Here is a 106,581-nt window from a genome sequence, read left to right on the forward strand (position 1 = left end):
GCGAGCAGGCTGGTCCGACGCCTTCGCCAGATCAATCATCGGCCAAATGCGATAGCCCTAGATGCTCGCCGACGCCCTCTTGCCTCCTTCCGCACCACCCGCTATAGGCATCGTCATGTCGTCCTCGATCGCCACTGCCAAATCTTCGTCTGCCCGGTTCTTCGCTGGCGAGACTTTGCGCGCGCTGTCCTCGACGCTGCTTCTTCTGGGTCTTATCGGCGATCGCCGGGTCCGCTGACAGGGAGCGCCCGGCGATCGAAATGACGCCGACGCGCTATGCTCCCGAAGTTCACCTTTCAGCAAATCCGTGACAAGAGCGCCCCGGCCTGACGGTCCGGCAGGCGCGGGAGCAACGACGATGAACAAGCCCGAAAACTTTGCCACCTCAGAGCAATCGATGCCGACCGCCACGGCGCGCCAGCACGCAGCCAAGGGCATGCCGGACGCGCCGCGCAAGTACCACCCCTATCCGGCGATCAACCTGCCTGACCGCACCTGGCCGTCGAAGCGCATCGAGAAGGCGCCCATTTGGTGCTCCGTTGATCTGCGCGACGGTAACCAGGCGCTGGTCGACCCGATGGGCCACGACCGCAAGGCGCGCATGTTTGCATTGCTGCTCGACATGGGCTTCAAGGAGATCGAGATCGGCTTCCCGTCGGCCTCGCAGACCGATTTTGACTTCGCCCGCTGGTGTATCGAGGAAGGCAACGTCCCCGACGACGTCGACCTGCAGGTTTTGGTCCAGTGCCGGCCCGAACTGATCACCCGAACCTTCGAGGCGTTGCAGGGCGCACGCACGCCGATCGTGCATTTTTACAACTCGACCAGCGAGTTGCAGCGGCGCGTGGTGTTCGAGAAGGACGTGCGCGGCATCAAGCAGATCGCCACCGACGCGGCGAAGCTGATCACCGACATGGCGGAGAAGGCGGGCGGCGGGTATCGTTTCGAGTATTCGCCGGAGAGCTTCACCGGCACCGAGCTGGAGGTGGCGCTGGAGATCTGCAACGCGGTGGCCGAGATCGTGAAGCCGACGCCTGAGCACCGGCTGATCCTCAACCTGCCGGCGACGGTGGAGATGTCGACGCCCAACATCTATGCCGACGAGATCGAATGGATGTGCCGCAACCTCGACAATCGCGACAGCCTGATCATCTCGCTGCACCCGCACAACGACCGCGGCACCGGCATTGCGGCGACCGAGCTCGGCCTGATGGCAGGCGCCGACCGCGTGGAAGGCACGCTGTTCGGCAATGGCGAACGCACCGGCAACGTCGATGTCGTGACGCTGGCGCTCAACATGTACACACAGGGAGTCGATCCGGAACTGGACTGCACCGACATCAACCGCATCAAGGAGGTGTTCGAGTATTCGAACCAGATGCCGGTGCCGGAGCGCCATCCCTACGTGGGCGAACTCGTCTACACGGCGTTTTCGGGTTCGCACCAGGACGCCATCAACAAGGGTATGAAAGCGAAGGCGAAAGCCAACACCGCACTGTGGGAAGTGCCTTACCTGCCGATCGATCCACAGGACGTCGGCCGCACCTACGAGGCGATCATCCGGATCAACTCGCAATCGGGCAAGGGCGGCATCGCCTATATCCTGCAGGCAGACTACGGGCTGAACCTGCCCCGCAATCTTCAGGTCGAGTTCTCGAAGGACATCCAGTCGATCACCGACGCGCAAGGCAAGGAACTGTCGTCGAAGCGTATCCACGACCGCTTTATGGAACTCTATGTCGAACAACCGGCCGCCCGGCTGAAGTTCGTCGACCATCACACCTACCCCGACACGACGGCGAAGGGCCGGCGCATCATCGAGGCGACGATCACCGACAAGGGCGGGGAACTGACCATCACCGGGTCGGGCACCGGCCCGATCGACGGTTTCGTCGATGCGCTGTCGCGCCATATCGGCGTGCCGATGACGGTCCTCGACTATTCCGAGCACTCGATGCATAGCGGCTCGAACGCGGCGGCGATCAGCTACATGGAAATCGAGCATCCGGGCGGGAAGCTGTTCGGCGCCGGCATCAACACCAACATCGTGGCGGCTTCGCTCGAGGCGGTGGTTTCGGCGGCCAACAGGATCCTCGCGGCGCGGTAAACGGCGTGCCGCGCCGGGGGGAGGAGGATGCATGAGCGATAACATCCATGCGCGCGTGCAGGGGACGGGGCCGGAGACGGTCGTTCTCCTGCACGGCTTCGCGGGCCATCACGACGCCTGGCACGACATACAGCCGGCGCTAGCCCCCATCGCCCGGGTGCTGGCCTACGATCTTCCGGGCCACGGCCGGTCGCTGAACTATCCAGGCGCGGGACCGGCGCATGTCGCCGCGAAGGCGATCCTGGCCGACCTCGGAGCCCGCGGCATTGCGCGGGTTCATTTCGCCGGCCACTCCATGGGCGGCGCCATCGCCGTCCTGGCTGCCCTGAGAGCGCCGCAAACGGTCGCATCGTTGACCTTGCTCGCACCCGGAGGCTTTGGCCCGGAGATCAATTTCGATCTGCTCAGGCGCTATGGCGCGGCCTCGAACGCCGACGATCTGCGCGCGTGCATGGACGAGATGTCGGCGCCGGGCTTCCCGATGCCGACGAAGTATGTTGCGGGACTGATGGCCGTTCGCGCCGTCGACGGGCAGCGCGCGAAGCTGATCGAGATCGCCGGACTGATCACCAAGGGCGACCGCCAGGGCGAGATACCGCGCGAATCGCTGGCCGCGCTGACCATGCCAACGAGGGTTCTCTGGGGGACGGCCGATACCGTCCTGCCCTACTCGCAGACGACCAATCTTCCGGCCAACATTACGCTGGAAACCTTGCCCGGCAAGGGGCACATGCTGCTCGAGGAAGCCCGGGAAACGGTCATTCGCGCCATTCGCAGGGCCATTCGGTCGTAGATCTGTCCCGCGACTATGACGCTCTGGCCCAGCGCGAACGGCTGTCGGCCGCCGACAGGGTCTGGGTGCTCGCCCATACGACGACGTCCTGGCGGCGGCCGTCGAGTTGGTTGCCGCCGAGATTTTCGAATCCCGCAAGGAGCCCTTCGGCTGCTTCAGGATCCTCGCGCCGCATGTCCTGGACGAGATCGTCACTGATGACGGCCGCGCGCCCGATGTGCCGGGTCAGTTCCTCGAGTCTGCTCGCCACGTTCACCGTGTCGCCGATGACGCCGAGTTCCAGACGCCGTTCGGTGCCGATATTGCCGACGACGACCGAGCCGAAATGCGCACCGACAGCAATCTGGATCATTTCTTCGCCGCGCGCGATGCGGCGGTCGTTCAGTTCGGAGAAGTCTTTGAGGATAGCGGTGACGCACTGGAACGCATTGACGGCGTCACGCGACAGAGGTTCCGGCGTCCCGAAGGTCGCCATCACGCCATCGCCGATGAACTTGTCCAGCGTTCCGCCGTGATGGAAGACCGCCTCCTCCAATAGGCCATGGACCTCGCGCAGCATCGCGATGGTCTGGGCGGGCGTATGCCGCTCCGACCAACGGGCGAAACCGACTAGGTCGGCGAAGAGGATCGCGGCCTTGACCTCCCGGATGTGCTGCAGCGGCTCGTCCTCGCGCGCCAGCTGGTCCACGGTGGCAGGGGGGAAGTAGCGTGCGAGATTGAGGCGCTGGCGCTCGATCACGGCATAGCGCCAGACGAGACGCCGCGAGCGGGCGACGCCGGCCGCCAGCACCACCGATACCACGAAGAAAAGCACGACGGTCTGCAGCTGCACGCTGAGATCGACCGTGGTCGGCGTGCCGATGAGGCGCATTCGGGTGCGAACGTCGTTCAGGTCGATGCCGCTATAGCCAGGCCAGATGACGACGCTGTCTGGCAGCGATGCCAGCCAAAAGACGCCGAGCATCCAGCTGACCCCACCAGCGATGCCCCCCCATATGACCAGGCGTGGGCTGTCGGCGAAGGCAAGGCTCGACAGGAGGAGGAACAGATAGAGCGAGGTGTCGAAGTGCAGCATGATCTGCGGCGGCAGATCTGCGGGCGCGAGCGGATTGGGCGAGACGATGAAGAAGGTCAGGGCGACAAAATCGATCGTCACGAACAGGTAGGGGTGCCACTCCCGAAGCCAGCCGCGCTTGTCGAACCAGGTGGGTATGAACCCTGTAAAGACGAAGAGCAGCATCACCCCCTGGTAGAAGAAAGCTTCTGGATAGGGGACGATGAAATGCGTGAGGGCCAGCGCCACGAGTAGCGAAAGCGAGCGCCCGCGAAACTGGAGCTTGCGGCCTTCGCGCTCGTGGCTGCTGAACGTCTCGTCGAGCAGCTTGGGAAAATTGACGCGCCTGCGCATCCTGCGGCCCGCGATTGCCGTCCCGACGCGATCCACAAGTGCCATCGTGATTCCGTTCGTTGTTCGCCTGCGAAGATAGTCGGACGGCGGCGAAGTTGAAACCGCGCAATCCCGCCCGGGGCCTGTCGAGGTGAACCTCGACGGACCCTGGTCCACATGCCATTTACGATGCCGCGAATTCGCCTTTTGTTCGCGCGCGAGGCTGTGTTAACGTCTGGTTAACTGTGTGCAGGCGCGTGGAGCCGAAAAATGAACGACAGGGACAGCGTTGTCGAACGGCAGGGGCGGCTTTCGCAGGCCATCCGCGAGATCAGGATAGCCGCTGCCGAGCGGGAAGACGTCGTGGTCGACATGCGCGAGGCGGCGCGCATGCGGCTGGAACTGCTCGCGCAGGAACTTGCGCCTGTCTTCGCCGAAGTACCGGAAGAGGAAATCCTCTTCGACTTCGCCATTTCGTCGGGTATCCATCCTCGGCTGTGGATCGACGCCGTCAGCCATGTCGGAATGGGGCGCGATCGCCGCACCTATCGTTTCGTTCGCGATACCCGGATGGGACGTATCGTATTGGCGGAATCCACGGACATGCGGCCAGTGGCGCAGCAGGTCACGCGTTACATAGCCGAGCGGATGGTGGAGCGGCAGCGATGGCTGGACGGGACCGTGGAGCCGGTTCTTGGGCAGCGTGAGCGGGTGCCAGCGGAAGCTCCACCGAACCGCCATCCGCCGCGCCGCCGCGCATCACCGCGTACGCGCGATCAAGCCTCGCCCGCGCGGGACGAGCGGCAAGGCGGTTCGCTCCTGTCTTATGCCAACAATGGCTATGTTGACGAAGACGAAGAAATGGAGGATCGCCGCTACCAAATGCCGCGTCGTCGCCCGGGCCGGTTGCGCGCCTTTCTTTCCTCGGTGGGCGTTGTTCTGGCGGGCGGGTTGGCGGGACTAGCTGTTCTCGCGGCAGTCTATTACGATCGGATCGCCGACTATTTCGCGTCAAACTGAGGGGCGGAGAAAAGGTCTTCAGGGTCCGAGCCTTCCACGATGAAGGTTGGAAGTTGGCCTTTGATGCCGCGGCGGGAATGCGTGACCCGCCAGGCGCCGGGTTTGCCGTCGATTTCGACCAGATTGTACTGGGCCGGCGGTTTGTCGCCGCCCGTGCTCTGACCGGCTGCCGTCACGCCGAGGACCGGCACTCGATGGCCTTTGCCCTCGATCCAAGTCAGTGTCGGATCATGGGTATGCCCGTGCAAGATGAGTTCGGCCCCGTGCTGGGCGATCGTCTTCTGGAACAGGCCGATTCCGTAGAGGCGCTTGTGCGCTGTGGTGAGGCCGCGCACAGGCGGATGGTGAATCATAATTACACGAAAGAGACCGCGTTCGGCCGCGACGTCGAGCAGTTTGGCGACGCTCGCCGCCTGCTCGTCGCGAAAGGTGCCCAGCGCCAGAAAGGGTGCAGTTGCATGGGCGGAAGACACGCCGATCAGCGCTACCTGTCCATTACTTCGCAAATAGGGGAACCCGGTTTCGCTTTGCCGGATATGCGTCTTCTCGCCGGTCATCCAAGGGCGCCAGGCCTTGCACGCCTTCCGGAGCGCTCCCGGCACGTAGGCATCGTGGTTGCCAGGGACCACCGAGAGGCGCTCGGGGGCTCCGGCCATGGTGAGCCAGTCGCGGGCCACCTCGATCTCGGCATCAAGGGCGAGGTTTACCAAGTCACCCGTGACCGCCAGGTGATCGATGTTGTGCTCGCCCATGTCGTGTAGAAGCGCGTCCGTCACACCGTTGTGGATGGCTTTGCGCCGGTTTCGCTGCCAATTGACGTAGCCAGTGATCCGCTTGGAGGCGAGTTCGCGATAGGTTATGTCGGGCAGGGGGCCAAGATGGAGATCGGATAAGTGGGCGAGACGAAACATGTGAACTTTCTAGGGCAAGGGCCGCACGCGATCCAGCATGAATGGCTTCTGGAATGAACGATCGCGCTCGGCCCGGTCGGTCGTTTCGCAGGCGCGTCGCCCGTGTTCGAGGACGCCTGTTCCACCTTTGGTTCCTGCTGCGACGTCCTATGACGCTCGGCGTGCGTGCGCTCATCCTCAACGAGAAAGAAGGCAGCGTGTTCCTCGTTCGCCATACCTATGTGCGCGGATGGCAGCTACCGGGCGGCGGCGTCGAAAAGGGTGAGACCCTGTTGGAGGCATTGCGTCACGAACTCACCGAGGAATGCAACATCGAGATATCAAGCGCGCCGCGACTGGCGGGCGTATACTATAATCGTGTGACCAGCCCGCGCGACCATGTCGCGCTCTACGTGGTTACCGACTTTCATCAGACGACGCCGAAACTCCCCGACCGGGAGATCGCCGAGGCAAGATTTTTCCGACTGGATCACCTTCCGGAGGGTATTACCCGTGCCACGCAGGCGCGGCTGGCCGAGCACCTCGAAGGGCAGGAGCCGTCGCCCTACTGGTAGACGATCTGGCCACCGCTCGCACTGTCGAAACGGTTTCGATCGCTGGGTCGAGCATAGTCGATCTGGGGGCCGCGCGGCACGATGCGCGTGGGATTTATGGTCTCGTGGCTTGCATAGTAGTGGTGCTTGATGTGGTGGAGATCCACCGTTTCCGCCACGCCCGGTACCTGATAGAGATCGCAGGTGTAGTTCCAGAGGTTGGGATAGTCGGCAATTCGGCGCAGATTTGACTTGAAGTGGCCGAAATAGACGGGATCGAAGCGCACCAGCGTGGTGAAAAGTCGCCAATCCGCTTCTGTTAGCGTGTTGCCGGTCAGGTAGCGATTTTTCGACAGCTGCTCCTCGACGGCGTCCAGCGCCCCGAACAAATCGTCAAAGGCTTCTTCGTAGGCTTCCTGCGTGGTGGCGAAGCCGCAGCGGTAGACGCCGTTATTGATCGAGCCATAGACACGGTCGTTCCAAGCGTCGATATCGGCTGCAAGCCTATCGGGATAAAAGTCGGCCGTGTCATCCCCCCAAGCGTCGAAGGCCTTGTTGAGCATGCGGATGATTTCCGACGATTCGTTGGAGACGATGGTTTTCTGATGCTTGTCCCACAGGATCGGCACGGTCACCCGGCCAGAGTAGTTCGGGTCGGCCTTGGTGTAGATCTGGTGCAGGAAACGCGAGCCATAGAGCGTGTCACCTGTCGAGCCGTCGCGCTCGACGAAGGTCCAACCGTCCTTACCCATGAAATGGTCGACGATCGATATCGAGATGATGCCCTCTAGCTTCTTCAGCGTGCGGAGGATCAAGGTCCGGTGTGCCCAAGGGCAGGCAAGGGAGACGTAGAGATGGTACCGGCCGGGCTCTGCCTTAAACCCGCGGGTTCGGCCGCTCACCGGCGCGCCGTCGACCGTGACGAAGTCGCGAAACTGCGATTCGGATCGCTCGAAGCGTCCGCCGCTTGCAGATGTGTCATACCACTTGTCCTGCCATTGGCCGTCGACCAGCAATCCCATCGATCGTCTCCCTGTTGGTTGCAGATTAGGTAGCGCATCTGGCAAATCAGCCAAACACTTGAGCGCCTGAACAGATCGTCACCCTGAATGCCTGCAACGAAGATGCGTTGCGAATTGACGATGGACGGTGCCGAAAAATGATGGTAGCGGAGCAAATCCTACGAGGAACCATCGTGACCGCAACCCGTATCGCACGACGACGAATGAGTGCCCGCGCCTGACAGGCGCAGATCTCTCGCGTCCGCCGCAGCCTTGCGGCACCATCGCCGACGATACGGACACACCCCATGCACGAAATCACCTATTTGGCCGAAACGGCCGCGAACGACCATGAGATCGAGGAGATCAACGCCGAGGCTTTCGGGCCGGGGCGTTTCGCGCGCGCGGCCTACAAGATCCGCGAAGGCGGCCCACACGAGCGCGCGCTCTCCTTCGTTGCTACGCATGGTGGTCGGGTCATAGCTACGGTCAGGCTGACGCGGATCACCGTCGGCGGAGGATGTTCGTTGCTACTGGGCCCGCTTGCTGTCAGGCCGTCGCACAAGGACCTCGGGATCGGTCGGAAACTGGTGAATATCGCAATCGATGCTGCACGGGAAGCGGGCTGGCCTTCGGTCATTCTTGTCGGCGACGAACCTTACTATGGGCCGCTCGGTTTCCGGCAGGTTCCACTCGGTCAGATCGCCATGCCGCGCCCGGTCGACTATCGCCGGCTGCTGATCCATGAACTTCAGCCCGGCGCGCTTGACGCACTCAGGGGCGAGATGCGGCATGCCGATTTCGCTCCGGATATCTCGCAGCGGATCGAACGGATCGCTGCTTCGGCGTAGGATTTGGAGCTATCGCCCCTCGCGCCACCACATCGAGCCGAGAGCCAGAAGCAGCAGGCCAAGCCCCAGAAAGCCGCCGAACAGCGGTACGCGATTCACCGAACGCAGGATCGAATCCTCCGTCGTGCGCAGGCCGATCCAGTCGCGGCCGGAGGTGGCGCCGGTCGCCCGCACCGGCACGATGCCCGGCATCGATAGGCCGCTGGCAAAGCCTTCCAGCCGCCGCACGCTGCCGCCGGTCGCTTCGGCTAGCGGCCGCAGGACCTCAGTCGTGGAAATAGTCTCGGCGAATTCTGGCGCATTGACGGGGCCGACATGGGCGAGCGTTGCTAGGTCGCCGTTCGCTACCTGGTAGAGGCCGATGTCGTCCACCGTGGTGCTGGCGGTGAAGATGCCCGGACTTTCGAGTTGCAACGGAATGTCGAGCCGTTCGCCGGACGGCGTGATGACGCTCGCCACCCCCGGATCGTCGCTCATCGACTGGCGGCGGATGTCGAGCGTCATGCCGCGCCCGGAGGCTGTGAGCCGTTCCTCCTCAAGCTCCGGCTCCTTCATCAGCCAGTGGGCGATGCGCCGGTAAAGCGAGACGTGTGGACCGCCGCCCTCAAAGCCGCGCGCCCACAGCCAGCCATGGTCGGACAGGAACATGCCAACGCGGCCTTCGCCCTTGCGGTTGAGGATCAGCAGCGGCTGTTCGTTCGGCCCATCCATCACCACCTGGCCTTCCGGCTGCGCAATGCCGATCAGGCGGAACCAGCGGCTCCAGTTGGGCGGCTCCTGGCCGGAGCCTTCGAGCTCGCGCGTCACAGGATGACGCTCGCCGGTTTCGGTCAGGCGCGGGAAGAAGCCCTGTTCAAGGACCTGCCCCGTGGGAAGGCCGGGAAGGGCGGCCATCAGCGGCGTGCGCGAGATCGACTGCGCACCGGCATATTCAGGACCCGCCGCGACCAGCAACGCGCCGCCATTCTCCACATATTCAGCGATATAATCGTAGTAGAGGATTGGGAGTACGTCACGGTGCTGGTAGCGATCGAAGATAATCAGATCGAAGTCGTTGATCTTCTCAACGAACAGTTCGCGCGTCGGGAAGGCGATCAACGACAGGTCGTTGATCGGGGTTCCGTCCTGCTTCTCGGGCGGACGAAGGATGGTGAAATGGACGAGGTCGACCGCCGCGTCCGACTTCAACAGGTTGCGCCAGGTGCGCTCGCCAGCGTGCGGCTCGCCCGAGACGAGCAGCACGCGCAGGTTTTCGCGGATGCCGTCGACCAGCGCAATGGCGCGGTTGTTCGTGTCGGTGATTTCGCCTTCCAGACGATCGATCGACAACTCGACAATGTTGCGTCCCGCGCCGGGCACGATGATATCGAGCGACATTTCCTCGCCGACGATGGCTGTCTCGACCGAGACCTGTTCACCGTTCACGCTGACGCGCACGGAAACGGCATCCTGGCCGCCGGCGGTGTCGGCAACGCGGTACGTCATGGAAAGCGGCCGGTCGACGATGCCGAAGCGCGGCGCGTTCTCGAATCGGATGCGCCGGTCGCGCTCGTCCTCGGAGCCGGTAATCAGCGCGTGCAAGGGAGCGTTCGAACCCTCCAGGCGCTCGGGCACGTCGTGGACTTGGCCATCGGTCACGAGGATCGCGCCGGCCACACGCGACTGGGGAACGTCGCGCAGAACGCTGTCGAGCGCGCCGAAAAGGCGCGTCTCCGTGCGATCCTCGGTGTCGCTGGCGCGGCCCGCCTCGACCACGCGCACGTCGAACTGCGGGAAGCGGGCAAGTCTTGCCTTCAGCTCTTCCACCGCGGCGTCGGTGGTCGCCGAACGGTCGCCGATTTCCTGGCTCTGGCTGCGGTCGGCAACGACGGCCACCACGCTTTTCAGCGGCTCCCGTTCCTCGTCGAGTAGTACGGGATTGAGGAGGGCCAGCGCGAGCGCAGCCATTGCCGCTGCCCGAAAAGTCGCGCCGCGCTGGCGCATCACCAGACCGGCCAGCGCGAGCAGGGCCAGCGGACCGAGGACGGCGCCGAGCCACGTCCACTCGAGCAGCGGTTCGAATGTGATGGACCAGCTCATGTCGACCTTCCGGCAGCCGAGGGAAACGGGGTGTGCCTCATTGTCCGAGCCTTTCCAGTAGGATCGGCACGTGTACCTGGTCCGACTTGTAGTTGCCGGTGAGCATGTACATCATGATGTTGACGCCCGACCGCAGCGCGTAGACCCGCTGCATCGGGTCTGCCGGCACCGTCGGTAGCAACGGATCCCCCCGCTCGTCGACTGCCCAAGCACCGGCGAAATCATTCGCCGTGATGAGAATTGGCGACACGCCGTCGCCTGTGCGTACAGGGCGTTCCTCTAAGTTCGATGCATCGAGCGATGCTTCGACCCAGAGCGGGCTGCCATTGTAGCGGCCGGGGAAGTTTTGTAGAATGTAGAAGGACTTCGTCAGCACGTGATCGTCCGGCACCGGCTCAAGCGGCGGCACGTTGAGACCGGCGACGATGTCGCGCAGGCGCCGCGTCGATGGGCTCGCCGAACCGGACAGTCCAATCCCTGTCGAGAACTGGTCGCGTGTGTCGAAGAGCACCGTACCGCCCTGCTGCATGTAGGCGTCGACGCGCGCGATGGCGGCCGGGCTCGGCATCGGCGAGGTTTCGTCGATCGGCCAGTAGATCAGCGGGTAGAACGACAATTCCTGGGTCTCGACGTCGATGCCCGCAGGCTGGCCTGGCTCCAGCGCTGTCTTCTCGATCAGGAAACGGGTGAGGCCGGCAAGTCCCGAGCGGCTGACGGCATCGATGGATGAATTGCCGGTCAGAACATAGGCGATCCGTGTCTTGGAAATGGCCTCCACCGCCTCGATATCGTTGATGCCACCCTCGGGAACGCTTTCTTGCGCCAGCACTCTATCCGGCGCGAGAACGAGGAGCCCGAGGGCTGCAAGTGCGAACAGGCTGGCGGCTGCACCGGTCGTGCGTCGACGCAACCGGCCGCCCTGCCGAAACAGGCCGCCCATCCAGAACACGGCGAGCGTGTCCAGCACCATCAGCGCCAGCGCCAGCGCCACGAGCAGGCCCTTGAGGTTGCGAGATTCGTCGGCGGCATAGGCAGCCTCCGTCACCGGCAGCGTCGTCGCCGGTCGCTGTAGCTGCTCGAGGGTGGCATCGGCCGGCAGGAGATTGTGCGCAACCACGCCTTCGTCAGTGCCGTAAAGGCCCGGTGGATTGGCGATCGTGACGCCGCGGCTTGCACCAGCGCCGACCAGAAGCGGCTCGGCATCGGATGACGCCGGCACCAGCACGCCGTCGGCGGCAATCATGCGATAGGGTGCCAGGGACTGCGTGCCGGCCCGACCGGACGCGTCAATAACGCCCTGGTTGCGCGAAAGCTGCACAACCCGTCGCAGCATTTCCACGAAGCTGCCGGAGATCGGCAGGTTCGACCACGTCGCCTCGGGCGTCACGTGGAAAAGGACCAATGTGCCGTTGCCGCGGCTAGCGCCGGTCACCAATGGCGTACCATCGGCGAGACTGGCCCAAGTGTGGTCGAAGAGATCCGGGGTCGGTTCTGCCAGGATCTGCCGTGCAACGGCCACGTCGCGTGGCGGCGTCAAGTCGGAGAAGGGACCTCGCTGCGGGAATTCCGCTACCGGCTGCGGCTCCGTCCAAGAGAGCGATCCTCCCATTGAACGCTCGCCAAGGCGCAGGCGCACCGGCAGAAGATCGGGATCGTTCTCGGCCGCCGCAAGCCTGGAGCCAGCAAAGCGGACCAGCGTCCCGCCGTCGTTCACCCATTCCACCAAGGCTTCGCGCGCGAGTTCGGGCAAAATCCCGACGTCGGCCATGACGATCATCGCCGGCTTCTGCTCCAGGATGCGTGGAATGGCCTCGCCGAGGTCGGACGTCGTCGGCTCGACGAGGTCGGCGAAGGGCTGCAGCGCGCGGCGGATGTAGTAGAGCGGCGACAGTAACGGCTGAGCCTGGTCAGCTTCCGATTGCGAGATAAGGCCAACGCGTCGGCGACGCGAATTCTCGTCGAGGACGCGGACGGCGGCGGCCTGGTTCTCGCCATCGATGCGGATGGCGGCAAAGTCGTTGCGCAATTCGAAGGGAACGCGGATTTCGCCGACGGTCGTAGTCTCGCCGAGGCCGAAGGAAAAGACCGCATCGGCGATACGGCGGCCGCGATCGTCGAAGGCACCCGCCGTAATCTGGCGCGGGGCGGGGTCGCCCGCCGGGCGAATGGCGGTGGCGAGGAACGCGTCGGGCTGGTTGTCGACGGCCGTGAGACCGGCCATGGTCAGTCGCTCGGGCTCGATCCAGATGAGGCCGGCACTGTCGCCCAGCAAGGCGGCAAAGGCGGCTTGGTCGCCGTTGGTGGCAAGGCCATCCGACAGGACTGCCACCGTGGCGCCCGGTGAGGTTTCCAGCGCTGCTGCCACCCGACCGTAAACGCTGGCGCGGTCCACCGGAACCGGGCGCGCCTCGGCCGCGCGCAGCCGGTCGACTGCCTGCTCGGCCTCGAAGGGGCCGATCTCGGCATTCGGCTTGTCGGCGGTGAAGGCCAGGATGACCGGGGCGTTCGATGAGCCGGCATCGGCGATCAGCCGCTCGGCCGTGGCAACCCTCACATCCCAGTCGTCGGCGCTCGCCCAGCCATTATCCATGACTATGGCGACCGCGCCGCCGCCGGTTTCAAGGCGTTCACGCGGGTTGAAAATCGGATCTGCAAGCGCGAAGATCACCAGCGCTGCCATCATGAGCCGCAGCAGCGTCAGCCACCACGGGCTCTGGTGAGGCGTCTCCTCGGGGCGCAGGACGCGCATGAGGATGCGCAGCGGCGGAAACACTTCGGTCTGCGGCTTCGGCGGTGTCAGCCGTAAAAGCCACCAGATGACCGGCAGCGCGAGCAGCCCGAACAGAACCAGCGGTTGGCCGAAGGCGAGAAGACTCATTGCCCCCCTCCCTGGCCGATGCCCCCTGACAAGGCCATGTGAAGCCGAACCAATGCCTCGGATGCGAGGCGGTCCGTATGGTTGACCGTGTAACTCCAGCCAAGCCGCATGCACCAGGACGAAAGCGCTTCCCGGCGGGCGATATAGAGGCGGCGGTACTCCTGCGAGAGGCTCTCGGCCCTGCCGGCGGTAAATTTCTGCTGCGTTTCGGGGTCAACGAATTCTGTACGTCCAGAATAGGGGAAGGTCTCTTCCGCCGGATCAGCGATCTCTATCAGATGGGCGCGCACGCCGTGGCGGGCGAGCACGTCGAGCCATTCCATCGTCTCCTCCACCGGGTCGAGAAAGTCGCTCGCCACCACCACGTCCGAGAAACGGCGGATCGACAGGAGTTCCGGTCGAGCCGGTACGTCCGCCGCCTGGGCTAGGATCGTCGCCAGTCGTTCTGCGCCGTTTCTCGCGGTAAAGGGATCCGACAGGCCCGGCCAGGCGATACGCTCGCCACTGCGCGACAGTAGTTCGGCCATGGCGAGGACGAGCACCAGCGCGCGCGATTCTTTCGAAACAGTGGCGCCAGCCGACTTGTAGAGCATGGAGGGAGACGGATCGGCCCAGAGCCAAATCGTATGCGCGGCTTCCCACTCGCGGTCGCGTACGAAGGTGTGCTGGTCGTCGCGGGCGGAGCGCCGCCAATCGATGCGCGAAATTGCCTCACCGTCGACATAGGGGCGGAACTGCCAGAAGTTTTCGCCGACGCCCTTCCGGCGCCGGCCATGCCAGCCAGAGATAACTGTGTTTGCGATGCGGCGCGCATCGACCAGCAGGTCGGGAACCAGCGACGCCCTCAGCCGGCCGCGTGCCAGTGCGTCGCGGGTCGTGACCGGGGCCGCCTGCTCGCCGATACGCGCCATCAGGTGGCTGCTTTCACCAGTCGGGCCACGACGTCGCGCACGTTCATGCCTTCGGCGCGGGCGGCGAACGTCAGCGCCATGCGGTGCTGCAACACCGGTTCTGCAAGTGCGTGGATGTCGTCGACGGAAGGGGCAAGCCGACCATCGTAGAGCGCCCTGGCGCGGGCGCAGAGCGTCAGCGCCTGGCTGGCGCGCGGACCGGGACCCCAGGCGACGTGCTTGTCGGTGTCGGCATTGCCGTTGCCAGGCCGCGCCGAGCGAACCAGCGTCAGGATGGCCTCGACCACGCTTTCGGGTACAGGCATGCGACGTACCAGCGTCTGGATGGCGCGCAGGCGTTCGGCGCTGAGCACGTTTTCTGCCCGGCTGTCGGCCATGCCAGTGGTTTCGAGCAGGATGCGCCGCTCGGCCTCCAGTTCCGGATACAGGATGTCGACCTGCATCAGGAAGCGGTCGAGTTGCGCCTCTGGCAAGGGGTAGGTACCTTCCTGCTCCAGCGGGTTCTGGGTGGCCAGCACGTGAAAAGGAGCGGGCAGGTCGTGGCGGGCGCCAGCCACGGTCACATGATACTCCTGCATGGCCTGCAGCAGCGCCGACTGGGTGCGCGGGCTGGCACGGTTGATCTCGTCGGCCATCAGAAGCTGGGCGAAAATCGGGCCGGGCAGGAAACGGAAGAAGCGCTTTCCGGCCTCGTCCTGTTCCATCACCTCGGAGCCTAGGATATCGGAAGGCATCAGGTCGGGCGTGAACTGGACACGGCGTGCGTCGAGACCGAGCACCGTGCCCAACGTCTCCACCAGCTTCGTCTTGGCGAGGCCGGGCACGCCGACCAGCAACGCATGGCCGCCAGCCAGGATCGCCACCATGGTCCGCTCGACCACCGCCTCCTGGCCAAAGATGACCTTGCCAACGCCTTCTCGAACGAGGGCCAGGTCGGCGAGTGCCGCCTCCGCCTCGACGATCATGTCCGCGTCGCTGATCGTCGTGCTCTTTGCCATAACGCCCATGCGTTCCAATCCTCCAATTTACCGCGATCCCAGCGCTCGCCCCTTCGTTCCCCCAATTCGTACCTTCGCGGCATCTCTTGAGGCAGGAACTTAAATCAGCCCCACAGGCTGACAAGCGAAACGGAAGTGACTATTTCGTGACCATGACCGACCCAGTAGATAATTCCAAGAGCGACCCCGACCAAGCTCCTATCCACGACGGTGAAGGCGGCGGTTTAAAGGCAGGCGTCGATGCGGCGGGACTGGCCGCCCTGATCGCGCGGTCGCCGCGCGCTGGACAGGGGCTACCGCCGGTCGAGAACTGGGATCCCAAGTTTTGCGGCGATCTCGATATGGAAATCAAGGCCGACGGAACCTGGTTTTACCTGGGAACGCCGATTGGTCGGCCGGCACTGGTCCAGCTGTTTTCGACGGTGCTCCGCAAGGACGAGGACGGCAAAACCTATCTCGTTACCCCGGTCGAACGTATCGGCATCCGCGTCGAGGACGCGCCGTTTGTCGCGGTCGAGGCAAATGTCGCGGGCGCGGGAGACGGTCAGGCCATTACCTTTCGCACCAATGTCGGCGACGTGGTGGAAGCAGGTGCCGACCACCCGATCCGGTTCGTCGAGGAGCCTGACACCGGCGGGTTGAAGCCCTATGTGCTGGTGCGTGGCAGGCTCGAAGCGCTGGTGGCGCGGCCGGTGATGTATGAACTCGTCGAGCATGGCGAACCGATCGTCGTCGACGGACAACCCATGTTTGCCATCCGCTCCAGGGGTGTCATCTTTCCGATCATGCCGATGGCTGATCTTGAGAGGCTGAGCCGGTGACCATGGACGCCTCGCTGGTCCGGTCGTTTTCCGCCGAGGATTTCCGTCGCCGGGCTGCGCGTGAACAGGCGCCGCATGCCGTCGAGTTCGGCGATCACGTGCTGAATCCGACAATCGCGCACCTGATCCGGCCAGTGACCCTGCGCGATGCTGCCGTTCTGGTGCCGGTGATCGATCGTGGCGAGAATTCGACCCTGCTTCTGACCAAGCGCACGGAAAAATTGCGAAGTCATTCTGGCCAGATCGCCTTTCCCGGCGGCCGGATCGATCCCGAGGATGCCACGCCCATGCATGCGGCGCTGCGCGAGGCCGAGGAAGAAATCGGCCTCGACGCGTCCTTCATAGACGTCGTGGGTCGCATGCCCGACTACCTGACGGGCAGCGGTTACAGGATCGCACCGGTACTGGCGACGGTCAGACCTGGTTTCTTCCTGACCATCAACCAGGACGAGGTGGACGACGTTTTCGAGGTGCCGCTGTCGTTTCTGATGGACCCGGCCAACCACCACCGCGAAAGCCGCATCTGGCAGGAACAGGAACGCCATTTCTACACGATGCCGCATGGCGAGCGGTACATCTGGGGCGTGACCGCCGGCATCATCCGCGCCATCTGGGAAAGACTTTACGCGTGACGACCATCTCGATCGCCGATCGCGCGCCCTGGCTGCGGGACGACGCGCTGCAAGCCTTGCTGGCGGCGCTGTCGGAAGGCGGCGAGGAGGCGCGCATCGCCGGAGGCGCGGTCCGCAACGCACTGCTTGGCGAGGAGGCCGGCGACATCGACATCGCTACCACCAACCTGCCGGATGAGACGATCGCACGCGCCGAGAGGGCCGGGTTCAAGTCCATACCGACGGGCTACGAGCACGGGACCATCACGGTCGTCGCAAAAGGAGTCCCGCATGAGGTCACGACGCTGCGCGCGGACGTCGAGACCGACGGCCGTCGCGCAAGGGTGCTATTCGGACGCGACTGGAAGCAGGACGCGGAACGCCGCGACTTCACCATGAACGCGCTCTATGCGATGGCGGACGGCACCGTCGTCGATCTCGTCGGCGGGCTTGCCGATATCGAGACGCGGACGCTGCGCTTCATCGGCAATCCGGAGGATCGCATCCGCGAGGACTACCTGCGCATCCTGCGCTTCTTCCGGTTCTTCGCACGCTACGGCGCGGGGCGGCCCGATTCCGCCGGGCTCATGGCGTGTGCCCGGCATAAGGAGGGACTCGACGGCCTGTCGGCCGAGCGGGTCTGGTCTGAGTTCAAGAAGCTCCTGTCGGCCACCGACCCGTCGCGGGCGCTGCTCTGGATGCGGCAATCCGGCGTTTTGACACGCATCCTACCCGAGAGCGAAAAATGGGGCATCGACGCCGTGCACGGCCTCATCGCGGCCGAGCGCGACTTTGGCTGGAGCCCGGACCATCTGCTCCGGCTGGCCAGCATCGTGCCGCCAGATCCCGTCCGTGTCGGTGCTCTTGCAATGAGGTTCAAAGCCGCCAATGCGGAGCGCGACCGGCTGGTCGGCTGGGCGGCTGCCCCCGCGATCGCGCCGACAATGGCGGAAGGCGATCTGGCGAAGCTTGTCTATCGCGCCGGCCGTGAAGGAATCGCCGACCGGCTGGCATTGTCCCTTGCAAGCGCCCGTGTGCGGGCGGCAACCGACGACAAGGCACTTTTGGAAGCCGGGGGCTATGTGCGGCTCCGACGGTTCCTCGACGGCTGGAAGGCGCCGAAATTCCCGTTGGCGGGCGCGGATCTGATCGCCCTCGGCGTGCCAGCGGGCCCGAAGATGGGAAACTTGATGCGCGACCTGGAAGAGACGTGGGTCGAAGCCGGCTTCACGCCCGATCGCGGCGGCCTGCTCAAGACGGCCGAAACTCTGAAAAACCAGTATCTTTGATGCGGCTCTTGCGAACCTGATTCCGGTTTACGACAATGAGCGCCTAGCATCACCGGGATGGGAGCCGATCGAGCAACGCGGTGAACCTCGACAGACCCTACCGCGTTGCTCCGCCGCGCCGGACCTTGTGGCGCGGATTAGCCGTCAGGCGGCGTTTCGCTGCTTTTCGATCCGCGATCGGATTGCGTCGATCATGGTTTCGCGAATGATCGCCTCGCCATGATCCTGGCGCAGGTGCTCGACGGCGCGGCGCATGATCTCGGCCTCTTCCTCGTGCCTCGTGCGCCAGTCGCAGCCGGGAACCAGCGTTCCGCAGTGGAATTCCTTCATGATTTCCTCCTGTGGTATCTCTCCGTTGACGACGACACCTTAACACAAGTCGCCGCGATTTGTTGCGGTCTGGCGATCACGATTGGGGCGCTGTCGCACGGTCAGTCTGGCCCCATATGATAGATGCCAAGTTGCTTACGGCCACTTCACCATCGGCGGCATCGACGACAGGATCGACTTGACGTTGCCGCCGGTCTTCAGCCCAAAGGTGGTGCCGCGGTCGTAGAGCAAATTGTACTCGACATAGCGACTCCGGCGGACGAGTTGCTCGTCGCGATCCTGCTCTGTCCATCCGACGTTGAAGTTGCGGCGCACGAGCGCTTGATAGATGACGGCGAAGCTCTCGCCGACGTCGCGGGTGAAGGCGAAGTCGGCGTCCCAGCCGCCGGCCTCGGGCGACGAGTGCAGCCAGTCGTAGAAGATGCCGCCGATGCCTCGCGCCTCGTTGCGGTGCGGCAAGAAGAAGTAGTCGTCGCACCAGGCTTTCAGCCTGGGATAGTCGGCGACGCCCGGGTGCCGCGCACAGGCGGCTTCCATCGCGGCGTGGAAATCCACCGTGTCCGGATCCTCTTGCGTCCGGCGGCGGTCGAGTACCGGCGTCAGGTCGGCGCCGCCGCCGAACCATTGCCGCGCGGTGACCACCATGCGGGTGTTCATGTGCACGGCCGGCACATTGGGATTCCAAGGATGGGCGATCAACGAGATACCCGAAGCCCAAAAGGCGGGGTTCTCCTCTCCGCCTGGCATCTGCTTGCGGAAATCGGCCGAGAACTCGCCATGCACGGTGGACGTATGCACGCCGACCTTCTCGAACACGCGCCCGTGCATCATCGACATGGTGCCGCCACCGCCCTTGCCTTCGTCTCGCTGCCACGGTGTGCGCTCGAAACGGCCGGGGGCATGGTCGGCCATCGGTCCGGCGAGTTCGTCCTCCAGCCGTTCGAAATCGTCGCAAATACGGTCGCGCAGCCTCTCGAACCAGGCGCGCGCGGTGGCCTTTTTGCCCTCGATGTCGTCGGGCATGTCTGCCGGGATGTCTGGTCTTTGCATTGAGCCCCTCCGCCTGGCATCGTCGCTGTCCGGCCGAGATAAGGCCAAGCCCGCCATCGCCGCAAGCGGGTCGGCTCGACTTTGCCGTACAGGCGGTGAGGGCAGGCGCCGCAATCGTCCAGAAATGACTCGCATTCGAAGCGGGACAGTCTTAAATTTCGAAAACAAAGCGAGGAGAGGTTCAGTGCGCACACCGCCCCGACCGCCGCTCGACGGGCTGAAGAAGCGTCTCGACCGCTATCGCAGCAACGAAACCGCGCGCTTGCCGCGTGATGGCTTCATCCGTGAGACCTACGCCTTGCCGCGCACTGACGCCCGTGACAAGGCGCGCGAATGGTTCGACCGCTGGCCCAAGCAGGCGTACTGGACGGCGATCGAGAGTTGGTGCGAGCGCCCGGAAGACGTCATCGAGTTCACGATGCGAAGGCTGCCAACGGCGGATTGAACGGTATTCAGCGTAATGCCTCTCCCGCCGCCATCGCGACCGCCAGCGCTAGGTTGAGGCTCCGACCGCCGCCGGGCATGGGGATGAGCAGGCGTTCGTCGGCCGCATCGTGCACGTGGTCGGGTGCGCCGGCGCTCTCGCGGCCAAAGAGGAGCACGTCGCCCGGCCGGTAGGCAAAGCGCGTGTAGGGCAGGGTGGCCTTGGTCGAGAAGAGCAACAGGCGGCGGCCCTCCGAGTTGCGCCAGGTCTCGAAAGAGGTCCAGTCGTCGTGGCGCACGAGCGCGGCCATCTCCAGATAGTCCATGCCGGCGCGCTTCAGCGCCCGGTCAGACAGGTCGAACCCCGTCGGGCCGATCACGTCGATGGCGATGCCGAGGCATGCGCCGAGCCGAAGGATCGAACCCGTGTTGCCGGGTATGTCCGGCTGGTAGAGCGCGATGCGAATGTCGTCTGCCAAGGCGAACTCACTCCTCGATGTTGTAGATCGGCAACAGCCTCGGGTTGCGCGGCCAGGATCCGGTCGCCTGGGTAGCCAAGCGGCGCGAAGCGGTCTATAGGCTTATCCATCGTCAACCCCAACCGAGGAGGCAGGAATGGACGTCATCATGTACCCATCTCCTTTCTGCCTGCGCCCCACGCGCCCGCTCTGACGGCGGCTTCGGACCGACGAATTCTTCCAGACTGACGTCTTCGCCCGAAACCCGCCGGAACTCCGTTCCGACGTTCCCGGATTTCGTGCCATGACCCATCTTAGACACCCATGCCGGCTTCGCCGGTCTTCTCCCGATTTCACGCCCGCCGCCACGCGGGGGCAGGCGTGGCCCGATCGCCTGCTGACACCGCCCTGGCGGGAGGCCGGTGAGAACCCGCTTGTCACGGCCCGTCGATCGGCCATCCTCGGGCCTGCCAGTGCGCAGCCGCGTTCCGATCTCGCATCGCGATTCCGCCGCCGTCGACAAGACGTTGTTTCGAAAGACGAATGCCATGTTCCGCTGGTTTGAGACCCGACTCGATCCGTTTCCGGCCGAAGAGCCGCTGGAGCCGCCGAAAACCCTGGTCGGTTTCTGTCTGCACTACACGAAGGGCTCCTGGCGATGGCTCGTGCCGTCGGCGATCCTGATGTCGATGATCGCCATTACCGAGGTATGGATGTTCTCTTTCGTCGGCAACATCGTCGACTGGCTGGCCGTCCGCGACCGCGAGACCTTCCTTCGCGACGAGGGGACGTCGCTCGCCATCATGGCCGCCCTCGTGCTCATTGGCCTGCCGCTGATGGTCTGCTTTCATTCGCTGATCAACCAGCAGGTGCTGATGGGCAATTATCCAATGCGCATCCGCTGGCAGGTGCACCGCTACCTGCTCAAGCAATCGATGACCTTCTACCAGGACGAGTTCGCCGGCCGCATTGCCACCAAGTTGATGCAGACCGCGCTCGCGGTGCGCGAATGCGTCATCAAGCTCATCGACGTGATGAACTACGTCATCGTCTATTTCGTGGGCGTTCTGGTCATTGTCGGCTCCGCGGACCTGCGTTTGGCGGCGCCGATCGCGGGCTGGCTCGTCTGCTACGTGTTCCTCATGCGATACTTCGTGCCGCGCATGGGCAAGGTCGCCGAAAAGCAGGCCGATGCCCGCTCGATGATGACCGGACGCGTCGTCGACAGCTACACCAACATCCAGACCGTGAAGCTGTTTTCGCATGCCCGCCGCGAAGCGGGCTTCGCGCGTGACGGCATGCGCGGCTTCCTGGAGACCGTCTACGCGCAGATGCGCTTGGTGACCGGCCTATACGGCATGCTTTACATGCTGAATTCTGTCTGCCTGTTCCTCGTTGGTGCCGTCGGAATCTGGCTCTGGCTCGAGGACGCGGTGTCCGTCGGCGCGATCGCGGTAGCGCTGGCGCTGGTGCTGCGGCTCTGGGGCATGTCCCAATGGATCATGTGGGAGTTGTCGGCGCTGTTCGAAAACATCGGCACGGTGCAGGACGGCATTAACTCGATCTCGATGCCCCGCCTCGTGGAAGACAGGCCCGGCGCCAAGGAGATCGTCGTCGATCGCGGCGAGATCCGGTTCGACGACGTGCGGTTCCACTACGGCAAAGACGAGGGCGTCATCGAGAAGCTGGCGTTCACCATCCGGCCGGGCGAGAAGGTCGGCCTCGTCGGCCGCTCCGGCGCTGGTAAGTCGACGCTGGTCAACCTGTTGCTGCGCTTCTACGATATCGAAAGCGGACGCATCCTCATCGACGGTCAGGACATCTCGATGGTCACGCAGGACAGCCTGCGCGCCAACATCGGCATGGTCACGCAGGACACCTCGTTGCTCCACCGCTCGGTGCGCGACAACATCCTCTATGGACGGCCCGATGCCACCGAGGAGATGATGCTGGAGGCGGCGCGCCGGGCGGAGGCAGTGGACTTCGTCGCCACGCTCGGCGATCCGAAGGGGCGCACCGGCTTCGACGCCCATGTCGGCGAGCGTGGCGTCAAGCTTTCGGGTGGCCAGCGCCAGAGAATCGCCATCGCCAGGGTGATGCTCAAGGACGCGCCGATTCTGATCCTCGACGAGGCGACGTCCGCTCTCGATTCTGAGGTCGAGGTGGCGATCCAGGAAAACCTCTACCGCCTGATGGAGGGCAAGACGGTGATCGCCATTGCGCATCGGCTGTCGACTATCGCGGCGATGGATCGCCTCGTCGTTCTCGACAAAGGCCAGGTAATCGAGGAAGGCACGCACGAGGAACTGATCGCGCGCGGCGGTCTTTACGCCCAGTTGTGGGAGCACCAGTCCGGCGGGTTCCTCGAACTGGGCGAGGCGCAGGCGGCGGAATGACGTGCAGGCTCGCCGGATAACCCGCGGGAGCAATATGACATTCCAAGAAATGGCGACATGACGACTTTAAACGACCACGACGACGAGGAGGCGATCGGCCTTCGGGAACGCTTCTGGCGGCGCGTGGAAGGGGTGCTCGACCCCTTCCACGACACCGATCGGGACGTGCTACCGAAGGATGCATGGAGCTTCATTCTCTACTTTGCCCGTCAGGCGAAAGGTCCTTTCGCGCTGCTTCTGGTCATGGGCGGCCTCGTGGGGGCTGTGGACGCTGCGCTCTACTGGTCGATCGGCTGGCTCGTAGACCTGCTGGACGAATCGGATCCGGCGCAGTTGTTGGCGCAGAACTGGCGGGAACTCCTGGGGCTTGTCATCCTCGTCTTCGTCGTCCGCTCGGTGGTGATGATCGGCTCGGCGATCGTCGAGCAGCAGATCATCGTGCCCGCCTTTTTCTCCATGGTGCGATGGCAGGCGTTTAGGCGGGTCATCGACCAGCCCTATGAGTTCTATCAGAACGATTTCGCTGGCCGCATCGCCCAGAAGATCATGCAGGGCGGCGAAGCCGTCGGCGACTTCATCGTCTCGGTGCTCCAGTCCATCTGGTCCTTCGTCACATTCCTGTTCCTGGCGGCGGCTCTGCTGGCCGCGCTCGACCCGCTGATGGGCCTGGTGCTACTCGTCTGGTGCGCGGGCTACGGCCTCATTGTTCGATACCTGCTGCCCGAATTGCGCAAAGCCGGGCGTGCCACCGCCGACCAGCGCTCCATCTTTTCGGGTCGAATGGTGGATTCCTTCACCAACATCATGGCGGTGAAGCTGTTCGACTCAGGCCGTCGCGAGCATGCGTTCGTCCGCGAGGGCCTGTCGAACTACTACGATGCGGTGACCCGGCTGACGCGCAACATCACGAGCGTCAGGGCCGCGGTAAACGTGCTCAACGGCGCGATGATGGCGGCGATCGGGACACTGGCGGTCGTCGGCTGGACCCAAGGTTCGATCTCGACCGGCGCCGTTGCGGCCGCGCTCGGCCTCGTCTTCCGTCTCAACAACATGTCGAGCTGGATGATGTTCAATATCAACGGACTGATCCGTTCCTACGCCACCGTTCAGGACGCTACCGGCACGATCTCGGTCGAGCCGGCCATTCGCGACCGGCCCGACGCGGTGACCGCGCCGCGCTCCACCGGCGACATCCGTTTCGAGAACGTCTCCTTCCATTATGGCAAGGGCGACGGCGTGATCGAAAACCTCAACCTTCACATCCAAGCTGGCGAACGCGTGGCACTGATCGGGCCGTCGGGCGCCGGCAAGACGACGATCGTCAACCTCCTGCTGCGGCTTTTCGACGTGGAGCAGGGGCGAATTCTGCTCGATGGCGTCGACATCCGCACACTCACCCAGGCATCGCTTCGAGCGCAGTTCGGTGTGGTCAGCCAGGAGCCGATGCTGATGCACCGCTCCATCCGCGACAACATCAGCTACGGTCGCCCGGGCGCCAGCGAAGCGGAGATCGTGGAGGCGGCCCGGCGCGCGGCCGCATTGGAATTCATCGCAAGCGTTCGCGATCCCAAGGGACGCGTCGGCTTTTCCGCCTATGTGGGCGAACGAGGGGTGAAGCTTTCGGGCGGCCAGCGGCAGCGAATCGCGATTGCCCGGATGATGTTGAAGAACGCCCCGGTGCTGATTCTCGACGAGGCGACGTCCGCGCTCGATTCGGAGATCGAAGCCGCGATTCAGGACAATCTGGGGCGCTTGATGGAAGGCCGCACCGTGCTTGCCGTGGCGCATCGTCTCTCCACGATTGCCGCGCTGGACCGGTTGGTGGTGCTCGACCAGGGCCGTGTTGTGGAGGAGGGGACGCACAGCGATCTGCTCGACCGCGACGGGCTGTACGCCCAGCTCTGGAAGCGGCAGTCGGGAGGCTTCCTTGCCGACAAGATCTTGTCGGAGTGAAGCCATGTCGCTGCGTCTGCCGGATCTGAAGGCTCAGGCTAGTGTTCTCGACCCGCTCGGGGTCGAGATCCTGGGCGAGAAGGCGGCCTCACTCGGGCGGGCGGGCGAGAAGGTCGAGAGGGCTATCGCGGCGCTGGAGAGCCATGTCGGCGACCACGAGGCGCGCCGTCGGTTCGTGTCGCAGGCTGCGGATGCCGTCTACGCATATTTCGTTCAGCGCGAGCTGTGCGGGTTTCGGCGGCATCACGACGCAATCGCCGACTATCGCATCCCCCGTGAGGTGCTGGCGAGGCTCGGCGCGCGCTAGACGGCGTCGCAGTCCGGGGGGCGCTGCGACGCGGCTTTCGTGCCGCTTTTGCTTTCACGGCAAAAAGCCCGCGACAAACTGCCCATCCCCATGGCTATCATATGGACAAGATAAGGCATCGCGCCTAGAAACCACGCCAATCGCCGGGGGATTCCAAGCCGGTCGCGTAGCCATAGTTGCGCGATCAGGCGCCCGACCAAGGGATGCGGAAGCCCGCGCCGGCGAAGAGTGGCGAGAGGAATAGGGCCCGTGAGCGCACACGACACCACTGAACCCAATCGCAGGGATTTCCTGTACGTGGCAACGGGTACGGCCGCCGTGGTCGGCGCGGCCGGCGTCGCTTGGCCTTTCATAGACCAGATGCGCCCGGATGCATCGACGCTGGCGATGGCGACCATCGAGGTCGACGTCTCGGCGATCGAGGAAGGCATGTCGATCACCGCCAAGTGGCGAGGCAAGCCGATCTTCATCCGCAACCGCACGGCCCAGGAAATCGAGGAGGCGCGCGCTACGCCGCTGACCGACCTCAAGGATCCGATTGCCCGCAACGAAAACCTTCTGGCTGATGCGCCGGCCACGAGCGCAGATCGTTCGGGCGGCGAAGGGCGTGAGAACTGGATTGTGATGATTGGCTCGTGCACCCATCTGGGCTGCGTGCCGCTTGGCCAGTCCGGTGATTTCGGCGGCTGGTTCTGCCCGTGCCACGGTTCGCATTACGACACGGCCGGTCGCATCCGTAGCGGGCCAGCGCCGACGAACCTGCCTATTCCGACTTTTTCCTTCATTTCCGACACGACCATTCGGATCGGCTAAAGGCACAGGGGAGCGAAAAACATGGCCGGTGGACATTCGACCTACACGCCCTCCTCGGGTATCGGACGCTGGGTGGACCAGCGCCTGCCGCTGCCGCGGCTGGTCTACGACAGCTTCGTGGCCTACCCGGTGCCGCGCAACCTGAACTATGCCTACACCTTCGGCGGTATCCTTTCGATCATGCTGGTGGTGCAGATCCTGACTGGCGTCGTTCTGGCCATGCATTATGCGGCCAGCACAGAACTGGCTTTCAATTCCGTCGAGAAGATCATGCGCGACGTGAACTCCGGCTGGCTGCTGCGCTATCTGCATGCCAACGGTGCGTCCTTCTTCTTCATTGCCGTCTACATCCACATCTTCCGTGGCCTCTACTACGGGTCCTACAAGGCGCCGCGCGAGTTGCTGTGGATTCTGGGCTGCATCATCTACCTCCTGATGATGGCCACCGCTTTCATGGGCTACGTGCTGCCGTGGGGCCAGATGTCCTTCTGGGGCGCCACGGTCATCACCGGCTTCTTCACCGCGATCCCGCTGGTGGGTGAGTGGATCCAGCAGTTACTGCTCGGGGGCTTCGCGGTCGACAATCCGACGCTGAACCGCTTCTATTCGCTGCACTACCTTCTGCCCTTCATGATCGCGGGCGTCGTCATCCTGCACGTCTGGGCACTGCACGTTACAGGCCAGACCAACCCGACCGGCATCGAGGTGAAGTCAAAGACCGACACTGTCGCATTCACGCCCTACGCGACCATCAAGGACGGGTTCGCGATGGTGCTGTTCCTGGCCGTGTTCGCCTATTTCGTCTTCTACATCCCCAACTTCCTCGGGCACGCCGACAACTATATCCCGGCCAACTCGCTGAAGACGCCGGCGCACATTGTTCCCGAGTGGTACTTCCTGCCGTTCTACGCAATTCTTCGCGCCATCACCTTCAACATCGGGCCGATCGACTCCAAACTCGGCGGCGTGCTGGCCATGTTCGGGGCCATTGCAGTGCTGTTCGTGGTTCCGTGGCTCGATACGTCGAAGGTTCGTTCGGCGGTCTACCGCCCCTGGTACAAGCTGTTCTTCTGGCTTTTCGTGATCGATTCGATCTTCCTCGGATGGCTCGGATCGCGGCCGGCGGAAGGCGTGTACGTCGTGATGTCGCAGATCGCTACCGCCTACTATTTCGGCTTCTTCATCATCATCATGCCGCTGCTCGGCCTCATCGAGACGCCGCGTCGTCTTCCCAACTCGATCACCGAGGCCGTGCTGGCGAAGACCAAGGGCAGCGCAACGGTGACGCCACACAGCGCTGCCGCCGCCCCTGAAAAGCGCGCCTGAGCCGACCGTGGATTCTGAAAGGACGACTGGAATGAAAACGATTCTGAGCGGTCTGGCGGCGGTCGGCCTGATGTTCTCGGCGACGGTCGCTGTCGCCGCCGAGTATCCGATCTACAAGCCGCAGGAAATGGACTGGTCCTTCGCGGGCCCGTTTGGAACCTACGACAAGGGTCAGTTGCAACGTGGCTTCAAGGTGTATCGCGAGTCCTGCTCGGCATGCCATTCGATGAAGCTCGTTGCCTTCCGCAATCTCGAAGCCCTCGGATTTTCCGACGCTCAGGTCAGGGCGATTGCGGCCGACTACACGATCACCGACGGGCCTGACGCCGATGGCGAGATGTTCGAGCGTCCAGGCATTCCAGCGGACCGGCTGCCTTCGCCTTTTCCCAATGAAGAGGCGGCGGCCGCGTCCAACAATGGTGCCGCACCGCCCGATTTTTCGCTGATTGCCAAAGCCCGTGCCGTCGAGCGCGGCTTCCCGACCTTCGTCTTCGACATATTCACCCAGTATGCCCAATCCGGTCCTGACTACATCCACGCCCTGCTGACTGGCTATCAAGAGCCCCCAGAGGGCAAGGACGTTCCCGAAGGGACCTACTACAACCCATATTTCATTGCCGGCTCCTCGCTCGCCATGGCGCCGCCGCTCATGGACGACGTGGTTACCTATGATGATGGTTCGCCCCAGACAGTAGAGCAGTACGCGCGCGACGTTTCTGCATTCCTGATGTGGGCCGCGGAGCCGCATCTTGAGGAACGCAAGAAAGTCGGATTTCGTGTGATGATCTTCCTGCTGATCTTTGCTGGTCTCGTCTATCTGACCAAGCGCAAAGTGTGGACGGAAGTCGCGCATTGACTTTGTAAACATTTGAATTCTGAAGAGGCGCCTCGTGCGCCTCTTTCTTCGTGGGCAGCCAACGGGTGTTGAAACAAGCCGGCGGTGCATGCCCACCGTGCGGCAAGCTCTGCCAGACGTGCTCGGGACATGGCGATGATTGAGTGATGATGCGTACTGGCGAACAATCAGGCTGAAAGCGCGATAGCGGGCGCAGCTTACGGGCCATTTCTCCGGGAAGAGAAACGACAGCAGTAGCGAGGTCAAGCGGTCAGGGCCTAAGTGATCGACGGCTTTCCATCGGATCGGTTCACCCCTACAACCATCCCACAACAAGGCATGTCCATGAAAACCACGGTCGAAGAGACGCTCCTGTCGGCGATCCGCACCATTCCCGATTATCCCAAGCCGGGCATTCTGTTTCGCGACATCACCACGCTGCTCGGCAACGCCCGAGCCTTCCGGCGCGCTGTCGACGAACTGGTGCATCCCTATGCCGGTACCAAGATCGACAAGATTGCCGGCATCGAGGCGCGCGGATTCATCCTCGGCGGGGCGATCGCGCACCAACTCTCGGCCGGCTTCATCCCCATCCGCAAGAAGGGAAAGCTCCCGCACGATACCGTGCGTGTCGCCTATAGCCTCGAATACGGTGTCGATGAGATGGAGATGCACCGGGATGCCGTCCAGCCCGGTGAGAAGGTGATCCTGGTTGACGACCTGATCGCGACGGGCGGTACGGCCGGTGGGGCCTGCCGGTTGCTGACCCAGATGGGCGCCGACATCGTGGCGGCCTGTTTTGTGATCGACCTGCCGGACCTTGGCGGTCGAGCCAAACTCGAGGCGCTGGGCGTGGAAGTGCGCACGCTGATCGCCTACGAGGGGCACTGACGCGAAACGGCCGGGCTTTCACGAGCATTCTTCGTTGTGCCGAGTGGCCTTGTGGGTCGGGAGCGACGACATAACCGTTTGTTGGCGAGTCGCAGCCTCGTCGCGGCATGAATCGGTTGTTCCCGCGCAAATGCTTACCGACGATTAACGATTCCTGCCTAGCGTGACGGAGCAATGCCGAGAGAATTGGGATGATTCCGCAGCCGTCCTCGCACGGAGCTAGAGAACACCGCAGGCGCGTGCTGAAGGGCGCGACGATCTTGCTTGGCATCAAGCACTCGGAGATCAGTTGCACCATCCGCAATATGCACGAGCATGGGGCCGAGATTCGGTTGCCGCCCTCAACAGTCGTGCCCGACAATTTTCTCGTCTACGTTCCGTCCGATGGCGTTGGCTATCGCGCCAGCCTTCGCTGGCGCATTGGCGACCGCATCGGCGTCCAGTTTCTGGGCACGGAGCCGAAGCCAAGCTGGCACTACGGAATGTAGGTTCGGGCTCGGATCAGCCCCAGCATTCAGCCAGTCTTCATCAGCACCATGGTCGTGAAACGCATCACCACAGCGCCGTCGGCATCAAGCGCTTCATTCTCCATCGCTACCATGCGCCAGCCTGGCCGCGAGGCCAGCGGTCGCTGGCTGACGGCCTTGCGAGTGAAACTGATGGTGTCGCCGGCATAGACCGGCTTGAACCATTTGAGGTCGCGAATGCCGGCCGCCGGTCCAAACTCGATCGGTTCCCCAAAGGCCTTGGACCGTTCCACGATGGTTGGCATCATCGCGGCGTAGTACTTCATCCAAGTCGATACCGTATGCCAGCCAGACGCGCACAGACGCCCGAAGACGCTTGCCTTGGCGGCCTCCTCGTCCAGGTGGAAGGGTTGCGGATCGAACTTGGCGGCAAAGGCCTTGATCTCCTCGGCGCCGAAAGTGTGGCTGCCGAGCCGAATCGTCTCGCCGATTGCCAGTCTCTCGTCAAGGCTCATGCGCTGGCTCCGGGATTGCGCAACAGGAACATGCCGGTGTTGGCCATCTCGCTGACCAGTTCGCCGTTCTGGTTGAACAGTTCGTGCCGCACGGAAACGAAGCCGAGGCCCGGCCTCGACGAGGATACGCGCCGGGACAAAACGATGGTGCGTCCCGTAAGCGTATCGCCGGCGATCAGTGGCTTGCGGAAGTTGAGATGGTCGACGCCTGGCGAGCCTTGGGACGTGGAATCCAGCAGATAGGCGTCGCACATCATGCGCATGAACACGCCGGCTGTGAAAAGGCCGGATGCGCCAAGGCCGCCGAGAAGGCTGGCCTTGCCCGCTTTCTCGTCGAGGTGCATGGGCTGTGGGTCGAACTCGGCGGCGAACTCGATCATCTCGGCCGCGTCTACAGTGCGCGGACCAAGTTCGATGATCTTGCCTATCTCAAAGTCCTCGTAGGCCCATGTCTTGTCCGTCATACAGCGCCGCCTTGTTCAAAACCGAACGGTTTTTCGCCGGTTTCGCCTGATGGCGCAAGTCCATCGGGATCATTGACGAACGCACGCGAACACGCCTTCCATGGAACCGCATCTGATCGTATCGCAAGAAGTGGGACGGGGCGGGCATGACGAACGGATCGCTAGAACTTGATGGTGCGCTTGATGCCTTCGCTCGGGAGCGCCTGTCGCGTCTGCCGATGACGCTGGTCGGGGAGGGGACAGTGCTGTTTCGCCCGGGCGACGAACCCGGGGGCTTCGTGCTGGTCAGGTCGGGCCGGGTCGCGGTATACCTGACCGGGCGGTCAGGACGCGAAATCCTGCTCTACACCGTCGAGGCGGGCGAGACTTGCATCCAGACGACGCTCGGCATCCTGGGCGACCAATCCTATTCGGGCGAGGCGATCGCCGAAACGCCCGTCGCAATGACCGTTATGCCGCGCGGGCTGTTCATGGAATTGATGGAGAGCTCGCCGGGCTTCCGTCGCTTCGTCTTCCGTGCCTTCGCCGAGCGGATGGGTGATGTCACGCGGGTGCTCGAGCAGGTCGCCTTCGTGCGCATCGAGGAGCGCCTGGCAGGGTTCCTTATGGAGCGCGCAGACGCGGCCGGCGTCGTCCAAATGACGCATCATCAGATCGCCGCTGCGATCGGCTCTGCACGCGAGGTGGTATCGCGGCGTCTCGAGGCGCTCGCCGCAAGGGGCTACGTTGACCTCGATCGCGGCCAGATTCGGATCGTCGACCGTCCCCGCCTATCCGTGTTGCTCGGCGGTTCGTCGGCGGTTCTGTGACTACGTCACCGACATTCATGCGTGGAAGGTCCATGTGTTGCCATCGGCCCACGGCGAATCCCGCGGGGAACAGACGATGAAGGACAAGAACCATGTTCACGACCAACGAAGGCACAATCGACCGCACCCTCCGCGTGGTCGCCGGGCTCGTGCTGCTCTCGCTCTTTTTTCTCTATCCGGACGCGTCATGGCGCTATTGGACGCTGATCGGCATCGTACCCATCGCGACGGGGCTGATCGGATGGTGCCCGCTCTACACGGTGCTCGGCCTGTCCACCTGTCCCGTCAAGCGAAGCTGAGGACGATACAACATTTTCCAGCGCTCGGACGTCTCGCTTTCGAGCACGAAGCCCTCTCATTCGTAAAAGCGCCTTGTGGGGTTGGTGATCAGGACCGTCAGGCCGGCCGCCTGCGCCTCGGCGATTGCGGCGCCGAGAGCCCAGGCGCCGATGTCACGCTTCTGGACCGGTTGCGCGACGTTCAACGTGCGCACGCGCTGGCGATCCTTCTCTATCATTGTGAGAAGGGCGCCGGCCGGTTCGCCGTCAGCGAGAGTGACGAGCATGCCTTTGGGATTGAAGCTTATTACTGTCACGCTTGGCGGCCACCCGCCTCACAGGGCCTTAGCATAGGCGCGCATGCAGGCTTCCTCAAGGTCGAGGGAGAAGGGCGCGTCGTCGGTACTGGGCGGTCTGAGGGCGAGGGCGACCATGCTGAGTTCGGCTCACGCTAGGGGCGATCACGAAGCGGCCACCGTTTGCCGTCAGACGTTGAACTTGAACAGCAGCACGTCGCCGTCCTGGACGACGTAGTCCTTGCCTTCGTCGCGCGCCTTGCCGGCTTCCTTGGCCGGCACTTCGCCGCCGAGACCAACGAAGTCGTCATACGCAATGGTCTGGGCGCGGATGAAGCCCTTCTCGAAATCGGTGTGGATGACGCCGGCCGCCTGCGGGGCCTTGGTGCCCCGATGGATCGTCCAGGCGCGCGTCTCCTTGGGGCCAACGGTGAAATAGGTGATTAACTGCAGGAGATCGTATCCGGCGCGGATTAGGCGGTCGAGGCCTGGCTCCTCCAGCCCGAGATCGGCCAAAAACTCCTGCGCTTCCTCGTCTGGCAACTGTGCCACCTCGGCCTCAATCGCGGCGGAGATGATGATAGTGCCTGCACCCTGCGCAGCCGCCATCGTCTCGACGGCGGCGGTGTGCGAATTTCCCTTGGCGGCGTCGGCTTCGGAAACGTTGCAGACGTAGAGCACCGGATGGGAGGTTAGGAGGTTCAGTGAATGCAGGATCTCGAGTTCGTCCGGCGGCAGCTTGGAGAGCAGGATGCGTGCCGGCTTGCCATCGTGGAGCAGCGCCAGCGCCTGTTCCATCACCGGCAGGATCGTAAGCGCTTCCTTGTCCTTGACCCCGGCGCGCTTACGGAACTGGACGATGCGCCGCTCGAGACTGTCGAGATCAGCCAGCATCAGTTCGGTCTCGACCGTTTCGGCGTCGGCCACGGGGTCGATGCGCCCCTCGACATGGGTGATGTCGTCGTCCTCGAAGCAGCGCAGCACATGCACCACCGCGTCGACCTCGCGGATGTTGGCGAGGAACTGGTTGCCCAGGCCTTCGCCCTTCGAGGCGCCGCGCACGAGGCCTGCGATGTCGACGAAGGAGATGCGGGTCGGGATGATCTCCTTCGACTTGCCGGCCGCCGCCAGTTTCTTCAGCCTGGGGTCGGGCACCGCCACTTCGCCGGTGTTCGGCTCGATGGTGCAGAAGGGATAGTTCGCCGCCTGCGCGGCGGCCGTACGGGTGAGCGCGTTGAACAAGGTCGACTTACCCACGTTGGGAAGCCCAACGATGCCGCATTTAAAGCCCATGGGTATGAACTCTCCTAAAGGCCGAACATGTCGGCCGGGTCGTGCAGGAATGGATTGACGGCCGACTGGCCATCGAATTGCTGGCCATCGTGTAAATCCTCGGAGAGGAAATGGCTACACCTCAGTTCCAGCCGCGAGCCCAAAATCAGGCAGTTTCACCCGGAATAGCCGCTGGCGCCGGCGGCTGACCTATTTTTCGTGGCGATCGGTCAAGCCGGATGCGGACTACGTCGCGACACTCCAGACCAGCGACGCCGCCGCGAGGGCGGCGAGCAGTCCGAGGATGATCAGCACACCATCTCGTGCCACCAGGCCGAGCGCGATGAAGCCGATGGCGGCGCCGGCGATCGAGGCGGAAAAGGGGACGAGTTCGAGGAAGGGTACGCAGAAAGCGATCAGCACGCACAACAGCGCCGGCGCGATGCTGAACGGCCGCGCGGCGAGGAAGGCGAGGCGCTGGCCGGTGAGGCGATCGAGGAACCGCGCTGGCTTCTGCAGCCAGTGGGTCGCCGTGTCGAGCTTCGAACGAGCGACGCGGCGATTGCCCAGAAAGCCGGGTAGCCAGAGCGTATGCCGCCCGATCGCCAGTTGGAGGGCGGCCAGTGCGACGATGGTAGCGCAGGCTGTCGACAGGCCCGGAATGCCACTCGCCGGCGACACCATGATGAGGGCCGGAACAAGCATTAGCGAAGCCAGCGCGTCCCCGCCGATCGTCTCGACGAGTTCCTCCACCGAGACGTCGCCATCCCCCTCGGCCGCACTTTCCACTGTCTCGACGAGGCTCTCGACCTCGCCTGGCTCGGAAGGCTCGCTCATGCCCATGACCCTCTGGTTGGTGAAACCGCGACCGGAACGCGCCGGAGGGCGGGTCGTTGCATGCGCACGGGCAGGTCGCGGGGCGTCGCCAGGATCGGGGGCGCGGGCACCCCGACCGCCGGCCGCCCCTTCTCCAATCAGGACGATGTCCGGGTCGCATGCGGAAAGACGTTCGTGGAGAGACAGAACGGTCAGTCGAACAGGTCGGCGATGATGGCCTGTTCGGCCTTCTCCCACCGGAGTACGACGTCGCCGACCTCTTCGATCTCGTCCTCACTGAGATGGTGGGCGCCGTCCGCGTCGATCCGACAGAGGCTGAACGGCTTGCCGACGCTGGCAGAGGTGAGGTCGAGCGCTTGCAGGACCCGCAGCACTGCCGCGCAGCCGAAATGTACCGACCGCTCGGTTAGGTGGAAGTGCGAAAGCAGTGAGCCGGCCTGCTGGGCCATCGCGGCACCACTGCCGATGGCGTGGAACCCGATATCTGCATAGTGGCCGATCATACCCGACGGCGTGATCTCCAGGATCCAGGGCTCGCCGTCTCTCCACCCCGCGACCATCACATAGGCCGACGGCGTCCCTCCATCTTCCTCGCCCGGCACATCGGCAATAAAGGTTTCGTAGTGATGGCGCAGAATTGGCAGGACATGTTCTTGAACCGCGCGCCCGATATCGGGAGCCTCCAGAATCGCGGCGCTGTTGTCGTTGAAGCGGCGTTTGACATCCGTCAGCACGGAGCGCGCGCCGCTGCCGCCCCAGGCAGCCGATTTGCCCAGTGGGTGAAGCTTCTCGGCCGGGTAAGTCATGCCTCGCCCCTTGTCGGTAATCTGGGAGTCCGAACCAAGCACGACGCCATCCCGGCACACGGTGGCAAGCACGACAGTCATGGCGCAATCCTTTCAGGCCAGATTTCCCGAACCATCCGGTCGGACAAGGGTGATGTGGCTCCGCGAGCCTCGACGATCGGATCGATGCGCCACGACGCAAACTCCGCCCCACCTATACGCCTTTGGCCGGCTGACGTTCCACCGTGAGCGGAGCAAGGTATGTTTGGGAGATTTCGTCCAATGAGGCCGCGGTGCCCGCTTGCCTTTCGCGATCTGTTCAGTCGCCTTTGCCGAACAGCCGCTTCAGCATCGCTGCCATCGGGCCGGTTTCGGGCAGCTTGACCGGCTGCTGCGGTGGGCGGGCCTGACGGATGTGGCTTTTGCCCTTGGGCGGGGAGGGCGCTTCGGCGTCGCTCGTTTCGCGGCGCGACTTCGCGTCTCCGGGAACGGCAAGGGCGGCCTTGTTCATGAAGGAATTGTCGTCGCCCTTGACCAGCATTTCGGCATGGTCGGCGATGGCGTCGATCAACGGGTCGAGCCAGATGGAGTCGATCTTGGCGAAGTCGCCCAGCACCCAGTTGTGCACGAGCGCCTTGTCGCCCGGATGGCCGATCCCGATACGGACGCGGCGGTAGTCCTTGCCAACATGGCTGTCGAGCGAGCGGATGCCGTTGTGGCCGCCGGCGCCGCCGCCGGTCTTGATGCGCAGCTTGCCCGGCGCGAGGTCGAGTTCGTCATAGAGGACGACAATGTCGGAGGGAGCGAGCTTGTAGAACCGCATCGCTTCCCCGACCGATTCGCCGGAGGCGTTCATGAAAGTCTGCGGCTTGAGTAGCAGCACCTTTTTGCCGCCGATCATGCCTTCGGCGATCTCGGCGCGGAACTTCTTCGCCCAAGGCGAGAAGGAATGGCGGCGGGCGATCGCGTCCGCCGCCATGAAGCCGACATTGTGCCGGTTTCGGGCGTACTTGGAGCCGGGATTGCCGAGACCTGCGATGATATGCATGGGTCGGCCCTCCCGTCGGTGGGTCTACTCCCCGCCTTCTGCCGTTTCCGCGTCCTCGGCGCCTTCCGAGCGCAGGCCAGCGGGCGCGGCGATCGTGGCAATGGTGAAGTCACGGTCGGTGATCGTCGGCTTGACGCCTTCCGGCAATTTCACCGCCGAGATGTGAATGGAATCGCCGAGATCTGTGCCGGTGAGGTCCACGGTAATGAACTCCGGGATCGCATTGGCCGGGCAGATGAACTCGACCTCGTGGCGGACGATGTTGAGAACGCCGCCGCGCTTGAGGCCGGGGCTCTTCTCCTCATTGACGAAGTGGACCGGTACTTCGACGGTCACGACGGAATCGCGGTCGACGCGCAGGAAGTCGACATGCATCGGGAAGTCCTTGATCGGATCCAGCTGGAAGTCCTTCGGCAGGACCTGGATCTTCTCGCCATTCACGTCGATCGTCGCGACGGTGGTCAGAAAACCGCCGCCGTGAATCTTCATGTAGACGTCCTTGTAGGACAGGGCGATGGCGATGGGGGGCTGCTTGCCGCCGTAGATCACGGCGGGAACCTTACCGTTGCGGCGAACATCCCGGGCGGACCCCTTACCGACCCGTTCGCGCGCCTCGGCCTTCAGCTCGTAAGCCTGCTGGCTCATGGCATTTCCTTTCGGTGTTGCTGGAGCGCTTGGGGCCGGCCAGGCCGACCTCAAACGTCGAAAGCCGCCTTGTTGGGCGGCCCTCAGCCGCGTTGCCTCCAAGGGTGTCTACGCGGGTGGCGATCCTATAGCCGAAGGGGTGCACGAGCGCAAGTTGGGTGCGACCGATCGAACGAGGCCGGAACCGGTTTTGCGACGGGCCCATTGCAAGGGGTACAACGGCGCGCCAGGCTCGGCTAGATAGAGTCGCTTGCTGCCCACCGCCCACCTGCCATGGAGGCCATGCAATTGAAGCCGATCGGACGCACGATCCTCATCGGGTTGCTCACCGCCGCGCCGCTCCTCATTACCTACGTGATCGTGCGTTTCCTGTTCCAGATGCTGTCCAGCTTCGGCGAGCCCTGGATCAGAGGGGTGGCGCGCGGCTTGCGCGCGACCAATCCGGGTATGGCCGACCTGCTGCTGAACGATGTCCTGCAGTCCATCGCTGCCGTATTCGTTGTGCTTCTGTTCCTCTATCTGCTGGGTTGGGGCGCAGGGCGCGTGGTCGGGCAGCGTCTCATCTTCCTGTTCGAGAAGGCTGTGGGCGCCATTCCGTTCGTCGAAGCCATCTACCGCGCAACCAAGCGCTTCCTTGCTATAAGCGGCCCATCCGGAGAAGACAGCCAGCGCGTGGTTCTCATCGACTTCCCGTCGCGCGACATGAAGGCGATCGGGATCGTTACACGCACGCTGCGCGATGCCACCACTGGAGACGAACTCGCCGCCGTCTATGTCCCAACGGCGCCTAATCCGACCAACGGCTATATCGAGATCGTCCCGTTCAGCAAGCTGACTTTCACCGACTGGACCTTCGACCAGGCCATGGCCTTCGTCGTCACCGGCGGCTCCAACGCGCCCGACGAAATCCACTACTCCCAATCGGCAGATGCCCAGAATGCCACCGACAAGCCGGGCGCCGAAACCGCGGCCGCCGGTTCTTCTGGCTGATCACGTCCTGCCATCGCGGCCGCCCAGACCAGGGATGGGCGCAAGTGGTCTCATTCCCTCTCATGGCTCGTGAGCGTCAAAGGTTCCAGGACCGCTGCGATCTCTCCCATTCGCGCCAGTAGCGCCCCTCGACGCCCAGCACGTCCTCCTCGGTCAATCCGACGTCGTCGAGCAGCCGTTTGTCCAGCTTGGTCGCCAGGGAGGGCCGCCGTGGTCGCCTCCGCGCCAGCAGAGGCGCGATCCGGATCCATAGCGTGGCCAGCTTTGCCGGATATCTGGAAATCCTGGTCGGCATCGCGTTCGTTTCCTTCCATCCTGCCCGCGGATCGCAACTTTGCGCTTGCGTTGACATCAGGCAAACGAATTGAAAGAATGGCTGTCATCAGGATTACGAATGATGGGGCGCAGCAATGCAACTGGACAGCGATCTGTTGCGCACGTTCGTCGCCGTTGCCGAAACCGGAAACTTCACGAAGGCGGGCGAGCAGGTCGGGCGTACGCAATCGGCCGTGAGCATGCAGGTTAAACGGCTGGAGGAGACCCTAGGCGACATCCTGTTCGAACGCGGTTCGCGCGGCGTGGTCCTCACGCGCAAGGGCGACCTGCTGTTGCCCAATGCCCGCCGGATCGTGGCGCTTATGCACGAGACGATGGCGGCATTTCGAGCGCCGCCGCTGAGCGGGCACGTTCGCATCGGCATCCCGGAGGAATACGGCCAGTCCATCCTGTCGCGCGCGCTCGGCGCATTTTCGAAGCGCCACCCGGATGTCGATCTCACGGTCAATTATGGTTGCTCGGCTGTCCATCTCGCAAAGGTGCAGGGCCGCGAACTCGATCTGGCTGTGATCTTCGAGTGGCAGGATTTCTCGGAAGGCGAGATACTGATGACCGATCCGACCGTCTGGGTAACGTCCACCATGCATCGCATGCACGAGGAGACGCCGGTGCCGATCGCGCTCTACGGCAGCACGGGCTGGTGCCGCGAGTTCGCCCTGCGTTCGCTCGAGCAGCGCGGTGTCGAGTATCGCATCGCCTATTCCAGCGACACCAGCGGCGGGCTCAAGCTGGCTGTCCTGTCCGGCCTCGCTATTGCGCCGATCTCGCGCAGCAACATCCCCGAGGGTTGTCGTGAACTCGGAGCCGGAGACGGTTTTGGCGTCATCGACGCCTCGCATGTCGTTCTGCACCGGCACCCCCGTTCAACCGGCGGGGCTGTCAGCGGCATGGCCGATGCGATTCGCGAAGCTTTCGGGACCTCGCTGGCCACTTCCCTCGTGGCTTGATCGACCGCCCGCCCTTGACGCGCCCTGGCGCTTGCTTTCCTTAGTCGACCGCACGTTGGCCGAAGGAGATGCACCATGGACCATTTCACAAGCGGGCAGCGGCCCAGCAAGCGGGCCTCATCGGACTGGTTCACCGGCACGGTCTGGCAGGACCCGATCGTGGAGGCGGACGAACCGTCGCGGGTGAGGGCGGTGACTGTCCATTTCGAGCCCGGCGCACGCACCAACTGGCACACGCATCCGCTTGGCCAGACCTTGCACGTGGTCTCGGGTTTCGGCCTGGCGCAGAAGCTCGGCGAGCCGGTGATCGAGCTCCGTCCGGGCGACACGCTCTGGATCGCGCCGGGGGAAAAACACTGGCACGGCGCCGCGCCTGACACGGCCATGTCGCACATCGCCATCCATGAGGCGCTCGATGGCAAGCACATCGACTGGATGGAACCGGTCACGGACGATCAGTACCCGGGTCGCTAGACAGCCAGTTTTTCCGTCGAAGGCTGTGGCCTCAGCCGACCGGCCGAAGCTCCTTCATTGACGGCAGGAAGACCGTCAGCAGACCGAGAAACGGCAGAAGAGAACAGATCCAGAAGACGAACTCGATCCCCCTCGCGTCGGCGACCACACCGAGGACAGCCGCCGCAATACCGCCGATGCCGAAGGCCATACCAAAGAAGATACCTGCGATCATGCCGACCCGTCCAGGCACCAGTTCCTGCGCAAAGACCACGATCGCGGGAAAGGCCGAGGCGAGGACGACGCCGATCACGACGGTGAGGACGCCGCTCCAGAACAGGTCCGCGTATGGCAGGGCGAGCGTGAATGGCAATACGCCCAGGATCGAGAACCAAATCACCGTCTTGGAACCGAATCGATCGCCGATTGGCCCGCCCAGCACCGTTCCGAGTGCCATCGCGCCGAGGAACAGGAACAGCATCATCTGCGATTGCTGCACCGACACGTCGAAGCGCTCGATCAGGAAGAATGTGTAATAGCTGGTAAGCGAGGCCGTGTACGTGTTCTTGCTGAACATCAGCAGCGCCAGAATCGTGATCGCCAGCACCACCCGATTGCGCGATATCGGCAACGTCTTGCTGGCGGACGGTCGGCCGGCATTGGCGGCGTTGTAGCGACCATACCAGTTGCCGACCTGGCGCAGGATGAGCATGCCGAGAAGCGCCATCAGCGAGAACCAGGCGACGCTGCCTTGGCCGCGCGGCACCACGATGAAGGCGGCCAGCAGCGGCCCGATGGCAGTGCCGAAGTTGCCGCCGACCTGGAAGAGCGACTGCGCCAGCCCGTATCGCCCGCCGGAGGCGAGCCGCGCCACCCGCGAGGCTTCCGGATGGAAGATCGCCGAGCCGATGCCGATCATCGCCGCGCCTGCGAGCAGCAGCGGATAGGTGGTCGCATAGGCGAGAAGCAGCAGGCCACACATGGTTGAGGCCATCGCGAAAGGAAGCGACTGGGGCATGGGTCGCTTGTCGGTGTACAGCCCGATCGCCGGCTGCAGCAGCGAGGCCGTGACCTGGAAAGTGAACGTCAGCAGGCCGATCTGCCAGAAATCGAGCGCGTAGTCTTCCTTCAGCATCGGGTAGAGTGCTGCCAGCAGGGACTGCATGACGTCGTTCAGCATGTGGCAGAGGCTCACTGCGAAGATGACGGGGAAAACAGTCGTGGAGGCGGTGCGGCGAGCAGTGCTGATGGTCGTGTCGGTCAAGATGCTGGTCCCGGATGTTCCGGTTTCGTCTACGCCTCTTGCGGGCGTGCGTCCTTCGTGGTTCGATCGAATTCTTTCGGCAGTGGGCCATGTTCGGGAGAAACCACCGTGTCCTCACGACGGCTTGCCATCTCCGATGCCGCCAGCGCGGAGGAACTTCATCGCCGGCTTGACTGGATCGAAGCCGCCGCTGGCGACGTGATCGCGTCCGCGGGGGATTATCCCGACGGGCACAAGGTGGCGCTCCACTCGCACAGGCGCTCACAGTTGTTGCATGCCTTGTCGGGCGTGGTGCTGGTCTCGACGGCGCAGGGTCGGTGGATCGTGCCGCCCGACCATTCGATGTGGATCCCGGCCGGCATAGCGCATGCGGTCGAGATGCTGGGTGAGGTCCGGATGCGCTCGGCTTATGTCCTGCCGGAAGCCGCACCCGGCCTGCCGGGGACGCTCCATGTGCTGGCCATGACCAGGCTGATGTGCAGCCTGGTCGTGGAAGCGGTGGAGTTGCAGGCCGACGTCGCCTCCGACGAACGGGCCTCGGCCATCATGCGTCTCATCCTGCTCGAGATCCCACGATTGCCGGTTCGGCCCTTCGCGCTTCCCCTGCCGTCCGACGAGCGGCTTGCCCGTCTTTGCCGTGCATTCCTCGATGCGCCGACGCCGCATGTGACCATCGACGACTGGGCCGACAGTGCCGGCATGAGCCGGCGCGGATTCACCCGTGCCTTCCAGCGCGAAACGGGACTCAGCCTGTCGCTCTGGCGCAGGCAGGCGACGTTGCTGGCGGCTCTGCCGCGTCTGTCGTCCGGTGTGCCCGTGACCACGGTGGCTTTCGACCTTGGCTACGACAGCGCGCCGGCCTTCACCACCATGTTCCGCCAGATGCTCGGCACTTCGCCGCGCGGCTATCTCGCCGCGCGAGAGCGTGATTTGATCGTTGACGTTGGCGTGGCCGCGGTTGATCGCGGGCGCTCGCCGCTGTAGCGTCTCTACAGCGGGGGCATGGGTGGACTCCCCGCCAGAGGCTTCGGCCCAAGTCCGCCTTCGCTCGTCTTTGTGCGGAGGCACGACATGCCGACTTCAATTTCCCTTGCCGACCTTTCATGTTTACTTGAGCCGCCATTGCTGATTGACGTCCGGAAGAATCCGGCTCGCGCAGCGTCAGCCCGAACCATTCCGAACGCATTGCGTGGCGAGCCCGAGCGCGTGGACGAATGGGGCGCCTCGCTCGAAGGTCGCACGGTCGTCGTCTTTTGCGTTCATGGACACGAGGTCAGCAAGGGCGTCGCGGATCGGCTGACGGAACTCGGCGTCGATTCCTTCTTTCTCGACGGCGGTTTCGCGGCATGGGAAGCCGGGGGCAATCCCGTCGAGGCAATCGGAGCGCAAGCATGAGCACGGCTGGTAAATCGTCTGCTGCCGGCGCGGTGCACGGTTCGGTGCCGTTTGGCGAGGCGGTCGTCGTCTTCGCCCGCATCGGCCTCCTGTCCTTCGGCGGGCCGGCAGGGCAGATCGCCCTCATGCACCGCTATCTCGTCGAGGAAAGGAAATGGCTCGACGAGGCGCGTTTCCTTCATGCCCTGAACTATTGCATGCTGTTGCCCGGCCCGGAAGCAATGCAGCTCGCCACCTATGCGGGCTGGCTGCTGCACGGTGTGCGCGGCGGCCTGATCGCCGGGTTGCTCTTCGTGTTACCGGGCGCGGTTCTGATCACGGTCTTGACCGTCGTCTACATGCTCGCCGGCGAACTGACGATCGTCCAAGGTCTCCTGTTCGGGCTCAAGGCGGCCGTGCTGGCGGTCGTCCTCGAAGCGCTGATCAAGGTTTCCCGACGCGCGTTGAAGAGCCGAACCATGGTGTTTCTGGCAGTCCTAGCCTTTGTGGCCATCGCGGTCCTCGGCGTCCCGTTTCCCGTGATCATTCTCGGGGCCGCCGTGTTCGGCGCCCTGCAGCATCTGTGGCACCGGTCGACCGGCCCGGCGTCGAGCGCACCCGCACTTTCAGCCGCGACCGTCGAACCAATTGGTCCGGAGTGGACGCAGCCGAGCCTCACGCGCTTCCTAACGACAAGCGTGACTTGGCTCGCGCTATGGTTCCTGCCGCTCATCGGGCTTCGGATTACCCTGGGCCCGGACAACGTGTTCACGGTCGAGGCCGGGTTCTTCTCGACCATGGCGGCGGTCACTTTCGGCGGCGCCTATGCCGTGCTCGCCTATGTGGCGCAGCAGGCGGTCGAGGTTCACCAATGGCTGCGACCCGACGAGATGCTGACAGGGCTTGGACTGGCGGAAACCACGCCCGGGCCACTGATCCTCGTGCTTCTGTTCGTGGGCGGACTTGGCGGCGCGCGGCTGTCTGGACTCGAGCCCATGCTGGGCGCAATGGCTGGTGCGCTGGTGACACTGTGGTTCACCTTCGTACCATGCTTCCTCTGGATTTTCGCTGGCGCGCCCTATGTCGAGACAGTGCGCAACGTGCGATGGCTCGCGGCCGCTCTGGCGGCGGTGACGGCAGCCGTGGTGGGCGTCATCGCCAACCTCGCGGTGTGGTTCGCGCTGCACGTACTGTTTCGGCAAATGGACGAAATCTCGATGGGGGCGGTCTCGCTACCGGCGCCTGCTCTGTCCAGCTTCGATCCCGCTGCCGCCGTCATTGCAGTCGCGGCCGGGGTGGCGCTGCTGCGATATCATGCCAATCTGATTGGCGTGCTCGGATTGTCGGCGGCGGCAGGCGTCCTGTTCGTCCTCACGTGAGGCTGGTAGCGATCAGGATCCATTGGTGCCGGTCTGTCCCTCGCGATGCACGCCTTTACCCGCAGCCTTGGCCAGATAAAGTGCCTGATCTGCCCGATCGAGCAGATCCTGTGGCTGCTCGCCCGGTTCCGCGGCAATGACGCTGCCGACGCTCCCACCGACGCGGATGAGTTGGCCGGTTCCTATGTCGAACGGCCGCGAAATCGCGGCGATCAGTCGCGACGCGACGAAGGCCGCCTCTGCCGCCGACGTGTCGGGCAAGAGAAAAACGAACTCGTCGCCGCCGACCCGACAGGCGATGTCTCGGTCGCGGATGGACTGGATCACTCGTCCCGCTACGGCGCGCAGAAGCGCGTCACCGGCGGCATGGCCATGCTGGTCGTTGACCGCTTTGAAGCCATCGAGATCAAGGCAGAGAACCGCGAAGGGAGGCGTGCCCGGAGTCCTGGCCATGCGCTCGCAAAGCTCGGCGAGACGCTCCTCCAGATGGATCCGGTTGGGCAGTTCTGTTAACCGGTCCGTGCGTGCAGCGATATGATTGGTCTGCTCGGCATTGATCATGCGCAGCATGATGTCATGGTTCTGGAACATGACGAGCACCATGCCTCCCGTCAGAAGCGTCGCCATGACGAACACGAGGAGCATCTCTGGCGCATTGAAAAGATAGAGGCCGAGCCCGAAGGGCAGCCCCGCCAGCACCATCGCGATCATTCCGAAGCGGGGAAGTGGGGCATTGCGGGAGGCAATGTTGCCGACGGCTCCGGCTGTGTTGATGGCTGCCATTACAATGAGAAGATCATTGCCGGTGGCAGCGCAGGCGAACTGCCCGAGCCCATAGATCAGCGCCCAGCCCATCCCGAAGTAAACGAGCGATGTGTAGCTTTTAAGCCGCTCGTGCTCGGGCTTTGCAGCAATCTTGTCGAGGCTCCTGTACCGGCCGATAAACAGAAACAGTTCGGTCGCGATCCAGACGATGGGCCACAACGCTCCCGTGATCACCAGTGCGGCGATTCCGGTGACCAATGATGTGAGCATACCGAACAGGACTGGCAGCCGCCGCTCGAACATGCTGCGGAACAGCCGTTCGCGGATTTCGGGACTGTCGAGCCGGCTGGGGGTCGACATCCAGAAGAAGATTCTCCAGGACGGACCCGTGCCGCTCCCGAATGTGTTTGGCGCCCGATCCGCACGGGGTTCCAGTCCAAAGCTGTTTCGAAACCGGTGCAGCATGCCCCAAAGCTAGGGCAAATGTGTAAATGAACTCGCTTAGGCGCATCCTAAAAATGCGGTTAACCATGGCGACGAACAACGGCATTCAGTCGAAAAGGCTGGAAACCGATTTTTCCGTCGCGGTGCGGGAGATAGCCTCGCCGATCAGGTCGGCGATCGACACGACGCGGATGTTCGATGCGGCTTCGACGCCGGAGGTAGGCTGGATCGAATCCGTTATCACAAGTTCCTTCAGCTTAGACGACGCTATGCGAGCGACAGCTCCACCCGAGAGCACGCCATGGGTGATGTAAGCGGTCACGCTGGTTGCGCCGTTGGCCAGAAGAGCGTCTGCAGCGTTGCAGAGCGTGCCGCCCGAATCGACGATGTCGTCGATCAGTAGGCAGTCCTTGCCGTTCACGTCGCCGATGATGTTCATGACCTCAGATTCGCCCGGCCGCTCGCGGCGTTTGTCGACGATGGCCAGCAGGGTCTCCACCCGTTTCGCCAACGCGCGGGCACGGACCACACCGCCCACATCCGGCGACACAACCACCACGTTGGAGGTCTGGTAGTTCGCCTTCACGTCACGAACCAGCACCGGCAGCGCGAAGAGGTTGTCGGTCGGAATGTCGAAGAAGCCTTGGATCTGCCCCGCATGGAGATCGAGCGTCAGGACACGGTCGGCACCCGAGCGGGTGATGAGGTTGGCGACCAGCTTGGCCGAGATCGGCGTGCGGCCAGAGGCACGCCTGTCTTGGCGTGCATAGCCAAAATAGGGGATCACTGCGGTAATGCGGCGTGCAGACGACCGACGGAACGCGTCGATCATGATCAACAGTTCCATAAGATGGTCATTGGCCGGGTAGGAGGTCGACTGGAGGATGAACACGTCCTCGCCGCGGACGTTCTCCTGAATCTCGACGAAGATTTCCTGGTCAGCGAAGCGGCGGACGCTCGCCCGCCCGAGGGGAATGTTCAGGTAGCGGGCGACGGCCTCGGCCAGCACCCGGTTCGAATTTCCCGCAAACAGTTTCATGCAGTTTCCCCGGCTGACGCCACGCGCGGATCGTGAGGCGGCTTTTAGCGCCTGACCGCGCTATTGCAAGCGCCGCTTGCGCATATAGGCCGCTATTCCCAAGAAAGGGTTTCACGAGCCTGTGGCCATCACCCGCTCCTCGACGTCGACCATGACGCGATATCTGCGATGGTGCGCGCCGCGATCTGCTCCATGGTGGCGCCCGGGACCGCACTCCAAGGGTCTGCTCCGGCCTTCCCGGCGATGCGCTCCTGGCCCTGGATCCGATGAAGTCTGGTTCCCTTTGCGTCGACCACGTCCCAGACGAAGATAACGAGGGTATCGTTCCCGTCCGCGATCGCCGACAGGTAGCCCTTGACGATGAAATCTCCCGGCATGCCTCCGGGCGCGACGATCTCGATGCCTCGCTCGGCAGCCAGTTGCGAAAGGCGCCGCGACAGCGGGGTCGCGGCGGCGAGAGTGGGGCCCACCACCGGGGCGAACTCCATCCGCAAACTTGAGCTGGTGACGGCCGGGACTGTGGCTCTCGCGCCTTGGTCCGGCTGCGCGGGCGTGGAAGCGGCCTGACCCCCGAAGAGCGCGCGTGGATCCAGCGCCTCGGACGTGCTGCAGGCGGAAAACGCGAAGCAGGCGATCAGGACCGCATGTCGCAGCGCCGCTGCACGCATCTCCACGCTCTCCCTTTGCCGACCCTCTACTCGCGTGTTCCGGACTTATGCTTTCATCGCACGATCAAGTCCAGATCATGGCGCGATAGCGGCTTGGCCTCGCCCTCGGTCGTCAGGTAGGTGCGGCCGAGCGTCATTGCCGTCTCGGTTTCGGAATCCATGATGATCATGTGAGCAAACAGGGTCATGTCGGGCGCGATCGGCTCCGGATTGCCAGCAAAGAACATCGGCATGTCCATCCACGATGGCGTGAAGCGCGCGCCGAGCGAATAGCCGCAGGCGTTGAGACGGTGGCGGGTCAGCCCATGCGCCTCCATCACGCGCGCATGCGCGTCGAAGACATCGCCGAAGGTCTTGCCCGGCACCATCGCGGTCTCGACCGCTACGAGCGCGTCCCGCGCGGCCTCGAAGAGCTCCTGGTGGCGCTTTGACACCTTGCCGAGCACCACGGTGCGCATCATCGCCGCATGATAGTGGTGGAACACTCCGGCCCATTCGAGCGTCAGCTGATCGTTCTTGTTGAGCTTGCGGCGGCCGGCCTTGTAGCGACAGAGCAGAGCATCGGGTCCGGATCCGATGATGAACTCGTTGGCGGGATAATCACCGCCGCCTTCGAAAATCGCGCCTTGCATGGCCGCGAGAATTTTGCCCTCGTCGCCGCCCTGCTTGATCAGCGGGAGCGCGGCGTCGAGAGCGTCGTCTGCCAGAGCGGCCGCCCGCGTCGTCTTCACGATCTCGGCCGGGCTCTTGAACAGCCGAAGCCTGGGAATGACGTTCGACGAATCGAGAATCTTGCCGAAGGTCTGGAGTTGCTCGTCGAGACGTCGGCCGTTGAAGGCCGTGAGACCGTGCGTGTCATATTCGACGCCGATCTGACAGCCAAGCAGGTCGAGGTCGTTGAGCAGGTTGCGCAGGTCCACGGCGGGGTTTGCGCCAGCACGGTCCGTCCACAACCGGACGTCTTCGATGGTGGAGGTGTGGCGCGCCTGGCGAAGGTCGGCCGAGCGCGTCAGCAGCACCATCGTTCCGTCTGCCTTCACCACGAGGCACTGGAAGAAGCAGAATCCGAAGGTGTCGTATCCGGTTAGCCAGTACATGCTTTCCTGGGCGAACAGCAGCATGGCGTCCAGCTTGCGGTCGGCCATCTCGATGACGAGCCGGTCGCGCCTGGCGTCGAACTCTGTTCGTTCGAAGTGAAGCGCCATCAGATATCCTCCATGACGATTGCCGATATCTGCCGCCCGTAGTCGGGTTCGGCACGGTGTGTGGTGCGCCGATACGAAAAGAAGCTCTCCTCGTCGGCGTAAGTGCAGCGGCCAAGCTGTGAAGCCTGGACGCCTGCCTTGAGAAGGCGATCGACGGTGTAGCCATTCAGATCGAAAAGGGAATGCCCTGACCGCGACGCGGGTGTGAACCACCGTTCGTTATCTGCATCGGCTGCAACGAAGCGGGCCACGAATTCCGGCCCGACCTCGTAGTTGTCCTGGCTGATCGAGGGGCCGAGAACGGCCACTATGCTGCCGGGGTCGGCACCGAGTCGGGTCATCGCCTCGACAGTCGCCTCGAGGACGCCGTCGAGCGCACCCTTCCATCCGGCATGGGCCGCGCCGACCACCCGCGCGCGCGCATCCGCGAAAAGCACCGGGCCGCAATCGGCAGCCAGGACGCCCAGCGCGAGGCCTGGCCGGTCGGTGACCACCGCGTCCGCCTTCGGGCGTTCCGTCCAAGGCTTGGTGACAACGACAGCGTAGGGGGAATGCACTTGATGCGGCGTACACAGTCGCTGCGGCGTGACGCCAAGATGAGCCGCCACGCGGGCGCGATTCTCCAGTACGGCTGCCCGTTCGTCCTTGGAGCCCAACCCAACGTTCAGTCCGCGATATAGACCTTCCGAGACGCCTCCATGGCGAGTGAAGAAGCCATGGTGAACGCCGCCAGATGCGACCGAGTCGAGCGCTGGAGACCGGAGCGGAGCCGGCCGCTCTTCCTTTGACATGCTCGTCCTGTTGACTGTTTCCCTCGACGCGAATGGTGGGGCAGGGGGGTGGCCAAGTCAATGCAAGGCAGGTCGGCCACAGGTTGACGCCGCGCCAACGGGGAATGAGCTTGCCTCTCGTTCGAGTACCATCCTACGCTGGCATCCTTGAAAATCCAGAGCCGCCGCATGTCGAGCATCGTCCACGGGCTGAACGCCAACCGCGCCGTGCGCGGGTTGAAGAACCTACGAAATGCGTTTGTCGACAACCGGTTTCGGTCGAAGGGGCACGAGGCTATCGCCCCCTTCCTCGCCGCCCTGCCGGATCGCAGCCAAGAGCGAATCTGCTTCGCCATCGCCTTCAACTCGCCGTGGGTGATCGACATTCTTGGCGCAGCCTGGGCAAGGCAGTGCCCGCATACGCCACTTGCCATCATCGACAATTCTTCCTCGTCCATGGCCCGTGGCGACATCGAGCACGTCTGCTTTTGGCGAGGCCTTCCCTACTTGGCGTTGCCGGCCAATCCGGAGTGGAGCCCAAACCGCTCGCACGGCATCGCCATGAACTGGGTCTACTACAATATCGTGCGCCGGTTCGTCCCATTGAGCTTCGGCTTTGTCGACCACGACTGTTTTCCGCTCCGACCAGCCGATCCAATGTCTGCAATGGCAGACAAGTGGGTGAGAGGACGCCGTCAGGCCGGGCGCGGAGACGCGTGGTCTCTTTGGGCAGGCTTCTGCTTCTTCCGCACCGAACCCACGTTGAACCTTGCCATCGACTTCAAGCATCGCATCGAACACGGCCTCGACACGGGTGGTGGAAACTGGGGAGCATTTTATCGCACGCTGTCGGCTCGGGAGGTGGAGGCCGTTTCGGTAGGGCAGATCGACTTTCCGGTCGGGAACCACTCCGCAACGCATCGATATCTGGACAATTCCTTCGTCCATCTTGGGGGCGCGTCATATCGCTATTCTGCTGAAAAGGCGGAGTTGCGCTCTCGGCTCGCGGCCTACATCTGGCGTCAGCACCTAGCTGAGGATCAGCCGGTCTTGGCCTTGCCATGAGACCGGCGCGTGTAAAAAGGAGAACGCGAAGCCTTAACAAGGCCGGATCAGCGGGCATGAGGGGTTACCAGCAGGACCTTGAACAATTCGCCCATGGCGGTGGAGCCGGCAAGCCGCTGAGCTTCTCCCGCAATTCTGTCGCGCTCGTCTTCGCTCTTGCCGACCGATAGAGCCTCCACGCGCTCAGCGAGCCCCATGGCCAGAAGGAAATCGCGCTGCGTTGCCGTCTGGATCGACAGCCCGCTCTGCTCGGCGATCCTGCCGAGGCGGTGGAAATCGACGTGGCTCGTCAGGTCAGCTTCGCCGGGGTGGTCTAGCACGCCGTCTGGGGCGTGCCGACGCACGGCCTGGAGCGTATCGCCGAGACCCGGTTCGAGGTGGCCGTAATCGAAGAACAGCGCCGCCCCGCCGAAACGCGCGATCCGGTCCGCCGCCGTCTGCATGAAGGCCTCACGGGCGGGAGCCAACTCCGCGACCGTGCCGTCGAGAACGCTGTCGGCGCCCGGCGGCAGCAGGAACGGGTCGGCCGTTCCAGCGCCGAGCATGAAGCGCAGGCCACCGGCCTCGTCGAGGCCGATACAGCGTTCCAGCCAGCGTCCACCTTGCTTGACGTACTGGCGCACTGGGAGCGCGTCGAAGATCTCGTTGCCGACAATGATCGTCGGCAGGTCGGGAAGCTGCTCGAGCCGTTCGTGCCACTCGAAGCGTCCGGGCGCCGGCGCGAGCGTCTGGCGCTGAACCTCGCTCAGGCGCGGACTGGACTCGACAAGGGCAAAGCGGGTTCGTTCGACGAATGCGCGGTCGAACTGCGCGAGCGTGCGCACCATGTCCTTCATCAGCGTTCCCCGGCCGGGGCCGAGCTCGGCAACGCAGGCCTCCGGCGGGCTGCCCGCCGCCTGCCAGGCCATGTAGACCCAAACAGCCACCAGTTCGCCGAACATCTGGCTCACCTCGGGCGCGGTGGTGAAGTCACCTGCCGACCCGAAGGGCTCGCGCGTCGTGTAGTAGCCATGCTCGGGGTCGAAAAGGCAGAGCGCCATATACTCGGCGATGCCGATCGGACCCGCCTGCGCGACGAGCGCTGCAATCTTCTCGCCCAAAGGTGTCATGCCTAGGCCTCAGCGCAGAACGGATTCACGCGGCGGCGCGGCGAGCGCGCGACATCGCCCAGATGCCGACGAGAACCATCGGCACCGAGAGCACCATGCCCATGGTCATCCACCCCCCGAATAGGTAGCCGAGCTGGGCATCGGGTTCGCGATAGAACTCCACGACGATGCGCGATAGGCCATATCCTGCCACGAACGCGCCGGCCACGAAGCCGGGGTTCTTCAGCTTCCTGAAGCCGTGGGTGAGGATACGCAGCACGATCAGCAGCAGCAGCCCCTCAAGAGCTGCCTCGTAGAGTTGGCTCGGGTGGCGCGGTTCCGGACCGCCATTCGGGAAGACGAAGGCCCATGCAACGTTGGTCGCGCGACCCCAGAGCTCGGAGTTGATGAAATTGGCGAGGCGCACGAGACCGAGGCCGACGGGCACGCCGGCCGCCACGACGTCGAACAGACTCCAGACGCTGGCGCCGCGCGAACGGGCAAAGAGGATCATGGCGATTGTGGTGCCGAGGAAGCCGCCATGAAAAGACATGCCGCCCTCCCAGACGGCCAGGATCGCCAGAGGCGTCTCGATATAGCGGGCGAGATCGTAGAACAGGATGTACCCGATCCGTCCCCCGAGCACGATGCCCGCCGCCGCCCAGATGATGAAGTCGTCGAGATCGTCGGGCTTGAGCGGCGCCTGTCCGCCTCTCCAAAGGTTCGAATTGGCCAGCAGCCGCCTGCCATACCACCAGGCGAACAGGATGCCGACGACGTAGCCCAAGCCGTACCAATGGACGGCGAGCGGCCCGACCTGAACGATCACCGGGTCAATATCGGGGAAGGGAAGTGCCGCGAGCGGCAAAAGTAGGTGTTCCAAGGGCCTGTCCGGAGCTTGTTGCGGCGCGCGGACCATGGTCGAAGCCGGGCGGAAAGGTCAAGCCGCTCCCCGCTATGACGTGGGGCGATCCGTAAGCGGATGTCCCGGCCGTCGCCGCGCGCTTGCAAAGCGGCGCCTCCGTGCCTAGTTCAGGTCATGCGGGCGTGTGTCGTGCCGCCGCATGAACAAAAGAGGCAGACGCCATGACCACCGGACCGAACCGTATCCTCGACGATCTCGCCAAGCTGATGACGGACGCCGCCGGAGCAGCCCAAGGGGTGCGACGGGAAATGGAGACGGCCTTCCGGGCGCAGGCCGAACGCATGCTGAACTCGATGGACATCGTCCAGCGCGAGGAATTCGAAGCCATGCGCGACATGGCGGTGAAGGCGCGGGCCGAAAACAAGAAACTCGCCGCACGTCTGGACGACCTCGAGGCGAAGCTGGCTTCGCTGTCCACCGCGTCGCCTGCCGAGGGCACGGCCGGCAAATAGGCGTTTGCAAGACCCACCGAGGTTGAATTCGGCATTCGACTATCCACAGGGTGCCAAGGCGAAAAGACGTTCGCGCTGAATCGCTTACACTGCGATGCAGCGAGCGTATCCACACCTCCGACGGTCAGGCGCGAAAAAACCGCTGGAACCGGGGCCTCGCATCAATACACTGAATCTACAGCATGATTCGTACATGCGCCGGGCAGGGGTGGCCCGGGTGGAGGTATGACACCTTCTTTGTCCGTCCCAGTTTGTCGTTCGTGTCACGAGCGTTCCAGGTGGAGCGCGCGATAGGCGCTCCCATAGCCACAGGAAGCAAACATGAGCCTTCTGGAAATCGACCTGTCCCGCGAAGCGCATCCTGTGGATGTGATCGAGGCGGTCGCCAATGCCAACGAATGGGCGTTCGAGAGGGCCGGTGACGACGAGATTGCGATCTCGGTTGCCGGCAACTGGACCGACTATCACATTTCATTCTCCTGGATGGAGGACTTCGAAGCACTGCATCTGGCCTGCGCCTTCGACATCAAGGTGCCCGAGACGCGGGTGACAGAGGTCATGCGATTGCTCGCATTGATCAACGAGCAGATGCTGTTTGGCCATTTCGATCTTTGGGAGCAGGAAGGCGCCATCATGTTTCGCCAGGCTCTTATGCTGAACGGCGGCGTCGAGCCGACCGGGCAGCAGGTCGAGGTGTTGCTCTCCACCGCGCTCGAAGCCTGCGAGTGCTACTTCCAGGCTTTCCAGTTCGTCGTGTGGTCGGGTATCTCCGCGCGCGAAGCCTTGCAGAACGTGCTGTTCGAGACGCACGGCTCCGCGTGACCATGGAGGGGGGTACGGAACGCAGACCTGATATCTCGTATTCGGATTTCGATCGGATCGACATCCGGGCCGGGACGGTCATCGAGGCCGAGACCTTTCCGGAGGCACGAAAGCCGGCGATCAAGCTCAGGATCGATTTCGGCCCGGTGATCGGCGTCAAGAAATCATCGGCGCAAATCACCAAGCATTACAAACCCGAGGATATTGTTGGGCGCCAGGTGATGGCCGTGGTCAATTTTCCACCGCGCCAGATCGGCAAGTTCATGTCGGAAGTGCTGACGCTCGGCTTTCCTGACGAGGAAGGCGCCGTCGTGCTCGCAGCAATCGATCTCGAGGTGCCGAACGGAGGACGTCTCTTCTGACGGCCTCTTTCCAGCGAGATGCGGGCGCGTCGGCACCGAAGCTGCTTCTTGACGGGAACCATCGACCAGTCCTCGCGTTACCAAACGTCCATCTTTTTGACGCTCCCCATTCGGCAGCTGAATGTTCGAGAGCGAAATCAATTGGATGACGCATAAATGGTCAACGACAATGGGGGCTCGAGCACGCATCAATGTGCGGAATTTGTGGTGAAATAAAACTGGACGGCACCGCGCCGTCTCCGATCGCAATAGCGAAGATGACAGACGTGATGGCGCCTAGGGGCCCGGACGGAGCCGGTCTCGTGATGCATGGCAATGCCGGTTTCGGCCATCGTCGGCTCAAGATCATCGACTTGTCCGAGCGTGCCCAGCAGCCAATGGTGGATTCGGGCCTCGGCCTCACGATCGCCTTTAACGGTTGCATCTATAATTATCCGGAACTGCGGGCCGAACTCGAGGACAAAGGCTACTCGTTCTTCTCCACAGGCGACACGGAAGTGATCCTGAAGGCTTGGCGTGAGTGGGGAGAGCGCTGCGTCGAACGGTTCCACGGGATGTTCGCTTTTGTGCTGCAGGAGCGCGACACCGGCCGCATCGTGATGGCCCGCGACCGTTTCGGCATCAAGCCGCTCTATCTATCTGAGACGCCCGGCCGCATCCGGTTTTCTTCGTTTCTGCCGGCTTTGCTCGCGGCAGGCGACGTCGATACGTCCATCGACCGTGTTGCTTTCCACCACTACATGAGCTTTCACGCAGTGGTGCCGCCGCCGCGCACGATCATCGAAGGTGTTCGCAAGCTGCCGCCGGCCACCATCCGCGTCATTGAGCCGAATGGCGAAACCCGCGATCGTATTTACTGGAACCCACCGTTCGGCCGAGACGCGCGCGACGTGAATGTGTCCCGCGAGGAGTGGGCCGACCGGGTGCTCGATGCCTTGCGGCTCGCGGTCAAGCGACGCATGGTCGCCGACGTGCCGGTCGGGGTCCTGTTGTCGGGCGGTGTCGATTCTTCGCTGATCGTGGGCCTGCTAGCCGAGGCTGGTCAGCACGGGCTCATGAGCTTTTCCGTTGGCTTCGAGGAGGCCAATGGCGAAAAGGGTGACGAGTTCGTCTATTCCGACCTTATCGCCGAGCGCTATGGGACGAAGCACCACAAGATTTTCGTTCCATCGGACCAATTGATGGATGCTCTGCCCGGAACCTTCGGCGCCATGTCGGAGCCGATGGTTTCCTATGACAATGTCGGCTTCTATCTCCTCTCCAAGGAGGTTTCCAAGCACATCAAGGTCGTCCAATCGGGGCAGGGCGCCGACGAGATATTCGGTGGCTACCACTGGTATCCGCCCCTGATGAACTCCAATGACGTGGTGGGCGACTATGCCCGCGTCTTCCTCGATCGGGATCACGCGACACTGAAGACCCAGCTTGCGCCGGAATGGATCAATGGCGGCGACCACAGCCGCGACTTCGTGGCCGAGCGCTTGATGCGAGCCGGGGCCGATACGCCGGTAGATCGCGCCCTCCGCCTTGATTCGACGGTCATGCTGGTCGACGACCCTGTCAAGCGTGTCGACAACATGACCATGGCCTGGGGGCTTGAGGCACGTGTGCCGTTCCTCGACCACGAACTCGTCGAACTTGCCGCGCGGATCCCGCCGGAAGAGAAGATCCGCGACGGCGGCAAGGGCATCCTCAAGGATGTCGCGCGCAGGATCGTGCCGTCCGAAGTGATCGACCGCAAGAAGGGCTACTTCCCGGTGCCGCAGCTCAAGTATGTCGACGGTCCCTATCTCGACCTCGTGCGCGATGCGTTGTCTTCGCAGGCGGCGCGCGAACGGGGCCTGTTTCGGCGTGAATGGCTCGACCAACTGTTCGAAAAGCCGTCCGATCACATCACGCCCTTGCAGGGATCCGAACTTTGGCAGGCCGGGCTCCTGGAACTGTGGCTACAGACGCACGGGATCTGACGATGGCAAAGACGAAGCCGGCGGAACCCCGCCGCAACACCGGAAAGGCCGAGCGAGCGCTCGGTCACCGGCTCAAGAGGTTGCGCAGCGAATCGCAGAAACCGCCGATCGGACTGCATTCCGGCGAGACGGCGCCCACGCGTCAGTCGGTCGCGCTCGACTGTGGCTGGGGAAGGCTCCTGTTTTCACAAACTTTCCCGGACAATCCCGGCATCATCGATAGTTTGTCCCACGAGGGCGACAAGCGCCGCGATATCGCATTCTACGTCCGCGATCCGCATGTGCTACTCGCACTGGCGCCGCAGGACACCTTTCTGGATCCTTCGCACACCTATCGACTCGACTTGTCGACCTATCGGCCGAGCCGGCGTAAGCCAAAGAGCTTTTTCATCCGGCGCCTGACCTCGCAGGTCGATGCCGACGCGGTGAATACCATCTATGCCGCGCGCGGGATGGTAACGGTCAGTCCGGAGTTCTTTTGGGCAAACCGTGACAGCCGATCCATCACCTACCTCGTCGCGGAGGACGAGACGACGGGGGACGTCGTCGGCACAGTCACAGGTGTCGACCATCAGCGCCTCTTTGGTGATCCGGAGCACGGCTCTTCGCTCTGGTGCCTGGCGGTTGATCCGCAATGCCGGCATCCAGGCGTGGGCGAAATGCTGGTGCGCCGCCTTGCTGAACATTTCCAGGCTCGCGGTGCCGCATTCATGGATCTGTCGGTCATGCACGACAACGATCAGGCGATCGCGCTTTATGAGAAACTTGGTTTCCGTCGGGTGCCGATCTTCGCCGTCAAGCGCAAGAATACCATCAATGAGCGTCTCTTCTCCGCGCCGATCGATGGGTATGACGGGCTCAACCCCTACGTCCGCATCATCGTCGACGAAGCCCGGCGCCGTGGCATCCAGGTCGAGGTGACCGATGCGGCCGGAGGCTTCTTCAGCCTTGCCTATGGTGGGCGCTCGGTGCATTGCCGCGAGAGCCTGTCGGAAATGACCTCGGGGGTTGCGGTATCGATATGCGACGACAAGGCCGTGACGCGACGTGTCGTCGAACAGGCCGGACTGAAAGTGCCGGACCAGATCGCGGTCGAAAACGACGCGGACGATGCGATCGTCGATTTTCTCAGCCGGCATGGCAGCGTGGTGGTCAAGCCGGCGCGTGGCGAGCAAGGCCGCGGGGTATCCGTGGGGCTCGAAACGCTGGAGGATACGAGGAAAGCCATCCGCTCCGCGCGCGAGGTCTGCGATCGGGTTCTGCTCGAGGCTTGCTTCCAGGGTGAGGATCTACGGCTGGTCGTCATCGACTACAAGCTTGTCGCAGCCGCGGTGCGCCGCCCGCCCATGGTGGTCGGCAATGGAGAGCACGACATTCGGACCCTGATCGAGCGTCAGTCGCGCCGGCGTGCAGCGGCCACCGGCGGCGAAAGCACAATCCCCATCGACGAGGACGCGGAGCGATGCCTCGCCGGCCAGGACTTGGCTCTCGATTCCGTGCTGGAGGCCGGTCGCCAGATTGTCGTACGCAAGACGGCGAACCTGCACACGGGTGGCTCGATTCACGACGTCACGGGCATCGTGCATCCCCGACTGGTGGAGGCGGCTTGCACGGCGGCGCGAGCAATCAAGATCCCGGTCGTCGGTATCGATTTCATGGTGGTGCGGCCGACAGAGCCCGACTACGTCTTCATCGAGGCCAATGAGCGTCCGGGCCTGGCAAATCACGAGCCGCAGCCGACGGCGCAGCGGTTCGTTGATTTCCTTTTTCCGCACTCACGGCCGATCTCGGCCTCGCATTCGCCGTCCGGTCGGCTGGAGCCTACTTCTTGACTACGCTTTCGATCGATACAGACTATCTGGCGGCGCAACTGAAGGCGCTTTTGGCGATAGACAGCCCGACGGGCTACACCGACACCGTCGTGCGACATGTGACGGGTGAACTGGAACGGCTCGGCATGAGCGTCGAACTGACACGGCGCGGTGCGATCCGGGCGGTGCGTCAGGGCAGCCGTCGTCAGGGCGCGCGGGCGATTGTCACCCATCTCGACACGCTCGGCGCGCAAGTGAAACTCGTCAAGGACAATGGGCGGCTTGAACTGGTTCCCATCGGGCATTGGTCGTCGCGTTTCGCGGAGGGCGCACGCGCCAACATCTACTCTTATGACGGTCGACATCGCGGCTCGATCCTGCCGCTCATGGCCTCCGGACACACGTTCAACGATGGCGTCGACAACCAGGCGGTCGGCTGGCCGCATATCGAGCTCAGGATCGATGCTCACACCTCGAGCAAGGCTGAGACGCTGGCGCTTGGCATTGATATCGGCGACATCGTGGCCATCGATCCCGAGACCGAATTCATGGATAACGGGTTCATTGTCTCGCGCCATCTTGACGACAAGGCGGGCGTCGCTGCGTCCTTGGCGGCGCTCGAAGCCGTGGAACGTGAGAAGGCCAAGACTCCGGTAGACATCCATTGGCTTTTTACCATCGCCGAAGAGGTTGGCGTCGGCGCGACCGCCATCGTCGCTCCTGAAGTCGCCTCCATGGTCGCCGTCGACAATGGCACGACCGCTCCTGGGCAGAACTCGTCCGAATTCGGTGTCACCATCGCCATGGCCGACCAGACCGGGCCCTTCGACTACCATCTGACCAAGAAGCTCATTGACTTGTGCCGCGGAAACGAGATTGCCATGCAGCGCGACGTGTTCCGCTACTACCGATCCGATTCCGCCTCCGCAGTGGTCGCGGGGCATGACGTGCGAACGGCGCTGATCGCCTTCGGCGTAGATGCGTCACATGGCTACGAGCGCATCCACATGGATGCTTTGCGATCGGTCGCCGAACTGATTTCGGCCTACGTGGCGAGCCCACTGGAAATCAAACGCGACATTGCCGAGATTTCCGGCGTGCAAGGGTTCACCGAGCAGTTGAACGCGCCACATGACGGCAGTTCGGGCGAGGGGTAGGGGGAACGCCGGGTCAATCCATTGCGACGTAATCGCGACGACCGCAGTCACTTATGAGTATCATGGACGCGCCGTTGTCGCTTCGCTTATCGTCGCGAGCCCCGTCTTAACGCAACAACTATCGTCAATTTCTATGCCGGCAGGCGCACCGTCGCCCGGAGTCCGCCCATCGGACTGTCGCCAAGCATAATGTCTCCGCCATGGCTCCGGGCGATGTCTCGAGCGATCGACAGGCCGAGCCCGGTGCCGCTGGCATCCTGGTTGCGGGCGTCGTCGAGCCGCACGAAGGGCTTGAAAACGTGCTCGCGCTTTTCCGCTGGGATGCCCGGGCCGTCATCGTCAATGATGACCGTCAGCGAGCCGCGGGTGTGTGTGGCGTGCACATGGACCGTCTTGGCATAGCGGAAGGCATTGCCGACGAGGTTGGACATCAGCCGGGTAAAGGCGGCGGGCCGCACAAGAAGGTCGGGTGAACCGTTGATCTGCGTCGTCAGCTTGCGCTTGCGCAACCTAGCTTCTTCCGACAACCTCTCGAACAGGCTCTCGATGTTGAGTTGGCCGGTGTCTTCCAGCGATTCTCCACGCGCAAAAGCGAGGTAGCCCTCCAGCATCGATTGCATGTCGTCGATGTCCTGGTTCAACGCCTCGGTCTCGGGCCGCTTTCCGGCAATGGCGAGTTGCAGCTTGAAGCGCGTCAGGATGGTGCGCAGATCGTGACTCACGCCGGTCAGCATGGCGGTGCGCTGTTCGATCTGGCGCTCGATGCGTTCGCGCATCAGTACGAAGGCCGCCCCCGCACGTCGTACCTCGTCTGCGCCGCGGGGGCGGAAGTCAGGCGGCGGCGGGCGCCCCTTGCCGAAGCTTTCCGCCGCCGCGGCAAGCTGTTGGATCGGCCGGATTTGATTGCGAAGGAACAGGACGGCAATGCCAATCAGCACCAGCGAGGTGCCGACCATCCATAGCAGGAAAATGTGCGTGTTCGACGCATAGGCTTGGCTTCGCCGCGCAAAGACACGCAGTACCATGCCGTCGAGCCGGATGCGGATTTCGACGATCGCCGAGTTGCCGACCGTGTCGAGCCAGAACGGGCGATTGATCTGCCGTGTGATCTCGGCGGAGAGCACCTGGTCCAGAATTGAGAAGAACGGCTTCGGTCCCGGCGCGGGCAGGGGGTCTGGGGGCATGATGTCGACCTTCAGACCAAGCCGTTCCTGGGCTATGCGCAGGACGCTCTGGTAACCGTTCTGGTCGGGATAGGTCTCGATCATGTCGATGATCGCAGCGATATCGCGCGTTACGGCCATGGACAGGCGCTGGGTGACCGTCTGCCAGTGGCGCTCCATGAAGACAAAGGCCACCACCGATTGTAGGAGGATCATCGGTGCAATGACGATGATCAGCGAGCGTGCATAGAGGCGCTTCGGCATATAGCGCGAGACGCGCCGCCAGAAGCGGTGCCAGCCTTCTGGCAGTGCTCCTGCCACCCGCATCAGCGGGCGGGCATCGTTGCCCGGCTTGATCCTCGATGTATCGCTGGTCGCCATGCCGTCCTTCATGCGGGCGGCGCGGTCGGTCGGCCGCACTTCGCGTGCCGAAGCAGTGTAATCGAGGCGGTCGTCCAACGGAACCGGCCGGATCTTTATTCCACGCTGAGGCGGTATCCGACCCCGCGCACTGTCTGCAGCCAGACCGGATTGGCAGGATCGCGTTCGATCTTGCGGCGCAGCCGGTTGATCTGCACGTCGATGGTACGCTCGCCGACTTCGGTGTCACCGCTGACCAACTCATGGCGCGGGATGGTCTCCCCGGGGCGTTCGGCGAAGATCGCCATGATATCCTGCTCGCGGTCGGTCAGCTTAATCGCCTCGCCCGCGTTCTTCAGTTCGCGACGGGCAATCTGGAAGGTGTAGGGACCGAAGACGATCTGCTCGGCCTTGGGCGTCAACAATGGGCCGCCCCGGCGCAGGATGTTGTTGATGCGCAAAATGAGTTCGCGCGGATCGAAGGGTTTCGGCAGGTAGTCGTCGGCCCCGGCCTCGAGACCTGAAATGCGGCTGTCGGTTTCCGAGAGGGCAGTCAGCATCAGGATTGGCACTTCCTTGTGCTCGCGCAGCGAGCGTGTGAGATCCACCCCGCTTTCGCCCGGCATCATCACGTCGAGTACGATCAGGTCGAAGTCGAGCCCTTCCAGCTTGCGGCGCGCCTCGGCAGCGGTCGCGGCCACTGTAACGCGAAAACCGTTCGTCGAGAGAAATTGCATCAACAGTGTGCGAATGCGGGTGTCGTCGTCGACGACCAACAAATGCGGCGCGTCGTCCGCCGGAACAACGAGTTCATCAACCATCGTTCGGTTCTCCGTCTACGTCCGGCGCTCCACCATGCGGCAGACGATCGATCTGCGCACGCAGTTCCGGGTTCACCATCGCCTTCAGGAAGCGCCTGATCAAGGCGCGTTCTTCGGGTCCGGTTTCCTGCAGAGCCGCACGAATGCGTCTCGACTGTGGCAAGGCGAGGGCAAGCGCCAAAGCGCGGCCTTTCGGCGTCGGATACAATTCACGCTGCCTGCGGTCCTTCGGCCCTTTCATCTGCACCACGTGTCCGGTGTCGATCAGCTGCTTGAGGACACGAGCCAGGCTCTGCTTGGTGATCTTGAGCACATCCAGGAGTTCGGCGACTGTCAGTCCCGGCATGCGGTTGACGAAATGGAGCACCCGGTGATGGGCCCGGCCGAAACCATCGGTCGACAGGATCTGATCGGGATCGGAGGTGAAGTCGCGATATGCGAAGAAAAACAACTCGATCAGATCGAACTCAAGCCCGTCCCCGGCTTCGAGCGCGGCTCGGATCGGTATGCTCTCGCCTTGGGCGTTCTCGTGCATGCGATTTCCATTCCCGAAAATACGTCAGCCTTGTTGACATATCTCTAGTGCGCTGGTAATTTTCATCAAGCTTTTCGTCAGATTGCGAACGAAAAGGCAAGTCCGGGCACCTTTTTCGACATTTCCCGCGCTTTGCTTTTGTCCTGTGATCGGCAAGAATGCTGCCGGCTGCGGGAGCGGTCGGGGAGAAAACGTCACAATTCCAACGATTTTCGGGCAGGCGCCCGTGGGAGGTCAGCATGGCATCCGTTCCTTTCGATCAGCTTGACGGCTTCATCTGGATGAACGGCGAATTCGTGAAGTGGGCGGATGCGAAAATTCACGTGCTGACGCATGGGCTTCACTACGCAAGCGCTGTCTTCGAGGGGGAGCGCGCGTATGGGGGCGAGATCTTCAAGCTCACCGAGCACACCGAACGCCTGCACGAATCGGCGCGCATTCTAGGCTTCACGATTCCCTATTCTGTCGTGGAGATCGACGACGCCTGCCGTGAACTGCTCAAGAAGCAGGGATTCACCGACGCCTATGTGCGTCCGATCGCTTGGCGCGGCTCGGAGATGATGGGCGTGTCCGCGCAGAACAACCGCATCAACTGCGCCATCGCTATCTGGCAGTGGCCGAGCTATTTCGACCCAGCGCAGAAACTCAAGGGCATTCGCCTCGACATGGCCGAGTATCGTCGGCCCGATCCGCGCACGGCGCCGTCGAAGTCGAAGGCTGCGGGTCTCTACATGATCTGCACGCTGTCCAAGCATGCGGCGGAATCGAAGGGCTATGCCGACGCGCTGATGCTCGACTGGCGGGGCCAGGTGGCTGAAGCCACAGGCGCCAATGTGTTCTTCGTGAAGGACGGCAAGATCCACACGCCGAAACCCGACTGCTTCCTCGACGGTATCACGCGACGCACCGTCATCGACCTTGCCAAACGCCGCAATCTCGAAGTGATCGAGCGCGTGATCATGCCCGAGGAACTCGAGAACTTCGAGCAGTGCTTCCTGACGGGTACGGCGGCCGAAGTGACCCCGGTGTCGGAAGTTGGGCCTTACAGCTTCACGGTCGGCGAGATCGCGAAGACGCTGATGGAAGATTACTCGGTCGAGGTGCAGCCGCGCCAAGCGTTGGCTGCGGAGTAAATCCTCATTGCTCCAATCCGGAAGGCGGCCTGCTTGGGCCGCCTTTTTGCGTCGAGGCCGGGGTGTCAGCATAATAAGGTCCCTACTTGGCGGTGGACGCCTCCCTTTCGCTTGCCTATGTCGGATCGATGCGAAAGAAGGAAACGCCATGGGACAGCTCAACGCCGGGATCATTCCGGTCACGCCCTTCCAGCAGAACTGCACGATCCTGTTCGACACCGATGACAAGACCGCCGTCGTGGTCGATCCGGGTGGCGACATTGACCGTATCCTGACCGTGATTGAGGAAAAGGGGCTGACCGTGAAAGCGATCTGGCTCACGCATGGCCACATCGATCATGCCGGCGGCGCGATGGACCTAAAGGATGCGCTCGACGTCGAGATCGTGGGGCCGCACGTCGACGACGTGCCATTGCTTTCCAATCTGGAAAGCCAGGCGAAGATGTTCGGTCTGGACGGCGCGGTACGCAACTGCACGCCCGACCGGTTCCTCACCGAGGGCGAGACGGTGTCCTTCGGCGATCATGTGTTCGAGGTCCTGCACTGTCCGGGACATGCACCGGGACACGTCGTCTACTACAATCGCGGTGCCGGATTTGCCCATGTCGGCGACGTGCTTTTTTCGGGCTCGATCGGCCGAACCGATTTGCCTGGTGGCAACCATGATCTGTTGATCCGTTCGATACGGGAAAAGCTCTTTCCGCTCGGCGACGACGTCGGGTTCATCTGTGGCCATGGACCGGGCAGCCGGATCGGCGAGGAGCGGCGGACCAATCCCTTCTTGCGCTGACCGTGACACTTCGGTGGGCGCCCGCCACGCGGACGCCCGATCGAAAGTCGCGGTCAGCCGGCGACGCAGAAATGGTCGTAGCCGTCATAGCCGCGAAAGGTCTCGCGTTGTGGATCGAAGGACCGGTAGCGTGCCGAACAATAGCGGTACCAATCTCGAGTCCATGGTTCGATCTGCTCGCCATAGACGACCGACGCACCGCCATAGGGGGCCGGCGGGTAGTACGACGTGTCCGGATAGACGGGGGCCGTCGACCCCTCCAGCGCCGTGGCAGCAATAATGCCGATCGCAAGCCCCAGGACACCGGCAGCAACGAGATCGCCCGTGGCATCGTGCCGGTGATGGTGCTGCGGATGACGGGGACGCTGCTCGCGCCAGCGCTCGCCAGCGCTCGCCTCGAGCACCGGGGTGAGGGTCGCGGCGGTAACGATCGCCGAGAGGACGAAGGATTGGGCAATCCGTTTCATGTGATCTCCTTGGATCTGCCGACCGCCGCCCGTGGCAGCCGATCATGTCCGGAGATTTAGGCCTGAGCGGCTGAATGCAGGCTGAACATGTCACCGCGACGGGAACAGGGCGCAAACCCAGACGGTCCGCTATCGCCGATTGCCGTCCCGCGCCCTACTGCGGCTCCAACACCCTCTACACCGAGAACTGATCGATGTCTCAGCCACGATCAACCGACAGGTTGATCGCCTTGGGGCCTTTGCCACGCTTGTCCGGTTCGGTATCGAAGGAGACTTTTTGCCCGTCGGTTAGGGAGTCCATCCCGGAAGACTGCACGGCGGAGATGTGCACGAAAATGTCCTTCCCACCATCGTCGGGCGTGATGAATCCGAACCCCTTGTCCTGGTTGAAGAATTTCACGGTTCCGGTCGTCCGGGCCATGTACAGCTCCCTGCTATCGTCACATCGCGAACCCAGGCCCGCGTCCACTCGATCTCAAGCCGAAGCCGGCGAACTGGTACGTATGCGGAGCGAACTTGATTGCAATAAGCGCAATCCATCACTCCCTGCCTCGGCCCTATCGAATCAATTGCGATCCGGTACGGCGCTTCAGTCTCCGGGTCAGCGGTAGCCCGAATATCAAAACTGTCCTTTATTTCTGGCGAGGGAGCAAGGGATATATTCGCGCCGCGACAAGGGCCCAATGAGCAGCGAGAAGAGTTCGAGGCAAGCCGTTGCGGGCGATGCCAAGGTAAGGCGCATCACGCATGACACGTCCAGAAGCAACGAGGCACAACCCTGCGCCTCGCAGTCGACGGATGGTGAAGACGCTTCGTCCGTATCGTTTAGGCAGGACGAAGGTTGACGGCCTTGGGTCCCTTGCCCATGCGATCCGGTTCGGTGTCGAAACTCACCTTCTGGCCTTCGGCCAGAGAGCCCAGCCCGGATGCCTGCACGGCCGACACATGGACGAACACGTCCTTCGCGCCACCATCCGGCTTGATGAAGCCGAAGCCCTTTTCATTGTTGAAGAACTTGACAGTGCCCGTCTGGGGCATTGGGAAACTCCTTTTCCCGTCGTGGATCGAAGGATCGGCGCCGGGCGTTGGCCACGGATCCGGTCCGGGTCAGCGTTCGCGTCGAGTGTTCTCACTTTCGGGGAAAGGTCGTCCTCTTAACGTTCCAGTCTCCGGGCCTGCACATAACCCGAACAGTTCCAAGATTTGCACGAAATTGGGCGATTGACAAGACGAGTTGTCGTTCACGGGACTGCGAGCGGAAGTAAAGCTGAAAGCTAACAGCGACTTATCGGGATCCGTCGTCCGGATCGGCGCAATGCTCGCCGCGCTTCAGGGCTTTGGCGCGGATGAGCGGTTGATGCGGCGGATATCGCAATCATCGCCGACATGGCGATGCAGGATGACGCCCAATCCGGGCACGAAATGCCGCCTGACATCGCGGTGACAATCAAGCGGCCGGATTTGTCCCCGTTCGGGTATGGGGCGACAGCTCTCCGGCAGGTGGCGGTGACGCTCCATTCCGCGAAATTCCGGCACGTAGTGTCGCTGCACGTCGGCGTGGCAGCCGCTGACAAAGATCGACGGTGCTGGGATTTGCTGAGGCGGTGTTGGCCCGGCAAAGGACGAGGCGGAGAGGGAGGCGCCGAGTCCAACGGCGAGGACAAGACCAAACATCATGCGGCAGACTATCGTCGCTCAGGGTGCTTGAAGCAACCCACCCAACGCATGGATGCACCCGGGCGCGGAATATCGCGCTGCGTCATCACGCGAAAGCCGCTTGCGTTACTGCGCCGGGGCAAAGTGTGATGATGGCGGACTGTTCATTGGCCCGCAATGCGATATGTTGATCTCAAGCGGACGTCCGTTCCGTACAGAGAGCGGCGCGAGCCGCCGGGCGGCAACAGAGGAGGCCGGCCATGATCGACCCTGTGCTCGGGAGCACGCTCCCCAATCGCAGCATTGCCGAGGTGGCTGGTGATGAGATCCGGCCAGTTGTCGATGCGGTATGTGCCGAGCTGGGTATCGCGGCACGCGAGTGCAAGCGGCGCGCTACTATCGAAAAGCGCATCCTGATAGCATGGCGTCGTGGACCCCGTCAGCCTTTGGATCTCGTGCGCGCTGGTCTTGAAGGCTAAGTGATCACCTGGATAAGCGAGCGGGGCGGTTTCTGAACGAAACTTGCGGGCGTCCCTTGCAAAACTGGGGATTTTGCGTCATATTGAGCGCAGGCGTGGACGTTTGATTCCGCGTGCGAGGTGACTTGCGCGGGGTATTTGGCGGACTGGACCGGTTTCCAAGGTCTTATTGCTGTAGTGGCATTCGCGCGCCTTTAGCCGAACCGAAATGTTTCGGTAGGGCATTGGCGTAAATCATGGCGAAAGTGCTGGCTGCCTCCCTGCTACGGTCACGCGTCGGGTGGTGAAACGGAAGCGGGGGGTCTTCTCCGCTTTTTGTTTTTCGGATGTTGGGGAGCCTCGCGCCGTATGCCTTGCTCCTTGCGTCAGCTCAGCTGGTCGGCAGGTGCTCGTTCGGTCGTCGGCTTTCTCTAGCTGGTCGAAAACCGAAAGAGGAAAAGCGTCCGTAGCAGGACGGGAACGAAGAATGCGTTGGGCCCTTGTTCGCTTGCAATTGCAGGAGTTCGAGTTGTCCGGGCGGTTGATATAGGCGAGACACGAAGGGTGACGATCATGGCCAAGGGCCAGATGCGCAGCAACAAGGAAGTCCGGAAGCCGAAGAAGGACAAGAAGGCTGTCGCAGCGCCGATCCCCTTCGGTGCGCAGGTGAAGCAGGCCAACGATGCTGCGTCGAAGAAAAAATGACGCCGACGGATCGCGGTAGGCGATAGATCCGATGGCAAACTGAAGACAAGACAAACCGAAAACACCAACAGACAGGACAGGATATCCCTTGCAGGTACTCGTACGCGACAACAACGTCGATCAGGCCCTCCGGGTTCTGAAGAAGAAGATGCAGCGCGAAGGCGTCTTTCGCGAAATGAAGGCCCGCCGCTCCTACGAGAAGCCGTCCGAGAAGCGCGTGCGCGAAAAGGCGGAAGCCGTCCGCCGCAGCCGCAAGGCCGCTCGCAAGCAGGCACAGCGGGAAGGCCTCTTGCCCGCTCCGAAGAAAAAGGTTTTCGCCGCTCGTCCGGGCGCCGCCCCTTCAACGCCGCGCTACTGATCGCTGAGCGGCCGCGCGACGAATAGCGCGGCCTGCTTGCTCCCTGGCGATTCTTCCGAACGCCGGTTCTCCAGACGGAAAGGAGACTAGAATGGCCTCCATGACGAAGGACAAGCTTTTCAAGTCGACGGAAGCCGGCCGCAACAGCAAGTCGGACAACACGACCAACGCCTCTCGTGCCATCATCGACGCGGAAGTGTCCGCGCGCGAGAAGAAGACCGAGCGCCTGCGCAAACTGCGTCTTGAGCAGGAGGCCCAGGCTGAAATTGCGGGCGAAGCCGCCGAGCCGGTGAAGAAGCCGTCCAAGAAGCCAGCCGCGAAGAAAGCACCCGCGCCGCGCCGCGCTATGACTCAGCGACCGCGCTGAGTCCCCCATTACCATCACGGCCGGTCTCAGAGGCCGGGATCGATCGACGCTCCTGGCCTTGGCAGACCCGCTGCTCTACGAGCCCCGTCGCAACCACCACGTCTTTGGGCACTTGCGTCGTGTGCTCGTCGCCGACGTCAGCAGGTTGCTTCCCGTTTCTGCCGATCATTCCAACGCCATCCGTCACCCGCCGTTTACGAGATCCAGGATCAACCGGTGGACGTTGCCGCCGGGGCTCATCTCCTCGCGATCGAAGGCATTCGAGCGTGCGCGCTGTTCGAGCGATGCCTCGCTCAGAGGCGTCTGGAGATGCTGTCTGATCTTCTTGCATTCGGCATCATTCGGTATGTTCACGCCGACCGTCGTGGCGATAATCCGGTCGACCATCTCCTTTATGTGGTCGCCATGCACCTTCTCGTGCTTGGTCATGCCTGCGATGAAGCGTTTCCAGTTCTCCAGCACTGGGGTCGGCAATGGCTGCAAAGGCTTGGGGAGGCGGTAGGTGATCGTCAGCCAGGGTTTACCCTTCACCAGCGTGCAGGACCCGTCGGGCTGCGGTCGGTAGTCGCGCGACCATTTCAGATCGAAGGTCGTATAGGCGATCGCCCGCGTCCCTCCTGACAGCAACGGTCCCTTCGCGCCGATCGAGGCATAGAGTTCCATGCCCGTCACGCCTGATACAGCATAGGTTTCCGTTTTTTCCACGGCTTTCCAGTCCGCGGCGCATGCGGGCCATGCAAAGGCGACCAGTGCCGCCGCGACGCAATGGGTCGTCCTCATGGATTCCGCTCCTCGCCCGTTGTCGTGTTTTCCCTTTGACGCGTAGACACCTCGGTCGCCGTGCGCAAGCACCCGGTTCGACCGAGAGTGAGGCCGCATTTCTTGTGTGCACCACGTGGAGGGATGGGGAAACCATTCCTCAAGAAACAACCAAAAGTAGAATAATTGGTGTGATCTATACAATTCTTGATCGCAGAGCAGGAAGGATGCTATCAATGGTAGTGCGTATGGCAGATTGCAACCAAAAGGTGCTGCTGTCCCGCTTATGCAACAATGGAGGATCAATCAGATGGCGAGTTATCCGGAATTTGACCGCAGACATGTCGAAGCCGCGCTGGAAGCTGCGCGAGGTTACCATGACGTCGAGGCCCTGAAGGCAAAGGGAGGCGAACTCACCCCGATGGACGACGGTCATCTCAGCATTTCTGCTGGGTGTATCTCGGTCACGGTCAACAACGGCCAGGTGTGCCTGAATCTGCCACTCGGCATAGGCAGCGTCTGCCTTCCCATCCCGAGTACGTTCCCGAGCGGCACGGCTGCGCAGGCCTGCATCAGCATCTGCACGACGTGGGGCATTCCGACAGGCGTGCGGCTGACGATCAGTATCGGCGGGATCGTCATCATCAACAAGACGTTCCTGAAATGCTGAGATCTTGATGCGCCATCGTTGGCGCGGCGCCCTTTACCGGCGTAATCGAGTGGCCCGGCCGTCGCCGACCGGGCCATTCCTATCGGCGGCAGTCGCGGCAATGGAAAACCTGCGCCTCAGGCGGCGCGTGGCGCCATTTTACCGCCCCGGCCGTCCGGTCTTGCCCGGCCTCCGCTTCTGGCGTTTTTCGTCGCCTTGGTCTTCGTAGGAACCCGCGCCGACCCTGCCGCGCACAAAAGGGCTCGGGTCATCGGCCGAACGTTTCCCGCCGACATGTGGAGGAGCTCCGGCCGCGGACCTCGGTCTCGAAGGGTTGGGCCTCGCTCCCTCCACCGGCTTTTCGGTGCGCCGTACGGTCATCTCGTCGAGCGTGTTCTTGCGAAACAGCGAGCGGTCGACGGCGCCGGCGGGGGTGGCGTGGTCGCCCGAGGTGCCCATCTCGTCGAGCGTCGGCTTGGCGAAGAGGCCGGCGGGCTTGTTCGTGCCGATCTGGCCGGCCTTGCCGGCCGGGCCCACCGGCTTGCCCTGCGCCTTCGCCTTGCGGCTCGCCTTGGTGTTGTCCACCCCGGTGTCGCGCGCCAGCGGATCGTCCATGACGGCGAGTTCGGTCTCGCGCAGGCGCTTGACCTCGTCGCGCAGGCGCGCGGCCGTCTCGAAATCAAGATCGGCGGCGGCGTTGCGCATCGCCTTCTCCAGATGCTCGAGATGCGCCTTGAGATTGCTGCCGACGAGATTGTCCTTGCCGCTCTCGGTGAAGCCGGAGATGTCGGCGCGCACGTGGTCCTTCTCATAGACCGAGTCGAGGATGTCGGCGATGCGGCTCTTGACGCTTTCGGGCGTGATGCCATGCTCGGCGTTCCAGGCGAGCTGCTTCTCCCGACGGCGCGTCGTCTCGGCCATCGCCCGATCCATCGAGCCGGTGATCTTGTCGGCGTATAGGATGACCTTGCCGTCGACGTTGCGCGCCGCGCGGCCGATCGTCTGGATCAGCGAGGTTTCCGAGCGCAGGAACCCTTCCTTGTCGGCGTCGAGGATGGCCACGAAGCCGCATTCGGGAATGTCTAGGCCCTCCCGCAAGAGGTTGATGCCCACCAGCACGTCGAAGGCGCCCAACCGCAAGTCGCGCAGGATCTCGATGCGCTCCAGGGTGTCGATGTCCGAGTGCATGTAGCGCACCCGGATGCCCTGCTCGTGCAAGTATTCGGTCAGATCCTCGGCCATGCGCTTGGTCAGCACCGTACAGAGCGTTCTGTAGCCCTTCCGAGTCGTTTCGCGGATTTCGCCCAGGACGTCGTCGACCTGGTTCTTGGCGGGCCGCACCTCCACCGGCGGGTCGATCAGGCCTGTGGGGCGGATCACTTGTTCGGCGAAGACGCCGCCGGCCGCTTCCATCTCCCAGTTGCCGGGCGTGGCCGACACGGCCACGGTCAGCGGGCGCATGGCGTCCCACTCCTCGAAGCGCAATGGCCGGTTGTCCATGCAAGAGGGCAGGCGGAAGCCATACTCGGCCAGCGTCGCCTTCCGGCGGAAGTCGCCGCGATACATGCCGCCGATCTGAGGGATGGTGACGTGGCTCTCGTCGATGAAGACGATCGCGTCGTCGGGAATGTACTCGAACAAAGTTGGCGGTGGCTCGCCCGGCGCTCGGCCGGTCAGGTATCGCGAATAGTTTTCGATGCCGGCGCAGGAGCCGGTAGCCTCCAGCATTTCCAGATCGAAGCGGGTGCGCTGCTCCAGCCGCTGCGCTTCCAGCAGTCGTCCAGCCCTTTCAAGCTCGTGCAGCCGGTGCTGCAACTCCTCTTTGATGGACTTGATGGCCTGATTCAACGTCGGGCGCGGCGTCACGTAGTGCGAGTTGGCGTAGATCTTGACGCTCTTCAGGTCGCCGGTCTTGGTGCCGGTCAGCGGGTCGAACTCTGTGATGCTCTCGATCTCATCGCCGAACAGGGTGATGCGCCAGGCGCGATCCTCCAGGTGGGCCGGAAAGATCTCGATCGTGTCGCCGCGCACGCGAAACGAGCCGCGCACGAAATTGATGTCCTGGCGCTTGTATTGCTGGGCGACGAGGTCGGCGAGCAGTTGCCGCTGGTCGAGCCGTTCGCCGACCTGCATCTGGAAGGTCATTGCCGTGTAGGTCTCGACCGAGCCGATACCGTAGATGCAGGACACCGAGGCGACGATGATGACGTCGTCGCGCTCCAGCAGCGAACGGGTGGCGGAGTGGCGCATGCGGTCGATCTGCTCGTTGATCGATGATTCCTTCTCGATGAAGGTGTCGGTGCGCGGAACGTAGGCCTCCGGCTGGTAATAGTCGTAGTAGGAGACGAAATACTCCACGGCGTTGTCGGGGAAGAACTGCTTGAATTCGCCGTACAGCTGGGCGGCCAGGGTCTTGTTGGGGGCGAGGATCAGGGCCGGGCGCTGCGTCTCCTCTATCACCTTGGCCATAGTAAAGGTCTTGCCCGAGCCGGTGACGCCGAGCAGCACCTGCGTGCGGTCGTGCTCCTTTACGCCCGACACAAGGTCGCGAATCGCCGTCGGCTGGTCGCCGGCCGGCTCGAAATCCGCCTGCATGACGATCTCGATGCCGCCTTCCGATTTCTCCGGACGCGCCGGCCGGTGCGGCGTCCACATCTGGCCGTTCTTGTGAAGCGGGTTGCCGCTTTCAATCAGAGCCGACAGCGCCGCCACGGTGGCGGTGACACTGCCGGTGGCAAACGCCGCCGCATCTTCCAGCGACACGTCCATGCCCGCGACCGGATTCATGCCGGCGGCGGCGCGCTCCTTTGCCGTCGCCGCGCCGCCCATGGAGGTTCCCCGTGCCGAACGGGTCGGGGCGGACGAGCGCTCCGGGATCTTCTTGCCCGACTTGCGCACAGGATCCGGCTCGGCCTTGCGCGCCGCTTCCTTCTCGGCGTCGATGGCGACCTGCACCCGGTGCTTGCCGGCTTTGGACCGAATCGATCGCATTTCGGTGGCGCGCAACTCTTCCTCGGCCGCCCGTTCCATCTCGCGCGCCCAATCTGAGACCGAACCGGTCAGCGGCGTGCCGGACAGTCCCGGTTGCGGCGCTTCGCCAAAACCGCGCGGCTCGAGCGGTTCGGAGGCGTCCATGAAGTCGAGAGTGGAACTGCGGCGCTTCGGAGCAGACGCATCGCGTTCCGCCTGCGGCGGGCGCTCGTTTTCAGGGGATCTGGCCATGTCGCGAATATGGAGAGAGTCCATCGAAATGGGAAGGGCGGCGGCGCGGTGGGGTGCGCGCCTTTCGGAGCTCCTGACAGGAGGGTGTCAGGATGTGCCGCCCTCAAGGAGGCAACAGCCGGATATCCTCCGTCCCGGACCGTACGCTGTCAGAGGTCGCGGGGCTTGACGAAATCCGTCAGCCGCGCGCCGCCGCCAGCGAGGTTGCGCCAGTCAGCATCCACAATGAACCGCGCCAGGGCGCCGGTTGGAAACTTTTTGCGCAGCGCCGCAAGGCCTGCATGGTCCGATCGGTCGGAGGCAAGGATCGCCGACAGGCCCTCGAGGCCGGGATTGTGGCCGACGACGATCAGCCGTCGCGTGTCCGTGGGCGCAGCGCGAATCGACGCCAGGATAGCCTCGGGCGCGGCTTCGTAGATCGTCTCGTCATGGTGGGTGACAACGTTTCCCAGGGAAGGGCGCACCAGCTCCCAGGTCTGGCGTGTTCGCCGGGCAGGCGAGACGATCGCATGATCTGGAATCCACCCCCGGCCGGCGATCATCGCGCCCATGCGCGGTGCGTCCCGGCGACCGCGTCCCGAGAGCGGTCGATCGATATCGTCCAGGACAGCGTCGTCCCAGCTCGACTTGGCATGCCGCAAGAACAGCAGTTCGCGCATGTGATCCTCCCGATCTCCTCTCGGGTATCTGATTCGAACAGGGGCAGGGTGACCGATGCAGCAACGACGCGAAAGACCGTGGCGGTTAAACCCTTGCGCAGCTTCAGGCCGTCGACAACGAGCCAAGGGGACAGCGGCACGACTGTAGAGCCGATCAGCACGCGGTCGATCAGCGATAGCTCGCCCGACGCAACGAATGTTCGCGTCTGCCGGCTCCGCAGCCCCGACCGGTGTCGTCAGTCGATGACGCGCAAACGTATCGCCTTGGCCACGGCCTGTGTACGGTTCACCGCGCCGAGTTTCTGGGCGCAAGTCGCAATGTGCTGGTTCACCGTGTGCTCCGACAACTCGAGAATACGGGCGATTTCCGCGGTCGACTTGCCGGCGCCGGTCCACATCAGGCACTGCCGTTCGCGCGGCGTGAGGCGGAAGTCGTGCGTATAACGGTCTTCGTTCTGAATCGCGACGATACGGTCGAAGACACCGTTGACGAACAAGCTGAGCAGGGCCGTCTCCGCGAGCGTCGGCGTGGACCGTTCGCCCCCCAGCATCACGAGGCCTCGATTGCAGTCCTGTGCCGCGACCGGCAGCGACATCCCCATGGTCACACCGACTCGGGCCAGTATGGCGCGTGCATCGTCCAGACCCGGTGCCGCGATGCGGGGTTTTGGATACTTCCGGTCCCAAGCGAATGGGCGGACTGACCCGCGAGCCGCCGACAGCGCCCTGCTTCCGCTGGCCAGCATCGCGCGCTCGTAGTTCTGCACCACTTCGCGCGAAAAGCTCGTAACAACCAGTTGGCGCATGGGGCGCGTCTCTGGTTCCGGCGAGAACCGCAGGACAGCATGATGAGCGAAGCCGTGATCCCTCGCCAGGCGATTGAGCACATCATGTGCGTCGCCGAGCGTCCGGATCATGTCCAACTCGCTGAGCGAGAAGTCACCCGTTCGTGCAACCGCGCGGGATACTGAGTTCATCGCCATCGCCCCCCGGGGCATCGCGCTATTTCGGCGCGTTTGTCTTTCGTTTATTTTCAAATGACATCGTATACATGCGATGGCCTTGGCTGAGATAGAGCCGGTGCTGCAATGCACCCATGCGGAATCATGCGATCCAGGACGACAGTCTTGCAAGCCAAGGGTTTAGCGACGTAATGGGCGGCAATCTTGAATGTTATTTTGCATTACATTCCGAATTTGAAACAAAATGTCGCGCATGCTGGCCTGGCCTGCGCGGTATGCATGGCTGGTGGTCACGATTGCGGCTGTTTCGTTGAATGGTGCTGTCGAGTCAGGGGGCGACGAAAAGGCGTAGGCTCGTGGCATCGAGCAGCGCCCGCAATGGCCCCACGGGCGGGGCGTCGCACACCATTTCATCAACGTCGGCAAGGTTCGCGAGCTTGACCAGGGCGCGGCGCCCATATTTGCTGGCGTCGACAGCCAGGAGAACTTCGTCCGATTGGCGCATGGCGGCTTGAACGGCAGCCACTTCTGCGTGGTCGTCGTCGCAGATGTCCCCGGCTGCGTCGATGCCGCTGACCGAGATGATTGCCCGATCGAACTTGAATCGCCCGATGAATTCGGGCGTTTCCGCCCGAAACACACCTGCATCCACCGGGCGCACGAACCCGCCGGGCACAGCGACCGTGAAGTCGGTACCATCGCTCAGCAGGGTGGCGACGCGCAAACTGTAAGTCACGACGCGCAGGCCGCTGTGGCCGAGCAGCGCCTGGGCTACCGCTTCGCAGGTTGTACCCGCATCGATGAAGATGGCCGAACCGTCGGGAATGCGGCGTGCCACGGCCGCGCCGATCCGTGCCTTGGCTTCGGCGTTCTCGACGCGCCGGGCGCGGAGCACCAGCGGGTCGATCGGCTGGGTGAGAGTGACCCCGCCATGAAGCCGCCGGGCCTTGCCTTGGAGTTCAAGGTCCTGGACGTCGCGTCTGGCCGTCTGCGTCGTTACGTCGAAGAACCGGGAAATGTCGTCCAGCGAAAGATATCGGGACTGCTCCAGGCGACGCAGAAGCTCCATTTGCCGCCGCGTCTTCTTATCCATGCTCGTCTCTCAAAGGCTTTCCCCGCAATCCTGATCTCTGCGGGAAAAAGTATCGTGGTGCCAGTCGCGTCGCAATGGTCCGGAGATCCGATCGAGAAGCTGACAGGGCGTATGTGGTCCGCCCTGTCGGTATGCTCCGCTTTGTCGGCGATTCGTCAGAACGCGAGCTTCAGGCTCGCGTTCAGGCCGTGGTTCCCGCCGTCGGCGGAGAGGCCACCCGAATAGTCGAGCGAGACGGTCGCGTTCTGCTGCAACTCGAACTGCACGCCGGCCTTCAGGAACGCGGTGTCGAGGTTCACGGGCGCGCCTTCGACGCTGAAGGGGAGGCCGCCCGCGAAGGTCAAGGACGTTTCTGGCCGGTTCGTGAAGGCGTGGCGCCAGCCCGCTTCGGCGTTGAGGCGCATTGGCGTTGTCCCCAGCATCATCTCCGTCGACGCTCGTAGACCGAAGCTGACGAAGGTCGCGTCATAACGCATGGCGTCGCCCGAAAGCGCAGCGCTGCCGCCTTGTTCGGTGAAGCTGCCCGAGCGGGCATGGACATGAGCGAGGCCAGCGAAGGGCTCGATCGTGCCGCCCGGTAGTCGGAAGGCATAGGCCGCCTCGCCGAATATCTGTGCCGTATTGACGTCGACATCGGCGCTGAGCTGGTCTGAGAAGCCGCCGAAGGCGACGTTCCGGCTGGTGTCAACCTTGCTGATCGCCAGGTTCGACCCGTAGGTCAGCCGAAGCCGGTCCAGCGCGGTCGCGCCATAGACGCCGAAGATGAAGCTGTTGGCGTCGGCGGAAGCCGAGTACCCGCGGGAGGAGAACGACGTCGCGCCATACCCAGCCATGAAGCCGAGACGGCTGTTTGCGCCAGCCAGGGTGTCGAAACCGAACAGCACGCCCCCGCTGTTGTGCGTCAGGTCTGCGATACCCTCGGCCTTCGACCGTCCCCAGTTGCCGTAGGCCTGGATCCATGATTGCCACTCTGCCTTTTCAAACCCGACGGCTGGCAGCCTGGCCATGCGATCGGTGACCACATCGCGGGCAAAGCGGCTGTCATCTGCGAAGGCGCCGACGATCGACGGGTAGAGCTCACCGGATAGTTGCCGGAATCCGGCATCGGCAGACGCAGCATCCAGGGTCACGATGCCGTCGTAGACGGCATTGCCGGCGGCGAGTTCATCCACGGCCCGGGCGACGGACCGCGCATTGCGGGTCGTCGCGACCTCGGAAAAGAACACGTCGTTGCGCGTCAACAGCATGCTGACGCCATACTCGCCATAGGTCAGATGCGGCAGAAGGAACGCGGCCGAAGAGCCGATCGAGGCGAACGATCCGGTGATGCCGCCGGCGGCGGAAAGGATCTCGTACTCGGTATAAGGGAGATAGTTGCCCGTCGAAGGCATGAAGTACAGCCTGCCGCCGTCGATCTGGATCGTGCCCGTCGCGATCAGGCGGTCGGTTTCGCCGTACTCATCGACCTCGACCTGATAAGTCGATCCTTCATCGAAGGTCACGTCGCCATCGACATGCAACGTTCCGATCGAATTTCCCGGGGCCAGCGTACCGCCCTTGGACACCCGCAGATCGCCGATCGTGCCGATGCCTCCGAGGGTGCCGCCGTCGAGAATGGTGGTCAGGCTGGAACTGGCGATCGATCCGTTGACCGACAACAAGCCGACTGCGATCAGCGTTTCGCCGGTGTAGGTGTTGGTGCCGGTCAGGTCCAGTTCGCCAAGCCCGGTCTTCGTCAGCGCGCCGTTGCCGGAGATCGTGCGCGCGAGGGTGACGCTGTTGCCCGCCGAAGCGATGTCGAGGCCACCGCCGGTCCCTTCGAGCACGACCTCGCGGTCGAGCGACGTCATGGTGGTGCCGGCGATCCGAAGCGTTCCGTTCGACAGGTGAAGGGCCGCCGCTGCCCCGCCGAGCGCTGCATCCTCGTCGACGATGACGATGCCTCCATCGGTGATCAGCGTCTCTCCAATGAAACTGTGGTCGTCGATGCAGTATTCGAGGATCGCCTGCTGAAAGCGGGAATCCGTGCTCAGGCAGTCCAGCAGGGTCTTCTTCTCGTCGAGTGTCAGTCCGGTGAGAGTCGGGATGCCGTTGTCGTCGGAGACCTGCCCGAGATAGACATCAGTGCGCATGTTGTTGCGCGTCAGGTAGAACACCTTGTCCTTGTCGTCGAAGACGGCTGCCGCCTCGCCCCAGACTAGGCGGTTTCGCTCGGCGTCGCTCGAGTCGGTGTACTTCTCGATCGCGGGTCCGACCCACTTGATGTCGTGCGCCACGACCTCATGGTCGGTCAGCGGCGTGCGGCCGTCATTGGCATAGGCGACTTCGTCGATCGTGCCGACGTACTGGTTCGCCGGATCGTCGACGAGTTGCCACCATTTGCCGTAAGGCCTGGAGGCCATGAAATGGTCGATCCTGACGCGATCCCAGCTCGGCCAGGTGTTGGTCGCATCTTCCCCCGCGCTCGGCCAGGTCGTGCTGCCGTCTTTCAGGGGATGTGGGGCGAACTGTTCGCGCTCATCCTCGCGCTGCAGCATGATGAACTGCTTCTTGAGGATGTTCATGGTGACGGGGGTGTTGCCGGCAACTGGATAGGTCTCGTCGACGAACATCGAATCCGGGATGTCGGAATTGGCGAGGGTTTTGCCGCGGTTCTCGGTTATGAAGGTGTCGAGCTGCGTTCTGTCGACCGCGTACTGAGTCAGCAGTTGGTAATAGAACGAATTGTTCGAGCGCAGGTAGTTGCGCAGCAGCAGCTTCTGCTGGTCAACATGGTGAAGACCGCGCTCCGATACGTCGCCAGCGTTGAAATCGCCAACGACGATGACTGGCCCGTCGATGCCGGCGGTCCAGTTGAGGATGTTCTTGGCCTCGCCGATCCGGCCCGTCGAGCTGTCCGCGTAGTCGAAGTGAACCGACGCGAGCGTCGTCTGCGGCATCATGTTCTGTGCGTCGAGCGTAAGGTAGCTGAACCGATTGCCCTGCGTGCCGCTGCCATTCACGCCGCCTGCGGTTCCGTCGAGGCGATAGGTGAAGCCGGTGTCGCCGGTCTGGGTGCTGGCATAGGCGCCCAGCCCACCATTTTCCAGGATACCGGGCACGTCTCTTGCATAGGCGCTGTTGGCGCGCAGTTCCTGCCAGGCGATCACGTCGTAGTTGCCGGTGATCAGGAAATCGGAGATCTGCGTGAGATCGCTGCGAAAGCGATCACCCCAAGTGTTGATGGTGATCATCCGGAAGGTGCCATCCTCGGCCGAGGCACCAGTGGGGAAGGTAGACAGGGCCGCGCAGCAAAGCGCGATCGCCAGCGTTGACGTGCTACTGAAGCGTGCATTCTGGCTGCTTCGATAATGTAATTTATGTGACATAATTCGACCCCGAAACGACAAAAATGCAGAGAATACGGAGAGTATTCTCTGTCTTTCAGGTTATCGCAGGGATAAATGTAATTATTATGACATTATTGATCGGGGCGATGTACGACCAAGGTCCAGGAGACGGTTGGCGAGGGGGCATGCGGGGTGCTCGGCCATGAGACCGCGAAGCTGCGGCGTTCGAGCGAGCCTGCTTTGGTTGCGGCGCAAGGATGCGCGGATACGGCGTTCAGTGCGCCGTCCGTTAAGTCCGCGGTGTCGGAACGTCAGCTCTCGACAGGTGCCGGACGCGGGGCAGAGGCGGCTTCCGGCGCTGCGACCAGGATGTTGGAGGCACGCAACCGCCAGATCACGCCAGCTGGTTCGAACAAGTAGTCGACGGTTCCCGACAGATTCTGTGCCGTCAGCCTCTCGATCACCACCTGTCCAAATCCGGAGCGGGTGGGTTCGGCCACCGGTGGACCATCCATCTCCGTCCACGAGAGCGATAGGCCGGTCTCGCCGATTCGCTGCCAGCTCACGGTCACCCTGCCTTGCTTGTCGCTCAGTGCGCCGTACTTCGTGGCGTTGGTCGCAAGTTCGTGCAGTGCGAGGCCGAGGCTTTGCACGGCGTCGGTCCTGAGTATGACGTCTTCGCCGTGGATATCGACCCGCTCGGCGTCGGGTTCGACAAAAGGAGCGAGTTGGCGAAGCACGAGATCGCGCAGGCGGCCATTTGTGCCGGCCGCGCCGAACAACAGGTCGTTGGAGCGCACCAGCGATGCGATGCGCGCGTCGAAACTTTCTTGGAAGTCCTGGAGCGTTTCGCTGCGTCGCAGGATCTGCCGGGCGATCGCCTGCAATACGGCCATGACGTTCTTGTTGCGATGGGCCAACTCGCCCATCAGCAGCTTGATCTCCTCGACCTGATTGCGCGACTGTTCTTCACTCGCTTCCAGCGCCTGGGTCCGATCGCTGATGATGTTGGCTGCCTGCCGGATGGCGTCGACAACCATGTTCGCCTCGGCGATGGGATGGCGTGCCGCTTCGATGGCCCGTCCCGCCGCGAGATCGCTGGCTGCGAGCCTGAGCTTGTTCATCGCTAACGACATGCGTCGTGCCAGCACGCTTGCCAGTGCAATGCTCGCCAGGCCGACGACAAGCGCCAGTGCTCCGAGTCCGCTCATGCTGTTCCAGAAAGGTGCGTCGAGCACGGCGCGGGAGACCCGCACCGACGTGCGCCAGCCGGTCGTCGACGACCACCGATAGCCTTCCACCCACTCGGTCGAATCGTCATCGGCCTCGCGAATGATCCCAGCACTGGTGGGTGACTGTCCCACGGAGGGCGGTTCGTCGGAGACGTCGCCATCCGACCGCTGCGCTAGGATGCTGCCTTTTCGGTCGGACACGGTGACTGTCCAACCGGTACCGAGCTGTTCTTTGCCGATGATGTCTGCGATGCGGCTCGGAGAGAAGGTGATGACGAGCACTTGGTGAACCAGGTCACCGGCGAAGACGGGCAATTCGACATTGACGACGGGCTCACCGGAAACCTTGCCGACGAAGACATCCGATACATGGGGCAGGCCCGTGCGGAATACCGATTCCACGCCCTCTGAATTGGCGACGTGCGGCAGCGGCGTGCCGAATGGGACGCGGGTGTTGAGGAGTTGCTGGAAGTCCGGTGCGACCAAAATGACGTGGACGTCGCTGTTGCGAAGCGCCGCCTTTGCCCGGGTATGAAACCCTTCCAGATCGCCGGCTTTGAGGAGTTCGGAGGTCGCGAGCGTGTCCAGGACCGTCAACCAGCCGATGACGTCGCGATCGACCGACGCAGAAATGTCCTGCGCCATCCGCTGTAGCCGACTCTCGTTCGCTGCGAGTTCGGCCTGCGCAAACCAGCTCACCGCGAGCGCGGCGATCACGAAAAGAGGCAGCACCAGGATCGCCGCAAAGGCGATCAGGTGGAACTTCAACGTTCTCGGCGCCGACGTGTGCCGCGCCAGCAGACGCTTGGGACGCAACGGTCGCATTCCTCTCAACCGTCCGGCCGGACCGGACGTTTCCCCGAACAGGCAGGTCAGGCCGTGGCGGCAGTCTGGCGCAAAGACCTGCGAGACCACTTTATGCCGACCCCAACCCCACGATGCAATGGAAGTCGCGCGACCACGCGCGCTGAAGTCTCGTCGTATCGCGAATGTGGATGTTCAGCGAGCGAGAACGGCGAAGGCTCGCGCGGCGCCGCCCTGAACAACATCGACGGCCCGGCCAAATCCGTCGCGCATCGTCAGTACACCGTCGGTTGTTCGATAGACGAGATACTCGCTGGTGCGCCCGACGAAAGCGATCCCCGGAAGGAACATGTCCATACCCGGGGTCTCTTGCCGTGAACCGCCCGTGCCCGCCGAGGCTGCGAGCAAAAGTCCGGGGTCGTCCTGCCTGTCGCATTGCGCCTTGATGAGTGGGTAATGCCGGTGTGTCTCCGAAGTGATCACTGATGCGAGTGTGGCTTCACACTCCTCGATGGTCGTAAACTGTTCGACAGGTTCGCCCAGCGGAACACAAAGCTGTTCTTCGCAGTCGCATCCCATCATCGTCAGCGCAATTAATACAGGCTTGAGCATGATTCCTGTCCCATTATCCTCCCGACGATGATGCGGTAGATGGAGATCCGGGCCGCATTTGGCCCCAAACCGGGAGAGACTGTGGCGGTTCGCTGCCCGAGCCCCAGCTGTGCCTGCGCTGCAACAACACTTTTGCGCCGCCACCACGGCTCCGAAGCCGGACCCGGCACTGCACGTCGTGCCTTGAGCGTGCCTCACAGCAGCCGTTATTCCTGTCACAAATGGCTGCTATCGGGGAGCCGGCTACGAAAGGAAGGAACCGAGTCGATGAAGATTGCAGTTCTGGGGGGCGACGGCTTCGTCGGCTGGCCGACATCCCTGCACCTGTCCAGCCTCGGGCACGAGATTCATATTCTCGACAATCTCTCGCGCCGCTGGATCGACACGGAACTCGGCGTGCAGTCGCTGACCCCCATGGATTCGATACAGGAACGCACTCGCATTTGGCATCAGGAGACGGGCAGGCGCATCCATTTCCACCTGATCGACCTCGCGCGCGACTACGAGGTGCTGAAGCGCTGGCTGTCGGAGAACCGGCCCGACGCAATCATCCATTTCGCCGAGCAGCGCGCCGCGCCCTATTCGATGAAGAGCGACCGGCACAAGAACTACACGGTCAACAACAACGTCAACGCCACGCACAACCTGCTCAACGCCATGGTCGAACTGGACCTCGACGCGCATCTCGTCCATCTCGGCACGATGGGCGTCTATGGCTATTCGACAGTCGGCGCGGCGATCCCGGAAGGTTACCTGCCGGTCGGCATCGAGACGATGGGCGGCGCGACGGTCAGCCAGGAAATCCTCTATCCTGCCAATCCCGGCTCTATCTACCACATGACCAAATGCCTGGATCAGCTGCTGTTTCAGTTCTACGCCAAGAACGACGGCGTGCGCATCACCGACCTGCACCAGGGCATTGTCTGGGGGACCCATACCGAACAGACGCGCCTGCATCCGCAACTCGTCAACCGCTTCGATTATGACGGCGACTACGGCACCGTGCTGAACCGCTTTCTGATCCAGGCGGCGATTGGCTATCCGCTGACGGTGCACGGCACCGGCGGACAGACACGTGCGTTCATCCACGTTCAGGATTCGGTTCGCTGCATCGAGTTGGCGCTCAGATCCGCGCCTAAGCGCGGCGAACGGGTGAAGATCTTCAACCAGATGACCGAGACGCATCGGGTGCGCGACCTGGCCGAGATGGTGGCGCGGATCGCCGGCGGCCGTGTTGCCTACCTGCCCAACCCGCGCAAGGAGGCGGCGGAGAATGACCTCGTGGTCCGCAACGAGCAGTTCCTGGCGCTCGGGCTCGACCCGATCACGCTGGAGGCCGGGCTGCTGTCGGAGGTGATCGACGTGGCGCGGAAGTTCGCGTATCGGGTCGACCGTTCGCGCATCCCCGCTGTTTCGGCGTGGACGAAGGACATCGCGCCGACGCTGGACCACGATCCGGAAGGCAAACGGCTGAAGAGCGTCGGGTGAGAGGCGGTTCGGGCGCAACATGACCCGCCACGCCTTCGTCACGCTGGTCACAAATGTCGACTATGCGCGCGGCGCTGCGGCACTGATCCGGTCGCTGAAACGTGCCGGAACGAAGGCCGAGGTCGTCGTGCTCCACACCGGCGGCGTCGCGGCTAGCCAACTGTCGCCGCTGAAGGCACTCGGTGCTCGGCTGGTCGCATCCGAGTTGCTACCCACTTCGGATGCGTTCAACGAACGACACGCCCGAGCAAAACTGCATGCCGATGCGCCGTTCATTCGGGGCCGCAAGCCCGACTTCCACACGCCGCTCGACAATTTCGCCAAGTTGCGTCTGTGGGAGTTGGAGGAATACGATCGAGTCGTCTTTCTCGACGCCGACACGATCGTGCTGCGCAGCATCGACCGGTTGTTCGGCTACCCCGAGTTCTCCGCAGCGCCGAATGTCTACGAAAGCCTCTCCGACTTTCATCGGCTGAACTCGGGCGTCTTCGTCGCGCAGCCGTCGCGGGCGACCTTCGATGCCATGCTTGCCCGCCTTGACGCGCCCGACGCCTTCTGGCGACGGACCGACCAGACTTTCCTCGAGACGTTCTTCCCCGACTGGCACGGCCTGCCGGTGTTCGACAACATGCTTCAATATGTGTGGTTCAACCTCCCGGAACTGTGGGACTGGGCGTCGGTTCGAGTCATCCACTACCAGTATGAGAAGCCTTGGGAGGCCGCACACCCGAGGGCCGAGCAGCTTAGGCCGCTCATCGAAATGTGGAAGGCGTTGGACACCGATCTGCCACTTCCCGACCTCGCCGGGCTCGCAAACCCTGCCGACCGGGCGAGCCCGCAAAAGTGAAGATCCTCGTCTCGGGCGGGACCGGTATTGTCGGGCGCTTCGTCGTCGAACGTCTCGCAGAGGCCGGCCACAAGGTTCGCGTTCTTGCCCGTACGCAGCCTCAGGTGGGCCTGCTGCCGAACGGCGTCGACGTCGTTGCGGGAACCCTCGATCCCACATTGGATCAATCCGCGGCTTTCGAGGGTATGGAAGGTTTCGTTCATGCTGCCTTTGACCATGTGCCGGGCAAGTATCGCGGCGGCGAGGGCGCCGATCCGAACGGTTTTCGCTTGCGGAACCTCGACGGAACGATGGCGCTGTTCGAGACGGCGAAGCGGGTCGGCGTCGGCCGCGTCGTGTTCCTGTCGAGCCGCGCCGCCTATGGCACGCAGGCTCCCGGCCGTGTGCTCGATGAAACGGTCGTGGCGCACCCGGACACGATCTATGGCCAGGTCAAGCATGCCGCCGAGCGGGCGCTCGACCTTCTGTCGGACCATCGCTTCCTCGGTATCAGCTTGCGCGTCACCGGCGTCTACGGTGCATCGGCGCCGGGCATGCCGCACAAGTGGTCCGGCCTGATCGCAGATTATCTTGCCGGTGTGCCGGTCGCGCCGCGCGTCGCCACGGAGGTGCATGGGCACGACGTGGCGTCGGCTGTGGGGTTGATGCTGGAGGTGGTACCGTCGAGACTCAGTCACCGTCTGTTCAACGTATCCGACATCGTGCTCGACCGTCGGGATCTGTTGTCGATGGTTCGGGAGGCGACCGGCTGCCCGCATGCCTTGCCCGATCGCGCCGATGCCGCGTCGCTCGGCATGATGGCGACAGACCGGCTCGCGGCACTCGGCTGGCGGCCGGGTGGCTCCGCGCTTCTGGAGAAGACAGTGGCGGCTTTGCCCGAAGTGCGGCAGGCATGTCAGTCGTAAATATGCTCCAGTCTGGCACCCCCGGACACAAGCAGCGGCAAGACGACGTGCAAGCTGGATACCGGAACGATAAATCCGGTCCTTTTTCGTGCAGGATTTGCTGGAAGCTTGTATTCGAAAAGCCGTCGAACACCGGCCGGCTGGACTGCGGACGACTCTGACAGCACCGTGAGGAGAATGTCCTGGTTGCCACCGATCTCGGTGAAGCGGATGCCCTTCGAGATGAGTTGTGGAACCAGGTCGGTGAAGGCTTGTCGTCTACGCGTGATGAAGACGGTGCCGTCGCTGCCGAGCCGCCGTTCGAGCGCGGTGTCCGGCAGACCGCGGATCGCGTCGGTCACCGGACCTTGCGCCCAGACATAGATGTGCGAGCGCGAGGGGTCTGCCCTCCCATCGAAACTGGAGGCTAGCAAGCTGGCGGCAGCCTGCTTGATTGAAAGCGATAAGCCGAAGGCGAGCTTGCGTTCCCACGAACGGATCGCTGCATTGCCGGAAGCAGGCTGGCTTTTCAACAAACCGGCGCGCTTCCCCGCGTGGTCGAAGCGATGCCATGGCGCCTGGTCGAGGAAACTCGCATATTCGAAGGCCAGCGACGCGAGGTATCGGTCCTGCTGGGTCTTGCGCCAGCCGGCCGTCCATTCGGTCAGCCGGCCGACGGTGTTTTCCCACGCCCACTGCAGCCCGAGATCGACAGTATGAGCGGTCCCGATGGCAAGAAGCCTCAAATGCGTTCTTGTCTTGACGGGCAAGTTGGACGTTGTGCGCACGGCAATGGCATAGTCCTTCCAGAAGCGCCCCACATAGCCGAAATAGGGGAACTCGCTTTCGCTACGCGTGGCGACGAAGGCGGCATAGTCGTGGGCTGCGTGAACGACCGACCTTTCGGCATAAGTCACGAAGGTCGCTTCCTCTGGTCTCTGGTAGCCTTGTATTTCTTCGCGCAACTGTAGCGATATGGCGACTGGTGCGGTCTGCGAACGCGTTGGCGGTGCTCTGTCGGCGGTCGTCATCCAGCCATAGGCTACACCGATGACCGGAATGATCAGGATGATTGCGACGACCCGCATGATCATTCTGACAAGCCATTTCAACAGGCGCATCTCGGCTCGCTCAGGCCGGAAAGAGGGCGAGGGCGGCGCGAGCCCCCTCGAAGTCTTCGATGACCGCTGGCGTGCCGCTGGAGATAGGAACACGAATGAAAGGGACGCCACAAGCGCGTCCCGGTTCCCGAAAAGCCGACATGACTGGATTCCCCCATGAGTTGCAGGACGATCCTAGTCGACCGGGTCTGAAAATTGAAATCCATTGCGGGCAAGCGGACGGCCTGTTGGCGGATTTGTCGCTTCGCCAAGGTCATGCGGTCCAATTTTCGGCGAGATCCGGCTGGTGCCTGCCGATCGTATGATCGAGAGGCACATCCCGAGGCGGCCCTCTGTTGTCTTCGCGCCATCGCGCCGGATGCTCTCCGTCGCTAGGGCATCAGCGGCGTCTGCATCATTTGAAGATGCAGCGCCTTGCCGTCATAGGGATGGGCTTCGCAGACCGCTTCGTCGAGTTCGACGCCGATGCCCGGCTCCTCCGACGGGATGACGTTGCCGTCCTGCCATTCGATCTTTTTCTTCAGGAGTGTCTCGTGGAAGCCATCCCACTGCTTCAGTGCCTCGAGGATCAGGAAGTTCGGCAGTGTGACGGCAAGCTGGATGTTGGCCGCGCCGACGATCGGCCCGCAATAGCAGTGGGGCGCGATCTGGATGTGGAAGGCCTCGGCCATGGCCGCGATCTTCTTGGTCTCCAGGATGCCGCCGGAACGGCCTAGGTCGGGCTGCAGGATCGAGGCCGCGCGCTGCTCGATGACGCGGGCGAACTCGAACTTGGTCGTCAGCCGTTCGCCGGTGGCGATCGGGATCGAAGTGCCGCGTGCCACCTGCGCCATCACTTCGGGCATGTCCGGCGGCACCGGCTCTTCGAACCACAGCGGGTCGTAGGGTTCGATCGCGCGCGCCATGCGCAGCGCGCCCGACGCGGTGAACTGGCCGTGGGTGCCGAAGAGGATGTCGGCCTTCGTTCCCACCGCCTCGCGGATCGCCTTCATCATGCGCGCCGACAGGTCGATGTCGACGAGGCGCGGCTGGTGTCCGTCGAAGGCGGTGTAGGGACCAGCCGGGTCGAGTTTCACGGCGGTGAAGCCCTGCTCGACATATTCGGCCGCGCACTCGGCCGCCATGTCGGGATCGTTGTAGACGTTCCTCGGGCCGACGTCCTCGGTGTGGACCGAGCCCTCATGCGGATAGAGATAGGTGTATGTCCGCAGCGCCTCGTGCACGCGCCCGCCCAGGAGCTTCCACACCGGCTTGCCGGCCTCCTTGCCGATGATGTCCCAGCAGGCGATCTCGAGCGCCGAGAAACATCCCATCACGGCCGCGTCCGGGCGCTGCGTGAACCCCGACGAGTAGCAGCGGCGGAAGAACATCTCGATGTCGTGCGGATCCTGGCCGATGAAGTACCGTTCGGCCATGTCCTCGATCATGCGGGCGGTCACATGAGGGCCGAAGCTCGCATTGTAGGCCTCGCCGTAGCCAGCGACGCCGCCATCGGTCATCAACCTGACGAAGATGAAATACTTGCCCCCTATACCGGGCGGCGGGTTGCCCACGACCCAGGTCTTGACGTCGGTGATCTTCATGATGTCGGTCCTTTCATGGTCACACCTGGTCCTCAAGCACGATCTCCGCGCCCTTCCAACCGGTCATGATTGCCGCTGCATTGGTGTTGCCGGAGACGTTCGATGGAAATACCGAGGCGTCGATGACGCGAAGACCCTCCAGTCCGTGCACCTTGAGCCGCGGAGTCACGACCGAGGTCGCTGCGTCCGGCCCCATACGGCAGGTCGAGACCGGATGATAGACCGTGCCGGAGCGCTTGCGAAAGTCGGCCACGAGGTCTTCGTCCGATTGCACGGAAGGTCCCGGCAATACCTCTTCGGCGATCACCGGCGCGATTGCGGGCATAGAGGCCAGCTTGCGCAGGAACTTCACTGCGTCCAGCATTTCGGCCACGTCGTTGTTGGTCGAAAACGCATTCGGCACGATCTTTGGCGCTTCGGCCGGATCGGCCGAGCGGATGTGGATGGCGCCACGGCTTGACGGGCGGCAGTTCGACAGGCCGATGGAGAAGCCCGGCCACGGGTCGGGCGACAGGATCGGCCGCTCGCCGGGACGCGGCAAAACGGTCGAGAACACCTGGAAATAGAGCTGCATGTTGGGCCGCGACCGGGTTGGGTCGGTACGGAAGAAGCCGCCTCCCTGGTTTAGCGACATCGACAGCGGGCCGGAACGCGCCAGGAGGTACTGCATGCCCACCAGCGCCTTGCCCCACCAGGGACGCAGCACCTGGTTCAGCGTCTTCTGCCTGGCCTTCCACGTGTAGTTGATGCCGAGGTGGTCTTGCAGGTGCTCGCCGACATTGGCGTTGGCGTGCCGCAACTCGATGCCGAGGCCTTTCAACAGGGCCGGATCGCCGACGCCCGAGAGTTCGAGCAGTTTGGGCGAGCAGACGGCACCGGCCGACAGGATCACCTCGCGGCCGCAACGCGTCTGCACCGTCTGGCCGTTTCGGACATACTCGACGCCCACGGCGCGGTGACCCTCGAAGAGGATGCGCGAGACGTGGGCGTTGGTCACCACGTGGACGTGCTTGCGCTTCATAGCCGGGCGCAGGAAGGCGCGGGCGGCCGACATGCGCCGGCCATTGCGCGTCGTCAGTTGATAGACGCCGACGCCCTCCTGGCTCTCTCCATTGAAATCCTCATTGAGCGGCAGTCCGGCCTGCAGGCCGGCCTGCAGGTAGAGCCTGGTCAGCGGATGCACCTTCTCGCGCATGTCGCAGACATGCAGCGGTCCGCCCCGACCGCGCCACTCGCTTTCGCCCGATTCGTTGTGCTCAAGCGCCCTGAACGCCGCCAGCACGTCGTCATGCCCCCAGCCCGGATTGCCGGCGTCGCGCCAGTCGTCATAATCCTCGCGCGCACCGCGCACCCACACCATGGCGTTGATCGACGACGAGCCACCGAGGATCTTTCCGCGCGGCCAGTGGTCGCTGTTGCCGGCCAGCCCCGGGTCGGGTTCGGCCCGAAAATTCCAGTTCACGGCCGGGTCGAAGAAGGTCTTGCCGTAGCCGAGCGGCATCTGCACGTAGAAGCGCCGGTCGGTGCCGCCGGCTTCCAGCACGAGCACGGAGTATTTGCCGGAGGCCGACAGGCGCTCTGCAAGCACCGACCCGGCCGACCCGGCACCGACGATGATGAAGTCGTGTGTCTGCATGGCTGCGCGTCCGGCGCTCGTCCCTTTGGCTGGCGGTCTCGAAGACTAGACCCGCACCGCCCTCCGCGTCTTGCCCCCGCAGCGCCGCCCGCTGTGAGAAAAACGACGGCGTGTGCTGCCGGCCCGCGCGTTGACGCCGAACGGAGCGCTCGCTACCACCGGGAAACCCTGACTGGAGCGGACCCACGGCATGAGCGAAACCGAAGCGAAAATGGCTCCCACAGGCGAACTGACCCTGCGTACGCTCGCCATGCCCGCTGACGCCAACGCCGCTGGCGACATTTTTGGCGGGTGGGTCATGGCGCAAATGGATCTGGCCTGCGGCATCCGCGCCGCCGAACGCGCCAAAGGCCGCGTCGTCACCGCCGCGGTGAAGGAAATGTCCTTCGCCAAGGCGATGAAGATCGGCGACACGCTGTGCATCTACACCCACATCACCCGCGTCGGTCGCACCTCGATGACGCTGAAGGTCGAGGCCTGGGCGCAACGCTATCTCTCCGACCTTATGGAGAAGGTGACCGACGCCGATTTCGTCATGGTCGCATTGGACGAGGACGGCAAGCCGAAACCGGTTCCGGTAGACGGCTCGCGGGCGTGATCCCATGCTCGACGCCGCACGTCTCCATCGCTTGAGAGGGCTTGCGCGGCGGTATGCACGGGGTAGCCAGGACGCGGACGATTTGCTGCAGGACGCGCTGATCGTCGCCATCGGCGCCGGACGTCTACGGGACCGCGATCTCGATGCCTGGCTGATCGGGGTGATGCGCAACATCGCGGCGACCACACATCGCGGCGCGGCGCGTCGCGCACAACGGGAAACCGCCTTTGCATCGGTGGTCGAGCACCCTAGTTCCGCTGGCTTGCCGGATGGGCTTCCCGCCAATTTCGTTGGCTCGCTGCCGCCGTCTCTTCGGCTTGTCGCGATGTTGGCCGGCGCCGGAGCGACGCGGGCGGAAATTCGCCATATAATCGGCACGAGCGACATGGCCCTGCGACAGCGCATTGGAACGCTGAAGGCGCGCTGGCGCGTCCATCTGGCGGTCGGTGGCGAGAGCGAGGGGGCTACCCTTTCGCGGCTGCCCTTGCCTTTCGGCGCGATCCGCCGGGCGCTGCTGCCCGTCGCGCGGCAACTGGGCGTGGCGCTCGCCAGCCACGATCCCGACGGCCATCTGCTCGCTTTCGATCTTTCGTCCGCGCGTCCTCACGAAAGGGCACTCGGCGGCAATTAGGCATGTCAGCACTCAACGGAGGTATCCATGCTCGGACAGGCCCGCATCGGCAACATCTGCTACTACATCTCCAACCTCGATCGCACGGAGCGATTCTGGCGTGACGTCGTCGGCCTCCACGTCCAGCGCATCGAGGATGGCGACGAAGAGTTTCTGATTGCTTCGACGGCTGGCGGCGTCGACCTGATCTTCTTCGTCCGCGAAGCCCGGCCGGGCGATTCGCCCATCATCGTCTTCAATCTGGAAGACGGCGGCATCGACGACGTCGCCGCCGCCTTGGTGGAACAGGGCGCCACGATCGTCACACCCGTCAGCCACGCGCCCGGCGGCTGGTCCGGCGACTACGCCGACCCCGACGGCCACGTTCTGTCGCTGTACCAATCGGCGGAGAAGCCGCGGCGGCTCGGGTGAGTGGTATATAGAGGAAGGCGGCGGGACCTGAGCTTGCCGGCTTCGGCGCCCTGCCGGTAGGGTTCAGCTATGCCAAGGGCTACCGGCAGCGACTGTCACAGACGCTCTTCACTCCGGCACCTCGATGTCGAGCACGAGAATGCCGTCGATCCCGCCGACGGCATTCTCGACGATCCGTGCGCCGAGTTTCCGGTGCTCGGAGTGCTCCGCGTAGGCCTTCAGGTTTTTCCAGCTATCGAAATCGATGACGAAGCCGTGCATGTAGCCGCGCTCGATCTGTTCGGGGCTCGCCGAACGGCCGCCGGTGAAGCCGCGCGCGCCGGACCGTTTGTCGGTCAGCGCTGAAAGACCGGCGTAGATGTCGGCGATCTCGTCCTCAGTCGTCTCGGGCTTGAACTTGGTGAGGACGATGTGGCGGATCATGATCTCGCTCCCTGCAGACCGGACGACCTCATCATACGCCTGTATCCGAGATCAGCGTCCGCCAGAAATGCCCCATGGCCGAGTTTTGCTCATTCAGTCGGCTCGCTTTGACAACTTGGCGCCGCACGAGGTTTGCAGTCGCGCGCCGCTCCGCGAGTCCGTGACTTTACCGGCGCATGCCCATGCGCTTGGCCGCCAGATGAAGGCTGTTTGACCGGGCCACCCGAACTTATCGCGATCCCAGGCGTTGGCCGTGAAATCCACCTCGCTCAGGAGATTCCAATGTTTCGTACCGCTCTCGTCACATCCGCCGCCCTCATGCTCGCTTTGCCGGTCGCCGTTGCGCAGGACGATTTCGCTGCCGCTACAGCGCCGTTCACCCTGCCTGATCTGCCCTATGCAGCGAATGCGCTGGAACCGGTCATTGATGCGCAGACCATGGAACTTCATCACGGTCGGCATCACCAGTCCTACGTCGACAAGCTCAACGAGGCCGTCGAGGCCAACGACGCGCTTGCTAACATGTCGCTCGAAGACATCGTCGCATCGGCTGGCAGCCTGTCGACGGAAATCAGGAACAATGCCGGCGGGCATTGGAATCACTCCTTTTTCTGGCGGCTCATGGCGCCAGAAGGCGAGCGCGGCGAACCCTCGGAGGCGTTTGGCGCCGCCATCGATGCGGTCTACGGCTCGATGGAAGACTTCAAGACGGCTTTCGAAGAGGCTGGTGCCGGCCAGTTCGGGTCGGGCTGGGTATGGCTCGTCGTCGACACCAACGGCCAGCTCGCGGTCACCACCACGCCCGACCAGGACAATCCGCTGATGGATGTCGCCGAGACTCGAGGCACGCCGATCCTCGGAAACGACGTGTGGGAGCACGCCTATTATCTCACCTACAACAACCGCCGGCCCGAGTATCTGAGCACCTGGTGGGATGTCGTCGACTGGGGGCAGGTTTCACAGAACTACAAGGCTGCCCTGGCGGATCAGTGATCCATCGGATGCCGGGTCGGAAGCCTCTGGTTCCGGCACCCCGTAGCGTGAGGACCTCCAAGAACGCGCACGGTTGGGTGGCCGACGGCTCCGGCTCGCAGCATTGTCCACTCTCCTGTCCTCATGCCCCGTCGAACCGCATCCGCGCCGCCTCGACGCGGTCGATGTTCTTCAGCGCCCAGTCGCCGAGCGCCTGGACGGGAACCAGTAGCTCGCGGCCGAGGTCGGTGAGTTCGTAGTCGACGCGCGGCGGGATGGTGGGGAAGACGGTGCGGGTGACGAAGCCGTCACGCTCCAGAGCCCTGAGCGTGGTGGTCAGCATCTTCTGGGAAATGCCGCCGACGGCGGCGCGCAGTTCGTTGAAGCGCATCGGGCCGGCGCCGAGCCTGCTCACCACGAGCACGGTCCATTTGTCGCCGACGCGTTGCAGCACGGCGCTCACCGCGCGGCAGTCTTCGGTTTCGTGCAGGTGCCTCGGTGTCACGAACGTGCCTCCTTGCGGGCCATCCCGATAGTCTCTTACAGTAAGCGGGTATCCTTATGATACCTATTATCGTTTCGAAAGGAGACTAAGATGTCCAGACCGCGTATTGGAATAGTGATCGGCTCGACGCGCAAGGCGCGCTTCGCCGACAAGCCGGCGCAGTGGATATTCGACCTCGCCGCCGCGCACGGCGATTTCGAAGTCGAGATGGTCGACCTGCGCGACTATCCGCTTCCCTTTTTCGAGGAGGACCGGTCGCCGGCCTGGGGGCCGTCAGAAGGCGAGGTGGCGCAGGCCTGGCAGAAGAAGGTCGCCTCGCTCGACGGCTACATCTTCACCGTTGCCGAATACAATCGCGGTCCGACCGCCGTGCTGAAGAACGCGCTCGACTACGCCTACACAGAGTGGAACGCCAAGCCGGCGGCCTTCGTGGGCTATGGCGGCGTCGGTGCCGCGCGCGCCGTCGAGCAACTGCGGCTGCACGCCGTGGAACTGCAGATGGCGCCGATCCGCTCCGGCGTTCACATCCTGATGGCCGATTTCGTGGCGCTGATGCAGGGCCAGGCGAAACTCGGCGAGATCGCGCATCTCGAAGACGGCGCCAAGGCCATGCTCGACCAGTTCGCCTGGTGGGCGAAGGCGCTGAAGGCCGCGCGCGACGCCGACGTGGCGCAGGCAAAGGCGGCCTGACATTGCCCGGCGCGGCGGGTTTGGTCCGTCGCGCCGCCCAGGGCAGGGGGCTTGACGTGCCGGCCTCAACGGCAGGCTTTGTAGCCGTTCCGGCGTTCCTTGATGTCGAAGTGGAAATGGTCTTTGTGCGCGGCGTCGTAGCCGGGTCCCAAAACTGTGGAGAAGTAGCCACACGCATCGGAGCGCACGGTGTTCAGCAGGGAGCGTTCTCTAAACGCGAACCATCCAGGCTTGCGCACGTCGATGTCCTTGCCGTTCTTCAGTTCGATGCGCATGACATCCAGCGCGTTACCTTTTGCGTGTTCGGAAATCGTCCGGCTTCCGGCTATCTGTCGACATGAATAGCTCGATCCTTGGTGGATCGTCTTGACACCGGACAGGTAGCGCCGTCGAGCCGCGGGGGCCAGTTCATCCTTGGTCCATTGCCCGAAGGCCAGTGCCATGTCGCAGGTCAACGTCGCGGCCGGCTTCATGTTCACATTGCCTGAAAAGCCCGTCACCTCTACCGGCCAGTCGATACCGCAAGAGGCGCTGTCGCGAATCGGCGCGATGTCGCGGTAGCTTACGCCGAGCCGCTTCAGCTGCCGTCGGCACTGCACCTCTTCGGCCGGCATGGCTGTTTCGCTGGGCAGCGGCGCGTTGAGCCGGGGGTAGCCGCTCATGAAGGGGTTCGACGGCACCAGCGCCTGCAGGCCCCGGCTGGGCACGGCCGCGGTTCTGACGCCGACGTCGACGTCCGGTCGCAGTGTGTCCGCCACCGAGCAGGCCGACAACGCGGTCAGCCCCGCCATGAAGAGGGTCGCGACCGCGATGGCGTGTGGGCGGGTGGCGGCCCGGCCGCCACGTCGAAGGCTGAGGAACGATTTACGCATGAACTTCGGTTCCCGTCAGATAAGCCGGGAGCATAAGGACCAAGGGTAAAGGAAAGCTCAGCGGTGGCGTTCATGCCTGTGGCGGAAGCAAGGCGGGCAAGGCGCGCTTTTCGGGCGCGCCATAGACGAGGCTCGAATCCTTTCAGCGGGTTGCGCGCTGCAACTGAGATGCAGAATCAGCTGCTCTGAGACATCACGCTCCCAGCGCTTCCAGCCCTTCCTCAAGCCAGTCGGCCAGCATCGGCAGGCCGAGCAGGTAGGCTGCGGTGCGCTTGTTGGCGCGTTCGCGGGCAGCCGCCACCGCTTCGGCCCATTCGGCTGCGTCGTAATCGCCGCGCCCGACCCAGACGAGGGCGACGAGATCCGCTGCCTCGTCGACGTTCAGGTCGGCGATCAGTTCGCGCAGCTCCTCGGTCGTCAGGTCCTCCTCTTCCTCCTCGGCCAGACCGTCGTGATGATGTCCGGCATGAGTGTCCTCAAGCTCCACCTCGCGTTCGGCGCCGTCATGATAATCGTCGTTCACCGCGGCGCTGATCGCCTTGGCCTTGAGGATGAAGAGGCGCACCGTGTCCGGGTCGATCGCCAGGTCCCAGGTCTTCTCGACAGGCTTCCGCACCGGCTTCTCCTCGTTCCCATGGGATGTTCGGCATTCATGACATAATGTCGACAACGCGCCGCGCTGGCAATCGGCCGCCGGCGAGAGCCACCCGTTGACAGGATGACGGGGGAGGACGAAAGCTGCTTGCCGTTCTCCTCCCTTCCGGACGTCTCTATGACCGCGCTGTTGTCGCCGAAAGTTCTGCCCATCCTGCTGCTGATCGCCTCCAACGTCTTTATGACCTTCGCCTGGTACGGCCATCTGAAATTCAAGACCTCTGCCCTCTGGGTCGTCGTGATTGCAAGCTGGGGTATTGCCTTCTTCGAGTACTGGCTTGCCGTTCCGGCCAATCGCCTCGGCCACCAGGTCTATTCGGCCGCGGAACTGAAGACGATCCAGGAAGTGATCACACTGTCAGTCTTTGCAATATTCTCGGTGCTCTACCTGAAAGAGAGCTTCACCGTGAACCACCTGATCGGTTTCGCGATGATCGCCGGCGGTGCTGCCGTGATCTTCCGGGCATAGTCATTGGTCGTGCCCGGCTGGTCCGGTGCGGATTTCGTGTTGTCCGTCACGTCAAAGTGACTGCGTTCGGCGCGGGTTTGATTTATCTTGCGATCGGGTGCACCGTGTGCACGATTGAGCGGAAGGATGCCCCATATGCACAAACTGTTGACGCGCGGCGCCACTCTGGCCGCGGTGGGGTTGTTCATGTCATCCGCGCCTGTTTTGGCCGCCGGTGGCGAGACCAGCACGCCCACCTGCCCCAAGGGGCAGGTGTTCAACAATGCCAAGCAGAGGTGCGAGCCCAAGACGAGCGCGGTGGATCCGGAGACGCTGTTCGAGACCGGTCGGGCATTGGCCTATGCCGGACGCTATGGCGAAGCGATCGACATGCTGAACCGCGCATACGACGCTAGGAATCCCGGTGTATTCAACATGCTCGGCTACGCCTATCGCAAGCAAGGCAAGTTGCTGGTGGCGCTCGGATACTACGAGGAGGCCCTGCGGCTCGACCCTGACCATGTGCTGACGCGAGCCTATCTCGGAGAAGCCCATCTCCAGATGGGCGACGTCGCCGCGGCTCGTGAGCAACTGGGCGAGATCGAGAAGCGTGCAGGGCGCTCGAGCGCCGAGCACGATGAACTCGCCGGGCACATTGCTGCCTTCGAGGCCTCGAACGGCTGAAGCCTTTTTGGGCGGTTTGAGGCATCGCTTGGGCCGCCTTGCAGGCGGCCAGCACCTCACACTCAACTCGGCGCAGACCCAATGCTGAGCACCGTCGCAACGATCCGATGTCTCGGTCGATCGGTTGCGGGCTGACGTTTCTTGCTCAAGCGCATGATGCGGCAAGCAAAGGCGTGTATGCTTCCCATGGTGGGGAGTGCGAATCAGGCGAATGCGGGGCGACAACGACAATCCGGACGTCGGATCGGGCGGGCCGTTTCTGCCGTGTGCAGCCGCCCTCTTCCTTCCGATGGTGCTGATCACGGCCGGCTACGCGGCCACCCTCCTGACGTTGTGGTATGTCGGACTCGGCGACGGCACGCTCGCCCGGCTTTGCATTCTGGTGCTGGCACTCGCCGTTCCATTTCTGGCCGCTCATGCCCTGCTTCGCCGCTTCACGATCCGCATCGACGTCTTTCCACATGCGGTCTATGTCCATACAGGTTTTCCGCGCAGGGCGCCCATCGAGATACCCTATGCGCTGATCGGACGTCTGACGTTGGAGCGGGGACCGGTAGGGCGCCTGACCGGTTCCGGGACGTTGGTTTTCGAGGTCGCAGGCGGCATGAGGATCGAGGCCGCAGACATCGCGCGTCCCAGTGAGGCGTTGCGCGCAATCGGGCGGCTGGTCGGTGCCTCCGCCGTCTCCTTCGTTCCGGCAACTGACGTCATGGAACCGGATGGTTCGCGCTCCGTTCTTCAACGCTGAAAGCCGCCGATCATTCGCATTCTTATTTTTTGCAGGTGAAAATCGGGCGGCCCGCTGCTATATTGTAGTGGCTTAGATGGTGCGGCTCCGCTGGCAATGGCTTGCGGACCGTTTTCTTTTTGTGCTTGGCCGAGGCTGCTATGCATCCCGCGGCAGGCGCCGGCGAAGGAAAGGTCGCATAGATGAACAAGGTCCCGATGACCGTAGGCGGATTCCAGTCGCTGAAGGAAGAACTGCGCTGGCGCCAACAGGAAGAACGCCCTCGTATCATCGAGGCGATCTCCGAGGCGCGCGCCCATGGCGACCTGTCGGAGAACGCCGAGTATCATGCCGCCAAGGAGCAGCAGAGCCTCAACGAGGGTCGCGTCGGCGAGCTTGAGGATTTGATCGCGCGTGCCGAGGTCATCGACGTCTCGAAGCTGTCGGGTGACAGGGTCAAATTCGGCGCTACTGTCGTCATCATCGACGAGGACACCGAGGAAAAGAAGCGTTACCAGATCGTCGGGGACCAAGAGGCTGACGTGAAGAGCGGTCGCATTTCGATCAGCTCGCCGATCGCGCGTGCCCTCATCGGAAAGGGCGTGGGTGATGCGATCGAGGTCAATGCACCCGGTGGCGCGAGAGGATACGAGATCGTCGACGTCAGCTTCGGTTGATGCCGGCTCCGTCGTGGATACCAGCAACGCGACAGGATCAGTCCCGCTTTCCCTCGATGATGTCGAGGTCATTGCACCCAATCTGAAGCTTCGCCTTTCCGGTGTCACCAGCACGATCGTGCAGTTGGTGCCGGAGCAGGCACGCTCGTTGCGCATTGCAACGCTGGGGCCGGGTCTGCCGGACGGACTGCCCCGAATAGACTTGCGTGACCTGCCGGCGATCTGGCGCCGGCCACGCGGACGTCCGTTCCGGATATGGCACGCCCGGCGCAACAACGAGATGGTGGCGGGCCTGATCCTTCGCGACCTGCTGCGCGCGCCGGTGCGCGTGGTCTTCACCTCCGCCGGCCAGCGGCGCCACACGCGGTTCACGCGCTGGCTGCTGCGCCGGATGGACGCCGTCATCGCGACGAGCGCGGTTTCCGGCGCCTTCCTCGACGTGCCCTACACGGTCGTGCGTCATGGCGTCGATGCCGAGGTGTTCCATCCGCCTTCATTCCCCGGCGACGATTATGCCGAGGCAGGCCTACCTGGCCGCTACGCCATCGGCACGTTCGGACGCGTGCGCCAGCAGAAGGGGACGGACCTTTTCGTCGACGCGATGATCGCGCTCCTGCCGCGTTTTCCTGACTGGACAGCCGTGATCGCAGGGCGGGTCACGTCCGAGAATGTGGACTTCGCCGCCGACTTGAAGCGCCGCATCGCCGCAGCCGGGTTGACCGACCGCATCGTGTTTCTTGGGGAAGTTCCCGATATCAAGGCCTGGTTCCGCCGCCTGACCCTTTTCGTTGCGCCCTCGCGCAACGAGGGTTTCGGGCTAACGCCTCTCGAAGCGATGGCAAGTGGCGTGGCCTGTGTCACCAGCGATGCCGGCGCCTATGCCGATATGATCGACCCGGACGTCACCGGCAGTGTGGTGCCCGCCGGCGACGGCGTGGCGCTGTGCAGCGCAATCGAAGGTTACCTGTCCGACGTTCCGCGCGCACAGGCGCATGGACGCATAGCGGCGGAGAAGGTGCGGACTTCGTTTCGCCTCGCCGATGAAGCGGCGGGCGTTCGGGCGGTTTACGAGAGGGTATGGAGCGGGGTCCGACAGCCGGAGGTGCTGATCGTCGCCCGCAGTAATCGTTACGGCCTCGAACGCGACGCAAAGCTTCTGCGTGCTGCTCTAGGTCCGGAGCGGACCGGCTACGCCGCTACTCGGACACGCGGGCTCGTGTCCTTCCTGCTTCGCCGGCGCCATGCCCACACGATCATGCATCTCGAGCGCGTGCATGCGGGTTGGATCTCGGCGGGTTCTCGCAATCTGCTGTTGCCGAACCAGGAGCGCTTTCCTCGCCGCCACATCGACCGCCTTGGCCAGATCGACCTTGTCCTCGCCAAGACTCGACACGCAACTGACATCTTCTCCGCTCTTGGCCGGCCAACAGAGTATCTCGGCTTTACATCGTATGATCGCCAAGATCTTTCGGTTCAAAAGGACTGGACGCGTTTCCTCCATCTGGCGGGCGGCAGCACGCTCAAAGGGACCGAGGACATTCTGGACCTATGGCGCGCGCATCCCGAATGGCCTGAACTCGTCGTCATTCAGAAGGCGGAAAATCTGTCGGCAGCCTTCGCATCCAACATCACGCTGCTCCCCGGATACCTTTCCGACGCGGAACTCCGCCGGCAGCAGAATGCCTGTGGCATTCATTTGTGTCCTTCCCGGGCCGAGGGCTGGGGGCATCACCTTATCGAAGGGCTTTCGGTCGGTTCGGTGGTAGTGACGACGGACGGGCCGCCGATGAACGAGATGGTGACGCCCGATTGCGGCATTCTCGTCCCAGTCGCTTCATCCACGCCGCGCCATCTGGGCACCTGCTATCATGTCGATAGGCTTGCTCTCGAACGTGCGATCGAAGCTGTTTTAGCCAAGCCGGACACGGAAAAGGCCGCTCTCGGCGTGGCCGCACGACGCCGTTACGAGGACATCGCGGTGCAGTTCGCGGATAGGGTCAGATCCATCGTCGGTTGAAAATGCCGCCGGGCTGCGGTGTTCAAGGTTCGTCGGGAACGTCGCGTCCGCATTGAAGGCGATAGAGCTTGGCTTCCGTCAGGAACACATAGTTGCCGAGAAGCGCCGAATAGATGAGACCCGGAACGCCGCATACGATGTATCGCTGCAGGATGTAGCTCTTGGTAAAGCGCCATACCGGCCGCAACAGAATGCGGGCAAGGCTCGATCGTTCGCCGGCGGCGAACTTCTGACGGGCCTTCAGCGTCGAGTATCGGTTGGCCTTGTCGAGCTCGCGAGCGATCGGCAGATTGCGATAATGGAGCAGGTAGCCGGCGCCGATGGGTGCGATGGCGCCGTCCAGCAACAGTCTTTCATGCACGAGCGCTGTATGATCGTAGCGAGCGCGGCTCTTGCGGAAGAGTCGGGTGGCCTGATGCGTGTGTACCAGACGCGGCGCATAACCGTAGCCTGGCAACCAGTCGCGCAAGGGGAACGAATAAGCGATCGGCCCAGAGTCGCCGAGGGTGAGATCGTTGATGGCTCGACGCAAATCCTCCGACAGACGCTCGTCGCAATCGAGGTTCAGGCACCAGTCGTTAACGCACTGGTCTAGGGCAAACTGTTTTTGCGCCGAAAAGCCCGACCAGTCGCGGTGGAAAAGACGCAGCGGCCAACCTCGAGACTGGTACTCGGCGATCAGGTCAAGGGTGCCGTCGGTCGAGCCAGAATCCGCGATGACGATCTCGCCGATGCCCGCGAGACTGTCGAGGCAGGCTCCAAGCATGGTCCGTTCGTTCCGGCAGATGATGAAGGCCGACATCTGCGCCAGCGCGGAAGTGTTGTGCCCCGCCGCCTGCGACGAAGGCGATGAACATGCATGCGGCGAGATCGGCACCGGTTTGGACACACTCATTCTCTGAGATTGTAGGAGCGCGCACCGACCAACCAACCCTCTGGCGGGGCGCGGGATCGCTTCGGGTTTGGAGCTGACGACTACGGCATATTCGCACGCAGCAACAGGTCGTTGACCGCCTTCTCATTCAATTCACATATCCGGTCGTTCAGAAAGGGCCCAAGCGAGACCGTGGCGGATGCTTCGCGGTCATCAAGCCCAATCGTCGTCGCTGTAGAGACGCGGGGAGAACGGCTCGGGTTCAATCTGGCCTGTGCATTCGAAATATTTCTGTAAGACCAGCAGAGAGGCGAGCCTCTCGCGGCTCTCGTCCTTGAACTGCTCGACGTATCGGTTTGCATTCGCGATGATTGACCGCATCATCTCTGGATTTGCCTCGCAATATGCGATCCTGTCATCGAGGTCGCCGAAATCGTCGCGGAGTTCGACGTAGTGAACATCGGGCTGAAGTTGCCCCTCGAGGAACCAGGTTTCGAACCTTGGTCTAGGCATCATGCAAATCGACTTCGAAGCCATGATCCATTTCAGGTTGGTCGCGACGTCGTTGCCTTCGATGGAGACAACATAGCGAAAAGCCAGCTGGTCGCGAACGGACAAGAATCGCTTGTTCAGATGGGCGGATCGGCTTTCGCTGAATCCGATGTCGTGATCCACATGAGATGCGTATCGCTCGGCAAGAAGCTTGCGGGCAGGATTATTCTGTGTGCCGCGCCAGACGGCGAAAGGCTGCTTGTCCTCGAATCGTCGCTCGTCCGGCGGCATGTCGAAGTGGCGCAGGCGGTCGAGCTTCATCAGAACCGAGTTGGTATTGTCCTCACGGATGGGGCGGCTCTTGACGATCGTCGGTGTCGGAGGAACTTTGGTGACGTCCCCGAAGCGATGTCCAAGGCGCAGGGACGGTCCGAAGTGCTTGGCGTCGATCTTGAGATCGAAATAGTAGTACGATTTCTTGCGCGGGATCGAGCGGATGGCTTGCATGACAGGGGTTTCGGCCCCGGGCGACATCTTGTTGTACGAGCGGACGCGCGCGAAAACATCCGTAGCACCTTCGGGGTTCTCGGCTAGGCGTTTGAAGAGCGCACGGCGCCTTGCCTCGAAAGGCGCATACGGCATCAGGTCACGTATGACGCCCTTCAAGTAGAACGAGACACGCCCTGTCGTTCGTTGCAATTGCCGTTTCACCGCGTTTTATCCGTTCGGCTGCGACATCAAATTGGCACTAGGCCTTCGTCCTTCACCTGGCGGATGGTGAGCGCGGTACGCACGGTATCGACATTCGGCGCGGCGGTAAGGCCTGACAGCACAAACTCCTGGAAGCTCGAGAGATCCTCCGCCACGCAGTGGAGCAGGAAATCGGTCTCCCCTGACATCATCCAGGCGCGCCGGACGATCGACCAACCCTGGGCGAGTTCGGCGAAGGCACGGATATCGACCTCGGACTGGCGATGAAGGCCCACCAGGCAGAAGGCGACCACGCCATGACCGAGCGCGGGCGCGTTCAACAGCGCGCGATAGCCCCGAATCACACCGCTTTCCTCGAGCCGCTTGACCCGCCGAAGGCAGGGTGGTGCGGAAATCCCCACGCGACGCGATAATTCGACGTTTGTCATTCGTCCATCGCTCTGCAACTCCCGCAGAATCTTCCAGTCGGTCGCGTCGAGATCGGCCTTCATGGCATGTGCCTCATTCCGGGGAGTTCAAGCGCGAAACAGTCTGTCTGGGTCGGTGACATACGCGAAAGCCGAATTCCAGCCAAGATAGTGAGGAGAGGAGATGCCGGAGGCAGGCGCGACAAGAGGCCAGAATCCGTGGGGTATCCATTTGTCATTTGTGGGAATCAGGTCCATGCCCTTGCATAGGGGCGTCCCTGAACCTTAGATCAGGACGAAGCAGCGACCTCGTTTCCGCCCGGTGCGGATATGGGGTCATTCGTCGTTCGTGCAGAAGGGATCGCGTCATGGCAACGAAGCACGCGCCGGTCATCATCATCGGCTCCGGGCCGGCCGGCTACACGGCTGCAATCTATGCCGCGCGCGCCATGCTGAAGCCGATGCTGATCGCCGGGATGCAGCAGGGCGGCCAGTTGATGATTACGACGGACGTCGAGAACTATCCCGGCTTTGCGGACCCGATCCAGGGGCCTTGGCTCATGGAGCAGATGATGAAGCAGGCCGAACATGTCGGCACCGACATGGTCAGCGACATCATCGTCGAAGCCGACATCGCGCGTCGGCCCTTCCGGCTCAAGGGGGATTCCGGCACCGAGTACACTTGCGATGCGCTGATCATCGCGACGGGCGCACAGGCCAAGTGGCTCGGCATCGCGAGCGAGGAGACGTACAAGGGTTTCGGCGTATCGGCTTGCGCCACTTGCGACGGTTTCTTCTATCGCGGCAAGGACGTGGTGGTGATCGGCGGCGGTAACTCGGCCGTCGAAGAGGCGCTCTATCTTTCGAACCTGGCGAAGTCGGTGACGGTTATCCATCGCCGCGACGAGTTCCGCGCCGAGCGCATCCTGCAGGAACGCCTGTTCAGGAAGGAAAACGTCAAGATCCTGTGGGACACCGAGGTGCACGAGATCGTCGGGGACCCCGGTAAGGTGCCAATGCCGCCGTCGGTCAACGGCATTCGCCTCCGCAACCGAAAGAGCGGCGAGGTCTCCGACCTGCCGATCGACGGCGTCTTTGTGGCAATCGGGCACGCACCTGCGGTCGAACTCTTCGTCGGCAAGCTGAAGCAGAAGCCCAACGGCTACCTTTGGACCGCGCCGGACTCGACGCGCACCGACGTCCCCGGAGTGTTTGCCGCCGGCGACGTGACCGACGACGTCTATCGGCAGGCGGTCACCGCTGCCGGGATGGGTTGCATGGCCGCCCTCGAGGCGGAAAAGTATCTGGCGGAGATCGAGACACATCGCGAAGCGGCTGAATAAGGCCGTCCTGCGGACCGGAAGGGGATCATGGTGCCATTCGATTGGGACAAGCTGCGGGTGTTTCACGCCGCGGCGGAAGCGGGCTCGTTCACGCATGCCGCCGAGCGGCTGAATCTGTCCCAGTCGGCGATCTCGCGTCAGGTGAGCGCATTGGAGCATGACATCGGCGTGCCGCTGTTTCATCGTCATGCCCGCGGGCTTGTGCTGACGGAGCAAGGCGAGCTCCTCTATCGCACCGCCCACGACGTCTTGATGCAGCTCGACACGGTGCGCTCGCAGCTGCTCGAGACCACGGAGAAGCCGTCGGGCGTTCTGCGGATCACCACCACCGTAGGACTGGGCGCCGGCTGGATGACACAGCGCGTGCAGGAGTTCCTCGATCTCTATCCCGAAGTTCAGATCCAACTCGTTCTTGCAAACGAGGAACTCGACCTCACCATGCGCCAGGCCGACTGCGCCATCCGCCTGCGCCAGCCGCAGCAGCCCGACCTGATCCAGCGGCGACTCTTCACGGTGCACCTGCACGTCTACGCCTCACCCGCCTATATCAACCGGCATGGCAAACCGAACACCGTTGAGGACCTCGCCAACCATAGGCTGGTTACGTTCGGCGAGCCGGTGCCGTCGTTCCTCAAGGATCTCAACTCGCTCCAGACCTTCGGCATGCCCGACGGCTCGAAGCGGACCGCGTCGCTCCAGATCAACGACCTCATGTCGATCCGCCGCGCCGTAAAGACGGGCGCCGGCATCGCCATGCTGCCCGACTACATGGTCGATAAGGATTCTGGCCTGGTGCAGATCCTGCCGGAGATGGAGGTGCCATCCTTCGACACGTTTTTCGTCTATCCCGAAGCGATGAAGAATCAGGCGAAACTCAAGGCGTTCCGCGATTTTCTGTTTTCGAAGGCGCGCAGCTGGGCCTACTGAGGGTGTGGGAGGCGCGGGCCGCTTCGGAGGGGGCTCTGCTCGCCGTTTGCGCATCTGCACTCGTTGCTTGCGAACTGCCCAGTTCCGACATTAATGCATGGGTGAATTGCAAATCAGTTGCTTGCCAAAGTGGCAGTACAGGCCGATATAGCCATCATCTCGTGAGCGCATTCCTCCTCCCATTGGCGCTTGCGAGTGTTCCCCTCTGGAGGTTTCGCCTTTATTGGCAACTCCAACAACTCAGGCCGGTTCTTCGTGAGCCGGCCTTTTTTTCTGTTTGGTATCCAAGCGGTACCCCCCGGTTAAATTGCCGGCAGTTCGAAACCGGCTACCTTCGCTCTACAGACATCCGGGGGTCAGCAGGCCGGAATGCTCTCACTGGAACAATCTCTCGTCGTCCAGTCCCGCATAGAGCCCCGCCACTTGGTCTGCGTAGCCGTTGAACAACAGCGTCGGCACCCTTTCACCGGTGTGGAGGATCTGCTCACTCGCCTGGCTCCAGCGCGGATGCGGCACGTCCGGGTTCACGTTGGCCCAGAAGCCGTACTCGGAGGGGGCGATCTGCTCCCAGAAGCTTTTCGGCCGTTCCTCCACGAAGGACATACGCACGATCGACTTGATCGACTTGAACCCGTACTTCCAGGGAATTGCGAGCCTGAGCGGCGCCCCATACTGGTTCTTCAGCGGCTTGCCGTAGACGCCGGTGACCATGAAGGCCAGTTCATTGGTCGCCTCGGCCATGGTCAGCCCTTCGACATAGGGCCACGGATACCAGACCTGCCGCTGGCCCGACGCCATGGCGGGATCAAGGAAGGTTTCGAAACGGACATACCGGGCCGACGAGAGCGGCGCCGCGAAGTCGACAAGGCGCGCCAGCGGAAAGCCAGTCCACGGCACGGTCATGGACCAGGCTTCCACGCAGCGATGTCGATAGAGGCGGGCCTCGATCGACATGGCGCGGATCAGCTCGTCGACCCCGATCTGCCGCTCCTTTTCCACCAGCCCATCGATGGTCACCATCCACGGCCGCGTCTTCAGGCTCTCGGCGGCGCGGGCGATCTGCTTGTGGGAGCCGAACTCGTAGAAATTGTTGTACTGACCGGCGATTTCGCCCGGTGTGATGTCGCGATCGATCTTGTAGGTCTCGTTCAGGCGCGCCGGATAGAGGTCCAGCGTCTGGTCGTCCTCCTGCGCCCGCGCGGCCGGAACGAAGCCGGGCAGGGCCGTTGCCGCGATCGCTCCGCCAAGGCCGGCCAGAAGCGACCGGCGCTGCAGATACACGGCCTCGGGCGTCGCCGTGTTCTCCGGCAACGCCCAGGATGCCCGCTTGAGGATGCCGACCATGTGACCATTCCCGCTCGCGGCGATTGCCCTGCGGGACTGTAGCCGGCCTGCAGCAGCTTGCAACGGTAATCGATCGATTCCGCGTGGCGTTGCTTGCCCCAGCCGTGGTCAGGCGGTGGTGATCGCGTCCAGATCGACGCCGGCCAGCGCCTCCTTCTGCGCTGTCGTCAGCGGCAGGTGCGGCGGCAGCAGCCGTTCGAATGCCGCGTCGCCGTGCAGCCGCGCCACCATGCGCTTGACCGCGGGGATGAGCGGGACCGAGGAAATCGCCGCGCGGGCATCGCCGGCGGCCTTCAGCAGGTCGGCGTCGGCGCGGTTTGCCCACAGCTTTGCCACCAGCGGCGCGGTGACGCTGACGGTGGCCGAGATGCACCCCGCATAGCCGTCGGCATCCGCCTTCGCCAGGGCGGTCTCGCTGCTCGGGAAGACGTCGAAGCCGTCGATCCGTGCGATCTCGGCGGCGTAGGCCAGGTCGCCGGAACTGTCCTTGGCGCCGATGATCCGCTCGGGAAAGGTCTTGCGCAGCCGCGCGCAGAGCACAGGCGAGAAGCGCAGGCCGGTCATCTGCGGGAAGTTGTAGAGGTAAATCGGGATCGGCGCGTCGGCGGTCGCCTCCACCACGCGTTCGAACCAGGCGAAGAGCCCGTCGTCGGCGACCCCCTTGTAATAGTACGGCGGCAGGATCAGCGCGGCGGCAAAACCCCGCGCATGGGCAAACCGCGTCAGTTCGATCGTCGTCGCCAGGTCTGGCGCGCCGGTTCCCACCATCATCCGGGCGCGGTCGAGCCTTTCCGCCGCCGCCGTCATCACTGACTTGCGCTGCGCGGCGGAAAAGGAGTTGGCCTCGCCGGTGGTGCCGAGCACGTTGAGCGCGTCGCAGCCGTTATCGAGCGCCCATGCGGCGTGGTGGAGGAAGCGACCCAGATCAGGCTCACCTGCGTCGGTCACGGGCGTGGGAATGGCGGCGATCACGCCCGTCAGTCTGGTTGTCGGCATTGGCTTGTCGTTTCCTCGGTCTGCTCTTGTTTTCGTGGCCGGCGCTGGATGTCCGGCGGCAGTGGTCGGCCGTCCGGCTGGCGACCTGCGCGGCGACCATACAGCGTTCGGACAGCGGGATTGAAGTGTCGTTTTGCGCCGGGTGCATTGCCATGACGGCATCGTTCCAACCATACTTTTGAACCGGGAACGGCAAAAAAATGAACGAGATTGGTCATGACGGGGTTGTCTGCGGCCGGATTTGCACTTTCTCTCTTGGCAAAGAGACTGATCACGGCAAGATTGAACCGAAATGGCGTGATCGCCCTGCGGGCGGACACCGCAACGTCGGGGGACCGGTTTGAGTGACGTTCTATTGCTGACGCTGGGCGTCCTGGCCTGCCTCCAGCTCAAGCATTTCGCAGCCGACTACCTGCTCCAGACCCCGTGGATCATCGCGGGCAAGGGTCATCTCGATCGGCCTGGCGGTTATGCGCACGCAGGCATCCATGCCGTGCTATCGGTGCCTGCGCTCCTGCTGGCGGGGCTCGACCTGCCGAAGGTCGCGGCGTTGTGTGCCGCGGAATTCGTGGTGCATTTCCTCATCGATCACAGCAAGGCAGTTTTCTCCCGCGGCAGCGACAAAGGCCCGACCACGGCGACCTATTGGGCGCTGCATGGCGGCGACCAATGCATCCACCACCTCTCCTACCTTCTGATGACGGGCGTCGCCATCAACTGGGCCCTGGCCTGATCCAGCCCCCTTCGAAGCAAGTCCTCTACTCTTGAGCGGCGATCCGCAGTTTTTGCATGTCGTGAACTCCAACCGCTGCGGGTCTGCGCACACGCCGCAGATACTGCACAAAAATGCACGTTACGTTTAAGTGATGCTTGTGGCTCCGAGGGCCATGATGCATGATTTCGCATGCAACGCAGAGGGAGGAGCCTAGGCGCGGCATGCGAGGACAGACTTCATCGGGAGGATGAGTTGAACCCAGCAAATGGCAATGCCGCAGCCTATTTCGTCGACCGTCATGTCGAGGAAGGGCGCGCCGACAAGCCCGCCTTTGTCGAGTGCGGGATCGGTGGGCGCAGTCTGACCTATGGCCAGCTTGCCATCGAAGCGGGCCGGATGGCCGATCTCTACCGCCGTCACGGCATCCCGCCGGAAGCCCGTGCGGCGATGATCGTGCTCGATCAGATCGAGTTTCCGGTGGTCTTCTGGGGCAGCATCAAGGCCGGCGTCATACCGGTGCCGCTCAACACGCTGCTCTCGCCAGATTATTACGAGATCATCCTCAATGACAGTCGTGCCCGCGCGCTCTTCGTCTCGAAGGAACTCCTGCCCGTGGTGGCGCCGCTGCTGCCGCGGCTGAAGCACCTTACCTCGGTCTTCGTCATTGGTATGGAGGCTGGCGAGCATCTGTCTTTCGCCGATGAACTGGCGGCAGGCCCGACTGGCGGCACGGTCGAAGCCGAGGCCGACGAGTGTGCCTTCTGGCTCTATTCCTCTGGCTCGACCGGGCGTCCCAAGGGCGTGCGTCACGTCCACGCCAGCCTGAAGGCCACCGCCGATACGTTTGGGGCCGCGGTTCTCGGCATCCGCGAGGACGATACCGTGCTGTCGGCCGCCAAGCTGTTCTTCGCCTACGGGCTCGGCAACGCCATGACCTTCCCGATGGCGGTTGGCGCAACGGCGGCGCTGTTCCGCAATCGCCCGACCCCGGCCGACATGTTCGTTGCGATGGCCGAATTGCGGCTGACGATCTTCTACTGAGCGACCCGAGACATAGGTGACGGAACGTACCGGACACATGGGTAACACTTTCCGTTTT

Annotated in this window: 111 protein-coding genes and 1 pseudogene; 58 read left to right on the forward strand and 54 right to left on the reverse strand. The window is 63.2% G+C overall.

Annotated elements, in window-relative coordinates:
* Positions 1-397 precede the first annotated feature (397 nt).
* Positions 398-2,107: a 2-isopropylmalate synthase gene (gene leuA / locus EJC49_RS02175; protein ID WP_425358787.1), complete on the forward strand. Its 1,710-nt coding sequence runs from the start codon at positions 398-400 to the stop codon at positions 2,105-2,107.
* Positions 2,108-2,138: 31 nt separating this feature from the next.
* A complete protein-coding gene (locus EJC49_RS02180) occupies positions 2,139-2,900 on the forward strand; it encodes an alpha/beta fold hydrolase (protein WP_126697826.1) in 762 nt (253 codons plus the stop codon).
* Between the two features lie 13 nt (positions 2,901-2,913).
* On the opposite strand, the gene EJC49_RS02185 is transcribed toward EJC49_RS02180, so the two are convergent.
* Complete coding sequence (locus EJC49_RS02185; RefSeq protein WP_126697827.1) at positions 2,914-4,353, reverse strand: adenylate/guanylate cyclase domain-containing protein; 1,440 nt, start codon at positions 4,351-4,353, stop codon at positions 2,914-2,916.
* A 204-nt stretch (positions 4,354-4,557) separates the two neighbouring features.
* Between EJC49_RS02185 and EJC49_RS26250 the strand changes: the two genes are divergently transcribed.
* A complete protein-coding gene (locus EJC49_RS26250; RefSeq protein WP_425358785.1) occupies positions 4,558-5,307 on the forward strand; it encodes a hypothetical protein in 750 nt (249 codons plus the stop codon).
* On the opposite strand, the gene EJC49_RS02195 is transcribed toward EJC49_RS26250, so the two are convergent.
* Positions 5,289-6,218, reverse strand: a complete 930-nt coding sequence (locus tag EJC49_RS02195; protein WP_126697828.1) for a metallophosphoesterase family protein — start codon at positions 6,216-6,218, stop codon at positions 5,289-5,291. The genes EJC49_RS26250 and EJC49_RS02195 overlap by 19 nt on opposite strands.
* Positions 6,219-6,367: 149 nt before the next feature.
* On the opposite strand from EJC49_RS02195, the gene EJC49_RS02200 reads away from it, so the two are divergent.
* Complete coding sequence (locus tag EJC49_RS02200) at positions 6,368-6,772, forward strand: NUDIX domain-containing protein (RefSeq protein WP_245453226.1); 405 nt, start codon at positions 6,368-6,370, stop codon at positions 6,770-6,772.
* Here EJC49_RS02200 and EJC49_RS02205 read toward each other — a convergent pair.
* Complete coding sequence (locus EJC49_RS02205; RefSeq protein ID WP_126697830.1) at positions 6,763-7,773, reverse strand: glutathione S-transferase family protein; 1,011 nt, start codon at positions 7,771-7,773, stop codon at positions 6,763-6,765. The two genes, EJC49_RS02200 and EJC49_RS02205, sit on opposite strands and share 10 nt — an antisense overlap.
* Positions 7,774-8,060: 287 nt before the next feature.
* Between EJC49_RS02205 and EJC49_RS02210 the strand changes: the two genes are divergently transcribed.
* Positions 8,061-8,603 carry a GNAT family N-acetyltransferase gene (locus tag EJC49_RS02210; protein WP_126697831.1) on the forward strand — a complete coding sequence of 181 codons (543 nt, stop codon included), beginning with the start codon at positions 8,061-8,063 and terminating at the stop codon, positions 8,601-8,603.
* A gap of 9 nt (positions 8,604-8,612) precedes the next feature.
* On the opposite strand, the gene EJC49_RS02215 is transcribed toward EJC49_RS02210, so the two are convergent.
* From EJC49_RS02215 to EJC49_RS02230, 4 genes are read right to left on the reverse strand one after another with little or no spacing between them, the layout of a single operon-like run.
* The gene (locus EJC49_RS02215; RefSeq protein ID WP_126697832.1) at positions 8,613-10,682 is read right to left on the reverse strand and encodes a hypothetical protein; all 2,070 of its coding nucleotides are present in this window, start codon (positions 10,680-10,682) and stop codon (positions 8,613-8,615) included.
* A 37-nt stretch (positions 10,683-10,719) separates the two neighbouring features.
* On the reverse strand, positions 10,720-13,560 hold the full coding sequence (locus EJC49_RS02220) for a DUF4159 domain-containing protein (RefSeq protein WP_126697833.1): 2,841 nt from the start codon (positions 13,558-13,560) through the stop codon (positions 10,720-10,722).
* Positions 13,557-14,471, reverse strand: a complete 915-nt coding sequence (locus tag EJC49_RS02225) for a DUF58 domain-containing protein (protein ID WP_126697834.1) — start codon at positions 14,469-14,471, stop codon at positions 13,557-13,559. The genes EJC49_RS02220 and EJC49_RS02225 overlap by 4 nt, the downstream gene beginning before the upstream one ends.
* Positions 14,471-15,478 carry an AAA family ATPase gene (locus tag EJC49_RS02230; RefSeq protein WP_126697835.1) on the reverse strand — a complete coding sequence of 336 codons (1,008 nt, stop codon included), beginning with the start codon at positions 15,476-15,478 and terminating at the stop codon, positions 14,471-14,473. The genes EJC49_RS02225 and EJC49_RS02230 overlap by 1 nt, the downstream gene beginning before the upstream one ends.
* A 143-nt stretch (positions 15,479-15,621) precedes the next feature.
* Between EJC49_RS02230 and EJC49_RS02235 the strand changes: the two genes are divergently transcribed.
* Genes EJC49_RS02235 through EJC49_RS02245 form a run of 3 tightly spaced genes read left to right on the forward strand, consistent with a single transcriptional unit; the run spans position 15,622 to position 18,190 of the window.
* Positions 15,622-16,290: a DUF1285 domain-containing protein gene (locus EJC49_RS02235; protein WP_126697920.1), complete on the forward strand. Its 669-nt coding sequence runs from the start codon at positions 15,622-15,624 to the stop codon at positions 16,288-16,290.
* Between the two features lie 2 nt (positions 16,291-16,292).
* The gene (locus EJC49_RS02240; RefSeq protein ID WP_126697921.1) at positions 16,293-16,922 is read left to right on the forward strand and encodes a CoA pyrophosphatase; all 630 of its coding nucleotides are present in this window, start codon (positions 16,293-16,295) and stop codon (positions 16,920-16,922) included.
* Positions 16,919-18,190 carry a CCA tRNA nucleotidyltransferase gene (locus tag EJC49_RS02245; RefSeq protein ID WP_126697836.1) on the forward strand — a complete coding sequence of 424 codons (1,272 nt, stop codon included), beginning with the start codon at positions 16,919-16,921 and terminating at the stop codon, positions 18,188-18,190. Before EJC49_RS02240 ends, EJC49_RS02245 begins: the two co-directional genes overlap by 4 nt.
* Positions 18,191-18,334: 144 nt before the next feature.
* Here EJC49_RS02245 and EJC49_RS02250 read toward each other — a convergent pair whose 3' ends face one another.
* Together EJC49_RS02250 and hemF are read right to left on the reverse strand one after the other, a co-directional pair.
* Positions 18,335-18,520, reverse strand: coding sequence for a DUF1059 domain-containing protein (locus tag EJC49_RS02250; RefSeq protein WP_126697837.1), 186 nt, complete (start codon positions 18,518-18,520; stop codon positions 18,335-18,337).
* 135 nt (positions 18,521-18,655) lie between these two features.
* Positions 18,656-19,570, reverse strand: coding sequence for an oxygen-dependent coproporphyrinogen oxidase (gene hemF / locus EJC49_RS02255; RefSeq protein WP_126697838.1), 915 nt, complete (start codon positions 19,568-19,570; stop codon positions 18,656-18,658).
* Between the two features lie 184 nt (positions 19,571-19,754).
* Here hemF and EJC49_RS02260 point away from each other — a divergent pair, with 184 nt between their 5' ends.
* Complete coding sequence (locus tag EJC49_RS02260) at positions 19,755-20,015, forward strand: hypothetical protein (RefSeq protein WP_126697839.1); 261 nt, start codon at positions 19,755-19,757, stop codon at positions 20,013-20,015.
* A 7-nt stretch (positions 20,016-20,022) separates the two neighbouring features.
* Here EJC49_RS02260 and EJC49_RS02265 read toward each other — a convergent pair whose 3' ends face one another.
* Entirely contained in the window at positions 20,023-20,472 is a 450-nt protein-coding gene (locus tag EJC49_RS02265; protein ID WP_126697840.1) for a tRNA (cytidine(34)-2'-O)-methyltransferase, read from the reverse strand.
* Positions 20,473-20,999: 527 nt separating this feature from the next.
* On the opposite strand from EJC49_RS02265, the gene EJC49_RS02270 reads away from it, so the two are divergent.
* The 8 genes from EJC49_RS02270 (at position 21,000) to EJC49_RS02305 (ending at position 29,460) form a co-directional block, all read left to right on the forward strand.
* On the forward strand, positions 21,000-22,847 hold the full coding sequence (locus EJC49_RS02270; protein WP_126697841.1) for an ABC transporter ATP-binding protein: 1,848 nt from the start codon (positions 21,000-21,002) through the stop codon (positions 22,845-22,847).
* Positions 22,848-22,904: 57 nt separating this feature from the next.
* On the forward strand, positions 22,905-24,800 hold the full coding sequence (locus EJC49_RS02275; protein ID WP_126697842.1) for an ABC transporter ATP-binding protein: 1,896 nt from the start codon (positions 22,905-22,907) through the stop codon (positions 24,798-24,800).
* Between the two features lie 4 nt (positions 24,801-24,804).
* Positions 24,805-25,107: a DUF6665 family protein gene (locus tag EJC49_RS02280; RefSeq protein WP_126697843.1), complete on the forward strand. Its 303-nt coding sequence runs from the start codon at positions 24,805-24,807 to the stop codon at positions 25,105-25,107.
* A gap of 249 nt (positions 25,108-25,356) precedes the next feature.
* Positions 25,357-25,920, forward strand: coding sequence for a ubiquinol-cytochrome c reductase iron-sulfur subunit (gene petA / locus EJC49_RS02285; protein ID WP_126697844.1), 564 nt, complete (start codon positions 25,357-25,359; stop codon positions 25,918-25,920).
* A gap of 21 nt (positions 25,921-25,941) precedes the next feature.
* On the forward strand, positions 25,942-27,246 hold the full coding sequence (locus EJC49_RS02290) for a cytochrome b (RefSeq protein WP_126697845.1): 1,305 nt from the start codon (positions 25,942-25,944) through the stop codon (positions 27,244-27,246).
* Between the two features lie 31 nt (positions 27,247-27,277).
* Positions 27,278-28,102, forward strand: a complete 825-nt coding sequence (locus tag EJC49_RS02295) for a cytochrome c1 (RefSeq protein ID WP_126697846.1) — start codon at positions 27,278-27,280, stop codon at positions 28,100-28,102.
* A gap of 324 nt (positions 28,103-28,426) precedes the next feature.
* Positions 28,427-28,972, forward strand: a complete 546-nt coding sequence (locus EJC49_RS02300) for an adenine phosphoribosyltransferase (RefSeq protein WP_126697922.1) — start codon at positions 28,427-28,429, stop codon at positions 28,970-28,972.
* Positions 28,973-29,163: 191 nt separating this feature from the next.
* Entirely contained in the window at positions 29,164-29,460 is a 297-nt protein-coding gene (locus tag EJC49_RS02305) for a PilZ domain-containing protein (RefSeq protein WP_126697847.1), read from the forward strand.
* 26 nt (positions 29,461-29,486) lie between these two features.
* Here the strand turns inward: EJC49_RS02305 and EJC49_RS02310 are convergent, their stop codons facing one another.
* Entirely contained in the window at positions 29,487-29,954 is a 468-nt protein-coding gene (locus EJC49_RS02310; RefSeq protein ID WP_126697848.1) for a MaoC family dehydratase, read from the reverse strand.
* The gene (locus EJC49_RS02315) at positions 29,951-30,418 is read right to left on the reverse strand and encodes a MaoC family dehydratase (protein WP_126697849.1); all 468 of its coding nucleotides are present in this window, start codon (positions 30,416-30,418) and stop codon (positions 29,951-29,953) included. Before EJC49_RS02315 ends, EJC49_RS02310 begins: the two co-directional genes overlap by 4 nt.
* A gap of 146 nt (positions 30,419-30,564) precedes the next feature.
* On the opposite strand from EJC49_RS02315, the gene EJC49_RS02320 reads away from it, so the two are divergent.
* Together EJC49_RS02320 and EJC49_RS02325 are read left to right on the forward strand one after the other, a co-directional pair.
* Positions 30,565-31,227: a Crp/Fnr family transcriptional regulator gene (locus EJC49_RS02320; protein WP_126697850.1), complete on the forward strand. Its 663-nt coding sequence runs from the start codon at positions 30,565-30,567 to the stop codon at positions 31,225-31,227.
* Positions 31,228-31,319: 92 nt separating this feature from the next.
* A complete protein-coding gene (locus EJC49_RS02325; RefSeq protein WP_126697851.1) occupies positions 31,320-31,526 on the forward strand; it encodes a YgaP family membrane protein in 207 nt (68 codons plus the stop codon).
* 56 nt (positions 31,527-31,582) lie between these two features.
* On the opposite strand, the gene EJC49_RS02330 is transcribed toward EJC49_RS02325, so the two are convergent.
* The 6 genes from EJC49_RS02330 to EJC49_RS02355 form a co-directional block, all read right to left on the reverse strand.
* Entirely contained in the window at positions 31,583-31,792 is a 210-nt protein-coding gene (locus EJC49_RS02330; protein WP_126697852.1) for a hypothetical protein, read from the reverse strand.
* Between the two features lie 198 nt (positions 31,793-31,990).
* Entirely contained in the window at positions 31,991-33,094 is a 1,104-nt protein-coding gene (gene ychF, locus EJC49_RS02335) for a redox-regulated ATPase YchF (protein WP_126697853.1), read from the reverse strand.
* 225 nt (positions 33,095-33,319) lie between these two features.
* Positions 33,320-33,910: an exopolysaccharide biosynthesis protein gene (locus EJC49_RS02340; RefSeq protein WP_170314573.1), complete on the reverse strand. Its 591-nt coding sequence runs from the start codon at positions 33,908-33,910 to the stop codon at positions 33,320-33,322.
* Between the two features lie 191 nt (positions 33,911-34,101).
* Positions 34,102-34,797 (reverse strand): Ntn hydrolase family protein, encoded by a 696-nt coding sequence (locus EJC49_RS02345; protein ID WP_126697855.1) that lies wholly within the window; start codon positions 34,795-34,797, stop codon positions 34,102-34,104.
* 217 nt (positions 34,798-35,014) lie between these two features.
* Positions 35,015-35,743, reverse strand: a complete 729-nt coding sequence (pth, locus tag EJC49_RS02350; RefSeq protein WP_126697856.1) for an aminoacyl-tRNA hydrolase — start codon at positions 35,741-35,743, stop codon at positions 35,015-35,017.
* A gap of 24 nt (positions 35,744-35,767) precedes the next feature.
* The gene (locus EJC49_RS02355; RefSeq protein ID WP_126697857.1) at positions 35,768-36,388 is read right to left on the reverse strand and encodes a 50S ribosomal protein L25/general stress protein Ctc; all 621 of its coding nucleotides are present in this window, start codon (positions 36,386-36,388) and stop codon (positions 35,768-35,770) included.
* Between the two features lie 282 nt (positions 36,389-36,670).
* On the opposite strand from EJC49_RS02355, the gene EJC49_RS02360 reads away from it, so the two are divergent.
* The gene (locus EJC49_RS02360; protein WP_210211740.1) at positions 36,671-37,378 is read left to right on the forward strand and encodes a DUF502 domain-containing protein; all 708 of its coding nucleotides are present in this window, start codon (positions 36,671-36,673) and stop codon (positions 37,376-37,378) included.
* 76 nt (positions 37,379-37,454) lie between these two features.
* Here EJC49_RS02360 and EJC49_RS02365 read toward each other — a convergent pair whose 3' ends face one another.
* Positions 37,455-37,673 (reverse strand): hypothetical protein, encoded by a 219-nt coding sequence (locus EJC49_RS02365; protein WP_126697859.1) that lies wholly within the window; start codon positions 37,671-37,673, stop codon positions 37,455-37,457.
* Between the two features lie 115 nt (positions 37,674-37,788).
* Here EJC49_RS02365 and EJC49_RS02370 point away from each other — a divergent pair, with 115 nt between their 5' ends.
* Positions 37,789-38,661, forward strand: a complete 873-nt coding sequence (locus EJC49_RS02370; RefSeq protein ID WP_126697860.1) for a LysR family transcriptional regulator — start codon at positions 37,789-37,791, stop codon at positions 38,659-38,661.
* A gap of 75 nt (positions 38,662-38,736) precedes the next feature.
* On the forward strand, positions 38,737-39,135 hold the full coding sequence (locus tag EJC49_RS02375) for a (R)-mandelonitrile lyase (protein WP_126697861.1): 399 nt from the start codon (positions 38,737-38,739) through the stop codon (positions 39,133-39,135).
* Positions 39,136-39,166: 31 nt separating this feature from the next.
* Here EJC49_RS02375 and EJC49_RS02380 read toward each other — a convergent pair whose 3' ends face one another.
* Entirely contained in the window at positions 39,167-40,378 is a 1,212-nt protein-coding gene (locus EJC49_RS02380) for an MFS transporter (protein WP_245453227.1), read from the reverse strand.
* Positions 40,379-40,486: 108 nt separating this feature from the next.
* Between EJC49_RS02380 and EJC49_RS02385 the strand changes: the two genes are divergently transcribed.
* The 3 genes from EJC49_RS02385 to chrA all read left to right on the forward strand — a co-directional run bounded on the left by EJC49_RS02385 (position 40,487) and on the right by chrA (position 43,131).
* The gene (locus EJC49_RS02385; protein ID WP_126697862.1) at positions 40,487-41,362 is read left to right on the forward strand and encodes an AraC family transcriptional regulator; all 876 of its coding nucleotides are present in this window, start codon (positions 40,487-40,489) and stop codon (positions 41,360-41,362) included.
* 87 nt (positions 41,363-41,449) lie between these two features.
* A complete protein-coding gene (locus EJC49_RS02390; protein WP_245453232.1) occupies positions 41,450-41,773 on the forward strand; it encodes a rhodanese-like domain-containing protein in 324 nt (107 codons plus the stop codon).
* Positions 41,770-43,131, forward strand: coding sequence for a chromate efflux transporter (chrA, locus tag EJC49_RS02395; RefSeq protein WP_126697864.1), 1,362 nt, complete (start codon positions 41,770-41,772; stop codon positions 43,129-43,131). The genes EJC49_RS02390 and chrA overlap by 4 nt, the downstream gene beginning before the upstream one ends.
* 12 nt (positions 43,132-43,143) lie before the next feature.
* Here chrA and EJC49_RS02400 read toward each other — a convergent pair whose 3' ends face one another.
* The 5 genes from EJC49_RS02400 to pgeF form a co-directional block, all read right to left on the reverse strand.
* The gene (locus EJC49_RS02400; RefSeq protein ID WP_126697865.1) at positions 43,144-44,361 is read right to left on the reverse strand and encodes a GGDEF domain-containing protein; all 1,218 of its coding nucleotides are present in this window, start codon (positions 44,359-44,361) and stop codon (positions 43,144-43,146) included.
* An 85-nt stretch (positions 44,362-44,446) separates the two neighbouring features.
* Positions 44,447-45,379 carry a ribose-phosphate pyrophosphokinase gene (locus EJC49_RS02405; RefSeq protein ID WP_126697866.1) on the reverse strand — a complete coding sequence of 311 codons (933 nt, stop codon included), beginning with the start codon at positions 45,377-45,379 and terminating at the stop codon, positions 44,447-44,449.
* Positions 45,380-45,507: 128 nt separating this feature from the next.
* Positions 45,508-46,047 carry a hypothetical protein gene (locus EJC49_RS02410; RefSeq protein ID WP_126697867.1) on the reverse strand — a complete coding sequence of 180 codons (540 nt, stop codon included), beginning with the start codon at positions 46,045-46,047 and terminating at the stop codon, positions 45,508-45,510.
* 53 nt (positions 46,048-46,100) lie between these two features.
* A complete protein-coding gene (locus EJC49_RS02415) occupies positions 46,101-47,252 on the reverse strand; it encodes a M24 family metallopeptidase (protein ID WP_126697868.1) in 1,152 nt (383 codons plus the stop codon).
* Positions 47,252-48,043, reverse strand: a complete 792-nt coding sequence (pgeF, locus tag EJC49_RS02420) for a peptidoglycan editing factor PgeF (protein ID WP_126697869.1) — start codon at positions 48,041-48,043, stop codon at positions 47,252-47,254. The genes EJC49_RS02415 and pgeF overlap by 1 nt, the downstream gene beginning before the upstream one ends.
* 168 nt (positions 48,044-48,211) lie before the next feature.
* Here pgeF and EJC49_RS02425 point away from each other — a divergent pair, with 168 nt between their 5' ends.
* Positions 48,212-49,087 (forward strand): hypothetical protein, encoded by an 876-nt coding sequence (locus tag EJC49_RS02425; protein WP_126697870.1) that lies wholly within the window; start codon positions 48,212-48,214, stop codon positions 49,085-49,087.
* Positions 49,088-49,134: 47 nt separating this feature from the next.
* On the opposite strand, the gene EJC49_RS02430 is transcribed toward EJC49_RS02425, so the two are convergent.
* Complete coding sequence (locus tag EJC49_RS02430) at positions 49,135-50,196, reverse strand: class I SAM-dependent methyltransferase (RefSeq protein WP_126697871.1); 1,062 nt, start codon at positions 50,194-50,196, stop codon at positions 49,135-49,137.
* Positions 50,197-50,221: 25 nt separating this feature from the next.
* Positions 50,222-51,058: a prolipoprotein diacylglyceryl transferase gene (gene lgt / locus EJC49_RS02435; RefSeq protein ID WP_170314574.1), complete on the reverse strand. Its 837-nt coding sequence runs from the start codon at positions 51,056-51,058 to the stop codon at positions 50,222-50,224.
* A gap of 203 nt (positions 51,059-51,261) precedes the next feature.
* Here lgt and EJC49_RS02440 point away from each other — a divergent pair, with 203 nt between their 5' ends.
* From EJC49_RS02440 to EJC49_RS02465, 6 genes are all read left to right on the forward strand, one after another.
* Complete coding sequence (locus EJC49_RS02440) at positions 51,262-51,552, forward strand: accessory factor UbiK family protein (RefSeq protein ID WP_126697873.1); 291 nt, start codon at positions 51,262-51,264, stop codon at positions 51,550-51,552.
* A 321-nt stretch (positions 51,553-51,873) separates the two neighbouring features.
* Entirely contained in the window at positions 51,874-52,374 is a 501-nt protein-coding gene (locus EJC49_RS02445) for a type III secretion system chaperone family protein (protein WP_126697874.1), read from the forward strand.
* A gap of 2 nt (positions 52,375-52,376) precedes the next feature.
* The gene (locus tag EJC49_RS02450) at positions 52,377-52,736 is read left to right on the forward strand and encodes a tRNA-binding protein (RefSeq protein WP_126697924.1); all 360 of its coding nucleotides are present in this window, start codon (positions 52,377-52,379) and stop codon (positions 52,734-52,736) included.
* 191 nt (positions 52,737-52,927) lie between these two features.
* On the forward strand, positions 52,928-54,703 hold the full coding sequence (locus EJC49_RS02455) for an N-acetylglutaminylglutamine amidotransferase (protein WP_126697875.1): 1,776 nt from the start codon (positions 52,928-52,930) through the stop codon (positions 54,701-54,703).
* A 2-nt stretch (positions 54,704-54,705) separates the two neighbouring features.
* The gene (ngg, locus tag EJC49_RS02460) at positions 54,706-56,535 is read left to right on the forward strand and encodes an N-acetylglutaminylglutamine synthetase (RefSeq protein WP_126697876.1); all 1,830 of its coding nucleotides are present in this window, start codon (positions 54,706-54,708) and stop codon (positions 56,533-56,535) included.
* A complete protein-coding gene (locus tag EJC49_RS02465) occupies positions 56,532-57,671 on the forward strand; it encodes an osmoprotectant NAGGN system M42 family peptidase (RefSeq protein ID WP_126697877.1) in 1,140 nt (379 codons plus the stop codon). The genes ngg and EJC49_RS02465 overlap by 4 nt, the downstream gene beginning before the upstream one ends.
* A gap of 131 nt (positions 57,672-57,802) precedes the next feature.
* Here EJC49_RS02465 and EJC49_RS02470 read toward each other — a convergent pair whose 3' ends face one another.
* The 3 genes from EJC49_RS02470 to EJC49_RS02480 form a co-directional block, all read right to left on the reverse strand.
* Positions 57,803-59,161 (reverse strand): ATP-binding protein, encoded by a 1,359-nt coding sequence (locus tag EJC49_RS02470; RefSeq protein WP_245453233.1) that lies wholly within the window; start codon positions 59,159-59,161, stop codon positions 57,803-57,805.
* Between the two features lie 149 nt (positions 59,162-59,310).
* The gene (locus EJC49_RS02475; RefSeq protein WP_126697878.1) at positions 59,311-60,015 is read right to left on the reverse strand and encodes a response regulator; all 705 of its coding nucleotides are present in this window, start codon (positions 60,013-60,015) and stop codon (positions 59,311-59,313) included.
* Entirely contained in the window at positions 60,008-60,550 is a 543-nt protein-coding gene (locus EJC49_RS02480) for a MarR family winged helix-turn-helix transcriptional regulator (protein ID WP_126697879.1), read from the reverse strand. Before EJC49_RS02480 ends, EJC49_RS02475 begins: the two co-directional genes overlap by 8 nt.
* Before the next feature lie 239 nt (positions 60,551-60,789).
* On the opposite strand from EJC49_RS02480, the gene EJC49_RS02485 reads away from it, so the two are divergent.
* Together EJC49_RS02485 and EJC49_RS02490 are read left to right on the forward strand one after the other, a co-directional pair.
* A complete protein-coding gene (locus EJC49_RS02485; protein ID WP_126697926.1) occupies positions 60,790-61,683 on the forward strand; it encodes a branched-chain amino acid aminotransferase in 894 nt (297 codons plus the stop codon).
* 148 nt (positions 61,684-61,831) lie between these two features.
* Positions 61,832-62,473 (forward strand): MBL fold metallo-hydrolase, encoded by a 642-nt coding sequence (locus EJC49_RS02490; protein WP_126697880.1) that lies wholly within the window; start codon positions 61,832-61,834, stop codon positions 62,471-62,473.
* A 53-nt stretch (positions 62,474-62,526) separates the two neighbouring features.
* On the opposite strand, the gene EJC49_RS02495 is transcribed toward EJC49_RS02490, so the two are convergent.
* From EJC49_RS02495 to EJC49_RS02510, 4 genes are all read right to left on the reverse strand, one after another.
* Complete coding sequence (locus tag EJC49_RS02495; RefSeq protein ID WP_126697881.1) at positions 62,527-62,940, reverse strand: BA14K family protein; 414 nt, start codon at positions 62,938-62,940, stop codon at positions 62,527-62,529.
* A gap of 199 nt (positions 62,941-63,139) precedes the next feature.
* Entirely contained in the window at positions 63,140-63,361 is a 222-nt protein-coding gene (locus EJC49_RS02500) for a cold-shock protein (RefSeq protein WP_126697882.1), read from the reverse strand.
* Positions 63,362-63,765: 404 nt separating this feature from the next.
* On the reverse strand, positions 63,766-63,978 hold the full coding sequence (locus EJC49_RS02505; protein ID WP_126697883.1) for a cold-shock protein: 213 nt from the start codon (positions 63,976-63,978) through the stop codon (positions 63,766-63,768).
* A 291-nt stretch (positions 63,979-64,269) separates the two neighbouring features.
* Positions 64,270-64,617 carry a hypothetical protein gene (locus EJC49_RS02510; RefSeq protein WP_126697884.1) on the reverse strand — a complete coding sequence of 116 codons (348 nt, stop codon included), beginning with the start codon at positions 64,615-64,617 and terminating at the stop codon, positions 64,270-64,272.
* 239 nt (positions 64,618-64,856) lie between these two features.
* On the opposite strand from EJC49_RS02510, the gene EJC49_RS02515 reads away from it, so the two are divergent.
* The 4 genes from EJC49_RS02515 (at position 64,857) to EJC49_RS02525 (ending at position 66,484) form a co-directional block, all read left to right on the forward strand.
* The gene (locus tag EJC49_RS02515; protein ID WP_126697885.1) at positions 64,857-65,075 is read left to right on the forward strand and encodes a hypothetical protein; all 219 of its coding nucleotides are present in this window, start codon (positions 64,857-64,859) and stop codon (positions 65,073-65,075) included.
* A 552-nt stretch (positions 65,076-65,627) separates the two neighbouring features.
* Positions 65,628-65,759 (forward strand): hypothetical protein, encoded by a 132-nt coding sequence (locus tag EJC49_RS26185; protein ID WP_280959994.1) that lies wholly within the window; start codon positions 65,628-65,630, stop codon positions 65,757-65,759.
* 88 nt (positions 65,760-65,847) lie between these two features.
* Positions 65,848-66,117 (forward strand): 30S ribosomal protein S21, encoded by a 270-nt coding sequence (rpsU, locus tag EJC49_RS02520; RefSeq protein WP_126697886.1) that lies wholly within the window; start codon positions 65,848-65,850, stop codon positions 66,115-66,117.
* A gap of 91 nt (positions 66,118-66,208) precedes the next feature.
* On the forward strand, positions 66,209-66,484 hold the full coding sequence (locus EJC49_RS02525) for a hypothetical protein (RefSeq protein WP_245453228.1): 276 nt from the start codon (positions 66,209-66,211) through the stop codon (positions 66,482-66,484).
* A 183-nt stretch (positions 66,485-66,667) separates the two neighbouring features.
* Here EJC49_RS02525 and EJC49_RS02530 read toward each other — a convergent pair whose 3' ends face one another.
* Positions 66,668-67,264, reverse strand: coding sequence for a DUF922 domain-containing Zn-dependent protease (locus EJC49_RS02530; protein ID WP_126697887.1), 597 nt, complete (start codon positions 67,262-67,264; stop codon positions 66,668-66,670).
* A 289-nt stretch (positions 67,265-67,553) separates the two neighbouring features.
* Between EJC49_RS02530 and EJC49_RS02535 the strand changes: the two genes are divergently transcribed.
* Positions 67,554-67,913 (forward strand): hypothetical protein, encoded by a 360-nt coding sequence (locus EJC49_RS02535; RefSeq protein ID WP_126697888.1) that lies wholly within the window; start codon positions 67,554-67,556, stop codon positions 67,911-67,913.
* Positions 67,914-68,051: 138 nt separating this feature from the next.
* Here the strand turns inward: EJC49_RS02535 and uvrB are convergent, their stop codons facing one another.
* From uvrB to EJC49_RS02570, 7 genes are all read right to left on the reverse strand, one after another.
* A complete protein-coding gene (gene uvrB / locus EJC49_RS02540; protein ID WP_126697889.1) occupies positions 68,052-71,114 on the reverse strand; it encodes an excinuclease ABC subunit UvrB in 3,063 nt (1,020 codons plus the stop codon).
* A 149-nt stretch (positions 71,115-71,263) separates the two neighbouring features.
* Positions 71,264-71,773 (reverse strand): SixA phosphatase family protein, encoded by a 510-nt coding sequence (locus EJC49_RS02545; protein WP_126697890.1) that lies wholly within the window; start codon positions 71,771-71,773, stop codon positions 71,264-71,266.
* Between the two features lie 236 nt (positions 71,774-72,009).
* Positions 72,010-72,750, reverse strand: coding sequence for a helix-turn-helix transcriptional regulator (locus EJC49_RS02550; RefSeq protein WP_170314575.1), 741 nt, complete (start codon positions 72,748-72,750; stop codon positions 72,010-72,012).
* 313 nt (positions 72,751-73,063) lie between these two features.
* Positions 73,064-73,828, reverse strand: a complete 765-nt coding sequence (locus EJC49_RS02555) for a DeoR/GlpR family DNA-binding transcription regulator (protein WP_126697892.1) — start codon at positions 73,826-73,828, stop codon at positions 73,064-73,066.
* A 155-nt stretch (positions 73,829-73,983) separates the two neighbouring features.
* Entirely contained in the window at positions 73,984-77,061 is a 3,078-nt protein-coding gene (locus EJC49_RS02560) for an autotransporter domain-containing protein (protein ID WP_245453229.1), read from the reverse strand.
* 407 nt (positions 77,062-77,468) lie between these two features.
* Positions 77,469-79,205 (reverse strand): sensor histidine kinase, encoded by a 1,737-nt coding sequence (locus EJC49_RS02565; RefSeq protein WP_170314576.1) that lies wholly within the window; start codon positions 79,203-79,205, stop codon positions 77,469-77,471.
* A gap of 183 nt (positions 79,206-79,388) precedes the next feature.
* Positions 79,389-79,805, reverse strand: coding sequence for a hypothetical protein (locus tag EJC49_RS02570; protein WP_126697895.1), 417 nt, complete (start codon positions 79,803-79,805; stop codon positions 79,389-79,391).
* Positions 79,806-80,072: 267 nt separating this feature from the next.
* Here EJC49_RS02570 and EJC49_RS02575 point away from each other — a divergent pair, with 267 nt between their 5' ends.
* Genes EJC49_RS02575 through EJC49_RS02585 form a run of 3 tightly spaced genes read left to right on the forward strand, consistent with a single transcriptional unit; the run spans position 80,073 to position 83,045 of the window.
* The gene (locus EJC49_RS02575) at positions 80,073-81,293 is read left to right on the forward strand and encodes an NAD-dependent epimerase/dehydratase family protein (protein WP_126697896.1); all 1,221 of its coding nucleotides are present in this window, start codon (positions 80,073-80,075) and stop codon (positions 81,291-81,293) included.
* 19 nt (positions 81,294-81,312) lie between these two features.
* The gene (locus EJC49_RS02580) at positions 81,313-82,140 is read left to right on the forward strand and encodes a glycosyltransferase (RefSeq protein ID WP_126697897.1); all 828 of its coding nucleotides are present in this window, start codon (positions 81,313-81,315) and stop codon (positions 82,138-82,140) included.
* Positions 82,137-83,045 carry an NAD-dependent epimerase/dehydratase family protein gene (locus tag EJC49_RS02585; protein ID WP_126697898.1) on the forward strand — a complete coding sequence of 303 codons (909 nt, stop codon included), beginning with the start codon at positions 82,137-82,139 and terminating at the stop codon, positions 83,043-83,045. Before EJC49_RS02580 ends, EJC49_RS02585 begins: the two co-directional genes overlap by 4 nt.
* Here the strand turns inward: EJC49_RS02585 and EJC49_RS02590 are convergent.
* Positions 83,036-84,145, reverse strand: a complete 1,110-nt coding sequence (locus EJC49_RS02590; RefSeq protein ID WP_126697899.1) for a hypothetical protein — start codon at positions 84,143-84,145, stop codon at positions 83,036-83,038. The genes EJC49_RS02585 and EJC49_RS02590 overlap by 10 nt on opposite strands.
* Before the next feature lie 59 nt (positions 84,146-84,204).
* On the opposite strand from EJC49_RS02590, the gene EJC49_RS02595 reads away from it, so the two are divergent.
* Entirely contained in the window at positions 84,205-84,450 is a 246-nt protein-coding gene (locus tag EJC49_RS02595; RefSeq protein WP_126697900.1) for a hypothetical protein, read from the forward strand.
* A 66-nt stretch (positions 84,451-84,516) separates the two neighbouring features.
* Here EJC49_RS02595 and EJC49_RS02600 read toward each other — a convergent pair whose 3' ends face one another.
* Both EJC49_RS02600 and EJC49_RS02605 read right to left on the reverse strand, forming a co-directional pair.
* Positions 84,517-85,728: a mandelate racemase/muconate lactonizing enzyme family protein gene (locus tag EJC49_RS02600; RefSeq protein ID WP_126697901.1), complete on the reverse strand. Its 1,212-nt coding sequence runs from the start codon at positions 85,726-85,728 to the stop codon at positions 84,517-84,519.
* Positions 85,729-85,747: 19 nt separating this feature from the next.
* Entirely contained in the window at positions 85,748-87,364 is a 1,617-nt protein-coding gene (locus EJC49_RS02605; RefSeq protein ID WP_126697902.1) for a GMC family oxidoreductase, read from the reverse strand.
* A 190-nt stretch (positions 87,365-87,554) separates the two neighbouring features.
* On the opposite strand from EJC49_RS02605, the gene EJC49_RS02610 reads away from it, so the two are divergent.
* Genes EJC49_RS02610 through EJC49_RS02620 form a run of 3 tightly spaced genes read left to right on the forward strand, consistent with a single transcriptional unit; the run spans position 87,555 to position 89,004 of the window.
* Positions 87,555-87,962 carry an acyl-CoA thioesterase gene (locus EJC49_RS02610; protein WP_245453230.1) on the forward strand — a complete coding sequence of 136 codons (408 nt, stop codon included), beginning with the start codon at positions 87,555-87,557 and terminating at the stop codon, positions 87,960-87,962.
* A 4-nt stretch (positions 87,963-87,966) separates the two neighbouring features.
* The gene (locus EJC49_RS02615; RefSeq protein WP_126697903.1) at positions 87,967-88,593 is read left to right on the forward strand and encodes an RNA polymerase sigma factor; all 627 of its coding nucleotides are present in this window, start codon (positions 87,967-87,969) and stop codon (positions 88,591-88,593) included.
* 27 nt (positions 88,594-88,620) lie between these two features.
* Complete coding sequence (locus tag EJC49_RS02620; RefSeq protein ID WP_126697904.1) at positions 88,621-89,004, forward strand: VOC family protein; 384 nt, start codon at positions 88,621-88,623, stop codon at positions 89,002-89,004.
* Positions 89,005-89,112: 108 nt separating this feature from the next.
* Here EJC49_RS02620 and EJC49_RS02625 read toward each other — a convergent pair whose 3' ends face one another.
* The gene (locus EJC49_RS02625) at positions 89,113-89,427 is read right to left on the reverse strand and encodes a Dabb family protein (protein WP_126697905.1); all 315 of its coding nucleotides are present in this window, start codon (positions 89,425-89,427) and stop codon (positions 89,113-89,115) included.
* Positions 89,428-89,637: 210 nt separating this feature from the next.
* On the opposite strand from EJC49_RS02625, the gene EJC49_RS02630 reads away from it, so the two are divergent.
* Positions 89,638-90,420: a superoxide dismutase gene (locus EJC49_RS02630; protein ID WP_280959995.1), complete on the forward strand. Its 783-nt coding sequence runs from the start codon at positions 89,638-89,640 to the stop codon at positions 90,418-90,420.
* A gap of 121 nt (positions 90,421-90,541) precedes the next feature.
* Here EJC49_RS02630 and EJC49_RS02635 read toward each other — a convergent pair whose 3' ends face one another.
* Positions 90,542-90,904, reverse strand: coding sequence for a winged helix-turn-helix transcriptional regulator (locus tag EJC49_RS02635; protein ID WP_126697906.1), 363 nt, complete (start codon positions 90,902-90,904; stop codon positions 90,542-90,544).
* Positions 90,905-90,994: 90 nt separating this feature from the next.
* Here EJC49_RS02635 and EJC49_RS02640 point away from each other — a divergent pair, with 90 nt between their 5' ends.
* The gene (locus tag EJC49_RS02640; RefSeq protein ID WP_126697907.1) at positions 90,995-91,594 is read left to right on the forward strand and encodes an NADPH-dependent FMN reductase; all 600 of its coding nucleotides are present in this window, start codon (positions 90,995-90,997) and stop codon (positions 91,592-91,594) included.
* Between the two features lie 65 nt (positions 91,595-91,659).
* Here the strand turns inward: EJC49_RS02640 and EJC49_RS02645 are convergent, their stop codons facing one another.
* Together EJC49_RS02645 and EJC49_RS02650 are read right to left on the reverse strand one after the other, a co-directional pair.
* On the reverse strand, positions 91,660-92,385 hold the full coding sequence (locus EJC49_RS02645) for an extensin-like domain-containing protein (protein ID WP_245453235.1): 726 nt from the start codon (positions 92,383-92,385) through the stop codon (positions 91,660-91,662).
* A 274-nt stretch (positions 92,386-92,659) separates the two neighbouring features.
* The gene (locus EJC49_RS02650; protein WP_126697909.1) at positions 92,660-93,082 is read right to left on the reverse strand and encodes a DUF3775 domain-containing protein; all 423 of its coding nucleotides are present in this window, start codon (positions 93,080-93,082) and stop codon (positions 92,660-92,662) included.
* Positions 93,083-93,238: 156 nt separating this feature from the next.
* Here EJC49_RS02650 and EJC49_RS02655 point away from each other — a divergent pair, with 156 nt between their 5' ends.
* The 6 genes and pseudogenes from EJC49_RS02655 to EJC49_RS26005 all read left to right on the forward strand — a co-directional run bounded on the left by EJC49_RS02655 (position 93,239) and on the right by EJC49_RS26005 (position 97,673).
* Entirely contained in the window at positions 93,239-93,589 is a 351-nt protein-coding gene (locus EJC49_RS02655; protein WP_126697910.1) for a DMT family protein, read from the forward strand.
* Between the two features lie 135 nt (positions 93,590-93,724).
* A complete protein-coding gene (locus EJC49_RS02660) occupies positions 93,725-94,252 on the forward strand; it encodes a tetratricopeptide repeat protein (protein ID WP_126697911.1) in 528 nt (175 codons plus the stop codon).
* 211 nt (positions 94,253-94,463) lie between these two features.
* Positions 94,464-95,000: a PH domain-containing protein gene (locus EJC49_RS02665; protein WP_126697912.1), complete on the forward strand. Its 537-nt coding sequence runs from the start codon at positions 94,464-94,466 to the stop codon at positions 94,998-95,000.
* Positions 95,001-95,182: 182 nt separating this feature from the next.
* Positions 95,183-95,656 (forward strand): transcription elongation factor GreA, encoded by a 474-nt coding sequence (gene greA, locus EJC49_RS02670; RefSeq protein ID WP_126697913.1) that lies wholly within the window; start codon positions 95,183-95,185, stop codon positions 95,654-95,656.
* A gap of 13 nt (positions 95,657-95,669) precedes the next feature.
* A pseudogene (locus EJC49_RS02675) lies at positions 95,670-96,743 on the forward strand (glycosyltransferase family 4 protein); the annotation flags it as partial.
* 168 nt (positions 96,744-96,911) lie between these two features.
* Complete coding sequence (locus EJC49_RS26005; protein WP_245453236.1) at positions 96,912-97,673, forward strand: glycosyltransferase; 762 nt, start codon at positions 96,912-96,914, stop codon at positions 97,671-97,673.
* 22 nt (positions 97,674-97,695) lie between these two features.
* Here the strand turns inward: EJC49_RS26005 and EJC49_RS02680 are convergent, their stop codons facing one another.
* The 3 genes from EJC49_RS02680 to EJC49_RS02690 form a co-directional block, all read right to left on the reverse strand.
* Positions 97,696-98,568: a glycosyltransferase family 2 protein gene (locus EJC49_RS02680; protein WP_126697914.1), complete on the reverse strand. Its 873-nt coding sequence runs from the start codon at positions 98,566-98,568 to the stop codon at positions 97,696-97,698.
* Between the two features lie 192 nt (positions 98,569-98,760).
* Positions 98,761-99,750, reverse strand: coding sequence for a glycosyl transferase family 90 (locus EJC49_RS02685; protein ID WP_245453231.1), 990 nt, complete (start codon positions 99,748-99,750; stop codon positions 98,761-98,763).
* A gap of 26 nt (positions 99,751-99,776) precedes the next feature.
* Positions 99,777-100,241, reverse strand: coding sequence for an Lrp/AsnC family transcriptional regulator (locus tag EJC49_RS02690; RefSeq protein WP_126697915.1), 465 nt, complete (start codon positions 100,239-100,241; stop codon positions 99,777-99,779).
* 284 nt (positions 100,242-100,525) lie between these two features.
* Here EJC49_RS02690 and trxB point away from each other — a divergent pair, with 284 nt between their 5' ends.
* Together trxB and EJC49_RS02700 are read left to right on the forward strand one after the other, a co-directional pair.
* Positions 100,526-101,500 (forward strand): thioredoxin-disulfide reductase, encoded by a 975-nt coding sequence (gene trxB, locus EJC49_RS02695; RefSeq protein WP_126697916.1) that lies wholly within the window; start codon positions 100,526-100,528, stop codon positions 101,498-101,500.
* Positions 101,501-101,524: 24 nt separating this feature from the next.
* The gene (locus tag EJC49_RS02700; protein WP_170314578.1) at positions 101,525-102,427 is read left to right on the forward strand and encodes a LysR family transcriptional regulator; all 903 of its coding nucleotides are present in this window, start codon (positions 101,525-101,527) and stop codon (positions 102,425-102,427) included.
* Between the two features lie 375 nt (positions 102,428-102,802).
* Here EJC49_RS02700 and msrP read toward each other — a convergent pair whose 3' ends face one another.
* Complete coding sequence (gene msrP, locus EJC49_RS02705; RefSeq protein WP_126697917.1) at positions 102,803-103,771, reverse strand: protein-methionine-sulfoxide reductase catalytic subunit MsrP; 969 nt, start codon at positions 103,769-103,771, stop codon at positions 102,803-102,805.
* Positions 103,772-103,879: 108 nt separating this feature from the next.
* Positions 103,880-104,767 (reverse strand): dihydrodipicolinate synthase family protein, encoded by an 888-nt coding sequence (locus EJC49_RS02710; RefSeq protein ID WP_126697918.1) that lies wholly within the window; start codon positions 104,765-104,767, stop codon positions 103,880-103,882.
* 340 nt (positions 104,768-105,107) lie between these two features.
* Here EJC49_RS02710 and EJC49_RS02715 point away from each other — a divergent pair, with 340 nt between their 5' ends.
* Both EJC49_RS02715 and EJC49_RS02720 read left to right on the forward strand, forming a co-directional pair.
* On the forward strand, positions 105,108-105,500 hold the full coding sequence (locus tag EJC49_RS02715; protein WP_170314577.1) for a DUF3307 domain-containing protein: 393 nt from the start codon (positions 105,108-105,110) through the stop codon (positions 105,498-105,500).
* A 234-nt stretch (positions 105,501-105,734) separates the two neighbouring features.
* Complete coding sequence (locus tag EJC49_RS02720; RefSeq protein ID WP_210211741.1) at positions 105,735-106,523, forward strand: AMP-binding protein; 789 nt, start codon at positions 105,735-105,737, stop codon at positions 106,521-106,523.
* The last annotated feature ends 58 nt before the right edge of the window (positions 106,524-106,581 follow it).

Origin of the sequence: Aquibium carbonis, assembly GCF_003970795.1 — a bacterium.
In the GTDB taxonomy this organism is placed as follows: domain Bacteria; phylum Pseudomonadota; class Alphaproteobacteria; order Rhizobiales; family Rhizobiaceae; genus Aquibium; species Aquibium carbonis.

Bases quoted from the DNA above. Each gene is read 5' to 3' on its own strand.
- leuA (WP_425358787.1), top strand. From the start codon at position 398: ATGCCGACCGCCACGGCGCGCCAGCACGCAGCCAAGGGCATGCCGGAC.
- EJC49_RS02180 (WP_126697826.1), top strand. From the start codon at position 2,139: ATGAGCGATAACATCCATGCGCGCGTGCAGGGGACGGGGCCGGAGACG.
- EJC49_RS02185 (WP_126697827.1), bottom strand. From the start codon at position 4,353: ATGGCACTTGTGGATCGCGTCGGGACGGCAATCGCGGGCCGCAGGATG.
- EJC49_RS26250 (WP_425358785.1), top strand. From the start codon at position 4,558: ATGAACGACAGGGACAGCGTTGTCGAACGGCAGGGGCGGCTTTCGCAG.
- EJC49_RS02195 (WP_126697828.1), bottom strand. From the start codon at position 6,218: ATGTTTCGTCTCGCCCACTTATCCGATCTCCATCTTGGCCCCCTGCCC.
- EJC49_RS02200 (WP_245453226.1), top strand. From the start codon at position 6,368: ATGACGCTCGGCGTGCGTGCGCTCATCCTCAACGAGAAAGAAGGCAGC.
- EJC49_RS02205 (WP_126697830.1), bottom strand. From the start codon at position 7,773: ATGGGATTGCTGGTCGACGGCCAATGGCAGGACAAGTGGTATGACACA.
- EJC49_RS02210 (WP_126697831.1), top strand. From the start codon at position 8,061: ATGCACGAAATCACCTATTTGGCCGAAACGGCCGCGAACGACCATGAG.
- EJC49_RS02215 (WP_126697832.1), bottom strand. From the start codon at position 10,682: ATGAGCTGGTCCATCACATTCGAACCGCTGCTCGAGTGGACGTGGCTC.
- EJC49_RS02220 (WP_126697833.1), bottom strand. From the start codon at position 13,560: ATGAGTCTTCTCGCCTTCGGCCAACCGCTGGTTCTGTTCGGGCTGCTC.
- EJC49_RS02225 (WP_126697834.1), bottom strand. From the start codon at position 14,471: ATGGCGCGTATCGGCGAGCAGGCGGCCCCGGTCACGACCCGCGACGCA.
- EJC49_RS02230 (WP_126697835.1), bottom strand. From the start codon at position 15,478: ATGGGCGTTATGGCAAAGAGCACGACGATCAGCGACGCGGACATGATC.
- EJC49_RS02235 (WP_126697920.1), top strand. From the start codon at position 15,622: ATGACCGACCCAGTAGATAATTCCAAGAGCGACCCCGACCAAGCTCCT.
- EJC49_RS02240 (WP_126697921.1), top strand. From the start codon at position 16,293: ATGGACGCCTCGCTGGTCCGGTCGTTTTCCGCCGAGGATTTCCGTCGC.
- EJC49_RS02250 (WP_126697837.1), bottom strand. From the start codon at position 18,520: ATGAAGGAATTCCACTGCGGAACGCTGGTTCCCGGCTGCGACTGGCGC.
- hemF (WP_126697838.1), bottom strand. From the start codon at position 19,570: ATGCAAAGACCAGACATCCCGGCAGACATGCCCGACGACATCGAGGGC.
- EJC49_RS02270 (WP_126697841.1), top strand. From the start codon at position 21,000: ATGTTCCGCTGGTTTGAGACCCGACTCGATCCGTTTCCGGCCGAAGAG.
- EJC49_RS02275 (WP_126697842.1), top strand. From the start codon at position 22,905: ATGACGACTTTAAACGACCACGACGACGAGGAGGCGATCGGCCTTCGG.
- EJC49_RS02280 (WP_126697843.1), top strand. From the start codon at position 24,805: ATGTCGCTGCGTCTGCCGGATCTGAAGGCTCAGGCTAGTGTTCTCGAC.
- EJC49_RS02290 (WP_126697845.1), top strand. From the start codon at position 25,942: ATGGCCGGTGGACATTCGACCTACACGCCCTCCTCGGGTATCGGACGC.
- EJC49_RS02295 (WP_126697846.1), top strand. From the start codon at position 27,278: ATGAAAACGATTCTGAGCGGTCTGGCGGCGGTCGGCCTGATGTTCTCG.
- EJC49_RS02300 (WP_126697922.1), top strand. From the start codon at position 28,427: ATGAAAACCACGGTCGAAGAGACGCTCCTGTCGGCGATCCGCACCATT.
- EJC49_RS02305 (WP_126697847.1), top strand. From the start codon at position 29,164: ATGATTCCGCAGCCGTCCTCGCACGGAGCTAGAGAACACCGCAGGCGC.
- EJC49_RS02310 (WP_126697848.1), bottom strand. From the start codon at position 29,954: ATGAGCCTTGACGAGAGACTGGCAATCGGCGAGACGATTCGGCTCGGC.
- EJC49_RS02315 (WP_126697849.1), bottom strand. From the start codon at position 30,418: ATGACGGACAAGACATGGGCCTACGAGGACTTTGAGATAGGCAAGATC.
- EJC49_RS02320 (WP_126697850.1), top strand. From the start codon at position 30,565: ATGACGAACGGATCGCTAGAACTTGATGGTGCGCTTGATGCCTTCGCT.
- EJC49_RS02325 (WP_126697851.1), top strand. From the start codon at position 31,320: ATGTTCACGACCAACGAAGGCACAATCGACCGCACCCTCCGCGTGGTC.
- EJC49_RS02330 (WP_126697852.1), bottom strand. From the start codon at position 31,792: ATGCTCGTCACTCTCGCTGACGGCGAACCGGCCGGCGCCCTTCTCACA.
- ychF (WP_126697853.1), bottom strand. From the start codon at position 33,094: ATGGGCTTTAAATGCGGCATCGTTGGGCTTCCCAACGTGGGTAAGTCG.
- EJC49_RS02340 (WP_170314573.1), bottom strand. From the start codon at position 33,910: ATGAGCGAGCCTTCCGAGCCAGGCGAGGTCGAGAGCCTCGTCGAGACA.
- EJC49_RS02345 (WP_126697855.1), bottom strand. From the start codon at position 34,797: ATGACTGTCGTGCTTGCCACCGTGTGCCGGGATGGCGTCGTGCTTGGT.
- pth (WP_126697856.1), bottom strand. From the start codon at position 35,743: ATGCATATCATCGCAGGTCTCGGCAATCCCGGCTCCAAGTACGCCCGA.
- EJC49_RS02355 (WP_126697857.1), bottom strand. From the start codon at position 36,388: ATGAGCCAGCAGGCTTACGAGCTGAAGGCCGAGGCGCGCGAACGGGTC.
- EJC49_RS02360 (WP_210211740.1), top strand. From the start codon at position 36,671: ATGCAATTGAAGCCGATCGGACGCACGATCCTCATCGGGTTGCTCACC.
- EJC49_RS02365 (WP_126697859.1), bottom strand. From the start codon at position 37,673: ATGCCGACCAGGATTTCCAGATATCCGGCAAAGCTGGCCACGCTATGG.
- EJC49_RS02370 (WP_126697860.1), top strand. From the start codon at position 37,789: ATGCAACTGGACAGCGATCTGTTGCGCACGTTCGTCGCCGTTGCCGAA.
- EJC49_RS02375 (WP_126697861.1), top strand. From the start codon at position 38,737: ATGGACCATTTCACAAGCGGGCAGCGGCCCAGCAAGCGGGCCTCATCG.
- EJC49_RS02390 (WP_245453232.1), top strand. From the start codon at position 41,450: ATGCCGACTTCAATTTCCCTTGCCGACCTTTCATGTTTACTTGAGCCG.
- chrA (WP_126697864.1), top strand. From the start codon at position 41,770: ATGAGCACGGCTGGTAAATCGTCTGCTGCCGGCGCGGTGCACGGTTCG.
- EJC49_RS02400 (WP_126697865.1), bottom strand. From the start codon at position 44,361: ATGCTGCACCGGTTTCGAAACAGCTTTGGACTGGAACCCCGTGCGGAT.
- EJC49_RS02405 (WP_126697866.1), bottom strand. From the start codon at position 45,379: ATGAAACTGTTTGCGGGAAATTCGAACCGGGTGCTGGCCGAGGCCGTC.
- EJC49_RS02410 (WP_126697867.1), bottom strand. From the start codon at position 46,047: ATGCGTGCAGCGGCGCTGCGACATGCGGTCCTGATCGCCTGCTTCGCG.
- EJC49_RS02415 (WP_126697868.1), bottom strand. From the start codon at position 47,252: ATGGCGCTTCACTTCGAACGAACAGAGTTCGACGCCAGGCGCGACCGG.
- pgeF (WP_126697869.1), bottom strand. From the start codon at position 48,043: ATGTCAAAGGAAGAGCGGCCGGCTCCGCTCCGGTCTCCAGCGCTCGAC.
- EJC49_RS02425 (WP_126697870.1), top strand. From the start codon at position 48,212: ATGTCGAGCATCGTCCACGGGCTGAACGCCAACCGCGCCGTGCGCGGG.
- EJC49_RS02430 (WP_126697871.1), bottom strand. From the start codon at position 50,196: ATGACACCTTTGGGCGAGAAGATTGCAGCGCTCGTCGCGCAGGCGGGT.
- EJC49_RS02440 (WP_126697873.1), top strand. From the start codon at position 51,262: ATGACCACCGGACCGAACCGTATCCTCGACGATCTCGCCAAGCTGATG.
- EJC49_RS02445 (WP_126697874.1), top strand. From the start codon at position 51,874: ATGAGCCTTCTGGAAATCGACCTGTCCCGCGAAGCGCATCCTGTGGAT.
- EJC49_RS02450 (WP_126697924.1), top strand. From the start codon at position 52,377: ATGGAGGGGGGTACGGAACGCAGACCTGATATCTCGTATTCGGATTTC.
- EJC49_RS02455 (WP_126697875.1), top strand. From the start codon at position 52,928: ATGTGCGGAATTTGTGGTGAAATAAAACTGGACGGCACCGCGCCGTCT.
- ngg (WP_126697876.1), top strand. From the start codon at position 54,706: ATGGCAAAGACGAAGCCGGCGGAACCCCGCCGCAACACCGGAAAGGCC.
- EJC49_RS02470 (WP_245453233.1), bottom strand. From the start codon at position 59,161: ATGCGGGTGGCAGGAGCACTGCCAGAAGGCTGGCACCGCTTCTGGCGG.
- EJC49_RS02475 (WP_126697878.1), bottom strand. From the start codon at position 60,015: ATGGTTGATGAACTCGTTGTTCCGGCGGACGACGCGCCGCATTTGTTG.
- EJC49_RS02480 (WP_126697879.1), bottom strand. From the start codon at position 60,550: ATGCACGAGAACGCCCAAGGCGAGAGCATACCGATCCGAGCCGCGCTC.
- EJC49_RS02485 (WP_126697926.1), top strand. From the start codon at position 60,790: ATGGCATCCGTTCCTTTCGATCAGCTTGACGGCTTCATCTGGATGAAC.
- EJC49_RS02490 (WP_126697880.1), top strand. From the start codon at position 61,832: ATGGGACAGCTCAACGCCGGGATCATTCCGGTCACGCCCTTCCAGCAG.
- EJC49_RS02495 (WP_126697881.1), bottom strand. From the start codon at position 62,940: ATGAAACGGATTGCCCAATCCTTCGTCCTCTCGGCGATCGTTACCGCC.
- EJC49_RS02500 (WP_126697882.1), bottom strand. From the start codon at position 63,361: ATGGCCCGGACGACCGGAACCGTGAAATTCTTCAACCAGGACAAGGGG.
- EJC49_RS02505 (WP_126697883.1), bottom strand. From the start codon at position 63,978: ATGCCCCAGACGGGCACTGTCAAGTTCTTCAACAATGAAAAGGGCTTC.
- EJC49_RS02510 (WP_126697884.1), bottom strand. From the start codon at position 64,617: ATGATGTTTGGTCTTGTCCTCGCCGTTGGACTCGGCGCCTCCCTCTCC.
- EJC49_RS02515 (WP_126697885.1), top strand. From the start codon at position 64,857: ATGATCGACCCTGTGCTCGGGAGCACGCTCCCCAATCGCAGCATTGCC.
- EJC49_RS26185 (WP_280959994.1), top strand. From the start codon at position 65,628: ATGGCCAAGGGCCAGATGCGCAGCAACAAGGAAGTCCGGAAGCCGAAG.
- EJC49_RS02525 (WP_245453228.1), top strand. From the start codon at position 66,209: ATGGCCTCCATGACGAAGGACAAGCTTTTCAAGTCGACGGAAGCCGGC.
- EJC49_RS02530 (WP_126697887.1), bottom strand. From the start codon at position 67,264: ATGAGGACGACCCATTGCGTCGCGGCGGCACTGGTCGCCTTTGCATGG.
- EJC49_RS02535 (WP_126697888.1), top strand. From the start codon at position 67,554: ATGGCGAGTTATCCGGAATTTGACCGCAGACATGTCGAAGCCGCGCTG.
- uvrB (WP_126697889.1), bottom strand. From the start codon at position 71,114: ATGGCCAGATCCCCTGAAAACGAGCGCCCGCCGCAGGCGGAACGCGAT.
- EJC49_RS02545 (WP_126697890.1), bottom strand. From the start codon at position 71,773: ATGCGCGAACTGCTGTTCTTGCGGCATGCCAAGTCGAGCTGGGACGAC.
- EJC49_RS02550 (WP_170314575.1), bottom strand. From the start codon at position 72,750: ATGAACTCAGTATCCCGCGCGGTTGCACGAACGGGTGACTTCTCGCTC.
- EJC49_RS02555 (WP_126697892.1), bottom strand. From the start codon at position 73,828: ATGGATAAGAAGACGCGGCGGCAAATGGAGCTTCTGCGTCGCCTGGAG.
- EJC49_RS02560 (WP_245453229.1), bottom strand. From the start codon at position 77,061: ATGATCACCATCAACACTTGGGGTGATCGCTTTCGCAGCGATCTCACG.
- EJC49_RS02570 (WP_126697895.1), bottom strand. From the start codon at position 79,805: ATGCTCAAGCCTGTATTAATTGCGCTGACGATGATGGGATGCGACTGC.
- EJC49_RS02575 (WP_126697896.1), top strand. From the start codon at position 80,073: ATGAAGATTGCAGTTCTGGGGGGCGACGGCTTCGTCGGCTGGCCGACA.
- EJC49_RS02580 (WP_126697897.1), top strand. From the start codon at position 81,313: ATGACCCGCCACGCCTTCGTCACGCTGGTCACAAATGTCGACTATGCG.
- EJC49_RS02590 (WP_126697899.1), bottom strand. From the start codon at position 84,145: ATGCGCCTGTTGAAATGGCTTGTCAGAATGATCATGCGGGTCGTCGCA.
- EJC49_RS02595 (WP_126697900.1), top strand. From the start codon at position 84,205: ATGACCGCTGGCGTGCCGCTGGAGATAGGAACACGAATGAAAGGGACG.
- EJC49_RS02600 (WP_126697901.1), bottom strand. From the start codon at position 85,728: ATGAAGATCACCGACGTCAAGACCTGGGTCGTGGGCAACCCGCCGCCC.
- EJC49_RS02605 (WP_126697902.1), bottom strand. From the start codon at position 87,364: ATGCAGACACACGACTTCATCATCGTCGGTGCCGGGTCGGCCGGGTCG.
- EJC49_RS02610 (WP_245453230.1), top strand. From the start codon at position 87,555: ATGAGCGAAACCGAAGCGAAAATGGCTCCCACAGGCGAACTGACCCTG.
- EJC49_RS02615 (WP_126697903.1), top strand. From the start codon at position 87,967: ATGCTCGACGCCGCACGTCTCCATCGCTTGAGAGGGCTTGCGCGGCGG.
- EJC49_RS02620 (WP_126697904.1), top strand. From the start codon at position 88,621: ATGCTCGGACAGGCCCGCATCGGCAACATCTGCTACTACATCTCCAAC.
- EJC49_RS02625 (WP_126697905.1), bottom strand. From the start codon at position 89,427: ATGATCCGCCACATCGTCCTCACCAAGTTCAAGCCCGAGACGACTGAG.
- EJC49_RS02640 (WP_126697907.1), top strand. From the start codon at position 90,995: ATGTCCAGACCGCGTATTGGAATAGTGATCGGCTCGACGCGCAAGGCG.
- EJC49_RS02645 (WP_245453235.1), bottom strand. From the start codon at position 92,385: ATGGCGGGGCTGACCGCGTTGTCGGCCTGCTCGGTGGCGGACACACTG.
- EJC49_RS02655 (WP_126697910.1), top strand. From the start codon at position 93,239: ATGACCGCGCTGTTGTCGCCGAAAGTTCTGCCCATCCTGCTGCTGATC.
- EJC49_RS02660 (WP_126697911.1), top strand. From the start codon at position 93,725: ATGCACAAACTGTTGACGCGCGGCGCCACTCTGGCCGCGGTGGGGTTG.
- EJC49_RS02665 (WP_126697912.1), top strand. From the start codon at position 94,464: ATGCGGGGCGACAACGACAATCCGGACGTCGGATCGGGCGGGCCGTTT.
- greA (WP_126697913.1), top strand. From the start codon at position 95,183: ATGAACAAGGTCCCGATGACCGTAGGCGGATTCCAGTCGCTGAAGGAA.
- EJC49_RS26005 (WP_245453236.1), top strand. From the start codon at position 96,912: ATGCATCTCGAGCGCGTGCATGCGGGTTGGATCTCGGCGGGTTCTCGC.
- EJC49_RS02680 (WP_126697914.1), bottom strand. From the start codon at position 98,568: ATGAGTGTGTCCAAACCGGTGCCGATCTCGCCGCATGCATGTTCATCG.
- EJC49_RS02690 (WP_126697915.1), bottom strand. From the start codon at position 100,241: ATGAAGGCCGATCTCGACGCGACCGACTGGAAGATTCTGCGGGAGTTG.
- trxB (WP_126697916.1), top strand. From the start codon at position 100,526: ATGGCAACGAAGCACGCGCCGGTCATCATCATCGGCTCCGGGCCGGCC.
- msrP (WP_126697917.1), bottom strand. From the start codon at position 103,771: ATGGTCGGCATCCTCAAGCGGGCATCCTGGGCGTTGCCGGAGAACACG.
- EJC49_RS02710 (WP_126697918.1), bottom strand. From the start codon at position 104,767: ATGCCGACAACCAGACTGACGGGCGTGATCGCCGCCATTCCCACGCCC.